The sequence below is a fragment of the Actinosynnema sp. NPDC049800 genome, assembly GCF_040656635.1.
Taxonomy (GTDB): domain Bacteria; phylum Actinomycetota; class Actinomycetes; order Mycobacteriales; family Pseudonocardiaceae; genus Actinosynnema.
Window position 1 is genome coordinate 1 of the sequence record NZ_JBFAMT010000005.1, and the last position, 112,479, is coordinate 112,479.

At 72.2% G+C, this 112,479-nt stretch carries 109 protein-coding genes, 1 tRNA gene and 1 pseudogene (1 of these 111 only partly in view); 57 read left to right on the top strand and 54 right to left on the bottom strand.

Annotated features, from left to right (window positions below):
- Positions 1–596: 596 nt before the first annotated feature.
- The 6 genes from AB0I91_RS08610 (at position 597) to AB0I91_RS08635 (ending at position 7,243) form a co-directional block, all read left to right on the top strand.
- On the top strand, positions 597–1,547 hold the full coding sequence (locus AB0I91_RS08610) for a Ppx/GppA phosphatase family protein (protein WP_499610000.1): 951 nt from the start codon (positions 597–599) through the stop codon (positions 1,545–1,547).
- Between the two features lie 197 nt (positions 1,548–1,744).
- Positions 1,745–3,409 (top strand): peptide ABC transporter substrate-binding protein, encoded by a 1,665-nt coding sequence (locus AB0I91_RS08615; protein WP_499610003.1) that lies wholly within the window; start codon positions 1,745–1,747, stop codon positions 3,407–3,409.
- A 40-nt stretch (positions 3,410–3,449) separates the two neighbouring features.
- Positions 3,450–4,373 carry an ABC transporter permease gene (locus AB0I91_RS08620; RefSeq protein WP_498786874.1) on the top strand — a complete coding sequence of 308 codons (924 nt, stop codon included), beginning with the start codon at positions 3,450–3,452 and terminating at the stop codon, positions 4,371–4,373.
- A complete protein-coding gene (locus AB0I91_RS08625; protein ID WP_498786875.1) occupies positions 4,366–5,271 on the top strand; it encodes an ABC transporter permease in 906 nt (301 codons plus the stop codon). The genes AB0I91_RS08620 and AB0I91_RS08625 overlap by 8 nt, the downstream gene beginning before the upstream one ends.
- 9 nt (positions 5,272–5,280) lie before the next feature.
- A complete protein-coding gene (locus tag AB0I91_RS08630; RefSeq protein ID WP_498786876.1) occupies positions 5,281–6,255 on the top strand; it encodes an ABC transporter ATP-binding protein in 975 nt (324 codons plus the stop codon).
- Positions 6,248–7,243 carry an ABC transporter ATP-binding protein gene (locus tag AB0I91_RS08635; RefSeq protein ID WP_499610011.1) on the top strand — a complete coding sequence of 332 codons (996 nt, stop codon included), beginning with the start codon at positions 6,248–6,250 and terminating at the stop codon, positions 7,241–7,243. The genes AB0I91_RS08630 and AB0I91_RS08635 overlap by 8 nt, the downstream gene beginning before the upstream one ends.
- A gap of 14 nt (positions 7,244–7,257) precedes the next feature.
- Here the strand turns inward: AB0I91_RS08635 and AB0I91_RS08640 are convergent, their stop codons facing one another.
- Positions 7,258–7,743, bottom strand: coding sequence for an HIT family protein (locus tag AB0I91_RS08640; protein WP_499636160.1), 486 nt, complete (start codon positions 7,741–7,743; stop codon positions 7,258–7,260).
- A gap of 65 nt (positions 7,744–7,808) precedes the next feature.
- The gene (locus AB0I91_RS08645; RefSeq protein WP_499636163.1) at positions 7,809–9,293 is read right to left on the bottom strand and encodes a S10 family peptidase; all 1,485 of its coding nucleotides are present in this window, start codon (positions 9,291–9,293) and stop codon (positions 7,809–7,811) included.
- Positions 9,294–9,323: 30 nt separating this feature from the next.
- Between AB0I91_RS08645 and AB0I91_RS08650 the strand changes: the two genes are divergently transcribed.
- The 13 genes from AB0I91_RS08650 to AB0I91_RS08710 all read left to right on the top strand — a co-directional run bounded on the left by AB0I91_RS08650 (position 9,324) and on the right by AB0I91_RS08710 (position 20,491).
- On the top strand, positions 9,324–10,034 hold the full coding sequence (locus AB0I91_RS08650; protein ID WP_499636166.1) for a uracil-DNA glycosylase: 711 nt from the start codon (positions 9,324–9,326) through the stop codon (positions 10,032–10,034).
- 47 nt (positions 10,035–10,081) lie between these two features.
- On the top strand, positions 10,082–11,212 hold the full coding sequence (locus tag AB0I91_RS08655; RefSeq protein WP_499636168.1) for a type IV toxin-antitoxin system AbiEi family antitoxin: 1,131 nt from the start codon (positions 10,082–10,084) through the stop codon (positions 11,210–11,212).
- Entirely contained in the window at positions 11,209–12,030 is an 822-nt protein-coding gene (locus AB0I91_RS08660) for a GSU2403 family nucleotidyltransferase fold protein (RefSeq protein WP_499636171.1), read from the top strand. The genes AB0I91_RS08655 and AB0I91_RS08660 overlap by 4 nt, the downstream gene beginning before the upstream one ends.
- 191 nt (positions 12,031–12,221) lie before the next feature.
- Complete coding sequence (locus AB0I91_RS08665) at positions 12,222–12,884, top strand: DUF4129 domain-containing protein (protein WP_499636174.1); 663 nt, start codon at positions 12,222–12,224, stop codon at positions 12,882–12,884.
- The gene (locus tag AB0I91_RS08670; protein WP_499636177.1) at positions 12,881–13,348 is read left to right on the top strand and encodes a hypothetical protein; all 468 of its coding nucleotides are present in this window, start codon (positions 12,881–12,883) and stop codon (positions 13,346–13,348) included. The genes AB0I91_RS08665 and AB0I91_RS08670 overlap by 4 nt, the downstream gene beginning before the upstream one ends.
- A complete protein-coding gene (locus tag AB0I91_RS08675; RefSeq protein ID WP_499636179.1) occupies positions 13,345–14,316 on the top strand; it encodes an AAA family ATPase in 972 nt (323 codons plus the stop codon). The genes AB0I91_RS08670 and AB0I91_RS08675 overlap by 4 nt, the downstream gene beginning before the upstream one ends.
- Positions 14,313–15,713 (top strand): DUF58 domain-containing protein, encoded by a 1,401-nt coding sequence (locus AB0I91_RS08680; RefSeq protein ID WP_499610034.1) that lies wholly within the window; start codon positions 14,313–14,315, stop codon positions 15,711–15,713. The genes AB0I91_RS08675 and AB0I91_RS08680 overlap by 4 nt, the downstream gene beginning before the upstream one ends.
- A gap of 96 nt (positions 15,714–15,809) precedes the next feature.
- A complete protein-coding gene (locus AB0I91_RS08685) occupies positions 15,810–16,316 on the top strand; it encodes a hypothetical protein (protein ID WP_498774117.1) in 507 nt (168 codons plus the stop codon).
- A gap of 170 nt (positions 16,317–16,486) precedes the next feature.
- Complete coding sequence (locus AB0I91_RS08690) at positions 16,487–17,812, top strand: NAD(P)/FAD-dependent oxidoreductase (RefSeq protein ID WP_499610037.1); 1,326 nt, start codon at positions 16,487–16,489, stop codon at positions 17,810–17,812.
- Between the two features lie 195 nt (positions 17,813–18,007).
- A complete protein-coding gene (locus AB0I91_RS08695) occupies positions 18,008–18,130 on the top strand; it encodes a hypothetical protein (RefSeq protein ID WP_267935188.1) in 123 nt (40 codons plus the stop codon).
- Positions 18,131–18,133: 3 nt separating this feature from the next.
- Positions 18,134–19,252: an ATP-grasp domain-containing protein gene (locus tag AB0I91_RS08700; RefSeq protein ID WP_498774121.1), complete on the top strand. Its 1,119-nt coding sequence runs from the start codon at positions 18,134–18,136 to the stop codon at positions 19,250–19,252.
- The gene (locus AB0I91_RS08705; protein ID WP_499636182.1) at positions 19,233–20,330 is read left to right on the top strand and encodes a SagB family peptide dehydrogenase; all 1,098 of its coding nucleotides are present in this window, start codon (positions 19,233–19,235) and stop codon (positions 20,328–20,330) included. Before AB0I91_RS08700 ends, AB0I91_RS08705 begins: the two co-directional genes overlap by 20 nt.
- 87 nt (positions 20,331–20,417) lie before the next feature.
- Positions 20,418–20,491, top strand: a tRNA-Leu gene (locus AB0I91_RS08710).
- A gap of 179 nt (positions 20,492–20,670) precedes the next feature.
- Here AB0I91_RS08710 and AB0I91_RS08715 read toward each other — a convergent pair.
- The 11 genes from AB0I91_RS08715 to AB0I91_RS08765 form a co-directional block, all read right to left on the bottom strand.
- A complete protein-coding gene (locus tag AB0I91_RS08715; RefSeq protein WP_499636185.1) occupies positions 20,671–22,299 on the bottom strand; it encodes a DUF885 domain-containing protein in 1,629 nt (542 codons plus the stop codon).
- Positions 22,300–22,352: 53 nt separating this feature from the next.
- On the bottom strand, positions 22,353–23,000 hold the full coding sequence (locus AB0I91_RS08720; protein WP_230567391.1) for a LuxR C-terminal-related transcriptional regulator: 648 nt from the start codon (positions 22,998–23,000) through the stop codon (positions 22,353–22,355).
- On the bottom strand, positions 22,952–24,229 hold the full coding sequence (locus AB0I91_RS08725) for a sensor histidine kinase (protein WP_499636188.1): 1,278 nt from the start codon (positions 24,227–24,229) through the stop codon (positions 22,952–22,954). The genes AB0I91_RS08720 and AB0I91_RS08725 overlap by 49 nt, the downstream gene beginning before the upstream one ends.
- A 59-nt stretch (positions 24,230–24,288) precedes the next feature.
- Positions 24,289–25,164 (bottom strand): pyrroloquinoline quinone biosynthesis protein PqqB, encoded by an 876-nt coding sequence (gene pqqB, locus AB0I91_RS08730; RefSeq protein WP_499610046.1) that lies wholly within the window; start codon positions 25,162–25,164, stop codon positions 24,289–24,291.
- A complete protein-coding gene (pqqE, locus tag AB0I91_RS08735; protein WP_499636190.1) occupies positions 25,161–26,231 on the bottom strand; it encodes a pyrroloquinoline quinone biosynthesis protein PqqE in 1,071 nt (356 codons plus the stop codon). Before pqqE ends, pqqB begins: the two co-directional genes overlap by 4 nt.
- Positions 26,224–26,493: a pyrroloquinoline quinone biosynthesis peptide chaperone PqqD gene (pqqD, locus tag AB0I91_RS08740; RefSeq protein ID WP_499636193.1), complete on the bottom strand. Its 270-nt coding sequence runs from the start codon at positions 26,491–26,493 to the stop codon at positions 26,224–26,226. Before pqqD ends, pqqE begins: the two co-directional genes overlap by 8 nt.
- Positions 26,494–26,504: 11 nt before the next feature.
- Positions 26,505–27,179 carry a pyrroloquinoline-quinone synthase PqqC gene (gene pqqC / locus AB0I91_RS08745; RefSeq protein ID WP_498774640.1) on the bottom strand — a complete coding sequence of 225 codons (675 nt, stop codon included), beginning with the start codon at positions 27,177–27,179 and terminating at the stop codon, positions 26,505–26,507.
- 102 nt (positions 27,180–27,281) lie between these two features.
- Positions 27,282–27,377, bottom strand: coding sequence for a pyrroloquinoline quinone precursor peptide PqqA (pqqA, locus tag AB0I91_RS08750; protein ID WP_077008179.1), 96 nt, complete (start codon positions 27,375–27,377; stop codon positions 27,282–27,284).
- Between the two features lie 78 nt (positions 27,378–27,455).
- A complete protein-coding gene (locus AB0I91_RS08755) occupies positions 27,456–28,625 on the bottom strand; it encodes a polysaccharide deacetylase family protein (RefSeq protein ID WP_499636196.1) in 1,170 nt (389 codons plus the stop codon).
- Positions 28,626–28,686: 61 nt separating this feature from the next.
- A complete protein-coding gene (locus AB0I91_RS08760) occupies positions 28,687–29,388 on the bottom strand; it encodes a class F sortase (protein WP_499618425.1) in 702 nt (233 codons plus the stop codon).
- Positions 29,389–29,399: 11 nt separating this feature from the next.
- Positions 29,400–30,830 carry an MSCRAMM family protein gene (locus AB0I91_RS08765; RefSeq protein WP_499636199.1) on the bottom strand — a complete coding sequence of 477 codons (1,431 nt, stop codon included), beginning with the start codon at positions 30,828–30,830 and terminating at the stop codon, positions 29,400–29,402.
- A gap of 249 nt (positions 30,831–31,079) precedes the next feature.
- Here AB0I91_RS08765 and AB0I91_RS08770 point away from each other — a divergent pair, with 249 nt between their 5' ends.
- Positions 31,080–31,880 carry a Bax inhibitor-1/YccA family protein gene (locus AB0I91_RS08770; RefSeq protein ID WP_498774142.1) on the top strand — a complete coding sequence of 267 codons (801 nt, stop codon included), beginning with the start codon at positions 31,080–31,082 and terminating at the stop codon, positions 31,878–31,880.
- Positions 31,881–31,964: 84 nt separating this feature from the next.
- On the opposite strand, the gene AB0I91_RS08775 is transcribed toward AB0I91_RS08770, so the two are convergent.
- From AB0I91_RS08775 to AB0I91_RS08785, 3 genes are read right to left on the bottom strand one after another with little or no spacing between them, the layout of a single operon-like run.
- Positions 31,965–32,177, bottom strand: a complete 213-nt coding sequence (locus tag AB0I91_RS08775; RefSeq protein WP_499618421.1) for a hypothetical protein — start codon at positions 32,175–32,177, stop codon at positions 31,965–31,967.
- Positions 32,178–32,232: 55 nt separating this feature from the next.
- Positions 32,233–33,453, bottom strand: a complete 1,221-nt coding sequence (locus AB0I91_RS08780; RefSeq protein ID WP_499636202.1) for an acetyl-CoA C-acetyltransferase — start codon at positions 33,451–33,453, stop codon at positions 32,233–32,235.
- Positions 33,454–33,509: 56 nt separating this feature from the next.
- Positions 33,510–34,289, bottom strand: coding sequence for an SGNH/GDSL hydrolase family protein (locus AB0I91_RS08785; RefSeq protein WP_498774147.1), 780 nt, complete (start codon positions 34,287–34,289; stop codon positions 33,510–33,512).
- Positions 34,290–34,387: 98 nt separating this feature from the next.
- Here AB0I91_RS08785 and AB0I91_RS08790 point away from each other — a divergent pair, with 98 nt between their 5' ends.
- From AB0I91_RS08790 to AB0I91_RS08800, 3 genes are all read left to right on the top strand, one after another.
- Positions 34,388–35,758 carry a cystathionine beta-synthase gene (locus AB0I91_RS08790; RefSeq protein ID WP_498774148.1) on the top strand — a complete coding sequence of 457 codons (1,371 nt, stop codon included), beginning with the start codon at positions 34,388–34,390 and terminating at the stop codon, positions 35,756–35,758.
- 160 nt (positions 35,759–35,918) lie between these two features.
- A complete protein-coding gene (locus AB0I91_RS08795; RefSeq protein ID WP_498774149.1) occupies positions 35,919–37,001 on the top strand; it encodes an RDD family protein in 1,083 nt (360 codons plus the stop codon).
- A gap of 86 nt (positions 37,002–37,087) precedes the next feature.
- A complete protein-coding gene (locus AB0I91_RS08800; RefSeq protein ID WP_499618417.1) occupies positions 37,088–38,239 on the top strand; it encodes a cystathionine gamma-synthase in 1,152 nt (383 codons plus the stop codon).
- A gap of 67 nt (positions 38,240–38,306) precedes the next feature.
- Here the strand turns inward: AB0I91_RS08800 and AB0I91_RS08805 are convergent, their stop codons facing one another.
- The 3 genes from AB0I91_RS08805 to hppD all read right to left on the bottom strand — a co-directional run bounded on the left by AB0I91_RS08805 (position 38,307) and on the right by hppD (position 40,217).
- A complete protein-coding gene (locus AB0I91_RS08805) occupies positions 38,307–38,579 on the bottom strand; it encodes a DUF2277 domain-containing protein (protein WP_498774153.1) in 273 nt (90 codons plus the stop codon).
- 31 nt (positions 38,580–38,610) lie between these two features.
- Positions 38,611–38,841: a hypothetical protein gene (locus AB0I91_RS08810; RefSeq protein ID WP_498774155.1), complete on the bottom strand. Its 231-nt coding sequence runs from the start codon at positions 38,839–38,841 to the stop codon at positions 38,611–38,613.
- A 194-nt stretch (positions 38,842–39,035) separates the two neighbouring features.
- Positions 39,036–40,217, bottom strand: a complete 1,182-nt coding sequence (gene hppD, locus AB0I91_RS08815; RefSeq protein ID WP_499636206.1) for a 4-hydroxyphenylpyruvate dioxygenase — start codon at positions 40,215–40,217, stop codon at positions 39,036–39,038.
- Between the two features lie 75 nt (positions 40,218–40,292).
- On the opposite strand from hppD, the gene AB0I91_RS08820 reads away from it, so the two are divergent.
- On the top strand, positions 40,293–40,787 hold the full coding sequence (locus AB0I91_RS08820; RefSeq protein ID WP_053719386.1) for an Lrp/AsnC family transcriptional regulator: 495 nt from the start codon (positions 40,293–40,295) through the stop codon (positions 40,785–40,787).
- Between the two features lie 70 nt (positions 40,788–40,857).
- Here the strand turns inward: AB0I91_RS08820 and greA are convergent, their stop codons facing one another.
- Both greA and AB0I91_RS08830 read right to left on the bottom strand, forming a co-directional pair.
- Positions 40,858–41,352 carry a transcription elongation factor GreA gene (gene greA / locus AB0I91_RS08825; RefSeq protein ID WP_053719387.1) on the bottom strand — a complete coding sequence of 165 codons (495 nt, stop codon included), beginning with the start codon at positions 41,350–41,352 and terminating at the stop codon, positions 40,858–40,860.
- Between the two features lie 185 nt (positions 41,353–41,537).
- Entirely contained in the window at positions 41,538–41,948 is a 411-nt protein-coding gene (locus tag AB0I91_RS08830) for a DUF4307 domain-containing protein (RefSeq protein WP_498774159.1), read from the bottom strand.
- 110 nt (positions 41,949–42,058) lie between these two features.
- Here AB0I91_RS08830 and mca point away from each other — a divergent pair, with 110 nt between their 5' ends.
- Both mca and AB0I91_RS08840 read left to right on the top strand, forming a co-directional pair.
- Positions 42,059–42,940, top strand: coding sequence for a mycothiol conjugate amidase Mca (mca, locus tag AB0I91_RS08835; protein ID WP_498774161.1), 882 nt, complete (start codon positions 42,059–42,061; stop codon positions 42,938–42,940).
- On the top strand, positions 42,937–43,239 hold the full coding sequence (locus AB0I91_RS08840) for a hypothetical protein (RefSeq protein ID WP_499636210.1): 303 nt from the start codon (positions 42,937–42,939) through the stop codon (positions 43,237–43,239). The genes mca and AB0I91_RS08840 overlap by 4 nt, the downstream gene beginning before the upstream one ends.
- Here AB0I91_RS08840 and AB0I91_RS08845 read toward each other — a convergent pair.
- Both AB0I91_RS08845 and AB0I91_RS08850 read right to left on the bottom strand, forming a co-directional pair.
- The gene (locus tag AB0I91_RS08845) at positions 43,236–46,775 is read right to left on the bottom strand and encodes a S1 family peptidase (RefSeq protein ID WP_499636213.1); all 3,540 of its coding nucleotides are present in this window, start codon (positions 46,773–46,775) and stop codon (positions 43,236–43,238) included. The genes AB0I91_RS08840 and AB0I91_RS08845 overlap by 4 nt on opposite strands.
- 16 nt (positions 46,776–46,791) lie before the next feature.
- Positions 46,792–47,517: pseudogene (locus AB0I91_RS08850) on the bottom strand (metallophosphoesterase); the annotation flags it as partial.
- 68 nt (positions 47,518–47,585) lie between these two features.
- Between AB0I91_RS08850 and AB0I91_RS08855 the strand changes: the two are divergent.
- Both AB0I91_RS08855 and abmR read left to right on the top strand, forming a co-directional pair.
- Positions 47,586–49,553, top strand: coding sequence for a thioredoxin domain-containing protein (locus tag AB0I91_RS08855; RefSeq protein ID WP_499636216.1), 1,968 nt, complete (start codon positions 47,586–47,588; stop codon positions 49,551–49,553).
- A 75-nt stretch (positions 49,554–49,628) separates the two neighbouring features.
- Positions 49,629–50,186, top strand: coding sequence for an ATP-binding transcription factor AbmR (abmR, locus tag AB0I91_RS08860; protein WP_499636218.1), 558 nt, complete (start codon positions 49,629–49,631; stop codon positions 50,184–50,186).
- 284 nt (positions 50,187–50,470) lie between these two features.
- Here abmR and AB0I91_RS08865 read toward each other — a convergent pair whose 3' ends face one another.
- Both AB0I91_RS08865 and trhA read right to left on the bottom strand, forming a co-directional pair.
- Entirely contained in the window at positions 50,471–50,725 is a 255-nt protein-coding gene (locus AB0I91_RS08865) for a hypothetical protein (RefSeq protein WP_498774170.1), read from the bottom strand.
- A 147-nt stretch (positions 50,726–50,872) separates the two neighbouring features.
- Positions 50,873–51,544, bottom strand: coding sequence for a PAQR family membrane homeostasis protein TrhA (gene trhA, locus AB0I91_RS08870; RefSeq protein WP_498774189.1), 672 nt, complete (start codon positions 51,542–51,544; stop codon positions 50,873–50,875).
- A gap of 81 nt (positions 51,545–51,625) precedes the next feature.
- On the opposite strand from trhA, the gene AB0I91_RS08875 reads away from it, so the two are divergent.
- On the top strand, positions 51,626–52,405 hold the full coding sequence (locus AB0I91_RS08875) for an isoprenyl transferase (protein ID WP_498774191.1): 780 nt from the start codon (positions 51,626–51,628) through the stop codon (positions 52,403–52,405).
- Positions 52,406–52,504: 99 nt separating this feature from the next.
- Here the strand turns inward: AB0I91_RS08875 and AB0I91_RS08880 are convergent, their stop codons facing one another.
- Positions 52,505–52,861 (bottom strand): hypothetical protein, encoded by a 357-nt coding sequence (locus AB0I91_RS08880; protein ID WP_499636220.1) that lies wholly within the window; start codon positions 52,859–52,861, stop codon positions 52,505–52,507.
- A 331-nt stretch (positions 52,862–53,192) separates the two neighbouring features.
- Positions 53,193–53,510: a hypothetical protein gene (locus AB0I91_RS08885; RefSeq protein WP_498774195.1), complete on the bottom strand. Its 318-nt coding sequence runs from the start codon at positions 53,508–53,510 to the stop codon at positions 53,193–53,195.
- Positions 53,511–53,741: 231 nt separating this feature from the next.
- Between AB0I91_RS08885 and AB0I91_RS08890 the strand changes: the two genes are divergently transcribed.
- Together AB0I91_RS08890 and phoH2 are read left to right on the top strand one after the other, a co-directional pair.
- A complete protein-coding gene (locus tag AB0I91_RS08890) occupies positions 53,742–54,980 on the top strand; it encodes a DUF885 domain-containing protein (protein ID WP_499636224.1) in 1,239 nt (412 codons plus the stop codon).
- 494 nt (positions 54,981–55,474) lie between these two features.
- The gene (phoH2, locus tag AB0I91_RS08895) at positions 55,475–56,764 is read left to right on the top strand and encodes an RNA 5'-3' helicase PhoH2 (RefSeq protein WP_499616966.1); all 1,290 of its coding nucleotides are present in this window, start codon (positions 55,475–55,477) and stop codon (positions 56,762–56,764) included.
- On the opposite strand, the gene AB0I91_RS08900 is transcribed toward phoH2, so the two are convergent.
- From AB0I91_RS08900 to pdxR, 4 genes are all read right to left on the bottom strand, one after another.
- Entirely contained in the window at positions 56,752–57,477 is a 726-nt protein-coding gene (locus AB0I91_RS08900) for a Pr6Pr family membrane protein (protein ID WP_498774201.1), read from the bottom strand. The genes phoH2 and AB0I91_RS08900 overlap by 13 nt on opposite strands.
- A gap of 139 nt (positions 57,478–57,616) precedes the next feature.
- Positions 57,617–59,056 (bottom strand): GuaB1 family IMP dehydrogenase-related protein, encoded by a 1,440-nt coding sequence (locus AB0I91_RS08905; RefSeq protein ID WP_498774203.1) that lies wholly within the window; start codon positions 59,054–59,056, stop codon positions 57,617–57,619.
- 627 nt (positions 59,057–59,683) lie between these two features.
- A complete protein-coding gene (locus AB0I91_RS08910; RefSeq protein WP_498774205.1) occupies positions 59,684–61,258 on the bottom strand; it encodes an ATP-dependent DNA ligase in 1,575 nt (524 codons plus the stop codon).
- Positions 61,259–61,295: 37 nt separating this feature from the next.
- Positions 61,296–62,663, bottom strand: a complete 1,368-nt coding sequence (gene pdxR, locus AB0I91_RS08915) for a MocR-like pyridoxine biosynthesis transcription factor PdxR (protein ID WP_498774207.1) — start codon at positions 62,661–62,663, stop codon at positions 61,296–61,298.
- 47 nt (positions 62,664–62,710) lie between these two features.
- On the opposite strand from pdxR, the gene AB0I91_RS08920 reads away from it, so the two are divergent.
- Positions 62,711–63,628 carry a DMT family transporter gene (locus AB0I91_RS08920; protein WP_499636226.1) on the top strand — a complete coding sequence of 306 codons (918 nt, stop codon included), beginning with the start codon at positions 62,711–62,713 and terminating at the stop codon, positions 63,626–63,628.
- Positions 63,629–63,645: 17 nt separating this feature from the next.
- Here the strand turns inward: AB0I91_RS08920 and AB0I91_RS08925 are convergent, their stop codons facing one another.
- Positions 63,646–65,037: a class II fumarate hydratase gene (locus AB0I91_RS08925; RefSeq protein WP_498774211.1), complete on the bottom strand. Its 1,392-nt coding sequence runs from the start codon at positions 65,035–65,037 to the stop codon at positions 63,646–63,648.
- 64 nt (positions 65,038–65,101) lie between these two features.
- Between AB0I91_RS08925 and AB0I91_RS08930 the strand changes: the two genes are divergently transcribed.
- The gene (locus AB0I91_RS08930) at positions 65,102–66,073 is read left to right on the top strand and encodes an NAD(P)/FAD-dependent oxidoreductase (RefSeq protein WP_498774213.1); all 972 of its coding nucleotides are present in this window, start codon (positions 65,102–65,104) and stop codon (positions 66,071–66,073) included.
- Here the strand turns inward: AB0I91_RS08930 and AB0I91_RS08935 are convergent.
- Positions 66,070–66,507 (bottom strand): L,D-transpeptidase, encoded by a 438-nt coding sequence (locus tag AB0I91_RS08935; protein ID WP_499636228.1) that lies wholly within the window; start codon positions 66,505–66,507, stop codon positions 66,070–66,072. The two genes, AB0I91_RS08930 and AB0I91_RS08935, sit on opposite strands and share 4 nt — an antisense overlap.
- Positions 66,508–66,563: 56 nt before the next feature.
- Complete coding sequence (locus tag AB0I91_RS08940; protein ID WP_498774217.1) at positions 66,564–66,923, bottom strand: L,D-transpeptidase; 360 nt, start codon at positions 66,921–66,923, stop codon at positions 66,564–66,566.
- On the opposite strand from AB0I91_RS08940, the gene AB0I91_RS08945 reads away from it, so the two are divergent.
- Positions 66,913–67,245: a hypothetical protein gene (locus AB0I91_RS08945; protein ID WP_499636230.1), complete on the top strand. Its 333-nt coding sequence runs from the start codon at positions 66,913–66,915 to the stop codon at positions 67,243–67,245. The two genes, AB0I91_RS08940 and AB0I91_RS08945, sit on opposite strands and share 11 nt — an antisense overlap.
- A 63-nt stretch (positions 67,246–67,308) precedes the next feature.
- Here AB0I91_RS08945 and AB0I91_RS08950 read toward each other — a convergent pair whose 3' ends face one another.
- The 6 genes from AB0I91_RS08950 to AB0I91_RS08975 form a co-directional block, all read right to left on the bottom strand.
- On the bottom strand, positions 67,309–68,076 hold the full coding sequence (locus AB0I91_RS08950) for a S1 family peptidase (RefSeq protein ID WP_498774221.1): 768 nt from the start codon (positions 68,074–68,076) through the stop codon (positions 67,309–67,311).
- Between the two features lie 165 nt (positions 68,077–68,241).
- Positions 68,242–69,297: a class II fructose-bisphosphatase gene (glpX, locus tag AB0I91_RS08955; protein ID WP_498774223.1), complete on the bottom strand. Its 1,056-nt coding sequence runs from the start codon at positions 69,295–69,297 to the stop codon at positions 68,242–68,244.
- 54 nt (positions 69,298–69,351) lie between these two features.
- Positions 69,352–69,561 (bottom strand): exodeoxyribonuclease VII small subunit, encoded by a 210-nt coding sequence (locus tag AB0I91_RS08960; protein WP_053719410.1) that lies wholly within the window; start codon positions 69,559–69,561, stop codon positions 69,352–69,354.
- On the bottom strand, positions 69,558–69,989 hold the full coding sequence (locus AB0I91_RS08965) for a sugar ABC transporter substrate-binding protein (RefSeq protein WP_498774226.1): 432 nt from the start codon (positions 69,987–69,989) through the stop codon (positions 69,558–69,560). The genes AB0I91_RS08960 and AB0I91_RS08965 overlap by 4 nt, the downstream gene beginning before the upstream one ends.
- Positions 69,946–71,274, bottom strand: coding sequence for an exodeoxyribonuclease VII large subunit (gene xseA, locus AB0I91_RS08970; RefSeq protein ID WP_498774228.1), 1,329 nt, complete (start codon positions 71,272–71,274; stop codon positions 69,946–69,948). Before xseA ends, AB0I91_RS08965 begins: the two co-directional genes overlap by 44 nt.
- Positions 71,271–71,777, bottom strand: coding sequence for a lipid droplet-associated protein (locus tag AB0I91_RS08975; protein ID WP_498774230.1), 507 nt, complete (start codon positions 71,775–71,777; stop codon positions 71,271–71,273). The genes xseA and AB0I91_RS08975 overlap by 4 nt, the downstream gene beginning before the upstream one ends.
- Before the next feature lie 64 nt (positions 71,778–71,841).
- Here AB0I91_RS08975 and AB0I91_RS08980 point away from each other — a divergent pair, with 64 nt between their 5' ends.
- The 3 genes from AB0I91_RS08980 to AB0I91_RS08990 all read left to right on the top strand — a co-directional run bounded on the left by AB0I91_RS08980 (position 71,842) and on the right by AB0I91_RS08990 (position 78,118).
- Positions 71,842–72,786: a 4-hydroxy-3-methylbut-2-enyl diphosphate reductase gene (locus AB0I91_RS08980; RefSeq protein ID WP_498774232.1), complete on the top strand. Its 945-nt coding sequence runs from the start codon at positions 71,842–71,844 to the stop codon at positions 72,784–72,786.
- Positions 72,787–73,114: 328 nt separating this feature from the next.
- Entirely contained in the window at positions 73,115–74,998 is a 1,884-nt protein-coding gene (locus AB0I91_RS08985; RefSeq protein WP_499636232.1) for an ABC transporter ATP-binding protein, read from the top strand.
- Between the two features lie 243 nt (positions 74,999–75,241).
- On the top strand, positions 75,242–78,118 hold the full coding sequence (locus tag AB0I91_RS08990; protein WP_499636234.1) for an AfsR/SARP family transcriptional regulator: 2,877 nt from the start codon (positions 75,242–75,244) through the stop codon (positions 78,116–78,118).
- A 71-nt stretch (positions 78,119–78,189) separates the two neighbouring features.
- Here AB0I91_RS08990 and AB0I91_RS08995 read toward each other — a convergent pair whose 3' ends face one another.
- From AB0I91_RS08995 to AB0I91_RS09005, 3 genes are all read right to left on the bottom strand, one after another.
- Positions 78,190–79,098 (bottom strand): PLL family lectin, encoded by a 909-nt coding sequence (locus AB0I91_RS08995; RefSeq protein ID WP_499636236.1) that lies wholly within the window; start codon positions 79,096–79,098, stop codon positions 78,190–78,192.
- 203 nt (positions 79,099–79,301) lie between these two features.
- Positions 79,302–82,181 carry an AAA family ATPase gene (locus tag AB0I91_RS09000; RefSeq protein ID WP_498774240.1) on the bottom strand — a complete coding sequence of 960 codons (2,880 nt, stop codon included), beginning with the start codon at positions 82,179–82,181 and terminating at the stop codon, positions 79,302–79,304.
- On the bottom strand, positions 82,178–83,320 hold the full coding sequence (locus AB0I91_RS09005; protein WP_498774242.1) for a metallophosphoesterase family protein: 1,143 nt from the start codon (positions 83,318–83,320) through the stop codon (positions 82,178–82,180). Before AB0I91_RS09005 ends, AB0I91_RS09000 begins: the two co-directional genes overlap by 4 nt.
- Positions 83,321–83,417: 97 nt before the next feature.
- On the opposite strand from AB0I91_RS09005, the gene AB0I91_RS09010 reads away from it, so the two are divergent.
- Both AB0I91_RS09010 and AB0I91_RS09015 read left to right on the top strand, forming a co-directional pair.
- Positions 83,418–84,356, top strand: a complete 939-nt coding sequence (locus tag AB0I91_RS09010; protein ID WP_498774244.1) for a DNA recombination protein RmuC — start codon at positions 83,418–83,420, stop codon at positions 84,354–84,356.
- Between the two features lie 37 nt (positions 84,357–84,393).
- Entirely contained in the window at positions 84,394–85,173 is a 780-nt protein-coding gene (locus tag AB0I91_RS09015; protein WP_498774246.1) for a DUF6542 domain-containing protein, read from the top strand.
- Between the two features lie 6 nt (positions 85,174–85,179).
- Here the strand turns inward: AB0I91_RS09015 and AB0I91_RS09020 are convergent, their stop codons facing one another.
- From AB0I91_RS09020 to AB0I91_RS09030, 3 genes are all read right to left on the bottom strand, one after another.
- A complete protein-coding gene (locus AB0I91_RS09020; protein ID WP_499636238.1) occupies positions 85,180–85,620 on the bottom strand; it encodes a DUF6326 family protein in 441 nt (146 codons plus the stop codon).
- Positions 85,621–85,738: 118 nt separating this feature from the next.
- Positions 85,739–86,236, bottom strand: coding sequence for a methylated-DNA--[protein]-cysteine S-methyltransferase (locus tag AB0I91_RS09025; RefSeq protein WP_498774250.1), 498 nt, complete (start codon positions 86,234–86,236; stop codon positions 85,739–85,741).
- Positions 86,233–87,501 (bottom strand): bifunctional transcriptional activator/DNA repair enzyme AdaA, encoded by a 1,269-nt coding sequence (locus AB0I91_RS09030; RefSeq protein WP_499616955.1) that lies wholly within the window; start codon positions 87,499–87,501, stop codon positions 86,233–86,235. The genes AB0I91_RS09025 and AB0I91_RS09030 overlap by 4 nt, the downstream gene beginning before the upstream one ends.
- A gap of 80 nt (positions 87,502–87,581) precedes the next feature.
- On the opposite strand from AB0I91_RS09030, the gene ychF reads away from it, so the two are divergent.
- The 5 genes from ychF (at position 87,582) to AB0I91_RS09055 (ending at position 90,001) form a co-directional block, all read left to right on the top strand.
- Positions 87,582–88,661, top strand: coding sequence for a redox-regulated ATPase YchF (ychF, locus tag AB0I91_RS09035; RefSeq protein WP_499636240.1), 1,080 nt, complete (start codon positions 87,582–87,584; stop codon positions 88,659–88,661).
- A gap of 107 nt (positions 88,662–88,768) precedes the next feature.
- Positions 88,769–89,050, top strand: coding sequence for a type II toxin-antitoxin system Phd/YefM family antitoxin (locus tag AB0I91_RS09040; protein ID WP_308257208.1), 282 nt, complete (start codon positions 88,769–88,771; stop codon positions 89,048–89,050).
- The gene (locus AB0I91_RS09045) at positions 89,047–89,301 is read left to right on the top strand and encodes a Txe/YoeB family addiction module toxin (protein WP_230567335.1); all 255 of its coding nucleotides are present in this window, start codon (positions 89,047–89,049) and stop codon (positions 89,299–89,301) included. Before AB0I91_RS09040 ends, AB0I91_RS09045 begins: the two co-directional genes overlap by 4 nt.
- Positions 89,302–89,378: 77 nt before the next feature.
- Positions 89,379–89,582: a CopG family transcriptional regulator gene (locus AB0I91_RS09050; protein WP_230567334.1), complete on the top strand. Its 204-nt coding sequence runs from the start codon at positions 89,379–89,381 to the stop codon at positions 89,580–89,582.
- The gene (locus tag AB0I91_RS09055) at positions 89,579–90,001 is read left to right on the top strand and encodes a type II toxin-antitoxin system death-on-curing family toxin (protein ID WP_499636242.1); all 423 of its coding nucleotides are present in this window, start codon (positions 89,579–89,581) and stop codon (positions 89,999–90,001) included. The genes AB0I91_RS09050 and AB0I91_RS09055 overlap by 4 nt, the downstream gene beginning before the upstream one ends.
- Here AB0I91_RS09055 and AB0I91_RS09060 read toward each other — a convergent pair.
- Positions 89,985–90,560: a Uma2 family endonuclease gene (locus tag AB0I91_RS09060; protein ID WP_499636244.1), complete on the bottom strand. Its 576-nt coding sequence runs from the start codon at positions 90,558–90,560 to the stop codon at positions 89,985–89,987. The two genes, AB0I91_RS09055 and AB0I91_RS09060, sit on opposite strands and share 17 nt — an antisense overlap.
- 369 nt (positions 90,561–90,929) lie before the next feature.
- Here AB0I91_RS09060 and AB0I91_RS09065 point away from each other — a divergent pair, with 369 nt between their 5' ends.
- On the top strand, positions 90,930–92,144 hold the full coding sequence (locus AB0I91_RS09065) for a mannosyltransferase (RefSeq protein ID WP_499636246.1): 1,215 nt from the start codon (positions 90,930–90,932) through the stop codon (positions 92,142–92,144).
- Here AB0I91_RS09065 and AB0I91_RS09070 read toward each other — a convergent pair.
- Positions 92,100–92,393, bottom strand: coding sequence for a 4a-hydroxytetrahydrobiopterin dehydratase (locus AB0I91_RS09070; RefSeq protein ID WP_498774268.1), 294 nt, complete (start codon positions 92,391–92,393; stop codon positions 92,100–92,102). The genes AB0I91_RS09065 and AB0I91_RS09070 overlap by 45 nt on opposite strands.
- Before the next feature lie 137 nt (positions 92,394–92,530).
- Here AB0I91_RS09070 and AB0I91_RS09075 point away from each other — a divergent pair, with 137 nt between their 5' ends.
- From AB0I91_RS09075 to AB0I91_RS09090, 4 genes are all read left to right on the top strand, one after another.
- Positions 92,531–93,565: a thiamine ABC transporter substrate-binding protein gene (locus tag AB0I91_RS09075; RefSeq protein ID WP_498774270.1), complete on the top strand. Its 1,035-nt coding sequence runs from the start codon at positions 92,531–92,533 to the stop codon at positions 93,563–93,565.
- On the top strand, positions 93,541–95,178 hold the full coding sequence (locus AB0I91_RS09080) for an ABC transporter permease (RefSeq protein WP_498774272.1): 1,638 nt from the start codon (positions 93,541–93,543) through the stop codon (positions 95,176–95,178). The genes AB0I91_RS09075 and AB0I91_RS09080 overlap by 25 nt, the downstream gene beginning before the upstream one ends.
- On the top strand, positions 95,178–96,149 hold the full coding sequence (locus tag AB0I91_RS09085) for an ABC transporter ATP-binding protein (protein ID WP_498774274.1): 972 nt from the start codon (positions 95,178–95,180) through the stop codon (positions 96,147–96,149). Before AB0I91_RS09080 ends, AB0I91_RS09085 begins: the two co-directional genes overlap by 1 nt.
- A 61-nt stretch (positions 96,150–96,210) precedes the next feature.
- A complete protein-coding gene (locus AB0I91_RS09090; protein WP_499636248.1) occupies positions 96,211–96,579 on the top strand; it encodes a YrdB family protein in 369 nt (122 codons plus the stop codon).
- Between the two features lie 9 nt (positions 96,580–96,588).
- On the opposite strand, the gene AB0I91_RS09095 is transcribed toward AB0I91_RS09090, so the two are convergent.
- Genes AB0I91_RS09095 through AB0I91_RS09110 form a run of 4 tightly spaced genes read right to left on the bottom strand, consistent with a single transcriptional unit; the run spans position 96,589 to position 100,108 of the window.
- Positions 96,589–97,104 (bottom strand): GNAT family N-acetyltransferase, encoded by a 516-nt coding sequence (locus AB0I91_RS09095; RefSeq protein WP_498774278.1) that lies wholly within the window; start codon positions 97,102–97,104, stop codon positions 96,589–96,591.
- 15 nt (positions 97,105–97,119) lie between these two features.
- Positions 97,120–97,953, bottom strand: a complete 834-nt coding sequence (locus tag AB0I91_RS09100; RefSeq protein WP_499636250.1) for an ABC transporter permease — start codon at positions 97,951–97,953, stop codon at positions 97,120–97,122.
- Entirely contained in the window at positions 97,950–98,963 is a 1,014-nt protein-coding gene (locus AB0I91_RS09105) for an ABC transporter ATP-binding protein (RefSeq protein WP_498774282.1), read from the bottom strand. Before AB0I91_RS09105 ends, AB0I91_RS09100 begins: the two co-directional genes overlap by 4 nt.
- Complete coding sequence (locus AB0I91_RS09110; protein ID WP_499636252.1) at positions 98,960–100,108, bottom strand: LolA family protein; 1,149 nt, start codon at positions 100,106–100,108, stop codon at positions 98,960–98,962. The genes AB0I91_RS09105 and AB0I91_RS09110 overlap by 4 nt, the downstream gene beginning before the upstream one ends.
- A gap of 140 nt (positions 100,109–100,248) precedes the next feature.
- Here AB0I91_RS09110 and AB0I91_RS09115 point away from each other — a divergent pair, with 140 nt between their 5' ends.
- The 3 genes from AB0I91_RS09115 to AB0I91_RS09125 are packed head-to-tail and all read left to right on the top strand — an operon-like array spanning position 100,249 to position 103,109.
- On the top strand, positions 100,249–100,983 hold the full coding sequence (locus AB0I91_RS09115) for a response regulator transcription factor (protein WP_053723208.1): 735 nt from the start codon (positions 100,249–100,251) through the stop codon (positions 100,981–100,983).
- Positions 100,980–102,266: a sensor histidine kinase gene (locus AB0I91_RS09120; RefSeq protein ID WP_498774286.1), complete on the top strand. Its 1,287-nt coding sequence runs from the start codon at positions 100,980–100,982 to the stop codon at positions 102,264–102,266. The genes AB0I91_RS09115 and AB0I91_RS09120 overlap by 4 nt, the downstream gene beginning before the upstream one ends.
- Before the next feature lie 27 nt (positions 102,267–102,293).
- On the top strand, positions 102,294–103,109 hold the full coding sequence (locus tag AB0I91_RS09125) for a (deoxy)nucleoside triphosphate pyrophosphohydrolase (RefSeq protein ID WP_498774288.1): 816 nt from the start codon (positions 102,294–102,296) through the stop codon (positions 103,107–103,109).
- A gap of 70 nt (positions 103,110–103,179) precedes the next feature.
- Here the strand turns inward: AB0I91_RS09125 and trpS are convergent, their stop codons facing one another.
- Positions 103,180–104,145: a tryptophan--tRNA ligase gene (gene trpS, locus AB0I91_RS09130; protein WP_498774290.1), complete on the bottom strand. Its 966-nt coding sequence runs from the start codon at positions 104,143–104,145 to the stop codon at positions 103,180–103,182.
- 193 nt (positions 104,146–104,338) lie between these two features.
- Here trpS and AB0I91_RS09135 point away from each other — a divergent pair, with 193 nt between their 5' ends.
- On the top strand, positions 104,339–104,638 hold the full coding sequence (locus tag AB0I91_RS09135; protein WP_498774292.1) for a YciI family protein: 300 nt from the start codon (positions 104,339–104,341) through the stop codon (positions 104,636–104,638).
- 46 nt (positions 104,639–104,684) lie between these two features.
- On the opposite strand, the gene AB0I91_RS09140 is transcribed toward AB0I91_RS09135, so the two are convergent.
- The gene (locus AB0I91_RS09140) at positions 104,685–104,903 is read right to left on the bottom strand and encodes a hypothetical protein (RefSeq protein WP_498774294.1); all 219 of its coding nucleotides are present in this window, start codon (positions 104,901–104,903) and stop codon (positions 104,685–104,687) included.
- A 147-nt stretch (positions 104,904–105,050) separates the two neighbouring features.
- Between AB0I91_RS09140 and typA the strand changes: the two genes are divergently transcribed.
- The 4 genes from typA to AB0I91_RS09160 all read left to right on the top strand — a co-directional run.
- Positions 105,051–106,952: a translational GTPase TypA gene (gene typA / locus AB0I91_RS09145; protein ID WP_498774296.1), complete on the top strand. Its 1,902-nt coding sequence runs from the start codon at positions 105,051–105,053 to the stop codon at positions 106,950–106,952.
- A gap of 694 nt (positions 106,953–107,646) precedes the next feature.
- On the top strand, positions 107,647–109,323 hold the full coding sequence (locus AB0I91_RS09150) for an ABC transporter family substrate-binding protein (protein WP_499636255.1): 1,677 nt from the start codon (positions 107,647–107,649) through the stop codon (positions 109,321–109,323).
- Between the two features lie 291 nt (positions 109,324–109,614).
- Positions 109,615–111,435, top strand: coding sequence for an ABC transporter family substrate-binding protein (locus AB0I91_RS09155; protein ID WP_499610250.1), 1,821 nt, complete (start codon positions 109,615–109,617; stop codon positions 111,433–111,435).
- A 154-nt stretch (positions 111,436–111,589) separates the two neighbouring features.
- A protein-coding gene (locus tag AB0I91_RS09160; protein ID WP_498774644.1) for an ABC transporter permease crosses the window boundary here: on the top strand, positions 111,590–112,479 show its 5' portion. It continues 109 nt past the right edge of the window; 890 of the gene's 999 nt are visible here — the first part of the coding sequence; its start codon is at positions 111,590–111,592; its stop codon lies off the right edge, out of view.

Below are 112,479 nucleotides of genomic sequence, written 5' to 3' on the forward strand. Positions count from 1 at the left end.
TTCCGGCCCATTGTTCCTGTTGGGTGGGGATGTGCCCCCTTGACCCGTGCGGTAGGGCTCTGCCAGGTCGGCGGGATGACACGAAGCCCTCCTTTAGGAGGAAGGGCGTGTCAGTGGCCCGGGAGGGGCGGGCCCGGAGCGGGTTGTGTGGGTCGCGCGTCGTTATGGGCTCGGTGCCGGCTCTTCCCTCTAAACGAGGGGTTCGTGTCATCCCGCCGACCTGGCTTTGCCCTACCGCGCGTGTCAAGGGGGCTGTGCGTCCTTTGCCCGGTGGTGTGCTGATGGCTGCCCCCTTGATACGTGTGGTAGCCCGGAGGGAGGTCGGTGGGATGACACGGAGCCCGGACCCACGACGGACCCGGAACAGGACCGCTGAACGAGGGGTCATCCTGCTGATCTGCCCGTCCGGCGAGGACGCTTTTGATCTTTGATCTTTAGACCTTCCGCCTACCTACCTACCTACCAACCAACCAGCCAGCCAACCAACCAACCAACCAACCAACCAACCGACCAACCAGCCCGCCGGCCCTGGCCGGACGACCGCCCACCACTAGTCTCCTGGGGGCAGCACTCATCACCGGGGAAGGACATCGGGCATGGCACGCGTGGCCGCGATCGACTGCGGGACCAACTCGATCCGACTCCTGGTCGCGGACGTGACCACATCGGACGGTGGGGAGCGGTGGTTGCGGGACGTGCACCGGGAGATGCGGGTGGTCCGGCTCGGCCAGGGCGTCGACGCGACCGGTGAGTTGCACCCGGACGCCATCGCGCGCACCCGTGCCGCGCTCGTGGACTACACGAACATCCTGCGCCGCAAGGGAACCGAGCGAGTGCGGATGGTCGCGACGTCCGCGACCCGGGACGCCGCGAACAAAGCGGCCTTCTTCGACATGACCCGCGAAGTGCTCGGCGTGGAGGCCGAGGTCATCACGGGTGACGAGGAGGCCCGCCTCTCGTTCACGGGCGCGGTGTCCGACCTGGACGCAGACGAAGGCCCGTTCCTCGTCTCCGACATCGGCGGCGGGTCGACCGAGTTGGTCCTGGGCACGTGGAACGGAGTGCGCGGCGAGGTCGAGGCCGCCCGGTCGGTCGACATCGGCTGCGTCCGGCTCACCGAGCGCTGCCTGCACTCGGACCCGCCGACCGAGGCCCAGGTGGAGGAAGCGGTGCGGGTGACGCGGGACGTGCTCGCCGAGGCGTTCGCCGCCGTGCCGACCGCCAAGGCCAAGACCTGGATCGGCGTGGCGGGCACCGTCACGACCCTCGTCGCGCTGGCCAAGGAACTGCCGCGCTACGAGCCGGAGGAGATCCACCTGGCCCGACTCGGCCTCGACCGGATCCGCGAGGTCACGGCGAAGCTGCTCACCATGGGGCACGACGAGCGCGCCGCCCTCGGCCCGATGCACCCCGGCCGGGTCGACGTGATCTGCGGCGGCGCGCTGGTCGTCCGCACGCTCGCCGACCACCTGGAAGCGCAGGGCGTCACCGAGCTCGTCGCCAGCGAGCACGACATCCTCGACGGCATCGCCTTCGCCCTGGCCTGAGGCGCCACAGGTCCGCCCCTGCGCCGGCTGACCCGGCTCAGCCGCAGGTCAAGCCACCCGTCCGTCAACTGGGATCGATCGTGACCAGGTCGTGACTCGCGCACCCGTGTGGCCCCGGTCACGCTGCCCCTAGGTTCTCCCTCACGCTGTGAAAGCGGTCGACTCTGCTCGGTGACCCCGATCAGGTGGGAGGACCCATGTCACGTGCACGATTAACACGCCCGACCCGGACCCCGGCCCCAACCACGACCGCCGCTGCCGCCGCAGCCGTGGCGCTCGCCCTGGTGGCCACGGCCTGCGGTTCGGCAGAGACCCCGGCCGGCACGGACACCGAAGCCGGCATCACGATCTTCAACACCGAGCCGGAGAACCCGCTCGTCCCGGGCAACACCACCGAGGTCGGCGGCAGCCGCGTCCTCGACCCGCTGTTCACCGGCCTGGTCGAGTACCGCGCGCAGGACGCGCAGCCGGTCAACGCGATGGCCGAGTCGATCGACACCGCCGACTCCCAGCTCTTCACCGTGAAGCTCAAGCAGGGTTGGCTGTTCCACGACGGCACCCCGGTCACCGCCGACAGCTTCGTGGACGCCTGGAACTGGACGGCCTACGGCCCCAACGCCACCCAGGGCGCGAGCTTCTTCTCCCAGGTCGAGGGCTTCGACGCGGTCCACCCGGCCGACCCCGACGGCGCCGACGGGCCGCAGGAGCCGCCGGCGCCGACCGCCGAGACGATGTCCGGCCTCGAAGTCGTGGACGACCACACGTTCACCATCACGCTGTCCGAGCCGTTCGCGGTGTTCCCGGTGACCATCGGCTACGAGGTGTTCTCCCCGCTCCCGAAAGCCTTCTTCGCCGACCGCGCCGCCTTCGAGGCGAACCCGATCGGCAACGGCCCGTTCAAGTACGTCTCCCGCGCGGTCGGCGCCGACATCAAGCTGACCCGCTACGACGACTACAAGGGCGCCGACAAGCCGAAGTTCAAGGACCTGACCCTGAAGGTCTACCAGAGCCGGGAGTCGGCCTACGCCGACCTCGTGTCGAACAACCTGGACTTCATGGAGGAACTGCCGCCCAACGCGCTGGCGGGCAAGCAGTACGAGACCGACCTCGGCGACCGGGTGGTGCAGCGGGAGACGCTGAACAACCAGACCATCGCGTTCCCGTTCTACCTGGAGCCCTACGACAACGCGGACCTGCGCCGCGCGATCTCCATGGCGATCGACCGCGAGGAGATCACCGAGCGGATCTTCGAGGGGACGCGCAAGCCCGCGGACGGCTGGGCGCACCCGTTGATGAAGGGCTACCGGCCCGGTCAGTGCGGCGAGAACTGCACGTACGACCCGGACAAGGCCAAGGAGGCCCTCGCCAGGTCGGGCTACACCGGGGAGATCGTGCTGCTGACCAACACCGACGGCGGGCACCAGGAGTGGGCCGAAGCGGTGGTCAACAGCATCAAGAACACCCTCGGCGTCGAAGCGCGGCTCGTGCCGTCGACCAGCCTCGGCGAGTTCCGGCAGAACGTGAACGCGCACAAGATGACCGGCATGTACCGGGCAGGCTGGATCGCCGACTACCCGTCGATCGAGAACTGGCTCACGCCGCTGTTCCGCACGGGCGCGTCGTCCAACGACGGGCTGTACTCCAACCCGGCGTTCGACGCGAAGCTCGCCGAGGCCGACCGGGCCCCGAGCGAGGAGGCGGCGATCGAGCTGTACCTGGAGGCCGAGCGGATGCTGGCCGCCGACCTGCCGTCCATCCCGCTGTGGACGCAGAACACCATCGCGGGCCGGTCCGACCGGCTCAAGGTGGCCGACCTCGACCCGTTCCGCACGCTCGACCTCTACTCGGTGGAAGTGGCCTGACACCGGCCAGTCCAGCCATCCGGCCGAGGGGAGTGCGGAGTTGGGTCGGTACGTGCTGCGCAGGGTGCTCCAGGTGGTGCCGGTGTTCCTCGGCACCACCTTCCTGATCTACGCGCTGGTGTGGGCGGTCCCGGGCGACCCGTTCGAGGGCAAGTGCGGCGAGCGCGACTGCCCGGCCTCCTACGTGTCGATGATGCGCGAGCGGTTCAACCTGGACGACCCGCTGCCGCTCCAGTACTGGAAGTACCTGGTCAACCTGGTCCAGGGCGACTTCGGCGTCACGTCCTCCGGCGTGCAGGTGATCGACCGGCTCGCGGCGGCGTTCCCGGTGACGTTGCGGCTCGCCCTGGTCGCGGTGCTGGTCGAGGCGGTCATCGGCATCACCGCGGGCGTGGTGTCGGGGCTGCGCGAGCGCGGGTTCCTGGACAGCCTCGTGCTGGTCTCGACGCTGTTCCTGATCTCGGTCCCGGTGTTCGTCACCGGGTACGTCGTGCAGTTGGTGTTCGGGCTGCAGCTCGGCTGGATCGCGCCCACGGTCACCACGCCCACGTTCGGGAACCTGGTCGTCCCCGGCTTCGTGCTGGCCAGCCTGTCCATGGCCTACGTCGCCCGGCTGGCGCGCGCGAGCATCGCCGAGAACCGGCGCGCGGACTACGTGCGCACGGCGTTGGCCAAAGGGCTGCCGACGCGCCGGGTCGTCGGCGTGCACCTGCTGCGGAACTCGCTGATCCCGGTGGTCACGTTCCTGGGCACGGACCTCGGCGCGTTCCTGGGCGGCGCGATCGTCACCGAGGGGATCTTCAACGTGCCCGGCGTCGGCGGCCTGGTGTTCCGGTCGATCCTGACCAAGGACGGCGCGATGGTGACCGGCGTGGTGACCGTGCTGGTCCTGGTGTACCTGCTGATGACGTTGCTGGTGGACCTGCTGTACGCGGTCTTGGACCCGAGGATCCGCTATGACTGACCGACTGGCCCCACCCCTCACCGGACCAGAACGGCCGCGCGGCCTGTTCGGCGACGCCTGGCACGCGTTGCGGCGGCGACCGCTGTTCTGGGTGTCCGTGTCGTTGATCGCGCTCGTGCTGCTGATGGCGGCGTTCCCCGGCCTGTTCGCGTCCGGCGACCCGAACGCGGCGGACCTGTCCCGGTCGCGCGGCGCGCCCTCGGCGGCGGCCTGGTTCGGGTACGACAACCAGGGCTACGACATCTACACGCGGGTCGTCCACGGCGCGCGGGCGTCGGTCGTCGTCGGGGTGCTGGCCACGGCGGGCGTCGTCCTGGTCGGGGCAGGCGCCGGCATGCTGGCCGGGTTCTACGGCGGGTGGCTGGACGCCGTCGTGTCGCGGATCGCGGACGTGTTCGTCGGCGTGCCGTTCGTGCTGGGCGCGATCGTCATCCTGACCACGTTGAACGCGGGCGGTGACGCGGGGCCGGCGCGGATCGTGGCGCAGGTGGTGCTGTCGATCTCCGTGCTGTCGTGGCCGGTGGCGATGCGGATCATGCGGTCCACCGCGATCGCGGCCAAGCAGCAGGACTACGTGAAGGCCGCACGGGCGCTCGGCGCGTCGTCGGCGCGGATCATCGGCAAGCACCTGCTGCCCAACACCGTCGCGCCCGTGCTGGTCTACTCGACGATCGCGCTGGGCGCGTTCATCGGGGCCGAGGCGACCCTCTCCTACCTGGGGATCGGGCTGCGGCAGCCGGTCGTGTCGTGGGGCGTGATGATCAACAGCGCCAAGGACTACCTGCGCGTCGCGCCGCACGCGCTGCTGTTCCCGGCCGGTTTCCTGACCGCGACCGTGCTGGCGTTCGTGATGCTGGGCGACGCGGTCCGCGAAGCCCTCGACCCGAAGCTGCGGTAGGAGGCGGTCGTGCTGCTGGAGGTCGAGGACCTGCACGTGGAGTTCCGCACCCGGGACGGGGTGGCGCGCGTGCTCAACGGCGTGAGCTACCACGTGTCGGCGGGCGAGACGCTGGCCGTGCTCGGCGAGTCCGGCTCGGGCAAGAGCGTGACCGCGCAGGCCGTCATGGGGATCCTGGACACGCCGCCCGCGTTCGTGACGGGCGGCTCGGTGCGGTTCCGCGGCGAGGAGCTGCTGTCGGCGTCGGCGCAACGACGGCGCGCGGTCCGCGCCGAGGGCGTGGCGATGATCTTCCAGGACGCGTTGTCGGCGCTGAACCCCGTGTTCACGGTGGGGTTCCAGATCGAGGAGCAGCTCCGGCTGCGGCGCGGGATGAGCCGGGCGCGGGCCCGGGCGCGGGCCGTCGAGCTGCTCGACCTGGTGCGGATACCGGCGGCGCGGCAGCGGGTCCGCGACTACCCGCACCAGTTCTCCGGCGGCATGCGGCAGCGGGCCATGATCGCGATGGCGCTGGCGCTCGACCCCGAGGTGCTGATCGCGGACGAGCCGACGACGGCGCTGGACGTGACCGTGCAGGCGCAGATCATGGACCTGCTGGCGGAGATCCAGCGGGAGCGGCGGATGGGGCTGGTCCTGATCACGCACGACCTGGGCGTGGTCGCCGAGGTGGCCGACCGGATCGTGGTGATGTACGCGGGGCGGATCGTGGAGCAGGCGGACGCGGTGTCGCTGTTCCGCTCGCCCGGCCACCCGTACACGGCGGCGTTGATGCGGTCGCTGCCGAGGCTGGACTCGAAGGGCGCCGCGCTGGAGACGATCCGCGGGCTGCCGCCGAGCCTGCTGCGGATCCCGTCCGGCTGCCCGTTCCACCCCCGGTGCCCGCGGGCGGAGGACGTGTGCGCGACGCACGTGCCCGGTGACGTGCGGCTCGGTGCGGGGCGGACCAGCGCGTGCCACTTCGCGGAGGAGGTCGTCGGTGGCTGAGCTGCTGGAGGTGCGCGAGCTGGTGAAGCACTTCCCGGTGACGCGCGGGGTGCTGTTCCGGCGGACCGTGGGACGGGTGCGCGCGGTGGACGGCGTGTCGTTCTCGTTGCGCGCGGGCGAGACGCTGGGCGTGGTCGGCGAGTCGGGGTGCGGCAAGTCGACGTTGGCGCAGGTGCTGATGCGGCTGGAGCCGCCGACGTCGGGGACGGTGCTGTTCGAGGGCGAGCCGATGTTCTCGTTGCGGGGCGCGGCGTTGCGGCGGTGGCGGCGGGACATGCAGATCGTGCTGCAGGACCCGTACACGTCGCTGAACCCGCGGATGACCGTGGGCGACATCGTCGGCGAGCCGTTCGAGATCCACCCGGAGGTCGCGCCCGAGGGGTCGCGGGCGGCGCGGGTGCGCGAGCTGCTCGACGTGGTCGGGCTGAACCCGGAGCACCTCAACCGGTACCCGCACCAGTTCTCCGGCGGGCAGCGGCAGCGGATCGGGATCGCGCGGGCGCTGGCGCTGCGGCCCAAGGTGATCGTGTGCGACGAGCCGGTGTCCGCGTTGGACGTGTCGATCCAGGCGCAGGTGATGAACCTGCTGGCGGAGTTGCAGCGCGAGTTCGGGCTGGCCTACGTGTTCATCGCGCACGACCTGTCGGTGGTGCGGCACCTGTCCGACCGGGTGGCCGTGATGTACCTCGGGAAGATCGTCGAGATCGGCACCGAGGAGCAGATCTACCAACACCCCACGCACCCTTACACGCAGGCGTTGCTGTCGGCCGTGCCGGTGGCCGACCCGGCGCTGCGGGGCCGCCGTGACGTGATCCGCCTGACCGGCGACGTGCCGTCACCGGTGAACCCGCCGTCGGGCTGCCGGTTCCGCACGAGGTGCTGGAAGGCGCGGGACGTGTGCGCCGTGGAGGAACCGGCGCTCGTCACGCGCGTCGGCGCCCACCCCAGCGCCTGCCACTTCGCCGAGGAACGCCACGTGGTCCCGTGACCGGGCTTCCCGGGTCACCCACCCCGGCCCCGGTCGCGGCGGATCGCGGCGAACACCCGCCGCGCCTCGGCGCAGAACTCCTCGACCTCGGCCGGGTCCGGCTCCTGCCCACCGTCCATCATCCGGGCCTGCAACTGCTCCGACCGCAGCCCGCCGTACCGCGCCACCAGCTCGGCGGTCACCGGCTGCACCGCGATGTGCAGGTGTCGCCGCGCGGCCGGCCCGTGCGACCAGAGGCACACGTAGGTCTGCTCGGGCCGGCAGACGGCCTCGACCACGCGGGCCGTGTCGCGCAGCAACGGGCCCATCTCGGCCACCGCCTCGTCGTCGAGGTCCGCGACCGCCACCACGTGCTCGCGCGGACCGACGATGAGGGTGCCGAGGTTCATCGGGCCGAGGACGTGGTTCACCACCCACGACCGCGTCTCGTGGACGACCCCGCCCGGCAACGCTTGGCGACCGGTCAACAGGTCGCAGCCGAGGCACCCCACGACGTCCATGCCCACTCCCGGGTGGTCGTGCGCCCGTCGCGGGCCGTTCCGGCAGGCCCGCGACGGGGACGGGGTCAGCGGTTCGAGGCCGATTCCACGAACGCCGCGAGGTCCTTCGACTGCTGCACCCGTGACGGCTCGTGGACGTACATCATGTGGCCCGCCGGGTAGTACGCGGCCTCGATGTTCGCGTGCAGCTCCCGGGGGATCTGCAGGTGCGCCACCACGTGCTCGGCCGCGTAGTACGGCGTCGCGCCGTCCAGGTAGCCGTACGCGACGTGCACCTTCAGGTGCGGGTTGGCGCGCATCGCCGACGCCAGCTTGTTCGCCACCGTCACGTGCGTGCCCTCGAACTCCTTGTACGACCACGGCCGCACGTTCATCGTCAGGATCTCGTACGGCAGGTCGTTCTCGTACTCCAGCTCCGCCCGCACGTAGTGGTTGAGCGCCGCCGTGTACGGGCCGAGGATCGCCGAGTACGACGGGTCCTCGCTGAAGTGCTCGCGGCCGTAGTCCGCGTCCGCGCCGGTGAACCGGGAGTCCAGCCGGCCGACGACCTTGCGCTGCGACCGCAGCAGCTCGGTGAAGAACCGCACGTGCTCGACCCGCAGGTCCACCCGGTCCACGTAGTCCTCGCTGAGCCCGGTCAACCCGGCCAGCCGCGCCACCGCCGCCGCGCGCTCCTCAGTGGACAGCCGGTTGCCGCGCGCCAGCGCCCACGGGTAGTCGCGGGAGGCGAAGTCCTCCGCGTCGGCCAGCACGTCCTCCAGCGAACGGTCGCCGTGCAGCCCGTGGTAGTGCGCGATCGCCGCGTAGGTCGGCAGGAACAGCGTGTGCGGCAGGTCGTTGCCCTCGCTGAAGTCCAGCGTGGTGAAGTCCAGCACGGACGAGATCAGCATCAGCCCGTTGAGGTACATGCCGTAGCGCGACTGGAGGTAGTCGGCCAGGCCGGCCGCGCGCGTGGTCCCGTACGACTCGCCGGCCAGGAACTTCGGCGACATCCACCGCCCGTTGCGCGAGGTCCACAGCCGGATCACCTCGCCGACCGACTCCAGGTCGCCCTGGAAGCCGTGGTACTGGCCGGGCTTCTCGCCCTTCACCGCCCGCGAGTAGCCGGTGGACACCGGGTCGATGAACACCAGGTCGCTGTGCGCGAGCAGCGTCTCGGTGTTGTCGACCAGGTCGTACGGCGGCGGCGTGAGGGCGCCGACGTCGCCGGAGACGACCCGGCGCGGTCCGAGCAGGCCCAGGTGCAGCCACACGCTCGACGAGCCTGGGCCGCCGTTGAACGCGAACGTCACCGGCCGCTTCGCCGGGTCGGCGCCGTCCAGCGTGTACGCGGTGACGAAGACCTCGGCCTTCGGCAGGTGCCCGTCGAACTTGCCCTCGGTCAGCACCTCCTGGCGCAGCACCACCCGACCGGTGGTCGTGGTGTAGTTCAGCTTGCGCCGCTTGACGGTGATGCTGTGCTGGGTGGTGACGAGGTCGTCGGCAGGGAGGTCCTTCTCGTCGCCGTTGTCCGCGGCGGCCTGCTCGTCGCCGTTGTCCTTGTCGGTCATGGTCGAACTCTACGATCGGAGTCGCCGCCGGTGCTCCCGCTTTCCGCTCTTGACGAACGGGTTACCAGTTGCCGGGCGTGCCCGCGGCTGGTGGCGTGGCGCGAGGAGGTGGCGCGGGTCAAGCGGGCGGCGTTCCGCGACCAGGAGTACTGGGGGCGTCCGGTGCCGGGGTTCGGGCCGCCGGACGCGTCGCTGGCGATCATCGGCCTGGCCCCGGCCGCGCACGGCGCCAACCGCACGGGCCGCATGTTCACCGGCGACCGCTCGGGCGACTTCCTGTACGCGGCGATGCACGCGGTGGGCCTGGCGACCCAGCCGACGGCCACGCACCCGGGCGACGGGCTGGAGCTGATCGGCACCCGGATCACGGCGCCGGTGAAGTGCGCGCCGCCGGAGAACAAGCCGACCCCGGAGGAACGCGACAACTGCCGCCCGTGGCTGATCCGGGAGCTGGAGCTGCTGCGGCCGACGTTGCGCGCGGTGCTCGTGCTGGGCGCGTTCGGCTGGCAGGCGGCGCTGCCCGCGCTGGCCGCGTGCTGGCAGGTGCCGCGCCCGCGCCCGGTCTTCGGCCACGGCGTGCACCTGACCCTGCCCGCGCAGGACGGCGGTGAACCGCTGCACCTGCTCGGCTGCTACCACGTGAGCCCGCACAACACGTTCACGGGCAGGCTCACCGCACCCATGCTGCAAGACGTCCTGCGCGCCGCCGGGACCGCTGCAGGACTGGCCACGATCGGGTGACATCAGGGAGATGGCGCTGACCTGTTCCGCAAACTAACATGTTCCATGTGTCACGGAACAGCGTCCAACGCGGAATCGGCGTGACGCAGCTGCTACCTGCCCTGGAGCAAGCCCTGCGCTCCGCCCTGCCCACGACGTGGTCGGTCACCACCGATCGGCAGCCGTCGTCGGACAGCTCGCGCCACGGCTACCGGCCGGACGCCACGCTCACCATCACCGCGCCCGACGGGGCGACGACACGAGTGCTGATCGAGTGCAAGGCGGCGGTCGTGCCACGCGACGTCGCCGCGGTGGCCGAGCAGTTGGACGCGTACGCCACGGCGGCCGCACGCGACGGCCGGGTGGTCGGCGGTGCGGTGCTGGCCGCGCCGTTCATCTCGCCGATGACCCGCGCTCGACTGGACGAGCGAGGCCTGGGCTGGTTCGACGCCAAGGGCAACCTCCGCCTCAGGCTGGACCGGCCCGCGGTGCTCCTCGATCGCGTCGGCGCGGACCGGAGCGATCTGCGCGACCCGTCGGATCGACTGCTCAAGTCGCTTCGCGGGTCGGCGGCCGCGAGGGTCGTGCTGGAGCTGTGCGAGACGTCACCCCCCACAGGTGTGCGGGACCTCGCCCAACGAGCACACGTCAGTGCCGCGACGAGCGCGAGGGTCCTCGAGCTGCTCCACCGGGAAGCGGCCATCGACCGTGAATCCAACGGTTCCGTCACCGCTGTCCGGAAACGAGCGCTGATCGAGCGTTGGGTGCAGGACTACCACGTCACCATCTCGAACGAGGTCGTGACCACACTGGACCCGCGCGGGCTGAACCACGCGTTGAACGCATTGGTGGCGGTGGGGACCCGCATCGCCGTGACTGGCTCCGCGGCGGCGCGGGCGTATCTGCCGGATGGTGTGACGTCGGTTTCACCGCTCGTCTCGTTGAGCCTGTACGCGGAGGACCCGATCGGCCTCATGGACCAGTTGGGCCTGAGACCGGTTGATCGGGGCGCGAACGTCGTGGTCATGCGGCCTTACGACGACGTGGTGCACGCGAAGTCGCGGATCGTCGACGGAGTCGCCTTCGCCCCGCCCGCGCAGGTGGTGGCGGATCTCCTGACCGGGCCGGGCCGGTCGACCGAGGAAGCCGAGCAGCTGATGGCCGTGCTCGGCGCAAGTGATCGAGGCTGGGTGTCGTGATCCCGCAGGAATACGTCAAGGCTCGTTCGGTGCTGCTGGACGCCCTCGACGGACTCGGAGCCCACCGTGACGCCGTCGTGCTCGTCGGTGCGCAAGCTGTCTACTTGCACGCGGGCGACGCCGATTTCGTCACCGCGCCGACCACCACCGACGCGGACCTGGCATTGATCCCCGATCGGCTCGCCGACGAGCCTTCCATCGTGGACGCGATGCGTGCCGCGGGGTTCGTGCCGGGTGGGCAGCCTGGAATTTGGCTCGGCCGCGGTGACATCGCCGTCGACCTGATGGCGCCCGAAGCGCTCAGCGGCTCGGCCGGCAGGCGGTCCGCGGACCTTCGCCCACCCCACGACGACAAGGCGACTGCCCGCAGGACGTTCGGGCTCGAGCCCGCGATCGTGGACAACGAGGTCCACGTCATCAGCTCGCTGGACGGCGACGACCACCGATCGTTCGACATCAAGGTGGCAGGCCCCGCCGCTCTCATCGTGTCGAAGGTCGTCAAGATCGCGGAACGGCGCGAGAAGCCGCACCGGCTCAAGCCGAAGGACGGGCTCGACGTGCTGCGGCTGCTCCGTGCCGTGGACACGACGCGGTTGGCCCGTGATCTGACGGCCTCGGCCTCGGCCCGGCTGTCGAGCGCGGTGGTGCGGCTGGCGGTGGACGAGCTCCGCGTGCTCGCGGCGCGACCTGAGGACCTGCTCCCGGTGCTCGCCGCCGACGCCGAGGCGGGCTTCGGCGATCCCGATGAGATCAAGTTGTCGATGGTGGCACTGGTCGACGACCTGCTCCGCGAGTTCGACGGCGCGAAACCGGCATGAGCCGGTAGAACACGCTCATCCGGTTGGCGGTTCGAGTTCCGGGCGGACCGCCACGGCGCCGCCGGGTTCGGGACGCTCCCGTTCCAGTGGTGCCGGGTCAGGAGGACGGTGCGGACCAGGCCGTTGACCCGGTTGGCCGTGTCGGGGTCAAACCACCCGCACCGGACGTGGCCGACAGGCATCCTTGGTCCATGAAGCCCCGGCTCGCGCTCGTCCTCGCGGTCGGGTCCGCGCTCGTCCTCATCGCGCTCGCGGCAGGCGGCACGTCGCCGGTGCGCTACCAGGACCGCCCGGCCGGTGGCGACGAGGCCCCGCCGCCGACCGCCGACTCGAGCCCGCCGCTCGACACCGAGGTGGGACCCTCCGCGACGGCCGGGTCGCTGCTGGTCCTCGTGATCGTCTTCATCGCGGTGGCGGTGGTCGGCGTGGTCTCGCTGCTCATCTCGCTCGGCGTGTTCCGGCGCCGACGGCGGCGGCGTGGCGTGGGCGCCGCGGTCGACGCGCCCGACCTGCCCGAGGCGCACGCGACGCCGCCGCCGATCCTCGTCCGCCGTGCCGCCGAGGCCCTCGAAGAGCTGCGCGAGGGCACGAGCGGACCGCCCGGCGACGCCGTGATCGCCGCCTGGCTCACCCTCGAACGGGCCGCGCAGGACAGCGGCGCGCCCCGCGAGGGCCACCAGACGGCCACCGAGTTCACCGGCGACCTGCTGCGCCGCTACCAGGTCGACGAGCACGCGACCGGCACGCTGCGCCGCGTCTACCAGCGGGCCCGGTTCGGCACGGCCGAGGTCACCGCGGCCGACGCCCGCACCGCCACCGAGGCGTTGGAGCACATCGTGCGGGACCTGCGGTGAACGCCCTCGTCGGCGGGATGGGACGCGCGGTCGTGCTGGCGGTGGCGGTCGCGGCCGTCACGGCGTTCGTGCTGGTCCGCGTGGGCGCGCCGTGGCTGTGGGCGGTGGTGCTCGCGCTGCCCGTCGGCGGGTTGGCGCTGCTCGTCGCACGCCTGCCGCGCGCGACGGACGTCGTGTGGGCGCAGCAGCCCGCCACCCTCTCCACCGCCACGTCCGTGCAGGCCAGTACTCTCGCGAGCCGCCTCGCCGAGGCCGCCGTCGACCAGGACCGGTTCACCGTCCGCGTCCAGCCCCGGCTGCGCAGGCTCGCCGAGGCACGGCTGCGGCAGGTGCACGGCATCCACGACCTCCACCACCCGCGAGCCCGCGAGGTGCTGGGCCCCGACCTGCACCGCCTGCTCACCGACCCGAAAGCGCCGCTGCCCGAGCCGTCGAAGCTCGCCGAACTGTTGGAGAACCTGTGACCGGAACCGACGTGGGCGTCGAGGCGATCGCGGCCGAGGCGAAGGCGGTGCTGGCCGCCGTCGGCACGGTGGTCGTGGGCCGGGAGCGGTCGCTGCGGCTCGCCCTGGCGGCGATCCTCGCGGGCGGGCACGTGCTGCTGGAGGACGTGCCGGGCCTGGGCAAGACGTTGATGGCGCGGTCGCTGGCGCAGGCGTTGAAGCTGGACTTCAAGCGCCTGCAGTGCACGCCCGACCTGCTGCCCGCCGACGTCACCGGCTCGTTCCTCTACAACCCGGGCGACCGCGAGTTCACCTTCCGCGAGGGTCCGCTGTTCACCGGCCTGCTGCTGGCCGACGAGATCAACCGCACCCCGCCGAAGACGCAGTCCGCGCTGCTGGAGGCCATGCAGGAGCGGCAGGTCACGGTCGAGGGCCGCACGTTCGCCCTGCCCCGCCCGTTCCACGTGCTGGCGACCGCGAACCCGGTGGAGTACGAGGGCACCTACCCGCTGCCGGAGGCGCAGCTGGACCGGTTCCTGCTGCGGCTGGACATCGGCTACCCGCCGCCCGCCGAGGAGGTCGAGGTGCTGCGCCGCAGGCTCACCCGGCAACGCGAGGAGACCGAGGTCGAGCCCGTGCTGGACGCGGCCCGGCTGCGCCGGCTCCAGCACGGCGTCGAGCAGGTGTCGGTGGACGACGACGTGCTGCGGTACTGCGTGGACCTGGCCGCCGCGACCCGCGCGCACGGCGCCGTCGAGGTCGGCGCGTCACCACGCGGCGCGCAGGCGTTGGTGCTGGTCGGACGGGCGTTGGCGGTGCTGGACGGGCGGGACTTCGTGCTGCCCGAGGACGTCAAGGAGTGCGCCGTGCCCGCCCTCGCGCACCGGCTCACGCTGCGCCCGGAGACGTGGACGTCCGGCGTCACCGGCGTGGAGGTCGTGACCGAGCTGCTGGGCCGGGTGGCCGGGCCCGCGAGCGCCCGGTCGTGAGCCGGGCGCAACGGCTGCGCGCGGCGTTCACCAGCGGGCGCGGCGCGCACTGGCACCCGACCGACGCGTTGGTGCGCGGCCTCGCGCTGGGCGTCGGGATGGTGGTGCTCGGCGGCCTGCTGCACGAGGTCGAGCTGGTCCTGTTCGGCGCGCCGTTGCTGATCTCGACGCTGGTGGCCCTGGTCACGCCCGTCGTCGGCACGCCGCAGGTCCGGGTGCGCGGGTTGCCGCGCACCGGCGAGGTCGGCGCGGCCAAGTCGGTGGTGGAGGTCGACCCGGGCCAGGGCGCCGAGGTGATGGCGATCCGGCTGCCCGGTGTCGGCGAGGGCATCGGCCCGGTGCACCTGGTGGCCGCGTCGGCGCGGGAGATCGAGGTCGTGCTGCGCCGTGACGCGTGGGGCGAGGGCGTCGACCTGCGGCCGGACCACCTGGTGGCGGGGCCGGACGCGTTGTTCGTGCACGGTCCGGTGACGGCCCCCGAACGCGGTCGGGTGATCCTGCCGCCCGTCGAGGCGCTGCCCGCCGGCCTGCTGCCCGCACGGGCGGTCGGCCTGGTCGGCGCGCACCGGGCGCGGCGGCCGGGCGACTCGGTGGAGCTGCGCGACATCCGGGCGTTCCAGCCCGGCGACCGGCTGCGGCGCATCGACTGGCGGGTGTCGTTGCGCGCCGCCGGCATGGCCGGGTCGGCCGAGGGCACGAACCTGCACGTCCGCGAGCACCACGCGGAGGCGGACGCGGACGTCGTGCTGGCACTGGACACGCGGCAGGACGTCGGCGCGGAGCTGGGCGACTGGTCGTCGCCGGTGCGGGCGAGGGCGGGCCTCGTCTCCGGCCGGTCGCTCGGCGAGTGGTCGTTGACCTCGCGCGGCACGACGGCCCGGCCCGGCGGCAGCCTCGACCTGGCCGTGCGGGCGGCGGCGTCCCTGGCGGCGGGGTACCTGCGGCAGGGCGACCGGGTCGGCCTGGTCGACCTCGGCCGGCCGCAGCTCGGTGCGCGGCCGGGCGCGGGGCGGCGGCAGCTGCTGCGGCTGCGCAACCAGCTCGTGGTGTGCGCGCGGTCGGCCGGGTGGGCGCAGCGGCCCGTGCTGCGGCCCGAGCAGGTGCCGCACGGCGCGCTGGTGGTGGTGCTGTCGCCGTTCCTGGACGGCGAGGTGGTGGAGCTGGCCGTGCACGCGGCGCGGCGGGGCAACCTCGTGCTGGCGGTGGACGTGCTGCCGTCGCCGTTGCGCGCCGACGGTGAGACGCCGTGGGGCGAGGCGGTGCTGAAGGTGATCCGGCTGGAGCACGATGTGCGGCTGGAGGCGATGCGGCAGCACGGCGTGGCGGTGCTGCCGTGGGGCGCGCCGATCGCGGGCGTGCTGCGTGCCGCCCGGACCACGAGGAGGGTGTCCCGGTGACGCGAACGTCGAACCCAGGCCCCGCGTCTCGAACGCCCAGGACGGCCGTGTCCTCCGTTCGGGTACCCCGAGTCGGACGCCCGGGACGGGGGAGCGGTGCGGGCTGAGCTGGGCGCCGGGCTGCCGGCGTGGGTGTTGCGGGCGTCGATCGTGCTCGTCGCGGGCGGTGTGGCGGCGGTACTCGCGGTGCACGGGGTCGAGTGGCCCGCGCTGGCGCTGTACGGCGCGCTGGTGGTCGTGGCGGCGGCCATACCGGCGTCCGCCGCGGTCGCGCTGGTCATCGGGTACCCGGCGGCGGCGATGGTGGTCACCACCGACGAGCCGTCGTGGCCCGGCGTGTTCGCGCTGGTCGTGCTGCTGCACCTGCTGCACGTCCTGTCCGCCTACGCGGCGGTCGTCCCGGCCGGCTCGCGCGTTCACCCGGACGCGCTCAAGGCCCCCGCGAAGAGGTTCGCCGCCGTGCAACTCTCCGTGCTCGCCCTCGGTGTCGTGGTACTCCTCCTGCCGGGCGGCCGAACGGACGCGGCGGTCGAGGTGGTCGGCCTCGTGTGCGCGGTCGGACTGGTCGTCGGAACGGTCCTGCTGATGCGTCGGAAAGGCTGAGAAACACCCCCTCCGGGCTCAGCGCGAGCTGACCGTCTGGATCGTTCCTCTCAGCACGTTCACCCAGCCGCGCAGGTCAGCGGCTGCGTGTCGGCAATCACGCGGCGACTGTGGTCACAACGGGCCTGCTCGATGCGCCGGAAAGCCCTGCCCGGTGCGACCATGTGTGTATGGCTGCTGTGAAGTCGCAACCCACACGGATCGTGATTGTCGGCGGTGGGTACGTCGGCATGTACACCGCGCTGGGATTGCAGAAGAAGCTGCGTTCCGGCGAGGCGTCCGTCACGGTGATCGACCCCCAGCCGCACATGACCTACCAGCCGTTCCTCCCCGAGGCGGCGGCCGGCTCCATCGAACCGCGCCACGTCGTCGTGCCGCTGCGCAAGGTCCTCAAGCGCTGCCACGTCGTCACCGGCCGCGCGACCCGCATCGAGCACGAGCGCAAGGCCGTCACGGTCGAGCTCGCCGACGGCCACGTCGAGGAGTTCGAGTACGACGTGCTGGTCTCGGCGCTGGGCGCCATCTCGCGCACGCTGCCCATCCCGGGCCTGCCCGAGGTCGGCATCGGCATGAAGACCATCGGCGAGGCCATCTACCTGCGCAACCACGTGCTGTCGCGGCTCGACCAGGCCGCCAGCACGAACGACCCGGAGCTGCGCAAGCGGCTGCTGAGCTTCGTCGTCATCGGCGGCGGCTTCGCGGGCATCGAGACGCTGGCGGAGCTGGAGGACATGGCCCGCTACGCGCTGCGCTACTACGAGGGCCTCAAGCAGTCCGACATGCACTGGGTGCTGGTCGAGGCCACCGGCCGGATCATGCCCGAGGTGAGCGCGCGGCTCGGCGTCTACACCGTCGAGCAGCTCGAGAAGCGCGGCATCAAGTGCTACCTCGACACGCGCGTGAAGAGCATGGAGGGCGGCCACGTCGTCCTGGACGACGGCACCGAGTTCGACTCGGACACCATCATCTGGACCGCGGGCATGAAGGCGAACCCGATGCTGCGCAACACCGACCTGCCGCTCGACGAGCGCGGCCGGGTCCGGTGCACGGCGGCGATGCAGGTCGTCGGCCTGCCGGGCGTCTGGGCCGCGGGCGACTGCTCGGCCGTGCCGGACCTCTCGCGCACCGAGGAGGACCCGACGGCGACCTGCGTGCCCAACGCGCAGCACGCCATCCGGCAGTCCAAGCTGCTGGCCAAGAACATCATCGCCACCCTGCGCGGCAAGCAGCCCAAGGACTACTTCCACAAGTACCTGGGCTCGGTCGCGGGCCTCGGCCTCTACAAGGGCGTGGCCGACGTGTTCGGCCTGCGGTTCAAGGGCGTCGTCGCCTGGTTCATGCACCGCAGCTACCACGTGATGTTCATGCCCACGGTCAACCGCAAGTTCCGGGTGTTCGTCGACTGGACCCAGGCGCTGTTCTCGGGCCGCGAGGTCGTCGCCCTCGGCCAGATCCACGAGCCGAAGGCCGAGTTCGACCGGGCCACCAAGAGCTGAGCGCGAACGGCCCCGCGCACGCTGCGCCGTTCGGGCGCGGCAGGCGTGGGGCCGTCTGGACCAGCCTTCTCACTTGAGCCCCCAGACGGGCTAACGCGCTGCGCGTCGCCTTGACATTGCGTAACGTGAACCCGAGAATACAGCTGGTGTATCGCCTGAATGTGTGATGCATCAGTGGGGAGAGAGGTGACCGCGATGTCTCTCGAGGAGCTGGCCGCACAGCTTCGCCGCGGTGAGATCGAGGATCGTGCGCTGGCGGAGTACTCCGCGGAGTACGCCACCGCCGAAAAGCGTTTTTGCAGCAAGAAAGACGACTGAGTCATGACCGTCTCCGGGTGGGGGAACGAGACCGTCCCCCCACCCGAGGCCGCCAGACCGGTGAAACCCACCCCGCTGTTGCTCCAAGGCCAGGACTACCTCTTCCGGTCGCAACCCAAGTGCCTGGACTTCCAGGAGCAGGTCCACCGCCTCGGCATGGTGGACGAGGGCGACGGCAGCCCCGTGCCCTGCGTGCTGGTCCTCGCCCGGGCCGCCGACATGGAGATGAACGAGCTCTCCATCGCGCTCGCCGAACGCGGCATCCGGATGGCCCGCATCGACGCCGACCGCTCGGTCGACCTCCCGCTCACCGTCTACACCGACCAGCCGCTGCTGGAGCTCGACCGCTGGCTGCTGCGCCCGCTGCTGGTGTGGCGCAGGCACTTCGAGCTGACCGCGCTGCCGCTGGAACCCGGCACGCTGGCCGGCGCGTACGCGGTGGACCAGTGGGGCGCGGTCGCCGACTGGCTCTCCAGCCGCGGCGACTGGGCGCACGTCAACCCCAGCCGCAACACCTCCCACCTCAACCGGCTCACCCAGCTCGCCGACGCCGCCTCGTTCGGCCTGAAGGTGCCGCGCACCACGGTCACCACCCGACCCGGCCGCACCCGGCCCGGCGGCGGGCGGTGCATCGTCAAGACCTCCGGCCGCCACCTGCTGGAACCGCGCCCGGGGATGCAGCACGGCCTGTTCCCGCGCCCGCTGGAGACCAGCCGCTCCGGTGACGTGCCGGAGTCCGCGCCGGTGATCGTGCAGGAGTACGTGCCCTCCGACACCGAGCTGCGCGTGTTCGTGGTCGGCGAGCGGTGCCTGGCGTTCCAGGTCGACAAGCTCGACCCGGCGCAGCTGTGGGTCGACCCCGAGGCGGTCCGCGTCACGCCCGTCGACGTGCCCGGCGGGCTGGCCGACCGGCTGCTCGCGCTGGCCAGGCACTGGCGGCTCCAGGTGGCCGCGTTCGACCTGCTCGTCTCCGGCGGGGACCACGTGTTCCTGGAGGTCAACGTCAACTGCGACTGGCGGTGGTTCGAGCACCGGGCGCAGGACTCGCGGGTGTCCGACGCCGTGCACGAGTGGGTCGCGGCGCGCTTCAAGGAGCTGCTGGGTGCGGGCAAAGGTCGCTGAGCACGCGACGCTCTTCTACTCCGACGGCGCCGTGGTGTGGGACGACTACCTCAACCACCGCCAGTTCGCCATCAGCGAGACCGCCGAGCTGCTGTGCCGCAAGTTCACCGGGTTCACCGACGTCGACGAGCTGCTCGCGCCGCTGGCCGAGGGCGATCAAGTCGCGCTGCGCAAGGTGATCGAGGAGCTCCTCGATGCCGGGGTGCTGATCGTGGAGGGCTCGCCCGAGCACGAGCGGGAACGGCGGCTGCTCGCCGGGTGGCGCGACTGGGGCACGTCGGCCCGGCACTTCCACTTCGCCAGCCGCACCCTCGCCGACGCGCCGTACCAGGGCACGGAGGAGCACGACGCCGTGCTGGACGCCAAGCTGGCCGCCGAACCGCCGCCCGCGCCGTTCCGCCGCCTCGGCCGCACCGCCGTGCTGCTGCCGCGCCTGGACGGCACGTCGAGGTGGGCGTCGGAAGGGCTGCTCGACGTGCTGCTGGCCCGCCGCACGACCCGCGGGTTCGGGCCGGGGCCGATGTCGTTGACGCGGGTCGCCGAGCTGCTGGCGGTGCTGGCGGGTCCGTCGCCCGCGCGACCGCGGATCGGGCGCTCCGGCACGGTGTTCAAGACCAGCCCGTCCGGCGGCGGGCGGCACCCGGTCGAGCTGTACGCGCACGTGGGGGTGGCCTCCACCGGAGGTGGCGATCAGGCGGTAGAGGCGCTGGAGCCGGGCTGGTACCACTACGACGGGCTCGCGCACGCGCTGGAGCCGATCGGGGTGACGTGGGGGCCCGCCGAGATGACCGCCGCGGCGGGTGACCAGGACTGGGTCGGGCAGGCGCCGTTGGTCCTCGCGTACACCGGAGTACTCGAACGGACTAGATGGCGTTACGACACGTCACGTGCTTACCGTGTTGTGCAAATGGACGTAGGACACCTGTCCCAAACGGCTTATCTGGTTGCTACGGCAATGGGTTTTGGTATCGGCTTCACCGCAGCATTGCGGGATGAGCTCGTCGAACAAGCACTCGGCTGTGATGCTTATCACGAAGTCGTACTCGGTCTGAGCGCCTTGGGGCCATTACCCGAATGAGCGCAATAGCGGATCGCATTGAGCCGTGCGGGCGACTTCTTCTGAAGTAGCCCCACGAACGCTCGGTAACCGCTTAGGCTCCCCGCTGCCCCCGTAGCCCAACCGGTAGAGGCAGGCTCCTTAAAAGAGTCACAGTACGGGTTCGAATCCCGTCGGGGGCACGTTCGGCGCCACAGCGACTTCACCCATCTGCCGGGTGAACCCAAAACGGTGCGTCGTGCCGGTCGACATCGAGTCGGCATCGCGTCACCCGATCGGACCCGCGAACGCGGTGCGGCGGCCGTGAACAGGCACACCACATCGGATGAGTCGCGGATGTCCGATCGGATGACGCGCGGGTTCAGCGGTCCCGCACCCATTCCGCGACGACGTCGGCCAGCACCGCCAGTGGCAGCGGCCCGCCGCCGAGCAGCACGTCGTGGAACGCGCGGATGTCGAAGCGCTCGCCCAACGCCTCCTCGGCCGCCGCCCGGATCCGCAGGATCTCCAGCCGGTCGACCATGTACGCCAGCGCCTGGCCCGGCGCGGCGAGGTAGCGGTCGACCTCGTTCTCGATCTCGACCAGCGCCAGCGGCGTGTTCTCCCGCAGGTACTCGACGGCACGCGCGCGGCTCCACCCGTGCGCGTGCAGACCGGTGTCCACCACGAGCCGGCCGGCGCGCATCGAGTCCATCGCCAGCATCCCGAGCCGCGCCACGTCGTCGGAGTACAGGCCCATCTCGTCGGCCAGCCGCTCGGTGTAGAGCCCCCAGCCCTCCAGGTACGCGGTGACGTGCGCGACCCGCCGCAGCACCGGCAGGTCGGTGAGCTGCTGCGCCAGCGTGATCTGGAAGTGGTGCCCCGGCACGGCCTCGTGGAACGCGATCGCCTCGGCCTGGTAGCGGAACCGCTCCTCGACCCGGTGGGTGTTCGCGTAGTAGACGCCGGGCCGCAGCCCGTCCGGCGTCGGCGGCGAGTAGTAGGCGATCGGCGCGCCGGGCGCGTCGGCCGCGGGCACCGGCTCGACCTGGCACCGCTGCTCGGGCACCCGGCCGAACCAGCGCGGCGCGGCCTGCTCCGCCCTGGTCACGGCCTCGCGGGCGGCGGTGATCAGCTCGTCCTCGGTGCTCCAGCGCAGGGCCGGGTCGGTGCGCATCCGCTCCAGCACCTCGGCCACGTCGGAGGTCCCGAACACCCGCTTGCCCAGCTCGGCGTACTCGTGGGCCAGGCCCGCCATCACGTCCAGGCCGGTCTGGTGCAGTTCCGCGGGCGTGCGGTCGGTCGTGGTCCGGGTCCGCGCGAGCGCCGCGTACATCGCCTCGCCGTTCGGCAGCCGGCTCAGGCCCGCCTGGTCGTCCGGGCGGCCCTGGATGCCCGCCACCACGTCCCGGTAGGCCGCGAACGCGGGCCGCACCACGTCGGCCAGCAGGCGCTCCCGCTCGGCGGCGAACGCCTCACCGCCGACCGGACGGGCCAGCGGGTCCTCGTCGGCGGCGAGGTAGCGGTCCAGGTGCGCCACGGAGGCGTCGACGAGGTGCTGGACGGGCGTGCGGCCCGCCGCCGCGCCCGCGAGGTGCCGTTCGGCGATCCGGCGCAGGAAGTCGGGCACCGCGGCGAGCCGCTCCAGGTAGGCCCGCTCGGACTCCGGCCCCGACAGCACGGTCGTCGGCATGACCGACAGCAGCTCGCCCGCGGGGGCGAAGAACGAGTCGGTGATCGTGTACTCGACGCCGAGCGCGTCGATCTCGTCCACGATCGCCTCGGCCTGCTGCACGATCACCGCACGCGTCACCGGGTCGTCGTCCGCGGGCAGAGCGCGCGCCCGGTCGGCGATGTCGACCGCCCGTGCCCGCGCGGATTCGTCGGTCTCCACCCGGCGGTCCGCGAGCAGGTGGTCGTATCCCGGCACGCCGTAGACGGTCGCGCTCAACGGCTCCCGCGAGAACATCAGGTCGAGCAGTTCGTCGGCCAACTCCGTCGTCGTGCCCATGCGCACCCCCTGGTCGTCGTGAAACCAAGATGGTACTTAGCCTAAGAAACGATTTACACCCGGTCCAAATAGGCCAGCACGGCGAGCACGCGCCGGTTGTCGTCCTCGGACATCGGCAGGTCCAACTTGCCGAAGATGTTCGCGATGTGTTTGCCGACCGCTTTCTCGGTGACGAACAGCCGGCCCGCGATCGCGCCGTTCGAACGGCCCTCCGCCATCAACGACAGCACTTCCCGCTCACGCGGCGTCAACGTGGTCAGCGGCTGGTCGCGCGCGCCGCGCGCGAGCAGTTGGTCGATGACCTCGGGGTCCATCGCGGTGCCGCCGGCGGCGACCCGGCGAATGGCGTCGACGAACTGCTTGACGTCCGACACCCGGTCCTTGAGCAGGTATCCCACCGCGCCGCCCCGGTCGGACAGCAGTTCGCGCGCGTAGAGCTGCTCCACGTACTGCGAGAGCACCAGGACCGGCAGCCCCGGCACCCGCTTGCGGGCCTCGATCGCGGCGCGCAGCCCTTCGTCGGTGAACGTCGGCGGCAGGCGCACGTCGACCACCGCCACGTCCGGGCGGTGGTCGACCAGGGCCTTGAGCAGGGCGGGACCGGAGTCGACCGCCTCCACCACGTCGAAGTCGTAGGCCTCCAGGAGCCGGATCAGCCCGTCCCGGAGGAGGACGAGGTCTTCACCGAGGACAACTCGCACGGCAGCTCCATGGTCACGATGGTCGGCCCGCCCACCGGGCTCGCGATGCCGAGTGTGCCGTCGAACGCCGCGAGCCGGCGCTCGATCCCGCGCAACCCACCGTTCTCCGACGGCTCCGCGCCGCCGCGCCCGTTGTCCCCGATCATCAACGACAACCGGCCGTCGTCGTGCCGCACCCGCACCCACGCGCTCGTCGCGCCGCTGTGCTTGGCCACGTTCGTCAACGTCTCGGCCACCGCGAAGTACGCGGCCGACTCGACCGGCGCCTCCGGCCGGCCGGTCAGCTCCAGGTCGACCTCCACCGGCAGCGGGTGCGCCAGCGCCAACGCGCGCAGCGCGCCGTCCAGCCCGCGGTCGGCCAGCACCGGCGGGTGGATGCCGCGCACCAGGTCCCGCAGCTCGGCCAACGCCTGGGAGGACGACTGGCGCGCCTCGGCCAGCAGCTCCTGCGCCGCCCGCGGGTCGCGGGCCAGCAGCTCCTCGGCCATGCCGAGGCTCAGCCCGAGCGCGACCAGCCTGGCCTGCGCGCCGTCGTGCAGGTCCCGTTCGATCCGGCGCAGCTCGGCGGCCTGCGCGTCGACCGTGTCGGCCCGCGAGTCGGCCAGCACGCGCACCCGGTCGGTGAGGGCGGCGGTCGCGCTGGGCGCGAGCAGCCGCTTGGCGACGGTCGCGTGCAGCCGGGCGGCGCGGGGCGTGGCCCACCACGCCAGCACCAGGAAGGCGATGCCCAGCAGCGGCGCGAGCACGAAGTTGCCCGGGGTGTCGCGGCCGATCGCGACGTACTCGACGTCCCCGCGGTCCAGCCAGATCAGCGGCACCGCGAAGCCCAGCACGCCGTTGATCCAGAACCCGACCGGCAGCACGCCGCAGAGCACCCCGGTGATCGCGTTGACGGGCAGGAACGCGAGGTCGCGCCACGTCGCCGGGTCGGTGGCGATGGTGCGGACCCTGGTCATCGGGCCGCGGTTCGCCGGCACCCGGTACGGCGCCGGGATCTCCACCTCCAGCACCCGCGAGGCCCACCAGCGGAAGAAGCCGGTGTAGCGGCGGGCCAGCGCGGTGAACACCAGCAGCAGCGGCACGCCGACGGTCACCAGGATCAGCGGGTAGGCGTAGAGCTGGAGCGGGATCAGCAGCAGCCCCGCCACGCACAGCGGCGTCCGGGCCAGCCCCAGTCCGGCCTGCGTCAGCCGGGTGCGGGCGGCTCGTACCAGGTCGCGGTCCGTCATGGCGCCGATTCTTCCGGCCGGCCCCCGGTAAATCGGTGGGTTTAACCCCCCAAAGCGATCTACAGATCGATCACGGTCCCGTCCGCGACGACCTCCACGCCCGCCTCGGCGATCTTCGCGTGCTCCGGCGACGCCGGGTCCAGCACCGGGTTGGTGTTGTTGAGGTGGGTGTAGATCCGCCGGGTCGCCGGGTGCCCGCGCAGCTCCGGCAGGCTGTGCGCGATCGGCAGGTGGCCCATCGCCGCCTGCCCGCTCGGCCTGCCGGTGGCCGCGCCCATCTCCGAGGGCGCGTAGAACGTGCCGTCCAGCAGCACCACGTCGGCCTCGGCCACCAGCGCGTCGAACCCGGGCGGCCAGGACGCCAGGCACGGCGCGTACAGCAGCACCCCGCCGGTGGCCGGGTCGCGGAACCGGTAGGCCACCACCCAGTGGCCCGCCACCGGCGAGTCGACGGCGTAGCGCGGGCGCTTGCCGCTCACCGGGAACGCGGTGACCTCCAGCCCGCCCGCGAGCACCACCGCCTGCTCGGGCTCCACCTGCCGCCACGACCACTCGCCGTACGTGGCCAGGACGGCGCGCGTCGGCGCGAGCGCGTGCAGCACGGTCGCGGGCGCGTGCACGCGGAGCCCCGGCGCGCCGCGCAGCACCGCCAGGCCCAGCGTGTGGTCCAGCTCGGCGTCGGTGAAGAGCACCCCGCGCACCGGCGTGTCCCTCGGCCCGGGACCGGGCGCGAGGGCGGGCGTGGCGGCGAGCTGCGCGCCGACGTCCGGCGAGGCGTTGACCAACCACCACTCCGCCCCGTTCCCGCTGACCGCCAACGCGTCCTGCGTGCGCGCCGGCAACCGACCGGCCCGCACCGCCTCGCACGGCCCGCACGCGCAGTTCCACTGCGGCGCACCGCCGCCGGCGGCCGTCCCGAGCACGACCGCCCTCACCGCACCACCGCCCGGTGCTCCACCTCGGCCGGCGGTCCCGCGAGGATCAGGTCGACCAGGCCCCGGTGCGGCGAGAGCGTGCACACCGGGTCCGTCGCCGACGCGTCGCCGGTCAGCTGGAACGCCTGGCAGCGGCACCCGCCGAAGTCCACCTCGCGCCGGGCGCACGAACGGCACGGGTCGCGCATCCAGTCGAAGCCCCGGAACGCGGTGAACGCGGGCGAGGTGTGCCAGATGTCGGCCAACGACCGGTCCTTCACGTTCTCCACGCCGAGCCCGTCGATCACGCCCGCCGCCGGGCACGGCAGCACGTCGCCGTTCGGCGCCACGGTCAGCTGCCGCGCGCCCCACCCGTGCATGCACGGCTTGGGGTGCGCCTCGTGGTAGTCGGCGATCACGTACACGATCTCCATCGCCGACCGCGCCTGAGCGGCGGCCACCACCTCGCCCGCACGCGCCAACTGCTCCCTCGTCGGCAGCAGCGCGGCCCGGTTGCGCAGCGCCCAGCCGTAGTACTGGGTGTTGGCCAGCTCCAACCGGTCCGCGCCCATCCGCTCGGCGAGCGCGACGATCCCGCCGACGTGGTCGAGGTTGAGCCGGTGCAGCACCACGTTCACGGTCAGCGGCAGCCCCGCGTCCCGGACCGCCTCGGCCGCGCGGAGCTTGGGCTCGAACGCCTTCACCCCGGCGATCCGGTTCGCGCCCGCCTCGTCCGCGTCCTGCACGGACAGCTGCACGTGGTCGACACCGCGCAGCCCCGCGAGCCGCTCGGGGGTCAGCCCGAGCCCGCTGGTCACCAGGTTCACGTAGCAGCCGAGCCCGGCCGCGTGCTCGACCAGCTCCGGCAGGTCCTTGCGCGCCAACGGCTCGCCGCCGGACAGGTGGACCTGCAGCACGCCCAGCGCGCGGGCCTGGTCGAACACGTCGCGCCACCGCGCGGTGTCCAGCTCGTCGCCCCGCCCGACCAGGTCGACCGGGTTGGAGCAGTACCCGCAGCGCAGCGGGCACCGGTGGGTCAGCTCGGCGAGCAGCCCGAACGGCGCGTCCGCCCGAGGCGCCTCACCCATCGACGTCCACCACCCGGCGCGCCACCAGCCGTGTGACGAGCTCGGCCACGTCGTCCGCCTCCACCCCGTCGAACTCCTCGGTCAGCCGGCGCGCGATGCCCTCGACGGACGTGCGCCCGTCGCACAGCGCGACCACCGCCGCCGCGGTCTCGTTGAGCACCAGCACGCCTTCCGGGAACAGCACCACGTGGCTGTCCCGGGTCTCGTCGTACGCCGTCTTCACGCCCCGCCGCAGGCGCGGCACCGCGTCCAAGCCCGTCATGGTCGGCTCCGTCACGAGTAGTAGTCCACGGCGTCCAGCACCGCCCGCAGCACGTCGCACTTGAACGCCAGCGCGGCGACCGCCGCCTCCTGCTGCTCGCGCGTGCGGCAGTTGCGCACCACGATGTCCACAGTGGACTTCCCTTCGTCGGCGATCACCTTGAGCCGGGTGGTGAAGTAGGTGAAGCCCTCCTCCGCGATCCACGGGTAGTGCTCGCGCATGTCCACCAGCCGCCGCGCCATCAGCCCGCGGGAGAACATCTCGGTCAGCCCGGACGCCACCGCCTCCACCCACGGCCGCGTGCGGGCGAACGTCACGTAGGCGTCCACGGCGAACCGCACGCCCGGCAGCACGTGCCGCTCGTCCAGCACCTCCTCGCGGGTCAGCCCGACGGCCTCGGCCAGGCGCAGCCAGTTCTCCGCGCCACCGTCGCCGGGCCCGCGGCCGTCGTGCCAGACGATCCGCTCCCGCCACACCCGCCGGACCTCGACGTCCGGGCAGTTGGCCAGGATCGCGGCGTCCTTGCGCGGGATCGCCTGCTGGTAGTACCAGCGGTTGGCGGCCCAGAGCTGCAGCTCGTGCTTGCTCAACCGGCCCTCGTGCAGCCGCAGGTGGAAGGGGTGGCGGTCCCAGTAGAGGGGTGACAGGGCGCGCAGGCGCGCGGTGAACTCGTCCGGCGTCAACATCGGGGAGCCGGACGACTCGGGAGTGGGCACGGCGGCGGGCACCTCTCGGTACGCGGGCGCCGCGCCCCGCCGACGCGCGGCCGGCGGGGCGCGGCGGCGGGCTCAACTGCGAGCGGCGTAAGCGGTGACTTCCATGGGGGTGTCGACGTCCCGGAAATCGGGCTTGACCCAGGTGCGCTTCTCGGGCTCGGTGGTCATGCGCTCTACTCCTCGGATGCGTGGTGCTTCTCCGTGGGGCGGCGGTAACCCACCGTAGAGCTTGCGGCGGCTACCGCGCTAGTTCCAGTTCCGTGCGGCGGGTATGCGCCTCAACTGTTCCAGCACGACCGGATCTTGCAACTGCATCCACTGGATCACCTCTGTATAGGTGGCGCACACCGTTTCGGGCTTGACGCACACCTCGCCGAGGAACCCCTCCACCGCGTTGCTGAACGCGCCGCCCGCCCACTCGTTGAAGTGGTTGCCGATCACGATCGGCGCGCGGTTGCCGTTGACCGCGGACTGGTACACCGAGCGGTAGGTGTCCAGCACGATCCGGGTGTAGTCACCGGCCTTCTCGGGCTCCTCCTTGGCGCCGTTGAGCGCGTACCAGAGGTTGAAGTCCATCATCACGACCTGCTTGCCCAGCGCGGGCACGCGCACCTCCGGCATGGGGAACTCCCACAGGCCCTCGTGCACGAACGGCCACACCACCCCGAGGCTCACGTGGCTGGTGTCGTAGGCCAGGCCGTGACCGCGCATCGCCGGGAACGCCTGGCCCCACTGGCCCTCCAGGCAGGGCGTGCGCCCGCCGCGCACGGCCGTCGGGTCCAGCTTGAACCCGCGCTGCCGCGCCTTCTCCACGATCGCGAAGAACTGGTCGAGCTCCCGGTTCCACTGGTCGGTGTTCCAGGTGCCGACGTTCGGCTCGTCGCCGAGGCAGTAGTGGCCGTTGTAGTGCGTGCCGATCTCGTGGCCCGCGTCGATGGCCGCGTTGAGGTAGCCGATCCGCAGGTCCACGTCCGCGCGGCTGCCGCCGAACCCGATGGAGGAGTAGCCCGGCTGGTGCCCGGGGCCGGTGTAGGTGCCGCGGTCATCGGTCGGCACCAGGTACACGCCCGACAACAGGCCGGTGACGTGCGCGTTCGCCTGCGCGGCGATCGGCATGATCCGGTCCCAGTGCGGTTTGGACGCGGCGCCGTCGAACGAGAACAGCACGAACTGCGGCGGCTTCTCGCCGGGCTGCATGCGCCGCATCCACGCCGGGGGAGAGGCCGCGGCGGGCACGGCCGGCGCGGCGGCGGCGCTGGTGCCGCTGGTCGCGCGCGGCGCCATCGGCAGCGGCGCGGCCAGGTCGCCCACGTCGTTGCCCGGTCTGGATTCACGGGCTCCCAGGACGGCCAGCACCACCAGGGTGAGTGCCAGCGCGACGCCCGTGCTCAGCCAGCCCCATCGCTTCACAACCACAAGACGACGAGAAGTAGCGGGAGGTTGCCTCGCTGTGACAAGACCGCCGACCGCGCCCGGGTCAGGGCACGGGCGTCGCCGTCACGACCTGGTTCTCCTCGTAGCCGGTGTCGCCGCCGACCCACCGCCCGCCGCACGTCACCAGCACCAGCCGGTGCCCGCCGCGCGGACCGAACAGCTCGACCGCCCGTGCCGGCAGGGCGTCCTTGCGGACCGCCTCGACCCGGCTGACCCGGAACCGGAACGCCCGGCCCGCCGTGTCGACCACGGTCACCTCCTGCCCGACCGCCATGCGCCACAGCTCGTCGAACGGCCCGGTCACGCCCTTCCAGTCCACGTGCCCGGCCAGCACCGTCGCGCCCTCGTCCGCGCCGAGGTCGACGCCCCACCACGTGGCCTCGCCGACGCCTTCCGGGATCGGCAGCGTGCCGTCCGCGGTGACCTCCTCGCGCACCAGGGTCGCCAACCCGCCCTCGGGCAGCCGCACCGTCCCCGGTTGCTGCTTGGGCGGTTCGGCGGGCGGCGGAGGAGTCGTGGTGGTCGTCGCCGGCGGCGGTGACGCGGGCGGGTTCGCGCCGGCCGGCATGCCCGCCAGGTCGACGCCGCGCCCGGAGCGCGCGCTGTCGCCCAACGGGTGCGGCACGACGGCGTCACCGGGGACCGGCCGGCCCGCGAGCACGACGTCCGGCGGCCGGGTGGAGACGAGCGCGGCGGAGGCGAGCAGAGCCGCCACCGCCGCGCCCGTCAGCACGATCTTCAGCACGGACGCGGACCTCACCGGCGGGCGGTCGCCCGTCGCCGCACGACCAGGCCGACCAGCGTCGCGCCGATCAGGACCACGCCGCCGAACCCGACCAGCGCGCCGGTCGACACCTCGGTGGTGTACGCGGCCCTCGCGACCACGCCCGCGCCCTGGGAACCGGCCTGGATCGTGATCGGGACGACCGGCTTGTCCGGCTTGTTGGTCAACGCGAGCGCCAGCGTCTGACCCGGTTCCACGGTCCCGCACACCTTGGGCGGGGCGTTGGGGTCGAAGAACTCCTCGTAGCCCTTGGCCGGCGCGACCTCGATCAGGCAGACCTCCTGCGGCGTGCGCAGGTCGGGCACGGTCGCGGTGCCGTCGGCGGCGGTCTGGAGCACGACCGGCGTGCCCTCGGGCCCGGTCAGCGCGGTGTCGTCCTGCCGCTTCGCGGGCTGCGAGCCGTCGGCCGCGGTCACCTTCAGCGCCACGCCCGCGATCGCCTTGCCGGTCTCCGCGTCGGTCTTGGCGACCTTCACCACGCCCGGCGGCGTCTTCGCGGTCGTCGACGCGTTCGCGGTCAGCTTCTTCTCGCCGCCGGTGGTGACGATCCGCTGCATGTCGTCGTCGGCGGGCACGTGGACCTTGGGCCGGTCGGCCGGGCTGTCCAGCTTCACCGTGACCGACGGGTTCGGCCCGGTCGGCACGACCCGCACCGCCAGCGCCTTGCCGTCGGTGGAGGTGGTGAGCTCGCCGGTGGCGGCGCCGGACTCCAGCGTCGCGTCGGCCAGCTCCACGGTCACGGGCGCGCCGGCCACCTGCGCGCCGTCGGTCTTGGTGATGTCCACCACCCACGTGTCGGGCGTGCCGATGACCTGCTCCTTCTCGGGAGCGCTCACCTTGGCCGCCCACGGGCCGCGGTTGGCCGCCGCCTCGGCCTCCAGCCTGCCCACCGCCTGCTGGGCCTGGCCGAAGCGCCCGAGCTGCTGGAAGTGGAAGTCGGCGTGGTAGGCGATGTGCCGGAAGTCGCTGTTCGGGTCGAGGGAGATGCCGCGGGCCGGGTCCTCGTACGCCGTCCACGTGTGGAGCAGGTGCGCCAGCGCCGCGGCCTCGTCATCCGACCGGGTGTTCGCGTACCTCAACAGGAGGTACGAGATGCTGCCCGCGACGTCGTCGGCGAGCCGCGCGCCGCCCTTGGAGAGCAGCTCGTCGCCCTCCTTGTACTCCACCCTGCTGTCCGGCGCGAGCAGCGAGTACTGCACGCACCACACGAGCTGACCGCGCCACTTGTAGGCGCCGAGCCAGTCGCCGCCCGCCGGCTTGTCGCGGTACCCCTGCGCCTCGGTCTCGTGCCCCGGACCCTTCTCCACCACGGGCTGAGCCCCGGCCGAGGTCGCGGTCACGGGCGCCGCCAGCAGGGCCAGACCGGCCGCGAGCGCCGCGCCGGCGAGTCGTCTCCACACCATGTCGTCCTGAACCCCTCGGGCGCGCCGCTGGGCGTCGCCGGTCGGTGAGAGCTGCCGGGACTGAGCCTTACGGGTCCGAGATCACGTCGACAAGCCACCAGCGGGGTGGAACGGCGACTACGCTCCGCAGCGCGGGGTGTGGATTCGAGATCGACAGCCCGAGTAAAGTCGCTTTTACCCGACGGGAACCGATCGACTCGTGTGGTCGTTGAACCCCGTGACGGCGTCAGCACGCCACAGGAGGACGAGGTGCGTACCACCAGCAACCCCGCGTTCCGCAACCTGCCGACCAGCGGCGGTGGCGGTAACTACGCAGGCTTCGGCCAGCCCTACGAGGCGCAGCAGCACGGCGGCTACCAGGGCGCGCCGCCCACCACCGGCGAGCGCCCCATCACGATCGACGACGTGGTCACCAAGACCGCGACGACGCTCGGTGTGGCCATCCTCACCGGGTTCGTCTCGGCGTGGCTGGTGCTCTCCGGCCAGGTCGCGCCGTTCGCGCTCGCCGTGCCCGGCATGCTCATCGGGCTGGTCCTGGCCCTGATCATCATCTTCAAGCGCACGCCCAGCGGTCCGATGGTGCTCGCCTACTCGGCGGCGGAGGGCGTGTTCCTCGGCGCCATCACCGGTGTGTTCGAGGCGATCTTCCCCGGCATCGCCTGGCAGGCGATCCTGGGCACCTTCGGCGTCTTCGGCGCGATGCTCGTGGTCTACAAGACGGGCGCGATCCGCGTCACCCCGCGCCTGACCAAGTGGATCATCGGCGCCACCGTCGGCGCGGTCGTGCTCATGCTCGGCAACCTGGTCATGGGCATGTTCGGCGTGAACATGGGCCTGCGTGACGGCGGCACCCTGGCGATCATCTTCAGCCTGGTGGTCATCGGCATCGCGGCGTTCAGCTTCCTGCTGGACTTCGAGGCGGCCAACGAGATGATCCGCGGCGCGATGCCCGCCAAGTACGCCTGGCTCGCGGCGTTCGGCCTGATGACCACGCTCGTCTGGCTGTACCTGGAGATCCTGCGCCTGCTGTCGTACTTCCAGAACGACTAGCACCACCCGCGCACCCGAAGGGCGCCCCGGCCACCGCCGGCGGCGCCCTTCGCGCGTGTCGGGCGTTCAGTCGCCCCAGGCCGTTCAGCCGCGCCAGGTGTGGTCGTCCTCCATCGCCGAACCGACCTCGACCAGGCACGGCACGCACAACGTCCCGCTCCGCGACCGCAGCACGTGCTCCGGCGGCACGGAGTGGGCGCAGGCCGCCTCGAAGTACGCCTCCGAGGCCTGTTCCACGGCGAACGCGTGGCACAGCCGGTCGTACCCGCTGTGCCACCACACGTACGGCATCGTCACCCGACACCTCCCTACTCAAGGGTAGGACGACGGGTAACGGTAATCGTGACGCGGTTCAGCTCAACCGCTCGACGACCATCGCCATGCCCTGGCCACCGCCGACGCACATGGTCTCCAGGCCGAACTGCTTGTCGTGGAACTGCAGCGAGTTGATCAACGTCGTGGTGATCCGCGCGCCGGTCATCCCGAACGGGTGGCCCACGGCGATCGCGCCGCCGTTGACGTTGAGCCGGTCCAGGTCGATGCCCAGGTCCCGGTAGGACGGGATGACCTGCGCCGCGAACGCCTCGTTGATCTCCACCAGGTCGATGTCCGAGATCGACATCCCGGCCAGCGCCAGCGCCCGCTTCGACGCCTCGACCGGCCCGAGCCCCATGATCTCCGGCGACAGCCCGGACACGCCGGTCGACACGATCCGCGCCAGCGGCGTGATGCCCAGCTCCTTCGCCTTCACGTCGCTCATGATCACCAGCGCCGCCGCGCCGTCGTTCAACGGGCAGCAGTTGCCCGCCGTCACGCGGCCGTCCGGCCGGAACACCGGCTTGAGCCCCGACACGCCCTCGATCGTCACGCCCGGCCGCGGGCCGTCGTCGGCCGACACGACCGTGCCGTCCGGCAGCGTCACGGGCGTGATCTCGCGCGCCCAGAAGCCGTTGGCGATGGCCTTCTCGGCGAGGTTCTGCGACCGCACGCCGAACTCGTCCATCTCCTGCCGCGTCACGCCCTTGGCCAGCGCCAGGTTCTCCGCCGTCTGGCCCATGGCGATGTAGATGTCGGGCACCTGCCCGTTGCGCCGCGGGTCGACCCACTCCGACGCGCCGGACTCCGCCACGGCCGCCGTGCGGGCCTCCGCGTCGGCGAACGCCGGGTTGTGCGTGCCCGGCCACGAGTCGGACGAGCCGCGCGCGAAGCTCGACACCGTCTCCACGCCGGCGCTGATGAACACGTCGCCCTCGCCGGCCTTGATCGCGTGCAGCGCCATCCGGGTCGTCTGCACGCTCGACGCGCAGTAACGGGTCACCGTCGTGCCGGGCACGGTGTCGTAGCCCGCCAGCACGGACACCACGCGGCCCATGTTGAAGCCCTGCTCGCCGCCGGGCAGGCCGCAGCCGAGCATGAGGTCGTCGATGTCGTTCGGGTCGAGCTGCGGCACCTTGGCCAGCGCGGCCTTGAGGACCTGCACGGTCAGGTCGTCGCCCCGCACGTCCTTGAGCGAGCCCTTGCCCGCGCGCCCGATGGGCGACCGGGCGGTGGAGACGATCACGGCCTCAGGCATTACGGAACTCCTTTGTTTCGCCGCAACGTGTGACGTGCAGCCTAGTTAACGCCCGTTCAGCGCGGCCACCACTCGTGACGAAGGACGCCGCACAGCGGCGCCAGCAGGATCGAGGTCGCCGCCTCGTACCCGGCCGCGCTCGGGTGGAACCGGTCCCGGCTGAAGTAGTCGGCGTGCCGCGCCCGGAACTCCGCCGCGAGCAGGTCGCCCATCGCGACCGCGACGCCGCCCGCCCGTTCCACCTCGACCCGCTGCGCCCGCGCCAACCGCCGCGACCACTCCCGCGCCACCGACCGCGCCGGTTCCGCGATCGGCCGCACCGTGCCCAGGTCAGGGCACGTGCCGACGACCACGCCGACCCCCGCCGCACGCAGCCGCCGCACCTGCGCGCCCAGCAACGCCGCCGACCCCGCGATCGACAGCCGCGTCGTCACGTCGTTCGCGCCGATGATCACCAGCGCCACGTCCGGCGGGTCGGCCACCACCCGGTCCACCTGCGCCGCCAGGTCGCGGGTCGTGGACCCGGAGATCGCGTACGTCTCCAGCCGCACGGGCACGCCCACCTCGTCGGCCATCCCGGTCGCCAGCACCACGCCCGGCAGCTCGGCCGGGTCGTCCACCCCGAGGCCGGCCGCCATCGAGTCGCCGAGCACGGCGAACCGCACCGGCGTCCCGTCGCCGTCCCCGTACACGGCGTCGGCGCGCAACGGCGGCTCGGCGGGCGCCCCGATCACCACCCGCGCCCGCCGCGACTGCTCGCTGACCAGCCCGTACGCCACTCCGGTCAACCCGCCCAACGCCCCCGCGACCACCGCGAGGAGCCGAAACCCCCGCATCGGACCCTCCGCTCTCCCGATGCCCATCGTCCACCGGGCCGGGCGCCGCGCCACCGATATACGCTCAGCGAGTCATCTCAAGAAGTGGAAGGTCCGTCGTGGAGTACGTCGAGAGCGTCGTAGACCTGGTCGGCAACACGCCGTTGGTGAAGCTGAACGCGGTGGCCGAGGGACGCCGGCCGCTCATCCTCGCCAAGGTCGAGTACCTCAACCCCGGCGGCAGCGTGAAGGACCGCATCGCGCTGCGCATGGTCGAGGCGGCCGAGCGCAGCGGCGAGCTCAAGCCCGGCGGCACGATCGTCGAGCCCACGTCGGGCAACACCGGCGTCGGCCTCGCGCTCGTGGCCCAGCAGAAGGGCTACAAGTGCGTCTTCGTCTGCCCGGACAAGGTCAGCGTGGACAAGCGCAACGTGCTCAAGGCCTACGGCGCCGAGGTCGTGGTGTGCCCGACCGCGGTCGCGCCGGAGCACCCCGACTCCTACTACAACGTCTCCGACCGCCTGGTCGCCGAGATTCCCGGCGCGTGGAAGCCCAACCAGTACGCCAACCCGGAGAACCCGGCCAGCCACTACCACGGCACGGGTCCGGAGGTGTGGCGGCAGACCGAGGGCCGGATCACGCACTTCGTCGCGGGCGTCGGCACCGGCGGCACGATCTCCGGCACGGGCCGCTACCTCAAGGAGGTCTCCGAGGGCCGGGTGAAGATCATCGGCGCGGACCCCGAGGGCTCGGTCTACTCCGGCGGCACGGGCCGGCCGTACCTGGTGGAGGGCGTCGGCGAGGACTTCTGGCCGGACGCCTACGACCGGGACGTGTGCGACGAGATCGTCGCGGTGAGCGACGGCGACTCGTTCGAGATCACCCGGCGCCTGGCCCGCGAGGAGGGGCTGCTCGTCGGCGGCTCGTGCGGCATGGCCGTCGCGGCGGCGTTGCGGGTGGCCGAGACCGCGGGCCCGGACGACGTGATCGTCGTGCTGCTGCCCGACGGCGGGCGCGGCTACCTGTCGAGCGTGTTCAACGACAAGTGGATGGCGCAGTACGGCTTCCTGTCGCCCGACACGTCCGGCGCGACGGTCGGCGACGTGTTGCGGCGCAAGGACGGCACGGTGCCCGACCTCGTGCACGGCCATCCGAATGAGACGGTCGCCGAGGCCGTCGCGATCATGCGCGAGTACGGCGTCTCCCAGATGCCGGTGGTCAACGCCGAGCCGCCCGTGATGGCGGCCGAGGTGGCGGGCGCGGTCAACGAGCGCGACCTGCTCGACGCGCTGTTCACCGGCAAGGCGCAGCTGACCGACCGGCTCGACCGGCACATGTCGTTGAAGCTGCCGACGATCGGCGCCGGCGAGTCGATCAGCTCCGCGATGTCGGCACTGTCCTCAGCGGACGGTGCGCTGGTGCTGGAGGACGGCAAGCCGGCCGGAGTCGTCACCCGGCAGGACATCCTGGGTTTCCTCGCCGGTCGCTGACCGGTTGCCGGCCGGCCCCCGGACGCGGTCGACGTGTCCCGTTCCTCATCGCGGATCGGGACAGGTTGACCGGTTGTGCGTGGCCGGGGGACCGGCATCCGCTAGCGTTGGCCACCGACTCATACACCTACGGCCCGTGCCAAGGGGGTTGGAAACTCCGATGAACGCTCCGCAGCCGCCAGGGAACCAGCAGTTCGGCGGTCAAAACCAGCAGGAGCAGGGGCAGGGTGCCCAGCCCCCGAACGCCGACGCGACGCAGGTCGTGCCAGGCGGCGGCCAGCCCCCTGCTTTCCCGCCGCCGGAGGCGACCCAGGTCGTGCCCTCCGGACCGCAGCAGCCCCAGTCGAACCCGGACGCGACCCAGGTCGTGCCGCCGGGCGCGACGCAGCAGCCCGGGTCCAACCCGTACGGTCAGCCGGCGCAGCAGCCCGGCTCCGGCGCGTTCCCGGCCCAGCAGCCGCCGCAGTACGGGCAGCAGCAGCCCGCCCAGTACGGCCAGCAGCAGGCGTACGGGCAGCAGCCGCCGTCGAACCCGTACGGCCAGCCGCAGCAGCCTCAGCAGTACGGCCAGCAGCAGCCCAACCCTTACGGCCAGGCGCCCGCGTCGAACCCGTACGGCCAGCCGCAGCAACAGCAGCAGGCGTGGGGCGCCCAGCAGGCGTACGCCGCGCAGCCCGCTTACGGTGCGCCGTCAGGGGGTTACGCGGAGTGGGGCAGCCGGGCGATCGGCGCGTTGATCGACTACGTCGCGCCGGGCGTGATCGTCGGCATCCTCGCCGGCATCGGCGCGGCGACCGGTGACCCGACGCTCGCGCTGATCCTCAGCGGCATCGGGTACGTCGGCCTCATCGGCTTCATGATCTACAACTCCTGGTACCTGGCCGGCACCACCGGCCAGTCGATGGGCAAGAAGGTCGCGAAGATCAAGCTCATCAAGGAGGAGACGGGGCAGCCGATCGGCTTCGGCAACGCCTTCGTGCGCCACCTGTGCCACTTCGTCGACTCGCTGCCCTGCTACGCGGGCTGGTTCGCGCCGTTGTGGGAAGCCAAGAAGCAGACGTGGGCCGACAAGATCCTGGGCACCATCGTGGTCAACGCCCCCGCGGGCGCGGCTCCCGGCGGCTACCCCGGCGGCTACGGCCAGCAGCAGGCCAACCCGTACGGCCAGGCGCCCGCGTCGAACCCGTACGGCCAGCCGCAGCAGCAGAACCCGTACGGCCAGCAGCCGCCGCAGCAGTGGTGACCTAGGTCGGACACCGATTCACCCGACCGCCCGTCGGCCTTCCGGCCGACGGGCGGTTGCGTTTTCCGCCGCCGTACCCTAGACGCATGACGGACACCGGCCACTACGGTTTCGCGACCAGGGCTATCCACGCCGGGCAGGACCCCGACCCGACCACGGGCTCGGTCATCGTGCCGATCCACGCCACGTCCACCTACGCCCAGGACGGCGTCGGCGGGCTGCGCGGCGGTTTCGAGTACTCCCGCACCGGCAACCCGACCCGTGCCGCGCTGGAGGAGTGCCTGGCGGCGCTCGAAGGCGGGCGGCACGCGCGCGCGTTCGCCTCCGGCATGGGCGCGACCGACGCGGCCCTGCGCGCGATGTGCCGCCCCGGCGACCACGTCGTCATCCCGAACGACGCGTACGGCGGCACGTTCCGGCTGATCGACAAGGTGCTGTCGCACTGGGGCGTCGAGCACACGCCGGCCGCGCTGTCCGACGTGGACGCGGTGCGCGCGGCGATCCGGCCGAACACCAAGGTCGTGTGGATCGAGACGCCGACCAACCCGCTGCTCAACATCGCCGACATCGCGCTGCTCGCGCAGGTGGCGCACTCGGCGGGCGCGCTGCTCGTGGTCGACAACACGTTCGCCTCGCCGTACCTGCAGAGCCCGCTGGAGCTGGGCGCGGACGTCGTGCTGCACTCGACGACCAAGTACGTCGGCGGGCACTCGGACGTCGTCGGCGGGGCGTTGATCACGTCGGACGACGAGCTCGACGCGCAGTTCGGCTTCCTGCAGAACGGCGCGGGCGCCGTGCCGGGGCCGTTCGACGCGTGGTTGACGCTGCGGGGCATCAAGACGCTCGAAGTGCGCATGGAGAAGCACTCGGACAACGCCGAGAAGGTCGTCGAGGCCCTGGTCCGGCACCCGAAGGTGACCCGCGTGTACTACCCGGGCCTGCCCGAGCACCCCGGCCACGAGGTCGCGGCGAAGCAGATGCGCCGGTTCGGCGGGATGATCTCGTTCCGCGTGGCGGGCGGCGAGCAGGCGGCCCTCGACGTCTGCGCCCGCACCCGCCTGTTCACCCTGGCCGAGTCGCTGGGCGGCGTCGAGTCCCTGATCGAGCACCCGGGCCGGATGACCCACGCCAGCACCGCCGGCTCCCTGCTGGAGGTCCCCGCCGACCTGGTCCGCCTCTCGGTGGGCATCGAATCGGCCGACGACCTGGTCGCCGACCTCCTGGCCGCCCTCGACTGACCCGCGAGCCGAACCCCGCGTCCCGCGTGTCGAACCCTCAGCCCTCGCGAGGGTTCGACACGCGGGGTCAGCGGGGGCCGTAGCGGGCGGCGGAGCGTTCCTTCGCCTTGGCGGCCTCGACCTCGCGGTCGCGGGGCGGGGCCTGCGTGACCAGCGATTCGAGCAGCACGCGGGTGGCCTCGGCCACCGCCTCGACGGCCGCGTCGAACGCCGCCTGGTTCGCCGCCGACGGACGCGTGGACCCGCTCACCTTGCGCACGTACTGGACGGCCGCCGCGCGGACCTCGTCCTCGGTGGCGGGCGGTTCGAAGTTGTGGAGCACCCTGATGTTGCGACACATGGGTCCACTATCGCCCACGCGCCCGCGAACGTCAGGGCTTGACGTCGTACCGCGCGTTCTCCACCCGCGGCACGGCGGGCAGGTCGTGCCCGTCCACGCACCCGCCGACGAACTCCACCACGCCGTCGCGCTCCACGAACCGGCCCGTGTCCGCGCACCCCGCGTGGGCCACGGTGAAGAACGCCGCGCCGGTCAACGCCGCGGCGGTGGCCACCGCTCCGACGAGCGGGAGCACCGCGGTGACCCGTGCCGCGAGCGCCATGCCACCCTCCAGGTGAATGCTGTGTGAGACGACCCCGCACCGAGGGTACCGGTCCCGGCGCGTGCGGTACGGGCTTCGTCAGCGTTACGACAGGATCCGACGCGAACGGGCCGGCCGGGGGTGCCCGGACCGGCCCGTCGCCGTCACAACGCGAGGCGTCGCCCGGCGGTTCCCGCCGCGGCGGAGCCGAGGAGCTAGAGGTTGCCCCGGCGCTCCTGCTCGCGCTCGATCGCCTCGAACAGCGCCTTGAAGTTGCCCTTGCCGAAGCCGAGCGACCCGTGCCGCTCGATCAGCTCGTAGAACACGGTCGGCCGGTCGCCGATCGGCTTGGTGAAGATCTGGAGCAGGTAGCCGTCCTCGTCCCGGTCGACCAGGATCCGGTGCTCCTTGAGCACCTCGATCGGCACGCGCACCTCGCCGATGCGCGCCCGCAGCTCCGGGTCGTCGTAGTACGAGTCGGGCGTCTCCAGGAACTCCACGCCCGCCGCCCGCATCGCGGTCAACGTGGCCACGATGTCGTTGGTCGCCAGCGCGATGTGCTGCACACCGGCGCCCTCGTAGAACTCCAGGTACTCGTCGATCTGCGACTTGCGCTTGGCCACGGCGGGCTCGTTGAGCGGGAACTTCACCCGGTGGTTGCCGTTGGAGACGACCTTGCTCATCAACGCCGAGTAGTCGGTGGCGATGTCGTCGCCGATGAACTCCGCCATGTTCACGAAGCCCATCACCCGGTTGTAGAACTCCACCCAGTGGTCCATCCGGCCGAGCTCGACGTTGCCCACGCAGTGGTCGACCGCCTGGAACAACCGCTTCGGCGCGCCCGCCGGCCGCACGACCGTGCTCTCCCGCGCCTCGTACCCGGGCAGGTACGGCCCGCGGTAGCCCGACCGGTCGACCAGCGTGTGGCGGGTCTCGCCGTAGGTCGCGATGGCCGCGGCCCGGACGGTGCCGTGCTCGTCGGTGAGGTCGTGCGGCTCTTCGAGGACGGTCGCGCCGTGGGCGCGCGCGTGCTCGATGCACCGGTCCACGTCGGCGACCTCCAGCGCGAGGTCCACCACGCCGTCACCGTGCTTGCGGTGGTGGTCGAGCAGCGGGCTGTCCGGCCGCACGCCGCCGTTGATCACGAACCGCGCCGAGCCGGACTTGAGCACGAAGGACTTGTGGTCCCGCTGCCCGGTCTCCGGCCCGGAGTACGCGACGAGCTGCATCCCGAAGGCGACCTGGTAGAACCACGCGGTCTGGGTCGCGTTGCCGACCACGAAGACCACGGCGTCCATAGAGCGGACGGGGAACGGGTCGCGCGTCCCGTCGTAGTCGACCAGGCCCACGAGTTGGCGGAGCTGGTCGTAGCTCACGTCGTCAAGCTGCTGCGTCATACCTCACAGCATGTGGAATGCTGGTCAGGGTGCGCAACAGTCCAGTGTTCTGCTGGTCATCTTGTACAGTGGTTCATGCCTTCGGACCCGCAAGCTGAACACTCTGACCAGGCCGTCGACGCTCTGGACGCACGGCTGTTGCTGCTGCTCACCGACGAGCCCAGGCTGGGCGTGCTGGAGTGCTCACGGCGCCTCGGCGTGGCCCGCGGCACGGTGCAGGCCCGGCTGGACCGGCTGGTGGCGCGCGGCGTGCTGACGGGCTTCCCGCCCGCGCTCGACCTGGCCGCGATGGGCTACGGGCTGACCGCGTTCGCCGTGCTGGAGATCGCCCAGGGCCGGCGGCACGAGGTGTCGCAGGGGCTGGCCGCGATCAACGAGGTGTGCGAGGTGCACGCGACGACCGGGCCGGGCGACCTGTTCGCGCGGGTCGTGGCCCGGTCCAACGCCGACCTGCAACGGGTGATCGACTCGATCGTGGACGTGCCGGGCGTGCAGCGGCTGTCCACGTCGATCGCGCTCTCCACCCCGGTCCCGCCCCGCGTGCGGCCCCTGCTGGAACGCGTGACGTGACCGGATCAGGTGACGGACAGCAGAAGGGCGGCCACCCCGCGTGGTGGCCGCCCTCCCGGTGTCCTGGGGGTCAGCCGGCGTACGGCACGGCCTTGATCAGCGTGACTTTCATCGTGCTGCCGTTGGGCAGCTCGTACTGACGAGCCTCGCCCTCCTTCGCGCCGAGCAGCGCCTTGCCCAGCGGCGACGACGGGGAGTAGACCTCGAGGGCGCCGTGCGCGCCCTCTTCACGGGTGGCGAGCAGGAACTCCTCCGTCTCGTCATCACCGTCGTAACGCACAGTGAGCACCATGCCGGGCGCCGCGACGCCCGTCACCGTGGGCGCCTCGCCGACCTTGGCGACCCTCAGCAGCTCCTGCAGCTGGCGGATGCGGGCCTCCTGCTTGCCCTGCTCCTCGCGGGCCGCGTGGTACCCGCCGTTCTCGCGGAGGTCACCCTCCTCGCGACGCGCGTTGATCTCCGCAGCAATGACCGGGCGATTCTCGATCATCTCGTCCAGCTCCCCCTTGAGCCGGTCGTAGGCCTCCTGGGTCAGCCAGGTCACCTCAGTGTCGCTCACGGTCACCAACTCCTCGTCTTGCTCCGGCCCACGGCGTGGGCTGGCAGTTCCCGGGCGCACCAGCCCGGAACGGAAAAACACGGCCCGCGTCGGGGCCGTGCTGAAAGGCCAGAGTAACAGACCCAGAACGTTCGGCGACGGCGTTTTGTTCCCGGATCCGCCCCTAAAGCCGCAGATCACCCGCTTGGCCGCTACCTCGTGGACAGGTACGCCGGAACCTGGTAGGAGCAGCCGAAGACCTCGCCGGTGACCGGTGGTTTGGACGTCCGCAGCACGGTCGTCGCCCGCACGGTGTCGGCTCCCGGCGCGACCAGGACCTCCCGCCGGCCGGCCTCGTCGCCGTCCTGGGAACGCGCGCGCACGATGCACACCACGGGCTGCTCCGGGGTCTGCCTGACCACCTCGAACGTGATCTCGACCGTGCTGTCGTCGACCACGGTGAACGCGGTCTGCTTGGCCTCGACGGGCATCGTGCCGAGGTTGCGGTAGCCGACCCACGCGACGACCCCGCCGACCAGCACCGCGATCACGGGGAGTGACCACCGCGCCCACCTGGGCAGGGACCTGCGCGGTGTGCCGTACCGACCCTCCGGCAGTGCCACTGTCCGAAACCTTCCCGCCCGTGGGGAACAATGTCCCTCGACCACCGCGTTGAGTGTCGCAGGGGCCGGACCAGACAGGTTCGGCAGGGGCGAGGAGGAGCACCACCGTCATGGTTGAGAAGCTGCGCCTGATGGCGGTGCACGCGCACCCCGACGACGAGTCCAGCAAGGGCGCCGCCACGATGGCCCGCTACGTGGCCGAGGGCCACGAGGTCATGGTCGTGACCTGCACGGGCGGTGAGGCGGGCAGCATCCTCAACCCCGCCATGGACCGCCCGGACGTGCTGGAGAACATCGCCGAGATCCGCCGCGGGGAGATGGCCCGCGCCGCCGAGATCCTGGGCGTGCAGCACCGCTGGCTGGGCTTCGTCGACTCGGGCCTGCCCGAGGGCGACCCGCTGCCGCCGCTGCCCGAGGGCTGCTTCGCGCTCGTGCCGCTGGAGGAGTCCACGCCGCCGCTGGTCGAGGTGATCCGCGAGTTCCGCCCGCACGTGATCGTCACCTACGACGAGAACGGCGGCTACCCGCACCCCGACCACATCCGCTGCCACGAGGTGTCGGTCGCCGCGTTCGACGCGGCCGGCGACCCCGAGCGCTACCCCGAGCTGGGCGAGCCGTGGCAGCCGCTGAAGCTGTACTACTCGCACGGGTTCTCCCGCGCGAAGCTGATGGCGTTCCACGAGGCCCTGATCGCGGTGGGCGAGGAGTCCCCGTACGCCGAGTGGCTGGCGGGCTGGGACGCCGACAAGCCGGACGTGATCGAGCGGGTCACCACCCGCGTCGAGTGCGCCGACTACTTCCCGGTGCGCGACGAGGCCCTCAAGGCCCACGCCACCCAGATCGACCCTGAGAGCCGCTGGTTCGCCGTGCCGCTGGAGATGCAGCGCTCGGTGTGGCCGACGGAGGAGTACGAGTTGGCGCGGTCGCTGGTCGACAGCACCGTGCCCGAGGACGACCTGTTCGCGGGCGTCCGGGAGAGGGTGACCGCGTGACCTCGTTCGACCCGATCCCGTGGGAGCAGACCACGGCGGTCGTCCTGGCCCAGCAGCCGTCCACGGACAAGGACCCGGGCGGCCAGCAGGAGGACTTCGGCAAGTCCTCCCCGCTGGGCCTGCTGGTGCTGGTGCTGTTCTTCATCGCCGTGGTCTTCCTGGTGAAGTCGATGAGCAAGCACCTGAAGAAGCTGCCCGCGTCGTTCGACGAGCCCGAGTCCGGGGCCGAGTCCGAGCCGGAGGCCAAGCCCGAGGCGAAGGCGGGCAACGGCAACGGCGGCGCGAAGAAGGACGACTAGCCGAAGTCGAACCGGAGCACCCCGGAGGGGCACCACACCACGAGCGTGCCGTCCGGGTGCCAGATCAGGTCGGTCACCGGCGAGTCCAGGTCGACCGCCGCGAGGGTGCGGGCCGGGCCACCGGACGGGCAGGACCACACGACCACCGTCCCGCCGTCGTCGCCGATCGCGACGAACGCCCGACCGCCGCGCAACGCCGTCGCCGCCTTGGTGCTCGGCCCGGCGACCCCCGCCCACGGTGGCGCCCACGGCGTCAGGTCGTCGCCGGTCCACGTGTACAACGCAAGCCGGGCGGTGACCGGGATCCAGGCGGGGTCGGCGGCGGCGAAGTCGACGCGCTCCGCCAGGGGGACGAGCTCGCGCGGCCGGCCGTGGTCGGACAGGGCGAACAGCCGCAGTTCCGGCCCGCCGCGGTGCGAGCGCGGCCGTACGACGTCTCGTCGTCGCGTGAACCGCCGCCACGACGCCGTGCGCAGCGGCGGCAGCCCCGGCTCGGCCAGGACGGCGTGCGAACCGTCCCACCAGGGGGTCGGCGCCGCCGCGACCCGTCCGTCGTCGGTCGTGAAGAGCACCACCGATGGGAGCATCGCCGTCGGCGGCAGGGGAGAGCGGCGCTCGTCCGGCTCCGGTGGGTCGTCGTCCACTTCCCACAGGTGGACCCGGTGGTCCGCGTCCACCGACAGCACCACGGGACGTCCGCCCGGTCCGAGGCCGGCCGCGATCTTGCCGACGCTGATCGCGTCGTTGCGCCAGACCGGGCCGACCTGGCTCAGGTTGTCGCCCAGCGCCCAGACCGAGATGGCGCCGAACTCGTCCCGGATCGCCACGACCACCCGCCCGTCGGCCAACCGCGCGTCGGCGAACTCGCCCGCGAACAGCCGTCGGACCACCGATTCGCGGATCAGGCCTCGGTCGCCGACCCCGTAGCAGGTCACGCGCGCCTCTCCCGCCCACAGGAGCAGCAGGCGACCGTCGGGACGGGTGACGAACCGCAGCGGGTACGGCTGCCACGTGCTGTCGAGCGGCTCCCCGACCGGCGTCAGCCGGTCGTCCACCACCCGGTACAACCGCAGCGCGGTGTCGCCCTGGTGCGCCACGAACACCGCGCCGTCCTGTACACCCATCGCGACGAGCCCGGACACCGCGTCGCGGACGACGACCCGGTCCACGACGACCGGCGCGTCGGCGGTCCAGTCGACCAGGAGCACCTCCTCCCGCTCGGCGACGACCGCGAGCAGCCTGTCGCCCGAGCAGACCGCGGCCAGGCTCCGCACGCGCACGGCGTCCAGCGAGCCGTTCACCCGCAGGCCGCCGGTGAACGACCACTTGCGCAGCTCTCCGCTGAAGGAGGCCGTCAGGGCGAACTCCGCCCCGTCCTCGCGCACTACGTGAGCGGTCGCGTGGGGCAGGACGCCGACGTGCGCGGGCGCTTCCGACACCGGGACCAGCCGGTGATCGCGGAACCGGTGGAGCACCGCGCGGTCGCGGTGGAGGGTGAACGCGGCCGGCTCACCGGAAGCGTCGAGCCACAGCACGACGTCGTCGGCGGCCGGCAACCGGGCGAGCACCTGCTGGGAGCCCTCGTCCTCCCACCCGAGCACGTCCGGCCGCCATGGCGGCTCGAACCGCGCCACGAGCCGGTCGGCGAACCGCCCGTACCCCAGCTGCCGGGCCGTCAACGCGAGGCGTGCCGCGCGCTCGCGCGGGTCGAGGTCGGCGAGGTGGTGACTGGCCTTGCGGTAGACGCGCCCGTGCACGCGCGCACGCTCGGAGGTCACGCGCGCCAGGTGCGGCACGAGTCGTTCCGGCGGCGCGACGACCAGGAACCCGGGGTCCTCCACCAGTTCGTCCAGCCGACCGGCGGCGGCGGCGTGCTGGACCAGGTGCGTCCGCACGTACTCGGGCGCGTCCTCCCACTCGGTGACCTGCGCGCGCAGCGTCCGGTAGACCACCGGCTCCACGCCCGGCCGCTCGGCGCGGAACGCGTCGTCCAACGCCTGGTGGAACAGCCGGTACGAGCCACCCGCCTGCTCCACCAGGTAGCTCGCCGCCGAGGTCAGCACGGCACGCAGGTCGCGGGGCGTGTAGTCGGCCCCACTCAGCGCAGTGGCCAGCGCCAACCACAGCGGACCTTCGGGCAGGCCGCCGCCCTCGGCGTGGGCGAGGGGCAGCAGCAGGTCGCGCGCCACCCGAGGCTCCTCGAACCGCACGGTCAGGTAGTCGTCCACGGCCGCGCCGACGCTGGTCGGCAGCCGGTCCGAGTCGGTCAGGCACGCCAGTTGCGCGATCAGGAAGTTGCCGCCCGCGTGCGCCGCGATCGCCGCCGCGCGCACCGGGTCGCCGACCCGCCGTTGCGCGTAGGCGACCACGTCCCGGTGGTCGAGGTAGGTCTCGGAGTCGAGGTCGAGCACCACCGGGTTGCCGAGCCTGGCCTGCAACGCGTGCGACGCCGACCCCCGCGCGCCCACCCGCGTACCGACGACGACGTGCCGCCCGGGGTGCGCGGCCAGCCGGTTCAGCAGGGTGGCGATGGCCATCGGCGCGTCGCCCGCCGCCTCGTCCAGCGCGTCGACCACGACCGAGACCGGTCCGCAGCGCTGGAGCAGCTGGGCCGCGTCGACGGCCTCCACCTCGGCCGCGTCGGCGATCGCCCGCACCACGTCGGCCACCGTCCTGCCGCGCGCGTGCACGGCCACCGTCACGCTGCCCACCGGCGGCAGCGCGACGTCGGGCGGCAGGCTGTCCGGCGGCACGAGGGGCCGGCCCGCGCGGTCGGCCAGGACGAGGGTCCGGGCCAGCACGGCGCTCTTGCCGCTGCCCGGGCTCCCGACCACCGCCCGCACCCGGCCGTCGGCCGGTCCGCCCAGGTAGGACGCCAGCTCGGTCAACGCCCGGCGCCGGCCGACGAAGTGCCACGCGTCCGTCGCCTCGTGCGGCTCGACGCCCCGCGCCCGCGGCAGCCAGTGCGTGTCGAAGGCGTCGTCCAGGTCGACCCGCCAGCCGGTGAACCCCGCGCCGGGCGGCCACCTCCGGGTGATCTCCTCGACCGGGATCATGGCGCCGCCGCCCACGGCCTGGTGCGCGGTCACCACGATGCCGACCACGGCCCGCAGCACGTCGTCCCACACCGGCGCGCCCGAGAAGCCCCGGTCGATGCGGTGGCCGGAGGTGTGTTCCAGCTGCGCCCAACCGGGACCGACCCGGCCGCCCAGCCGCCCGCGCGACTCGGTGTGGTGACCGCCCGCGAACCCCTGCACCACGTACGGGTGGTCGCTCAACGCGGGCGGCGCGCGCAGGGGCGCGCACACGGCGTCCACCGGCCGGTCCAGGCGCAGCACGGCCAAGTCGCCGTCGTCGTCCCGGAACTCGACCGACGCGGCGACCGTCACCCCGGCGTGGACCAGCGTCACGTCCACCCGGTGGTGCGGCACGACGTGCGAGCACGTGAGCACCAGCTCCGGCGCGACGAGCACGCCGGCACCGGTGTCACCCACCCGGCCCAACCAGGGCGGGCGTTCCCGGTAGCTCGCGCGCACCCCGTCGACCCTACTGCTCGTACCAGGTCCGACGGGCGGGCACGGAGACCAGTTCGCGTTCGGGGTAGCGCAGCGCGGTGAGCCGGCCGCCGAACACGCAACCGGTGTCCAGGCACAGGGTTCCGTTCACCCACTCCGGTTCCTCGACCGGCGTGTGTCCATAGAGGACCATGGCGGCGCCGCGGTAGTCCTGCGCCCACGGGTAGCGGACGGGGAAGCCGCGCGCGTCGCGCTCGCCCGTGCTGACGCCCCACAGCGCCAGCGACCGCATCCGCTCCGACTGGCGGCCGTGGTAGCGCTCGGGCAGCCCGGCGTGGGCGATGACGAGCTTGCCGCCGTCCAGGACGTAGTGCGGCACCAGGGCGTCGCAGAACGCCAGCACCTCGGCCCGGAACCGCGCGGTCTCGCGGGCGAGTTGGTCCAACGAGTGCTCCAGGCCGTGGCTGACCTGGACCTGGCGCCCCTGCAACGCCCGCACCAGCTTCTCCTCGTGGTTGCCGCGCACGCAGACGGCGTTGCCCGCCGCCACCATGGCCATCACGAGCCGCAGCACGCCCGGCGTGTCCGGGCCCCGGTCCACGAGGTCGCCGAGGAACGCCACCTTGCGCCCCTCCGGGTGCGCCCCTTCGGCGGAGTAGCCCAGTTCGCCCAGCAGGTCGACGAGCTCCTCGCGGCACCCGTGCACGTCGCCGACCACGTCGAACGGCCCGGTCTCGTGGCGCAGGTCGTGCGGCAGTGGCTCGGCGGAAGGCTCCATGACCCCAGTCTGATCGACGAGTCCGGCGGTTGTCCGGGAATTACTGTGGAGCCATGACGAACCGGCTCGCGTCCTCGACCAGCCCGTACCTCCTGCAGCACGCCGACAACCCGGTGCACTGGCGCCCGTGGTCGCCGGAGGCGTTCGAGGAGGCGCGCGAGCGGGACGTGCCGGTGCTGCTCTCGATCGGGTACGCGGCGTGCCACTGGTGCCACGTGATGGCGCACGAGTCGTTCGAGGACGAGGCCACCGCGGCGTACATGAACGAGCACTTCGTGAACGTGAAGGTGGACCGCGAGGAGCGGCCGGACGTGGACGCGGTCTACATGGCCGTCACGCAGGCGCTCAGCGGGCACGGCGGCTGGCCCATGACGTGCTTCCTCACGCCCGACGGCGAGCCGTTCTACGCGGGCACGTACTACCCGCCGACGCCGCGCCAGGGCATGCCGTCGTTCCGCCAGGTGCTGGAGGCCATCGAGCACGCGTGGCGCGAGCAGGGCGACGAGGTGCGCGAGTCGGCGGCGGGGATCGTGGCGCAGTTGGCGTTCAAGCCGCTCCCGCAGTCCACAGTGGACGAAGAGGTGCTGGCCGGTGCGGTGGTGTCGCTGCTCGGGCACTTCGACCGGACCAACGCCGGTTTCGGCGGCGCGCCGAAGTTCCCGCCGTCGATGGTGCTGGAGTTCCTGCTGCGCCACCACGAGCGGACCGGGTCGGTCGAGGCGCTGTCGATGGCGCGGACGACGTGCGACGCGATGGCGGACGGCGGGTTGTACGACCAGCTCGCGGGCGGGTTCGCGCGGTACAGCGTGGACGCGGCGTGGGTCGTGCCGCACTTCGAGAAGATGTTGTACGACAACGCTTTGCTGCTGCGCGCGTACACGCACCTGAGCCGCCGTGACGACAACCCCCGGTACCGCCAGGTCGTCCGCGGGACGGCCGAGTTCCTGATCCGCGACCTCGGCACGGCCGAGGGCGGGTTCGCGGCGTCGTTGGACGCGGACACCGAGGGCGTCGAGGGTTCGACGTACGTGTGGACGCCCGCGCAGCTGGTCCAGGTGCTGGGGTTGGCGACCGGAGCGCGCGCCGCCGAGCTGTACGGCGTGACGGACGAGGGCACGTTCGAGCACGGCACGTCCACGTTGCGGATGCTCGGCACGCCGGACGACGAGATCGCGGCGAAGCTGCTGGAGGCGCGCGACCGCAGGCCGCAGCCGGGACGTGACGACAAGGTCGTGACGGCGTGGAACGGCATGGCGATCGTGGCGCTGGCGGAGGCGGGGGCGGTGTTCGGCGAGCCGCGGTGGGTGGAGGCGGCCGTGCGGGCGGCGTCGCTGGTCCTGGACCTGCACCTGGTCGACGGTCGGCTGCTGCGCACGTCGCGCAACGGCGTGGCGGGCACGGCGGCGGGCGTGCTGGAGGACTACGGCTGCTTCGCCGACGGCCTGCTCGCCCTGCACCAGGCGACCGGCGACGTCAAGTGGTTCACCGCCGCCTGTGGACTGCTGGACACCGCGCTGGCCCGGTTCGCGGCGGAGGAGGCCGGGGTCTACTACGACACGGCGGACGACGCCGAGGCGTTGGTGCAGCGTCCGTCGGACCCGTCGGACAACGCGAGCCCGTCCGGCGCGTCGGCGCTGGCCTCGGCGCTCGTGACGGCGTCCGTGCTGGGCGGGCCGTCGACCTACCGCGACGCGGCCGAGGCGGCACTGGGCCGGGCCGGCCTGCTGGCCGCCCGGGAGCCCCGCTTCGCCGGGCACTGGCTCAGCGTCGCCGAGGCGTTGGCGCTCGGGCCCGTGCAGGTCGCCGTGGTGGGTGACGCGTCGGAGCTGGTCAGCGCCGCGTGGAGGGGTGTGCACGGCGGCGGCGTGGTGGTGGCGGGGTCGCCGGACTCCGCGCCGCTGCTGGCCGACCGGCCGCTGGTGGACGGCCGTGCGGCGGCCTACGTCTGCCAGGGGTACGTGTGCGACCGGCCCGTGACGTCGGTGGCCGAGCTGACGGAGGCCCTGGCTGTCCACCGCTAGCGAACCGCCCACCGGTGCGGTTGTGGTCGGCGTAACGTCGGCATCGTCGTAATCATGTAATCGAGGTGGTGCGAGATGCGACGTGGATGGGGAGGAAGGGGCGGCTGGCAGCAGGCCGAGCAGCCGCCCGCGGACGACGCGGCGGGCTGGTTCGGCGGCAGGCTGCCCGACGGCTGGTTCACCGGGGCGCCGGTCGTGACGGTGGACCGGGAGGAGATCCTGGTCGTCGGCACGCTGCCGCCGTTGGAGGGCACGTTCGCGGACGACGCCGAGCGCGCGGCGGCCGAGTCGGGCCGCATCAGCCGCTTCCGCGAGCAGACGAGGGACGAGCGGATCGAAATCGCCCGCCAAGCCGAACACCGCTACCGGCGCAAGGTCGCGTGGGGTGCCAGGATCGGAAATACGGAAGAACTGTTCACCACCCTCTCGGTGCCGGTGATGACGCGGCTGCGGCAGCCCGAGCGGATGGTGCTGGACACTCTCGTCGCCGCGGGCGTGGCGCGTTCACGTTCCGAGGCCCTGGCGTGGGCCGTGCGCCTGGTGGGCGAGCACGCGGACTCGTGGCTGACCGAACTGCGCGCCGCGATGACCCGCGTGGACGACCTACGAGCCCAAGGCCCCGACCTGGCGTGAGAACCACCCGTTTCCCGGCGAACCCGGGAAACGGGTGTCCACGAATCCGCCTCCACCGGGCGTCTCGACGCCCCAGGGCTGCCGGGTCGAGATCGTCAGCACCTCTTGTCAGGTGGTGCCCGTTCACATGCCTGCGCCTGGTGTTCCCAGCCGTGCAGTCTCGCGTTGGCGAAGGCCGCGCCTCGGTGTCCGGAGCAGTCCGAGCCAAGCCATTTCAGCAGGTCGCCGGCCCGCGACCGTTCACGGTGGTTCGACGCGGCACGCGCCCGTTGCTACACCGGTCGCTACACCTGCGTAGCGCGGCTCTGCCCGTCCTCGATGGCTCGCTCCTCGGCGGTCAAGGCTCGCTCCACCCAGTCGAGGAACGCGGGAAGCTGCCGGTCATCGCTGAAGCAGTCCCGCTCGGTGCCCGCGATCTCGTGCTGAAGGTGCGGCCACTCCAGCCGTAGGGCGTTGTAGTGGGCCTGTCCCGTCCGCTCCTCGGGGTGGCTGCGCATGTAGTCGTTCACCAGGTCGAGGTACCGGCTGATCAAGTCCATGACACCCCCTCGCCCGGAACGCTAGCCGCTCCACCTAGCCGTGCCCAGCTCGGTCAAGCCGCGGAACCGCGCGACCGTCGCCGCCAAGGGGACGGCCATCGCGGAGGTCAACACGGGGCCCGGTCGGATTCACCACAAAACCGCCGGTCAGGAGTAGATCGCGAACCAGATGGCGATGTAGTGGCACAGCGCCGCCAGCACGGTGGCCGCGTGGAAGAACTCGTGGTAGCCGAAGACTTCCGGCCAGGGATTCGGCCAGCGGGAGGCGTAGAAGACGGCGCCCACGGTGTAGAGCAGGCCGCCCACCAGCAGCAGGACCAAGGCCGCCACGCCGACGTGGTGCAGCAGGTCGGGCAGGACGAAGACCGCCACCCAGCCCAGGGCGATGTAGATCGGCACCCCGAGCCACCTCGGGGCGTGCGGCCAGGCCAGTTTCAGCGTCACGCCGCCCAGCGCGCCGAGCCACACCACGAGCAGCACGACGTTGCCCGTGTCCGGCGGCATGGCCAGCAGCGCGAACGGGGTGTAGGTGCCGGCGATGAAGACGAAGATCATCGAGTGGTCGAGGCGCTTCATCCACGTCCGCGCCCGCACGCTGACCCAGTTCACCCGGTGGTACAGGGCGCTCACGCCGAACAGGCCGAGCACGGTCGCCCCGTACACCGACGTCGCCAGCGCCGCCTTCGCCGACACGGTGGCCGCGGCCAGGGCGATCAGCGTCGCGCCCGTCGCCACGGACACCACGAACGACCAGAGGTGCAGCCACCCCCGCAGGCGGGGCCGCAGCGCGGCCTGCGGGCTATGAGTCGACGTGGTCACGCCCTGAGGTTACGGGAGCGTAGGTGACCCGGTCAGCACACGACGGCGTGACCGCGCCCACCCGGCGTACGCTCTTCCAGCGTGGGTCTTCGCGAACAGGTCAAGAGCGTCCTGCTCAAGGGTTACGAGTTCCGCCTCAACCGATGGCTCGACGGCAAGCAACGACCACGCCACGTCGGCGTGGTGCTCGACGGCAACCGCCGGTGGGCCCGGGAGGCGGGCTTCGACGACGTCGCGCACGGCCACCGGGCCGGCGCGCGCAAGATCCTCGAACTGCTGAGCTGGTGCCGCGAGGCCGAGGTCGAGGTCGTCACGCTGTGGATGCTGTCCACCGACAACCTCAACCGGCCGGCCGAGGAACTGGACCCGCTGCTCGGCATCATCGCCGACATCGTCGACGAGCTCGCCGAGCCCGGTAACCCGTGGCGCATCCGGCACGTCGGCGCGCTGGACCTGCTGCCGACCGAGACCGCCGCCCGGCTGTCCGCGGCGGCACTGCGCACCAAGGGCCGCACGGGCCTGGAGGTCAACGTCGCGGTCGGCTACGGCGGCCGGCAGGAGATCGCCGACGCGGTCCGCAAGCTGCTGCAGAAGCACGCCGAGTCCGGCGGCACGATCGAGGAGCTCGCCGAGGTCCTGGACGTCGACCACATCGCCGAACACCTCTACACGTCCGGTCAGCCCGACCCCGACCTGCTCATCCGCACCTCGGGCGAGCAGCGGCTGTCGGGCTTCATGCTGTGGCAGTCCGCGCACTCGGAGTTCTGGTTCACCGAGGCCTACTGGCCCGAGTTCCGCCGCACCGACTTCCTGCGCGCCCTGCGCGACTACGCCGTCCGGCACCGCCGCTTCGGCTCCTGACGCCGGGCCGGGTGACGGCCGGTCGCCCATCGCCGGGGAACGCCCGAGGGCGGCACCCCCCGACCGGGAAGTGCCGCCCTCGAGAACATCAGGCCGGGCTCAGTCCTCCGAGTGGTTGTCCCCGGCGTCTTCCGAGTCGTTGTCGTCGTTGTCCGTCGCGATGCAGTAGCTCTCGTCGTTGTTCGAGAGGATCGGGATCGCGAGGATGTTGACCTCGACCTCGCAGATGTTGACCTGGCTCAGCAGGTCGGAGTCGTTGCCGAAGTTGATGAGGCCGAACTGGTCGGCGACCGTGTCCTCGTCCGAGTCGTCCTCGAAGTACTGCTGGTTGTGGTACTCGCCGACAGCGGTGTAGTGGCCGTCGTCGTAGTCACCGTGCGGCGTCGCGAACGCGGGGGAGCCCAACAGCATGAGACCGGCCGCGGCGATGGCGACGGCACCTGCCTTCTTGAACATGTAAACACACTCCTCTAGTGGGGAATTGATGTGACGCCCATAACCTTGCTCGCGCGTTCCGAGCATTCGGGGAGTCTGCGGCTCAGGCGGTTTGCCCTCGCTCCGGTAATTTACTTGCTGGCGTTGTGGATTGCACCCGGATGAACACCATCGTGTGAACGATGTATATTCGGCATGGCTCTCGGGGTAGAAATCCGGACATCGCGCCCACGTACTCGCGTCGTCATATCCAACGGTATTGCGCGCTATCCGGTTATTCGGCGGTGCGCACGTCCTCGGTCGTCGTTCGGCGACCTCGGCGCGCCCGTCGGCCTGGCGGAGGGGAGGGACCTCAGTTGCCGTCGTCGTCCGCGACGGCGCACAGGCTCTCGTCGTTGTTCGACAGGATCGGGATGCCCAGGACGGCGTTGACCTCGATCTCGCAGACGTTCAGGCCGCTCGCGACATCGGAGTCGTTGCCGAAGTTGAGCAGGCCGAACTGGTCGACGACGTTCCCGCTGCCGTCGTCGTCGTTCACGAGGGTGAAGCCCTGTTCGGATCCGTGGCCGTTCTCCTCCTCGTGGGGTTCGCCGCTCACGGCGAACGCCGGGGCGCCGATCAGCGTCAGTCCGGCCACGATCGCGGCGAGCGTACCTGCCTTCTTCAGCACTTCACACTCCTCTTTGCGGGTTTCCCCGGACGATCCGGCGCGGCCCGGAAGCCGGACCTGCCGTCTGATCGGCAAACTACCGAACATCCGCCCCCGTGTGGATCTCGATAACACGATTGTGTGATCCGCCGAACGTGGGCGTCCCCCATTGTGGTGTCTTTTCGGGTCTGAATTCGTCCGCGCGGTTCGGCTGTGGTAAACCGGGCGGTCATCTCGTATGGTCTTCAGTCCGTGGACGGCGACCGGATCGTGCGTGAGTACCTGCTGCTCGGGCTGAGGCTGGACCGGCTGTCGCCGGGGCTGGTCGACTCCTTCACCGGCGACCGCGCGCTGCGCCGGGCCGTCGACGTGGAGCCGAGGCCGCACCCCGTGGCGTTGACCGAGCGGGCCGCGCTGCTGCGCCGCGAGCTGCCCGGCGCCGACCTGGAGCCCGAGCGCAAGCGCTTCCTGGACGCCCACCTGGTGGCCGCCGAGACCATCGCGCGCAAGCTCGCCGGGGTGCGCGTCGGCTTCGTGGAGGAGGTGCGCGCGTACTTCCAGGTCGACATCCGCCCAGGTCACACGGACACTTACAGCCGCGCGCACGCCGCGCTGGACGACCTGCTGCCCGGCTCCGGCTCGCTGGCCGAACGGCTCGCCGACCACCGCGCGCTCGACGAGGTGCCGCCGCGTCGGCTCAAGGACACGGTGCACGCGCTGTCCAGCGCGCTGCGCGACCGCGTGCGGCAGCGGTTCGAGCTGCCCGCGAACGAGGTGGTGGAGTACGAGGTCGTCACCGACAAGCCGTGGAGCGGCTTCAACTACTACCTGGGCGGCTTCCGCTCGCGCGTGGCGATCAACGCCGACCTCGGCCACCGGATGTCGAACCTGCCGCACCTGGTCGCCCACGAGTCCTACCCCGGCCACCACACCGAGCACTGCCGCAAGGAGGTGGGCCTGGTCGGCAAGCGCGGGCACGCCGAGCAGGCGTTGTTCCTGATCAACACGCCGCAGTGCCTGATGGCCGAGGGCATGGCCGAGCTCGGCCTGCACGCCGTGGTCGGCGCCGGCTGGGGCCGCTGGGCCGAGGAGATCATGGCCGACCTCGGCCTCCGGATGGACGGCGAGCTGGCCGAACGGGTGGAGAACGCCCTCTCCGGGCTGCTCACCGTGCGTCAGGACGCCGCCCTGATGCTGCACGACCGGCGTGCCCATCCGGATGACGTGGTGGACTTCCTGTGCCGGTGGCTGCTGGTTCCCGAACGCCGTGCCCGCCACATGCTGCGGTTCCTCGGTGACCCTCTGTGGCGGGCGTACACGACGACGTACGTCGAGGGTGTGCGCCTGGTCCGCGCGTGGCTCGACCTCCGCGCCCGGACGGACACCTTGAGCGACCGGTACCTGAGACTTCTTGACGAACCACTGGTGCCGGCGACGTTGGCGGCAGAGGTCTCGGCCGGGGTGCCCTGGTTGTCCCGCGACCCTGGGTGACGGACCGCGCCACGTCCGGCCGCACGTGCCCTGAGCTGCGTGGACGACGTCGGATTGCGCCGATGTGACGGCCCCGGGTCCTCCGCGCGCACCCTCCGCGGCCGTCTTTCGCCAGTTTGCGGCGGGGTGACGAATTGACGAATCACCTGTGTGGCTGCCTGCATAAGAGGGACCTGCGGAGGTAACTTCCGGTTGGCGGGACGCGTCCACTGCGGACCGCGCAGGGAGGCCCTGATCGTGGCTGTCGTCGTATCGCCGGTTCCGCCGGCGGTGATGAGCGCGAGGGGGCCGGCACCCGGCCCTCGTGACCGGCGCGCCTCCAGCTAGCGGAGGCGGTCCGGTCGATCGGGGTGGTGCCTGGCCCAGCGAGGAGCGGACGCGGGTGCCGCGTTCGTGAGGGAGTTGCCGTGAACGCACGACGACCCGCGAGCCGTTCCTCAGGCTCATCGCGCAGCACTTCCCGGCGCCGTGGCGCGCCGACGACCAACACGTACGTGGTGGACACGTCCGTGCTGCTCTCCGACCCCCTGGCCACCACGCGGTTCGCCGAGCACGAGGTCGTGCTGCCGCTCGTGGTGATCAGCGAGCTGGAGGGCAAGCGGCACCACCCGGAGCTGGGTTGGTTCGCCAGGGAGGCGTTGCGCCTGCTCGACGACCTGCGACTGCGCCACGGCCGGCTGGACCACCCGGTCCCGATCGGCGAGGACGGCGGCACGTTGCGCGTCGAGCTCAACCACTCCGACCCGGAGGTGCTGCCCGCGGGTTTCCGCACGGACTCCAACGACGCCCGCATACTGGCCTGCGCGCTCAACCTCGCGGCCGAGGGCAACGCCGTCACGCTGGTCACCAAGGACATGCCGCTGCGGGTCAAGGCGGGCGCGGTCGGCCTGGCCGCCGAGGAGTACCGGGCGCACGACGTCACGTTGTCCGGCTACTCCGGGATGTCCGACGTGGACGTCGACCAGGCCGTGGTGGACGCGCTCTACCGCGACACCGTGATCGACCCGGCGCTGTTCGACCTCGCGCACGTGGCCGAGCTGCCGTGCCACAGCGGGTTGCGGCTGCTGGCGGGCACGTCGAGCGCGTTGGGCCGGGTCACGCCGGACAAGCAGCTGCGGCTGGTGCGCGGCGACCGCGAGGCGTTCGGGCTGCACGGTCGGTCGGCCGAGCAGCGCGTGGCGCTGGACCTGCTGCTCGACACCGAGGTCGGCATCGTCTCGCTGGGCGGACGGGCCGGCACCGGCAAGTCGGCGCTCGCGCTGTGCGCGGGCCTGGAGGCGGTCATGGAACGCCGCCAGCACCGCAAGGTCGTGGTCTTCCGCCCGCTGTACGCGGTGGGCGGCCAGGAACTGGGCTACCTGCCCGGTTCCGAGAGCGAGAAGATGCAGCCGTGGGCGCAGGCGGTGTTCGACACCCTCGGCGCGCTGGTCAGCCAGGACGTCGTCGAGGAGATCATGGACCGCGGCATGCTGGAGGTCATGCCGCTGACCCACATCCGCGGCCGGTCCCTGCACGACTCGTTCGTGATCGTGGACGAGGCGCAGTCGCTGGAGCGCAACGTGCTGCTGACCGTGCTGTCGCGGTTGGGTGCCAACTCGCGGGTGGTGCTCACGCACGACGTGGCGCAGCGTGACAACCTGCGCGTCGGGCGGCACGACGGCGTGGCGGCGGTCATCGAGAAGCTGAAGGGCCACCCGCTGTTCGCGCACGTCACGTTGACGAGGTCGGAGCGCTCGCCGATCGCCGCGCTGGTCACCGAGATGCTGGAGGACTACGCCTCCTGACGGTCCGACGCCGAGGCCGCCCCGGTCGCCGTGACCGGGGCGGCCTTCAGCTTGTGGTCGACGAGCGCCGCGAGCCAGGCCAGGACCGCGGCGGCGACCAGCACGAGCAGGGCGTTGCGCAGGGCGGCGGCGAAGCCGAGCTCGGTGGCGTCGAGGAACGGGTACGGGTACCAGTCGGTGATCGCGCCGTGGGCGAACGTGTAGGCGATCCACAGGACGGGCCAGACGAGCAGCGCCTGGGCGACGGTGGCGCGGTCGACCCGCGGTCGGGGGCCGAACAGCAGCCAGCCGAGCACCGCCAGCACCGGCGACAGCTGGTGGAAGCCGAGGTTCACCCACCAGGCGATGCCGACGGGGTCGTCCACCAGCGGCGCGATCACGAGGGCGAACACGACGCCGGTGATCGTGATGCCGAGGAGCGCGTCGAGGCGGGCCACCCGCCAGCCGCGGCCGTCCCGGGCCGGGTCCAAGACCAGGGTGATCGCGACGACGAGCACGAACAGGTTGCTCTGGATGGTGAAGTAGCTGAACAGGCGGACGAGACGGACACCCAGCGTCACGTGGGCCGTGGTGTCGCCGGTGTTGACGTCCGCCCCACCGGTGAACAGCAACACCAGTTGGGTGATCAGGGACGCGGCGATCACGGCCGCCAGCACGCCGTGCCACACCCGTGAGCCGGTGTGCCGGGTGGTGGGGCGCGGTGCGGTGCTCATCGCCCGATCATCGGGTCGGGGCACCGGTCCTGCTAGTCGAGCCGCTTCCCACCAGGGCCGCGCCGGGCGTCGGCGGGGCCCTGGTGGGAAGCCGTGCGCCGCGGTGGTCGTCCACGGCGGTCGATCGGGTGTGGCGGGATCACCAGCCCGAGGGGAGCGGGCGGCCTTCGGCGAAACCGGCCGCGCTCTGCACGCCGACGGTCGCCTTGGCGTGGAACTCCTCCAGGGTCTGCGCGCCGGCGTAGGTGCAGGAGCTGCGGACGCCCGCCGTGATGGCGTCGAGCAGGTCCTCCACGCCGGGGCTGTTCGGGTCCAGGCGCATGCGCGAGGTGGAGATGCCCTCCTCGAACAGGCCCTTCTTGGCGCGGTCGAACGCGTTGTCGGTGCGGGTGCGGGCGGACACGGCGCGCTTGGACGCCATGCCGAACGACTCCTTGAAGAGGCGGCCCTGCTCGTCGCGCTGGAGGTCGCCGGGCGACTCGTAGGTGCCGGCGAACCAGGAGCCGATCATGGCGCTGGACGCGCCGGCGGCGAGGGCGAGGGCGACGTCGCGCGGGTGGCGGATGCCGCCGTCGGCCCAGACGTGCTTGCCGAGCCTGCGTGCTTCGGCGGCGCACTCGGCGACGGAGGAGAACTGCGGGCGGCCGACGCCGGTCATCATGCGGGTGGTGCACATCGCGCCCGGGCCGACGCCGACCTTGACGATGTCCGCGCCCGCTTCGACCAGGTCGCGGACGCCTTCGGCGGTGACGACGTTGCCGGCGACGACCGGGACGGTGGGACGTGCCTCGCGGACGGCCTTGAGGGCGGCGAGCATCTTCTCCTGGTGGCCGTGGGCGGTGTCGACGACGAGCGTGTCGACGCCGGCTTGGAGGAGGTGCTCGGCCTTGGCGGTGACGTCGCCGTTCACGCCGATGGCGGCGGCGACGCGGAGCTTGTTCGCGTGGTCGAGGGCGGGTTGGTAGACGTCGGCGCGCAGGGCGCCCAGGCTGGTCATCACGCCGCGGAGGCGTCCGTCGGCGTCGACGCCGAGCGCGACCCGCTGGGTGCCGCCGTGGAGCCGGTCGAAGACTTCACGCGGAGGGGTGTCCAACGGAAGGGTGACGATGCGGTCGTCGGCCACGTCGTGCAACCGGGTGAACCGGTCGACGCCCGCGCACGCCGCCTCGTCCACGACGCCCGTGGGGCGGCCGTCGTCGTCGATCACGACCACCGCGCCGTGCGCCCGTTTGTGGAGGAGGTTGACCGCGTCGGCGACCGAGTCGCCGGGGTGCAACGTCAGCGGGGTGTCCCACACGGTGTGCCGTGCCTTGACCCACTGGACGATCTCCGCGACCGCTTCCGGCGCCACGTCCTGCGGGAGGACCACCAGCCCGCCGCGTCGCGCCACGGTTTCCGCCATCCGGCGTCCCGCCACCGCGGTCATGTTCGCGACCACGATCGGGATCGTCGCCCCCGTTCCGTCGGAGGTCGACAAGTCGACGCCGAACCTCGAGTCGACGGCCGATCGGCCGGGCACGAGGAAGACGTCGTCATAGGTCAGGTCGTAGCTGGGCCGATGCCCTTCGATGAACCGCACGAGAACTTAACGGTACTCGCGTCGGGGGGAGTTCGCCCTGGTTGTACGCACCATCGGGGGGATCGTTACGGGTCTGCGGTTGTAGCTTCCTCCAACCCGCAATCCTGCGGCCGTCCCGCCGCCTGCCGGTGGGCACACGAACGGCGTACGCCCACGGCGGCTGTCCCGGCTGTGCGCAGTGTGCGGCCCAAGTCATCGGCGGCAGGCCCGGCCACGTCGGGCTCGCGGCAGGCGCGGCCACGTCGGGCTCGATGTGCTGGGTGGGCTGCGTGACGTGGCGGGTTGGGCCTGGCGGCGCGGTGGGCTAGGCCGGGTCTGTGCGGCTGGGCGGGGCGGCTGGGTGGGGTGGCGGAGTGGTCGGTGGCTGGGTTGGCGGGGTGTCGCTGGTCGCTGGTCGCTGGTCGCTGGTCGCTGGTCGCTGGTCGCTGGTCGCTGGTCGGGTTGGCGGGTGGCCGGTGGGTGGGTGGTCGAGGGGTCGGGGGTGGATGGCCGGGGGTCGGGTTAGTGGGTGGTCGGGGGTCGGGGGTTGGGTTGGTGGGGGTTGCGGCGCGTGCCGGGGTTGGTTGGTTTCCTCCTCGTTTCAACCGAGGGCCGGTAACAGTGTTTCCGTACATTTTCCGGCCATGATCACTCGATCGTGTTTGGTCGGGTGGGTCTGGTCTGTCGCGTGGGTCGGGTCTGCGGGGTGGGTCTGGTCTGGGGAAGCAGGGCGCGGACGGCGTCGATCGTGTCCGCTTCGCCGGCGTCCTTGTCCGGCCGGTAGCGGAGGACGCGGGCGAAGCGCAGGGCCACGCCGCCCGGGTACCTGGGGCTGACCTGGACGCCGTCCAGCTCGATCTCGATCACCAGCTCCGGCCTCACCATCACCACCCAGTCGGTCTTCTCCGTCGCGATCGCCATCAACTCACGCGTCTGCCACGCCAGCAACTCGTCCGTCAGCCCCTTGAACGTCTTGCCGACCATGATCGGCGCACCCCCGTCGGGATCACGCGCGCCCAGGTGCAGGTTCGACAGCAGCCCCCGCCGCCGACCGCTGCCCCACTCGACCCCGAGCACCACCAGGTCGAGCGTGTGCACCGGCTTCACCTTCTGCCACGCCCGCCCGCGCCGACCAGCCGCGTAGACCGACTCGAGCGACTTCACCATCACGCCCTCGTGCCCGCCGGCCAGCGCCTCGTCCAGCACCCGCGCCGCGACCTCCTCCGAAGCCGGCGACACCACCCCCGGGATGACGTGCGGCCCCGCCACCCGGCGCAACGCGTCCAGCCGCACGGCCAGCGGCTCGTCCAGCAGATCCACGCCGTCCACGTGCAGGCAGTCGAAGAAGAACGGGCTGAGCAGCAGCTCCCGGACGTCCTGCGCCCCGAACCGGCTCATCGTCTCCTGGAACGGCCGGGGTTTGCCGTCGTCGTTCAGCGCCAGCGTCTCGCCGTCGAGCACCACCGACGTGCACGGCAGCGCCCGCACCAGCTCCACCAGCTCCGGCACGGTGCCGGTGATCTCGCGCAACGTCCGCGTGAAGACCCGCACCTCGTCACCCGACCGGTGCACCTGGATCCGCGCGCCGTCCAGCTTGTGCTCCACCACGCACGACCCCAGCTCCGCCAACGCCGAGGACAGCGACTCCGCCGGCGACGCGAGCATCGGCCGCACCGGCCGCCCCACCTCCAGCCGGAACGCGGCCAGCGCCGCCGACGCGCCCTCACCGCTCATCGCCGCCACCGCCGTCCCCGGCAGCGATCCCGACAGCATGAACGCCCGCCGCACCACCTCGCCGGGCACGTCACCGGCCCGCGCGATCGCGTCCAGCATCACCCCTTCGAGGGCGCCTTGACGCAGCTCACCCGTCAGCAGCCGGCGCAGGAAATCCTGCTCGGCCGCCGTGGCCCGGCCGAACAGCGAGGTCAGCGCCTCCGCCCGCCGAGCGGCGGACCCCTTCCCGCCGATCGACGCGAACGCGCCCAGCGCCGCGTCCACCTCGGACACCGTCAGCGAAGGCTCCGGCGCGGGCGGGACGTCCAGGTCGAACACGGTGCGCCACCCCGCGCCGATCCGACCCTGGCTGGGCACGCCGACGAGGAACGACACCACCGCGGGCGTGCTCATCCGGCGCACCAGCTCGGCCAGGGCGGCGACCTTGGCCAAACGGGAGCGCGTCGCCGCCACGGCGGCGGACGTCTCGACGACTTCGGCGAACAGCACGGTGACCATGGTGCACCCGAGCACCGACAAAAACCGGTCAGCCGGCCGCGCGCAGCTCCGCGACGGCCTCCCGCAGCCGGTCCGGCGTCAACGCCGCGTACCCGAGCACCAGCCCCGGGAACGTCGGCGTGCGCGCGTAGTCGGCCAACGCCGGCGCGTTCACCCCGCGCCGCGCCAGCCGCTCCCGCAACGCCACGTCGTCCGTCCCGTCGGGCAGCCGCACGACCACGTGCAGCCCGGCCGCCACCCCGATCGGCTCCCACCCCGGCAGCACGGCCCGCAGCGCCGCCAGCAGCGCGTCCCGCCGCGCCCGGTACAGCTGGCGGGTGCGCCGCAGGTGCCGGTCGTACCCGCCGGCGCCGAGCAGCCGGGCGAACGCCGCCTGGTGCAACGTCCCCGTGCCCAGGTCGTCCAACCGCTTGCGGTCCACCACGACGTCGCGCAACGCGGGCGGCAGCACCAGCCACCCCAGCCGCAACGCGGGCGCGAGCACCTTGCTCGCGCTGCCCTGGTACACCACCCGCGTCGGGTCGAGCGCCTGCATCGCGCCCAGGGCCGGCCGGTCGTAGCGGTGCTCGGCGTCGTAGTCGTCCTCCACCACCAACCCGTCGCACGCGCGCGCCCACGCCAACAGCGCGCGCCGCCGTTCCGGATGCAGCACGACGCCCAACGGGAACTGGTGCGCCGCCGTGACGAACACCGCGCGGCAGTCCGTTGTGGACAGCACGTCGACGCGCAACCCGTCCGAGTCGACGGGGATCGGCCGGATCGCCAGCCCGTGCGACGCGAGCATCTCCGAGGCCCCGAAGTGGCTGGGGTCCTCGACGGCGACGCTGCGGTGCCCGGCCGCGTGCAGGACCCGGCCCAGCAACGAGATCCCCTCCGCCGCGCCGTTGGTCACGACCACTTCGGACGGTCGCGCCGCCACCGCGCGCACCCGGCCGAGGTAGTCCGCCAGCTCGCGGCGCAGGGGGCCGAAACCGGCCGGGTCGGGGTAGCCGAGGTCGTCGGTGGACAGGTCCGCCAACGCCGTCTTCTGCGCCTGCGACCACTCGTCGCGGGGGAACGCGCTCAGCGCGGGCACGCCGGGCTTCAGGTCGTAGCGGAACCTCGGCGCGGGCTCGGTGTCGGCGGCGGCGTCCGGCCACGTGACGGTGGCCGTCACGGTGGTGCCGGAGCCGCGCCGCGCGGTCAGGTAGCCCTCGCCGATGAGCTGGGCGTAGGCGGAGGTGACCGTGCCGCGGGCGACGCCGAGCTGGGCGGCCAGGTCGCGGCTGGACGGCAGGCGGGTGCCCGGCGCGAGCCGCCCGTCGCGCACGGCGCGGCGCAGCTCGGACTCCACCGCGCGTCTGCCGTTCGGGGCGGGGAGGAGGAGCTCGCGGTAAGTGGTCCAGTTGGCAGCCATTGAAGTGGAGCTTAAGCCTGGACCACTGGTCGGCGAGAGTCCTGGTCATGGGAAAAGGTGGAACCGCGATCGCGGCGGGTGCGCTGTCGTCGGTGATCGTGGGCGCGTCCGTGCCGGTGACGGGCATGCTCCAGGCGTATCCGCTGCTCACGGGGCAGGCGATGCGGTACGCGCTGGGCGGGGTGGCGCTGCTCGGGTGGATCTGGCTGCGGGGCGGGCGGCTGCCGGTGCCGGGGCGGCGGGACTGGCCGGCGCTGATCGGGCTGGTCACGACCGGGATGCTCGGGTTCAACGCGTGCGTGCTGTACGCGCAGCGGTACGCCGAGCCGGGGTTCGTCGCGGCGGTGCTGGGGGCGAGCCCGCTGGTGCTGGCTCTGGTGGCGCCGCTGCTGGCGGGGCGGAAGCCGGCCGTGGCGGCGGTGGTGGGCGCGGTGGTCGTGGTCGGCGGGGTGGTGGTGCTGTCGGGCGGTGGGTCGTGGCACGGGCCGGGGTTGCTGCTGGCGTTGTTGACGATGGCGGGTGAGGCGTCGTTCACGCTGTTCGCGGTGGGTGTCGTGCGGCGGATGGGCGGGTTGGCGGTGGCGACGTGGTGCTGCCTGGTCGCGGCCGGGGCCGGCGCGGTGCTGGGGACGGTGTTCGGCGGGTGGCAGGTCCCGACGGTGCGCGAGGGCGTGGCGCTGGTGGTGCTGGGGGTCGTGCTGACGGCGGTGGCGTTCGGGCTCTGGTACTTCGCGGTGGCGCGGTTGGGCGCGGACCGGGCCGGTGTGCTGATCGGGCTGATGCCGGTGGCCGGGCTGGTGGCGTCGGTGGCGCTGGGGGCGCAGGCGTTGACCGCGGTGGGGTTGGCGGGTGCGGTCGCCGTGGCGGCGGGGTGCGTGGTCGGGCTGCGGGGGCGGGCGGCCGACGTCGACCACCCGCCCCTGGTCGAGCCGAACGCCCGGGTCGTGCGAGCCCAGGGGTCCTGAACGCGGGACGCGGCCGGTCAGTGGGGGTTGGCCATGCGGAGGACGTCGAGGGCGCGGTCCAGGTCGGCTTCGGAGAGCTTCGAGGGGACGTGGCCGCGCTCCAGGACGACCTCGCGGATCGTCTTGCGCTCGCGGAGGGACTGCTTGGCGATCGAGGCCGCTTCCTCGTAGCCCAGGTAGCGGTTGAGGGGGGTCACGATGGACGGCGACGACTCCGCGTACTCGCGCATCCGGTCGATCTGCGGTTCCGCGCCGGTCAGGACCTTGTCTGCCAGCAGGCGGGCGACGGCGGCCAGGAGGCGGGACGATTCCAGGACGTTGCGGGCGATCACGGGCAGCATCACGTTCAGCTGGAAGTTGCCCTGCGAGCCGGCGAACGCCACCGCCGCGTCGTTGCCGACGACCTGCGCGACCACCATCATCGTGGCCTCGGAGATCACCGGGTTCACCTTGCCCGGCATGATCGACGAGCCGGGCTGGAGGTCGGGCAGCGCCAGTTCGCCGAGCCCGGCGCGCGGGCCGGAGCCCAGCCAGCGCAGGTCGTTCGCGATCTTGTAGAGCCCCACGGCGGTGGCCCGCAGCTGCCCGGAGATCTCCACCACGCCGTCCTGCGTGGCCTGCGCCTCGAAGTGGTCGCGGGCCTCGGTCAGCGGCAGGCCGGTGACGGCGGCCAGCTCCGCGGAGACGGCCGCGCCGAAGCCGGCGGGCGCGTTCAGGCCGCTGCCCACCGCCGTGCCGCCGATCGGCAGTTCCGCCAGGCGGGGCAGTGACGAGGTGAGGCGCTCGACGCCGTAGCGGACCTGGGTGGCCCACGCGCCCGCCTCCTGGCCCAGGGTGATCGGCACGGCGTCCATCAGGTGCGTGCGGCCCGACTTGACCAGGGACGTCCAGTCGGCGGCACGGGCCTCCAGCACCGAGAGCAGGTGCTCCAGGGCCGGGATGACGTCGCGCGCCACCGCCTCGGTCGCCGCGACCCGCAGCGTGGTCGGGAACGTGTCGTTGGACGACTGCGAGGCGTTGACGTGGTCGTTCGGGTGCACCTCGCGGCCCAGCGCGCGGGTGGCGAGGGTGGCGATGACCTCGTTGGCGTTCATGTTCGACGACGTGCCGGAGCCGGTCTGGAACACGTCGACCGGGAAGTGCTCGTCGTGCTCGCCCGCCGCGACGGCGTCGGCGGCCGAGGCGATGGCCGCGGCGACTTCGGGTTCCAGTACCCCCAGCCGCTCGTTCACCCGCGCCGCGGCGGCCTTGAGCAGGCCGAGCGCCCGGATCTGGGCGCGCTCCAGGCCGCGCCCGGAGATCGGGAAGTTCTCCACCGCGCGCTGGGTCTGCGCACGCCACAGCGCGTCGACCGGCACCCTGACCTCGCCCATCGTGTCGTGCTCGACGCGGTACTCCTGTTCAGCCATACCACCGAGTTTGGACCGCCTTTCCTTACTGGGCACAGTGGCCTGGAACACCTATGGTCGAAGGATGGAGCTTGAGGTCGACCTGCTGATCGTCGGTGCGGGCCCCACGGGCCTGTTCGCGGCCTACTACGCGGGGTTCCGGGACCTGTCCGTCGCGCTGGTCGACGCGCTGCCGGAGGCGGGCGGCCAGATCACCGCGATGTACCCGGAAAAGATGATCTTCGACGTGGCCGGGTTCCCGGCGGTGCGCGGGCGCGAGCTGGTGACCGCGCTCGTGCAGCAGGCGGACCAGTGGCAGCCGACGTACCTGCTCGGCCGCCAGGCCCGCACCTTGTCCGATGTGGACGGTCGGCTGGAGGTCGGGCTGGCCGACGGCGGCGTGGTGCGCGCCGGCGCGGTGCTGATCACGGCGGGCATCGGCGAGTTCAAGCCGCGTCCGCTGCCCGCGGGCGACGGCTGGCTGGACCGGGGCATGGTGCACTTCGTGCCCAAGCTCAACGTGCACACCGGCCAGGACGTGGTGGTCGTGGGCGGCGGCGACTCGGCGTTCGACTGGGCGCTCGCGCTGCACCCGATCGCGGCCAGCGTCACGCTGGTGCACCGCCGAGCGACGTTCCGGGCGCACCCGCCGACCGTGCGGCAGGTCCGCGAGCTGGGCGTGGAGATCATCACCGACGCCGAGGTGCTCGAGCTGCGCGGCGACCCTGACCTGGCCGAGGTGGAGCTGGGGCTCAAGGGCGGCGACCGCAAGGTGCTGCCGGCGCAGGCCGTGGTGGCGGCGCTCGGCTTCACCGCGGACCTGGGCCCGATCGAGTCGTGGGGCCTGGAGCTGGACCACCGGGCGGTGCTGGTGGACACCACCATGCGCACCGCCCGGGATCGCGTCTACGCGGCGGGCGACGTCGCCCAGTACCCCGGCAAGGTGAAGCTGATCGCCACCGGGTTCGGCGAGGCCGCCACCGCGGTCAACAACATCGCCGTGCTGCTCAACCCCGAGGCCCACTTGTTCCCCGGGCACTCCAGCAACGCGAGTTAAGCGACTACTTGGATCTGTTCCCCCGGGAACAGGTTGTCGTAGAACACCAACGACTCCTGCGGGCCCAGGCGCACGCAGCCGTGCGACTGCGTGTTCGTGTCGCCCTGGTGGAACGCGATGCCGTTCGTGGTGAAGTACACCGCGTTCGGCATCGGCCCGTTGTAGGGCACGCTCCAGTCGTCCTTCACCTTGCGCAGCACGGGATAGGTGCCGACGGGCGTCGCGTAGCCGGGCATCCCGTGGGACACCCGGACCGGCCCGTAGCTGGCGTTCCCGTTGTAGATCAGCCACGCCTCGTTGGTGGACAACCGCACGCACGCGCCGTTCTGCACGGAGCACGGCGTGCCGGTCGCAGCGGAGGCGGGAGCGGGAGTCGCGAGGCCGAGGGTCAAGGCCGCCGCGGCTAACGCCGTCGTGCCGAGCGTCTTCCTCATCGCTATCACTCCTCGGTGTCAGGATTACCCACCGAGGAGTGATCCGACACACCGCGTTACGCGGTCACCTGGACCTGGTCACCCACCCGGAGGGTGTGGAAGTACTTCGCCGCCGCTTCGCGTGACAGGTGGATGCAGCCGTGCGACGGGTCCGTGAGGCTGCCCTCGTGGAACGCGATGCCGTTGCTCACGAAGTAGGTGGAGTACGGCATCTCGGCCATGCCGAAGTCGCGGCTGTAGTCCAGCTCGACCTTCCACAGCACCGAGTGGTAGCCGACGGGCGTCTCGTAGCCGGCCATCCCGGACGTCGTCGGCACCGGCCCGTAGCTGATCTTGCCGCCGCTGATCAGCCACGACTCGTTGGTCGACAGCCGCACGCACGCGCCCTCGGTGATGTCGCAGGGCGTGCCGGGCACGGTCACCGGCGGGGGCGGCGGCGCGGGCTGCGGGTCCGGCGTCGTCTCCGTGGTCTCGGTCGCAGGCGCGGGCGTGGAGGCCGGGGCGGGGGAGGACGGCTCCGACGTCGGTGCGGCGGAGGAAACCGACGAGGAAACCGACGAGGCCGCCGAAGACGGGGCCGCGGCCGGGCCCGAGGCCTCGGACGTCCCGCAAGCCGTTGCCAGGAATGCGATTGCCACCAGTGCTGCCTTGCGCATCGCGCAAACCCCCCAGAGATCGTGCTGTGTGCTGACCCTGGAGACGCCGTCCCGGAGGTTGTGGTTGCAGGCCGCCCGGTAACGAATTGGGAAGGGCCGCCCCACCCGGAGGAGGGACGGCCCTTCGAACGCGAGGACGAGCGGCCTAGACCGCGCCCGCGTACTGGCTGATCCACGAGCGGAACGCCGGCACGTCCATGTAGATCGACGGGCCGGTGGCGCAGGTGGAGCTGTTGTTGCCCGCGCGGCTGGTGGCGCCGACGAGCTGCCACACGCCGTTCACGGACTTGACCTGCGGGCCGCCCGAGTCGCCGTAGCAGGCGCCCGAGTTGCCGTTCGGGTTGTTCGTGCAGATCTCCACCGAGCCGTAGATGCCCAGGCAGCGGCTGTCCTCCACGATCGAGGTGTTCAGCTCCTGCAGGGTGATCGGCGCGCCGCAGCCGCCGCGCGGGGCGCACGTCTGGCCCCAGCCGATGATGCGGGTGGCCGTGCCGACCGGACCCGACGTCGACGCCACCGCGATCGGCGTCTGGCCCACCGAGGTGGACAGGCGCACCAGCGCGATGTCGTAGGACGAGTGGGTCACGACCTGGGCGCCGGACGCGACCGTGCCGCCGCTGGTGCGGTTGGTCGTGCCGATGCGCGCCCGGATGGAGGACGCCGACCGGCCTTGCACGCAGTGCTTGGCGGTGACGACCCAGTTGGCCTTGATCAGCGAGCCGCCGCAGAAGTGGCTGCCCGTGGTGCTCTGCAGGGAGACCATCCACGAGTAGGTCTGCGTGGCGTTGCCGCCGCCCACGATGAACGGGGTGACGCCGCCGTCGGTCGCCGGGGCCGCCGCCGCCCCGGCCGCCGAGGCGAGTGCCGCGCCGACCGCCACCGCGAAGGCGGTGAACAGGGTACGAACCTTCATCGCTTCCTCTCCGTCCCCGGCGCAGGGTGCTCGGGGACGGATCGGAAACTAGGGATGAACGCGGCGTGATCACTACAGCCGATCGGCCGGTAACGCTGGGTTCACAGTTGACAGCGCTGGGTCGCGAACGGCAGCGGTGGGTCGCGAACGGCAGCGGCGAACGCGCTAGGGGAGCGGCGGGAGGGCGTCCTCGCCGGTCGACGGGATGTCGAAGTCGACCGACGAGTACTCGCGCAGCTTGGTCAGCCGGTGGAAGCCGTCGATCATCCGCACCGTGCCGGACTTCGAGCGCATCACGATCGACTGGGTCGTGCAGCCGCCCGCCCGGTAGTGCACGCCGCGCACCAGGTCGCCGTCCGTCACGCCGGTGGCGCAGAAGAACACGTTGTCGCCGCGCACCAGGTCGTCGGTCAGCAGCACGCGGTCCAGGTCGTGGCCCGCGTCCAGCGCCTTCTGCCGCTCCTCGTCGTCCTTGGGCCACAGCTTGGCCTGGATCGCGCCGCCCATGCACTTCAGCGCCGCCGCCGCGATGATCCCCTCCGGCGTGCCGCCGATGCCGACCAGCAGGTCGATGCCGGTGTTCGGCCGGGCCGCCGAGATCGCGCCCGCCACGTCGCCGTCGGAGATGAAGTGGATCCGGGCGCCCGCCGCGCGCACGTCGGCGACCAGCGACTCGTGCCGCGGCCGGTCCAGGACGCACACCGTCACGTCGGAGGCGTCGCTGTGCTTGGCCCGCGCCACCCGGCGGATGTTCTCCGCGATCGGCGCGGTGATGTCGATGACGTCCGCCGCCTCCGGCCCGGTGGCGAGCTTCTCCATGTAGAACACGGCCGACGGGTCGAACATCGCGCCCCGCTCGGCCACCGCGAGCACCGCGAGGGCGTTCGGCATGCCCTTGGCCATCAACGTGGTGCCGTCGATCGGGTCGACCGCCACGTCGCACTCGGGGCCGTTGCCGTCGCCCACCTCCTCGCCGTTGAACAGCATGGGCGCCTCGTCCTTCTCGCCCTCGCCGATCACCACGACGCCGCGCATGGACACGGTGCCGATCAGCTTGCGCATGGCGTCCACCGCCGCGCCGTCGCCGCCGTTCTTGTCGCCGCGGCCAACCCAGCGCCCGGCGGCCATCGCGGCCGCCTCGGTCACCCGGACGAGCTCCAGCGCGAGGTTCCGATCGGGTGCTTCGCGACGACGCTCGGACGGGCTGCTGGCTGTGACCATGAGGTTCCTCCTGCGACTGCGATTACCGGCCGGTAGACCAATCCTCGCACGTCATCACGCCTCGGCCACGTCCTCCTCGGTCACACTGAGTGCTTGATCGATCCGTTCCCGGGCGCCCGCGAGCTGCCGCTCGCAGGTCTTCGCCAAGGCCTCGCCGCGTTCCCACAGCGCCAGCGACTCCTCCAGCGACAGGCCGCCCGCCTCCAGCCTGCGGACCACCTCCACCAACTCGTCCCTGGCCTGCTCGTAGCCCGGCTCGCTCACGTGGACAACTTCCCCAATCGGTTCTGGACGTGCACCACGACGGTCGCGACCGCCTGGTCGTACCCGATGAACGCCTCGGCGAACTCCGCGCCGTCGCCTTCGCGCACGGCGTCGTCGATGCGGTGCTCGGCGGCGGCGACGCGCTTGCGGTGCACCGAGCCGTGGCCCAGCCACCACCGCATCCCGGCGTAGCCGGAGGTCGCCTCGGACAGGTCGTGTAAGCGGTTGATCAACGTCTGCCTGCCCGACGTGCAGCCGGCCACCAGGGACAGCCAGCAGTCGGCGGCGGCCTGGTCGGCCGACACGGCGCGGCTGCGCACGGCGCTCGCGCCCTCGTCGTCGGCTTCGCCCGCGGCGGCCACCGTCAAGGGCAGGAACGTGGGCTCACGTGCGGGGTTCGGCACCACCGCCTCCTTCTTGGGCCGCATTGCCGTCTCCGCCGGCGTGCGCCTCGGCGCCGTCCCCGTCGGAGGTGACGACCGCGTGCACCGCGCCGTCGGCCACGCGCACCCTCAGCCGGGTGCCCGCGGGAGCTTGGGAGGTCGAGCGGAGCACACCGTCGACCCCGTCCGGGGTGACGAGCTGGACCACCGCGTACCCCCGCGCCAGCGTGGCGGCAGGCCCGAGGGTCGTCAAGCGCGCCGTGGTGGCGACCAGCCCGGCCGTCTCCGAGTCGAGCCGGTTCCGCACCGCGCGCCGGGCGCGTTCCCGCAGCCGGTCGACGTCCTCCGCGCGCCGGTCCAGCGGACCGTGCGGGTCCGAGAGCGCGGGACGGGTGCGCAGCGCCGCGAGCAGCTTCCGCTCCCGGTCCACCCAGCCGTGCAGGGCGCGCCTGCTGCGGTCGCGCAGCTGGCGGATCCGCTCGCCCTCCTCCGCGACGTCCGGCACCACCCGCTTGCCCGCGTCGGTCGGCGTGGAGCACCGCAGGTCCGCCACGTGGTCCACCAGCGGTGTGTCCGGCTCGTGCCCGATCGCGGACAGCACCGGCGTGCGGCACTGCGCCACCGCCCGGCACAGCGCCTCGTCCGAGAACGGCAGCAGGTCCTCCACGCTGCCGCCGCCGCGGGCCAGCACGATGACGTCCACTTCGGCGTCGCGGTCCAGAGTCGACAGTGCGGTGAGGATCTGCGGCACCGCCAAGGCCCCTTGCACCGCAACGTTGACCACCCGGAACCGGGCGCCCGGCCAGCGGGCCTGCGCGTTGGTCAGCACGTCCCGCTCGGCGGCCGACGCGCGCCCCGTGACGAGGCCGATCTTGTTCGGCAGGAACGGCGGCTTGCGCTTGCGACGCGGGTCGAAGAGGCCCTCGGCGTTGAGCAGCTTGCGCAGGCGTTCGATCCGGGCCAGCAGCTCGCCGATGCCGACCTGCCGGATCTCGTCCACGCGCAGGCTCAGCGTGCCGCGGTTGGGGAAGAAGTTGGGCTTGCCGTGCACCACCACCCGGCTGCCCTCGGACAGCTGCAGCTCGCGCACCATGCCGACGGGCGCGGTCAGCTGCATCGACATGTCCACGGACGGGTCGCGGAGGGTGAGGAACGCCGTCGCCGTGCCCGGACGCGCGCTCAGCTGCGTGACCTGGCCCTCCACCCACACGTCGCCGAGCCGGTTGATCCAGTCGAAGATCTTGCGCGCGACCGTGCGCACCGGCCACGGGTTCTCCGGGCTCGACCTGTCGACCTGGGGTTTCTCGGTGCTCGTCCGCTCGGGGTTCACTGGTTCTTGAGGTTCGCGATGCGGCGGGTGAGCATGCCGGTGAACTCGGGGCGGGCGGCGTGCGTGCGCTCGTGCGCCAGCAGCTCCTCGAGGTCCTCCGCGGTCAGGGTGCGCAGACGTGCCCTGAGCTGCGCCAACGACAGCTCGTCGTAGTTCGGCAGCACGGCGGGCGGCTCGGCGGCCAGGGCCTGCTCCTCCACCGCCCACGGGTCGTCGGCGTCGAGGTCGGTCTCGTCGCCGGTGGTCGGCGCGGCGATGCCCTCGTCCTCGTCGAACGTCGCCCACTCGGGCTCCTGCTCCACCGGCCGCAGCACGGACAGCACGTCGTCGCCCTTGATTGCGAGTTCCGTCACCCGCTGCTGGAGCCGCATGGACAGCTGCAGGGCCTCACTGACCACGGTGACCGGGAGGCCCGCGAGTTGCCCCGGGAGCTTCCGGGCCTGCTCGACGGCGGTGACCGCCAGTCCCGCGGCGAGGCGGACGGTCAGGGGCAGTGGCTTCATGCCCTACAGCCTGCCGCAGTCGGCCGTCGGATGCCTACATCCGGCACGCCGTACCCTGGTCGTCATGGACAAGCGAGTGCTCCTGGCCAAGCCGCGTGGCTACTGCGCCGGGGTGGACCGTGCCGTCGTGACCGTGGAGAAGGCGCTCGAGCAGTACGGCGCGCCGGTCTACGTGCGCAAGGAGATCGTCCACAACAAGCACGTCGTGGAGACGCTGTCCCGGCGTGGCGCGATCTTCGTCGACGAGACCGACGAGGTGCCCGAGGGCGCCCTCGTGGTGTTCTCGGCGCACGGCGTGTCGCCCGCCGTGCACGAGGAGGCCGCCTCGCGGCAGCTGCGCACGATCGACGCCACCTGCCCGCTGGTGACGAAGGTCCACAACGAGGCGAAGCGGTTCGCCCGCGAGGACTACGACATCCTGCTCATCGGCCACGAGGGGCACGAGGAGGTCGAGGGCACGTACGGCGAGGCGCCCTCGCACATCCAGCTCGTCGACACCGCCGAGGACGTTGACAAGGTCGTCGTGCGCGATCCGTCCAAGGTGGTGTGGCTCTCGCAGACCACGCTCTCGGTGGACGAGACGATGGTGCGGGTGCGGCAGTTGCAGGAGCGGTTCCCGGACCTGCAGGAGCCGCCGTCGGACGACATCTGCTACGCGACGTCCAACCGGCAGACCGCGGTGAAGACGATGGCGCCGGAGTGCGACCTGGTGCTGGTGGTCGGGTCGAAGAACTCGTCCAACTCGGTGCGGCTGGTCGAGGTGGCGCTGCAGGCGGGCGCGCGGGCGTCGTACCTGATCGACTACGCGCGCGAGGTCGACCCGGCGTGGCTGGAGGGCGTGACGACGGTCGGCGTGACGTCCGGCGCGTCGGTGCCGGACATCCTGGTGATGGAGCTGCTGGAGTACCTGGCGACCCAGGGCTACGGCGACGTCGAGGAGATCACCACGGCGAACGAGAAGATCGCCTTCGCCCTGCCGCGCGAACTGCGCAAGGACATGGTCCGCTAGGACGTGCCGGTGGCACCGGGACGTCCGGCTCCAGGGACGTCCCGGTGATCCGTGGGTCCAGGCGTTGCCGACGTCGCGGCCGGTGCGGTTCGGTGAGGCCGTGGGAGCACGAAGTCCGCGTTGCGGTGCCGCTGCGGTGCGGCCGGTCGGGTTCGGCCAGGTCGGCGATCGGGGGGTGCGCTCGGGTCGGTGGCGGTGAAGCCCCGGCCGAGGGGAGCCCTTTCTCATCCTGCCGGCGGGGTCTGACAATTCTGGCTCCCCGAAGCACTGAGCTGCGCTGACGGCGTAAGCGGTTGGCGCGGGGGTGAAGTTCGCGTTTCCTGGAACGATGAGCAGCGTGCTGATCGGGGTGGAGAACGTCGCCACCCCCAAGTGGGCCCGTCGTCGTGGTGGGACGTCGGTGAGCTTGGGCAAGGCCCTCAAGAGCCTGCCGTCGGCGGTGGCGATGGTGGTTCGGCTCGCCTGGCGCACGTCGCCCCGGCTCACGGTGGCGGCGGGCGTGGTGCACGTGCTGTCCGGTTGCGTGACCGCGTTCGGGCTGCTCGCCACGGCCGACGTGTTCTCCGCGCTGCTGCGTGACGGCCCGACGCCGGAGCGCGTGACGCAGGCGCTGCCCGCGTTGGCGGTGGTGGTGGGGTCGTTCGTGCTCCGCGCGTTGCTCGACACGGCGGTCGCGGCGGTGCAGAGTTCGCTCCGGCCGAGGGTCACGCGTGAGGCGAACGACGAGGTCACCGCCGTCCTGGTCCGCGCCCAGCTCCTCGCCTTCGAGGACGCCGACTTCCGCGAGCTGGCCCGCCAGGGCGGCCGGCGTGGCGTCCGCTCGCTGGAGAGCAGCCTGCGGTACCTGGCGGACTTGCTCTCCGGCGGCATCTCGCTGACCGCGGCCGTGGTCACGGTCGGGTTCCTCAACCCGTGGCTGGCGCCGGCGCTGCTGCTGGCCGCGTTCGCGAACGCCTGGGCGTCGGCGCGGGCGTCCAAGCTGCGCTACGAGCACTTCCTCGACTCGGTGACCCGCAACACGCGCAAGGGCGTGGTGGAGGAGGTCGCCACCGACCGCGACTTCGCGCTGGAACGGCACGCGCTGACGTTGCAGGAACGCCTGCTCGGCGAGCACCGGCGCATCGCGGAGAGCCTCATGGCCGACGAGATCCGGATGGCGCACCGCACGAACATGGTGCGGTTGACCGGACGCGCGCTGGCCGGCGTCGGCACCGCGATCGCCTACGTCGTGCTGGGCTTCCTGCTGCACACCGGCGGCATGGAGCTGGCGCTGGCGGGCACGGCGGTGCTGGCCATGCGCACCGGCTTCTCGTCGCTGGCGTCGACGACCCGGGCGGTCAACTCGCTCTACGAGGACTCGTTCTACATCGACTTCTACCGCAAGCTGCTGGTCGAAGGCGCGGAACGGGCCCAGGGCAGCTCGCCGGTGAAGGCGCCGGAGGACCCGGAGGAGATCACGCTGACGGACGTCTCGTTCACCTACCCGGGCGCGCCGAAGCCCGCGCTGCGGGAGGTGAACCTGACCGTGGCGCGCGGCGAGGTCATCGCGCTGGTGGGGGAGAACGGGTCGGGCAAGACGACCCTCGGCAAGGTGCTGACCGGCCTGTACCCGGCGTCGTCGGGCACGGTCGCGTGGGACGGCGTCGACCTGGCCGAGGCGGACCCGCACTCGGTGCACTCGTCCATCGCGGTGATCGCGCAGGACCCGGCGCAGTGGCCGATGACCGCCCGGCACAACGTGACGGTCGGGCGGCTGGAGCGCGAGGACGACGAGGCGTGGCAGGAGGCGGTGGCGAAGTCGGGCGCGGACGAGGTGCTGGCGAGCCTGCCCGCGGGGCCGGACACCGTGCTGTCGCGGCAGTTCAACGACGGGCAGGACCTGTCCGGCGGGCAGTGGCAGCGGATGGGCATCGCGCGCGGCATGTACCGGGACGCGGCGGTGCTCGTGGCCGACGAGCCGACGGCCGCGCTGGACGCCAAGGCGGAGGCGAGGGTGTTCGAGGGCCTGCGCGAGGCGACCGCGCGGCGCACCACGATCCTGGTGACGCACCGGCTGGCGAACATCCGCAACGCCGACCGGATCGTCGTGCTCGACCAGGGCCGGGTCGTCGAGCAGGGCACGCACGAGCAGCTGATGGCGTTGCGGGGGCACTACTTCGAGCTGTTCGAGCTGCAGGCCTCCGCGTACCGGGGCGGGCTGCTCGCGTCCTAGCCGGGGGTGCGCGGCGGTCGTGACCGGGCGGCGGGTGGAGGGTGCCGCCCGGCGCCCGCCGCCCGGTCAGCTCGTGGCCGTGGCCCTCCCCCCAGCGAAGGTCACGGCCGGCGAACCGCGCGGTCGAGCCTGGCGCACGCCGGTACAGCGGCGGTACAGCGACGGTCTACGACCGGGGTCCGGTGTGCGCTACCTTCGGTGCCGCCTCGGCCGTGGGGAGCCGGGGCGCAGGGAGTGTGCCGAGTGCTGTTCCGGGTCCTGGGCGCGGTCGACGTCGTGCGGTCCGACGGTGTGCGGGTGCCCGTCGACGCCCGGAAACCGCGGGTGCTGCTGGCCACGCTCCTGCTGCACGCGGACGAGTGGGTGAGCGTCGAGCGGCTGGTCGAGGCCCTCTGGCCGGAGGGCGCGCCCGCGTCGGCGGAGAAGAACACCAAGACCTACGTCTGGCAGCTGCGCCGCCTGCTCGCCGGCGAGTGGATCGACGGCGGTCGGGCCGGCTACCGGGTCCGGGTGGCGGAGGGCGGACTCGACGCGCACCGGTTCGAGGACCTGGTCCGCGCGGGACGGCGGCACGGTGACGCGGGCTCGCACCGGCAGGCCGTGGCGGCGTTCGCCGAGGCGCTGGAGCTGTGGCGCGGCGACCCGTTCCGCGACCTGGCCGGCCCCGACGCGGACGCCGTCAAGGCCCGGCTGGTCGAGCGCAGGCTGACGGCGCTGGAAGGGCACGCGGCGGCGTTGTCGGCGCTGGGGTCGCACGAGGAGGCGGCGGTCGCGCTGACCGGGTTGGTCGCGCGGCACCCCTTCCGGGAGCGGTTGCGCGGCGCGCTGATGACCGCGCTGTACCGGGCGGGCCGCCAGGCGGAGGCGCTGGACGTCTACGACGAGGGCCGCGCGCTGCTCGACCGGGAGCTGGGCCTGAGGCCGGGCGAGGAGCTGCGCCGGCTGCACCTCGACATCCTCAACCAGGACCCGAACCTGGCGGTCGGGCGGGAGGCGGCCCCGGCCGGGGTGTGCCCCGCGCAGGTGCCGGCCGCCGTCGCCGGGTTCACCGGACGTGCCGAGCACGTGGAGCGGCTCGACGGCCTGCTGGTGCGCGCCGACGACCGGCAGCCGCCGCCGATCGCGGTCGTCACCGGCACCGGCGGGGTCGGCAAGACCTCGTTGGCGCTGCACTGGGCGCAGCGCGTGCGCGACCGGTTCCCCGACGGGCAGCTCTACGTCAACCTCCGCGGCTACGACCCGGACCTGCCGGTCGGCCCGGGTGACGCCCTGTCCGGCTTCCTGCGCGCGCTGGGCGTCGACTCCCGGGACATCCCGCAGGACCTGGCCGAGCGGTCCGCGGCCTTCCGGTCCCGGCTGGCGGGCAGGCGGGTGCTCGTGGTGCTCGACAACGCCCGCACGGCCGCCCAGGTCCGGCCGCTGCTGCCCGGGTCGCCGGGCTGCGCGGTGCTGGTGACCAGCCGCGACTCGATGCGCGGGCTGATCGCCAAGGACGGCGCGACCCGCCTGCGGCTCGACCTCCTGCCCGCCGACGAGGCCGGCGACCTGCTGCGCGCGTTGATCGGCGACCGCGCGTCGGCGGACCCGCGCGCGGTGGACGTCCTGGTGGAGCTGTGCGCGAGGTTGCCGCTGGCGCTGCGCCTGGCCGCCGAACTGGCCACCGGCCGCCCCGCGGCCTCGCTGGCCGACCTCGCCGGCGAGCTGACCCGGGAACAGGACCGGCTGGACCGGTTGGACGACGACGCCGACCCCCACGCGGCGCTGCGGTCGGCGTTCTCGTGGTCCTACCGGCACCTCCCGCCCGCGGTCGCGCGGGTGTTCCGGCTGCTGGGCGCGCACCCGTGCCGGGAACTCGGCGTCGCCGCGATCGCCGCGCTGACCGGCTCGGACGACGCGGCGGCCCGGCGGCACGTCGACGCCCTGGTCCAGTCGCACCTCGTGGAGCGCACGGCCGACGGCCGGTTCCAGATGCACGACCTGCTGCGCACCTACGCCCGCGGCCTCGCCGCCGAGGTGGACGGCGACGACGGGCGGGACGCGGCCGTGCGGGCCCTGGCGGAGCACTACGTGCGCGTGGCGGCGGTCGCGATGGGGCTGTTCGACCCCGCCGACCACGCCGGGCGGCCGTCCGCGCCGGCGCCGCCCTGCCTGCGCACCCGGGCCGACGCGGTGGGGTGGCTGGAGGCCGAGCGGGCGAACCTCCTCGCGGTCGCCGAGCACGCGGCCCGGCACGGCGACGCCGAGCACGCCGAGGCGCTGACCGCCACCCTGTGGCCCTACTTCCACGTTCGCGGCCACCACGACGAGTCCCTCGCCCTGCACACGCACGCCCTCGTGGCCGGCCGCAGGCGCGCGGACCGGGCCGCCGAGGGCGCCGCGCTCACCGGCTTCGGCGTGGCGTGCGAGCGGCTGGGTCGTTACGAGGAGGCGTTGCGCCACCACGAGCAGGCGGTCGCGGTCGGGCGGGAGACCGGTGACGTGAGCTTCACCGGTCGGGTGCTGAAGAACCTGGGTGTCGTGCTGCGCCGCCTCGGTCGGCACGAGGAGGCGGAGCGGACCTTCCAGGAGGCGCTGTCCATCGCCAGGGCCATCGGCAACCGGCGCGGCGAGGCGGCCGTGCTGTGCAGCCTGGCGCTGGTGCACGAGGCGTCGGGGCGGCACGAGGAGGCGTTGCGGCACATGGACCGGGCGGTGGCGGCCGTGCCGGACGTCGACAACGACCACGCGCTGGTGGGCCACCTGCAGGCGAACCTGGGGCTGGTCCACCTCCGGCTCGGCCGGTGGGAGATCGCCGCGAAGCACCTGGCCGAGGCGCTCGCGGGCGCACGCGCGACCGGCAACCGCGACCTGGAGGCCGAGGTGCTCGACACCCTGGGCGAGCTGGCGACCGCCGGCGGCGACCCCGGGCGCGCCGTCGAGCACCACCACGAGGCGTTGGCGCTGACCCGCCGCACGGGCGACCGGCACGAGGAGGCACGCGCCCACGACGGCCTCGCGCGCGCCTACGCGGCCTGGGACCGGCCGGACGACGCCCGCCGGCACCGGCTGCTCGCGACGCGCCGTGCGCCCGGCGCACGTCCGGTCGACGGCTCCCAGGTGAAAGTCGATCGTCGGGGTTAAGGGCGAACGCCGGCTCCCTTCCCCGGCGCGCGGGAAAGGGAGCGGTTCTCACGGGCGATGTTCAGCCGTGCTCAGTACCACGCTTTGTGGTAGACGTGGTTGTTCGTGCCCTCGACGAAGACGTCGATGCGGTTCGGCCCCCACGAGACGGCCGCCGGGTTGTGCAGGAAAACACCGCCGAGGTTTTCCCAACCCGACCACGACGACCCGTTCCACCACTTGTGCCAGAGCTGGTTGTCGGTGCCCTTGGCGAACACGTCGAGCCGGTTGGCCGACCACGACGACACCGCCGGGCCCGCGGTGATCACGCCGCCGAGGTCTTCCCAGCCGGACCAGGACGAGCCGTTCCACCACTTGTGCCACAGGTGGTTGTTCAGGCCCTCGACGAAGACGTCGATGCGGTTCGCGCCCCACGACACCGCTGCCGGGTTGTCGATGAACACGCCGCCGAGGCTCTCCCAACCGGACCACGACGACCCGTTCCACCACTTGTGCCACAACGCGCCGTCCGAGCCCCTGACGAACACGTCCAGCCGGTTGGCCGACCACGACGACACGGCCGGACCTGCGGTGATGATGCCGCCGAGGTCCTCCCAGCCGGACCAGGACGAGCCGTTCCACCACTTGTGCCACAGGTGGTTGTCCGTGCCGCGGCCGAACAGGTCGATGCGGTTGGGGCCCCACGAGACGGCCGCCGGGTTGTCGATGATGTTGCCGCCGAGGCTTTCCCAGCCCGACCACGAGGACCCGTTCCACCACCGGTGCCAGACGGCCGAGTCGGTGCCGCGGGCGAACACGTCGAGCCGGTTCTCCGACCACGACGACACGGCCGGGCCCGCGGTGACCACGCCGCCGAGGTCGGTCCAGCCCGACCACTGTCTGTCCCCCGCCGCTTCGGGTTCCGCGGCGGCCGCGGTGGCACTCGTCGAGAACAGCGCCAAGAGCACGACGAACAACATCCTGGTGAATGAGATATTCATCGGAAGATCTCCTCAGAGTTCGATGTTTAAAACTCCGAACAGGAGGGAATCTAGCACGGGGCAGTGGTTTCCCAATGGTTGAAAAACCGTTGGTCCACCACGGTTCGAGATCTCCGCATAAATTGTGCTTCACTCAGCCGAGTGGTCACTCGACGTCAATTTCCCGAAGCACGTAATACTGCCGGGCGACCCTCGATCGTGAATCAGGCCGTGAGTTCCAGCGAGGAGCCCTCGCGGGCCTTGCGGACTCGCAACCGGGTCGGGATGCGCTGCCGCAGCTCCTCCACGTGGGAGACGAGGCCGACGACCCGGCCGCCGGCGCGCAGCTCGTCCAGCGTGGTCATCACCAGCTCCAGGGTCTCGGCGTCGAGCGTGCCGAAGCCCTCGTCGATGAACAGCGTGTCCAGCACGGCGCCCGCCGCGACCACGTCGGCCAGGCCCAGGGCCAGCGACAGGGACGCCAGGAACGACTCGCCGCCGGACAGCGTCTTCGCCGGTCGCTGCTGCCCCGAGTAGTCGTCCATGACGTCGAGGCCCAGCCCACCCCGGGTGCCGCGCGGACCGGCCTCGATCGAGTGCACGAACCGGTAGCGGCCCTGGCTCATCCGCTCCAGCCGGGCGCTGGCCGCCACCGCGACCTCCTCCAGCCGGGCGGCCAGCACGTACGTGCGCAGGGTCATGCTCTTGGTGTTCTGCCCGGACCCGTTGATCACGTCGGTCAACGCGTCCAGCTCGGCGAACTCGGCCTCCACGGGCTCCAGCCGCAGCCACGCGTCCCGGAGCCGCTCGGCCAGGTCGGCGGCGCGCGCGGCCCTCGTGCGGGCGTTCGTCAACGCCGTCGCGGCCTCGGTCGCGGCGTCGCTCGCCACCCGGAACCGCTCCTCCGCGCCCGCCACGTCGACCTCGTCGTCCGGGTCGGTGTCGGGCAGCTCGGCCAACGTGCTCTCGGCCGCGGTCCGGGTCTTCTCGACGTCGCGGATCCGGGTCTCCAGCTCGGCGACGGCGGTGGCCGGGCGTGCCGCGGCCAGGGCGTCGGCCACGTCGGCGAACCCGGCGAGCGAGGCCAGCCGCGCCACCTCCAGCCGCTGGTCGGCCAGGCGCTCCTCGTGCTCGGCCACGGCGGCGCGACGCGCGGCCAGCTCGGTCAGCGCGTCGGCCAGGTCGCCGAGGTGCGCCCGGCGCGTGCCGACGTCCGGGAAGTCGCCGCGGGCCTCCTCCAGCCGCGCGCCACGCTCCTCGACGGCCTCCACCAGCTGCGCCCGCTGCGCGCCCGCCTCGGCCAGTTCCCGTTCCAGCGCGCCACGCTGGTCGAGCGCGCGCTGCACCTTGGTCTCCAGCTCGGCCAGCTCGGCCTGCCTGCTCTCCCACTGCTCGGCGCACGCCACCACGGACCGGTGCTCGCGCTCCAGCTCGGCCGGCGGCCGGTCGCCCAGCTGCTCGCGCAGCAACGCCAGCCGTTCGCCCAGCCGGTGCGCCTCCTGCTCGGCCCGCTGCCGCCGGTCCAGGGCGCGCTGGTCCTCGTCGGCGGCGCCGTCCTCGTCCAGGGCCGTCACCGCAGCCGGCATCGGCTGCGCGGGCGACGGGTGCTCGGCCGACCCGCACACCGGGCACTCGTGGCCCGCGCGCAGCCGGCCGGCCAGCTCGACCGCCATCCCGTCCAGCCGTTCCCGGCGGATCCGGAGCAGCTTCTCGCGGGCCTTCTGCTGCGCGTCCACCGCGTCCCGCCGCGCCTCGTCCGCCTCCCGGAACGCCCGCTCCACGCGCGGCAGCTCGGCCGCGGCGGCGGCCAGCCCCGACACCTGCGGCAGCCGGGCCGCGGCCTCCGCCGCCTCCTCGACCGCGCCCCGCGCGGCGGCCAGCCGGTGCGGCACCTCGTCCAGCTGGGTGACCAGGGCGGCCAGCCGCTGGGACGTGGTGGCGACGTCGCGGTCCAGCTGTGCGATCCGCCGCTGGTCGACGCGCTGCCGCTCGGCTTCGGCGGCCAGGCTCGTGAGCCCGCCCGCCTCCTCGCGCAGGCGTTCGGCGTCGCCGCGCAGGTCGGAGCCCTCGTAGCCGAGGGCGGACACGGCCGCGGCCGCCGCCCGCTCCTGGGCGACGGCGGCGTCGAGCTCGCGCGCCAGCTTCACCGCGCGGTCCTGCGCGGGCGCCACGACCGCCGCCTGCCGGGCCGCGTCGCGTTCGGCGACCCACGCCCGCAGGCTCGGCTCCACCTCGGCGAACCGGTCGAGGTGGCGGCGCGCGTCGCGCACCCGGCGGACCCGCTCGTGCCGCGCCCGCGCCTCCTGCCACTCCCGCTCGGCCGCGGCGCGCCGCCCGGAGGCCTCGGCCGAGAGCCGCTCGGCGTCGCGCTCGTCCTCGTCCAGCCGCTTGAGCAGGGAGCTGAGCCACTCCTGGTCGCCGCCGCCCTCGGGCAGCTCCTCCAGCGCGACCTCGGCGACCTTCAGCGTCAGGTCGCGGTGCTCCTGGCCGAGCTGCGCGACCTCGCGCCTGCGTTCGGCGCGGCGTTCCCGGAACCACTTCTCCACGTCCAGGAACCGCTCCGTGCCGAACAGCTTCTCCAGCAGCTTCTCCCGCTCGGCGGTCTCCGCGCGCAGGAACCGGGCGAACTCGCCCTGCGGCAGCAGCACCACCTGGAAGAACTGCTCGGCCGTCATCCCGAGCAGGCCCTCGACCTCGCGGGCCACGTCGTCGATGCGGCTGTGCCCCTCGCCGGTCCACCCGCTGACCCACGTCAGCGACACCTGCGCCTGCTGCCGGGTCGCGCCGTCGCCGCGCTTCTTCGGCCGCTCGTACTCGGGGCTGCGCTTGATCCGGAACCGCCTGCCGCGCACGGTCAGCTCCAGCTCCACGTACGTGGGGGTGTCGCGGTCGGCGTAGTCGCAGCGCAGCCGCTTCACGTCGCCGCGCGCGCCGGGGACCTTGCCGAACAGCGCGAACGCCACCGCGTCGAGCAGCGTCGTCTTGCCCGCGCCCGTGTCGCCGTGCAGGAGGAACAGGCCGTCCGCGCCGAGCAGGTCGAAGTCGACCTCCTCGAGCCGCGCGTACGGGCCGAACCCGCTGACCGCCAACCGGTGCAGCTTCACGACTCGTCCTCCCGGGCAGCCGCGGCGAACGCCTCGCGCAGCAGGTCCAGCTCGCGCGGGCCGGGCTGGTCGCCGCGCACGTCCTCGACGAAGCAGCAGGCGATCTCCTCGTCGCCGCGGCCGCGCACCCGTTCGGCGAACCGCAGCTCGCCGGTCCGCCCGCCCTCCGGCCGCCACTCCACGTGCACCGCGTGCGGGAACCGCTTCTGCAAGCGGCGCAACGCGTCCAGCGGGCGCACCCGGTCGGTGAGCGTGACCGAGAGGAAGTGGTCCTCGACCGGCTCGTGGTCCGGGTCGAGCAGCAGGTCGTCGAGCGAGCCGCTCACCGCCGACAGCGCGCGGGGCACCGGCAGCGACCTCCGCTGCACCCCGGCCAGTCCGCCCGCGCCCAGCTCGACCAGCCACACCGACTTGTGGTGCCGCGCCTCGGAGAACGAGTACGCCACCGGGCTGCCCGAGTACCGCAGGTGCTCGGCCAACGTCTGCTGGCCGTGCAGGTGGCCCAGCGCCACGTAGTCGACCCCGGCGAACACCGCGCCCGACACGTCCTGCACGCCGCCCACCGCGATCGTGCGCTCCGACTCGCACGGCTCGCCGCCGGTCACGAACGCGTGCGCCATCACCACCGACCGGGTGCCCGGTCGGGCCGCGAGGTCCAGCTTGATCCGCCGCATCGCCTCGGTGAGCACGCCGCCGTGGCCCTTGGCCTCCACGCCGAGCGTGTGCCGCGCCGTCTCCGGTTCCAGGAACGGGATCCCGTAGACCGCCACCGGACCGTGCTCGTCGGCGAACAGCACCGGGTCGTGCAGCTCGGCCACCCGCGTGCGCAGGTGCAGGCCGCCCGCCTCGGCGAACGCGCCGAGGAAGCCCAGCCGGGCCGCCGAGTCGTGGTTGCCCGGCGTGATCACGATCTTCGCGCCCGCCTCGCGGAGTCGCTTGAGCACCCGGGAGCACACCGCGACGGCTTCCGCGTTCGGCACGGCCCGGTCGAACAGGTCCCCCGCCACGACGACCGCGTCGACCCGTTCGTCCGACACCGTGTCGGCGAGGCCGCTGAGCACCGCTTCCTGCTCTTGCAGCAGGTCACGGCCGTGGAAGGTGCGCCCCACGTGCCAGTCGGACGTGTGCAGGATCAACACGTCGGCCACGCTAGGGCCGGCGGGCCCTCTGATCGTCCAACCCGCTCGGCGTGTCGCTCGAACGTGTGGTCGGACACCTGTGCGCGATGATCGGGGGATGACGGCGGTCCTCAGCACGGCGGCGGTGGTCGTGGCGCTCCTGCTCGCGGGTGCGTTGGTGTTCCTGTGGCGGCTCTACCAGGACAGCGTGCGGCGCACCGACGCCGCGCTGGCCGCGGTGCGGGCCGAACGGGAACGCGGCGACGCGCAGTGGGCGGCGTTGCAGCGCTACGAGGTGGCGTTCTCCTCGGTCAGCGGACGCGGCGAGCTCGGCGAGAAGGTGCTGGTGGAGACGGCGCGGGTGCTCGGCCTGCGCGAGGGGATCCACTTCGACCTGCAGGTGGACGTGGCGGGCGGCGGTTCGGTGCGGCCGGACCTGGTGCTCAACGTCGGCGGCGGTCGGCGGGTGCCGGTGGACGCGAAGATGAGCATGGCCACGTGGGCGGAGGCGGTGGAGACCGACGACGCGACCGAGCGCGTCGACGCGCTGCGCGTGCACGTGCGCAACATCCGGGCGCGGGCCGCGGAGCTGGCGGGCAAGGGCTACCAGCGGTGGGCCGACGCCATCTACGGGACGATCATGTTCGTGCCGAACGACGGCGCGGTGGTCGCGGCCCTGGACACGGACCCCGAGCTGCTGCGGTGGCTGCTCGACCGGCGGGTGTTCCTGTGCGGGCCGACCGGGTTCGCGGTGATCGCGTCGGCGGCGATGTTCGCGGTGACCGACCGCGCGCTGGCCGACGACGTCGAGCAGGTCAGGGCGGCGGCGTCGCGGGCGCACCGGGCGGCCGACGGCGCCATCGACGCGGTGAACCTGTCGAGCACGCACCTGCAGCGGTTCCTGTCGGCGCGGCGGCGCGAGCTGGACGCGTTGGAGGGTTTCCGGGCGGCCGTCGAGCCGCTGAGCAACGCGTCGTCCGACGTCACACCCCTGCCGCTGGTGCGGCGGACGGACGAGGCGGGCCTCGGTGCACCCTTGGACGCCCGAGAGGCGTAATAGAGTGTGTCGGGACTGAGCCGAACGAGGAGTGTGCGTGACCGCTGCAATGCGTGACGACTCGCGCAGCGAGCCGGAGGACGACGAGTACACCGCCGTCCGCTGGAACGACCGCGCCATGTTCGGCAGCTTCCGGGGTCTGCCCTGGTGGGCCGCGGTGCTCATCGCGTTCGTGGTGGCCATCGTCGGCACGTTCGTCGACGTCAACTCGGCCGCGCACACCGTGGGCTGGGTGTTCGCCGTGACGTTCTTCGTGGGCTGCGTCGGCGCGGTGGTGTTCGTCGAGCGGCGCTCGATGTTCGGCCCGGTCGTCCAGCCGCCGCTGGTGCTGGCGATCGTGGTGCCGGTCCTGGTGATGCTGACGCAGGGCATGCCCGGTGGCGGGCTGGCGGCGGTCGGCCTGGCGCTGGGCAAGCCGTTGATCGACGGTTTCCCGGCGATGGCGATCACGACGGCGTGCACGGTGATCATCGGCATCGTCCGCGTGACGACGCAGAAGGACCCGAACCGGCCGACCAAGGACGAGAAGCGGGAGGCGAAGCGGAAGCCGGACAAGCCCCGCCGCGCCGACCGCCAGGACCGCCCCGACCGCCCGGCCCGCGCCGAGAAGCCGGAGCCGGAGGACCGCCCGAAGAAGCGCCCCCGCGCCGACCGCGGCGAAGCGCCCGCGGACCGCCGCCGCCCGGCCACCGACGAGGACCGCCCCCAGCGCCCCCGCCCGCCGGCCGGCTCCCCGGACCGCCCCCGTCGCCCGGCCCCGCCGCGTGACGGCGCCCGGCCGCCTCGCCGTCCCCGCCCCCCGCGTGACGAGGCCTGACAGGCGTCACCGACCGGGCGCGACCGGCCACGTCCAGGCGAGGCGGACGATGACGGCGACCAGCGCCACCTCCACGGCGCTGCCGACGAGGTAGTAGACCCACGTCTCGCCGACGCACGACGCGATGAGGGTGATCGCGTAGAGCACGCCGACGACGATGGTGACGATCCGGTTGACCCGTGCCTCGAGCACGAGCGACAGGACCACCATCAGGATCGGCGGCAGGAGGTAGATCAAGGTCGAGACCAGGAACACCTGGTCGACCGCGAACGGCGTGCCCGCCACCTCGCCGTCGAGCGCGGCGTCGAGGACGTCGGCGCGGTAGAACCCGAAGATGTCGACGTAGGCGAACGTGAACAGCACCGCCGTCCACAGCGCGCCGAGCACGAGCTTCACGTCGACCGGGGTGTCCCGGTACTGCTTCCCAGGTGTCGTCCGCACGGCCATCCGCTCCTCCTGTGGGGGGCTCCGGAGGTCCAGCGTGATCGTGCCGGGCGCGGACCACATCGGGCTCTCGGCCGACGTCCTCCCGGCCGGTCGGCCGGTGCCCGAGCGGTACTTCCGGTCAGGACTCGTGGGCGAGCAGCCAGCGCTTCACGTCCGCGCCCCAGCGGAAGTTGCCGATCGCGCCGCCGGTGCGGATCACCCGGTGGCACGGCACGAACAGGGTGGCCGCGTTGCGGGCGCACGCGGTCGCGGCGGCGCGCACCGCGGACGGCCTGCCCGCGAGCAGGGCGTAGTCGGCGTAGCTGACCGGCTTGCCCGCCGCGACGGTTCGCAGCGCCTCCCACGCCTGCTGCATGAACTCGCCCCCGCGCTGCCGGACCGGGACGTCGGCGATCGCGTCCAGGTCGCCCGCGTGGTAGGCGCGCACGGCCCTGGTCACCGCGCCCAGGTCGCGACGGTGCGCGAGGGTCGTCGGGCGCAGTGACGGCGAGACCTGGGGCAGCAGCTCGTCCACGTCCGCGGTCCACCCGCTGGCCAGGACGGCGCCGTCCATGGCGACGACGGTGGTGAAAGGGCTGATCGGGGTGTCGACGGTCGACACGTGGCCGGTGCTCACGCGGTCCTCCTCAAGTGCATCGCGGCGTACGAGCGCCACGGGCGCCACGCGATGTTGTCGCTGGTCAAAGGGATGTCAGGGGCGCCGAGCACGCGCATCACCACGTACGAGGCGACCTCGGGGCCGACGCCGGGGAACGCCGACAGCTCGGCGTGCAGCTCGTCCGCGTCACGGCCGACGTCGACCCGCAACGTGCCGTCGGCCAGGGCCCGCGCCACCGGCGAGTCGATCGCCGAGGGCGCCGGGTACAGGTGCGTCACCGGACCGTCGGGTTGCTCCAACGGCTCGCCCGGCGCGTCGTGGCCGAGCGCCCTGAGCAGGGTCTCCGCGCCGTCGACGCTCCCCGGCAGCCGCACGCCCGGCCGGGCGACGACCGACGGCCGCAACGCCGGGTCGGCGGCCAGGAAGTCGTCCACCGCCACCGGGTCGGCGTCCAGGTCCAGCAGCCGCCGCACCCGGCTCACCGCGCTGCCCAGGTCGCGCAGGTCGGTCAACCGCAGCGAGCACGACACGTGCCCCGCCGCGGGCTCCAGCAGCACGGTCGCCTGGCCGTGCGGCAGGCGCAACGACCGCGCGTAGCAGCGGTCCGTCACGTGCTCGACGCCCGGGATCGCGTGCGCCCGGAAGTACGCCAGCAGCCCCGCCGCGTCGAACGGCGGCCGGTACGGCAGGCGCAGCGTGATGCGGCCCGGCGTGGTCGACGCGGCACGGGTCGAGCGCATCGCCGACGGCGTGGCCGCGAACACCGCCCGGATCGTGTCGTTGAACTGCCGCACGCTGGCGAAACCGGCCGCGAACGCGATGTCCGCGAACGACAGGTCCGTCGTCTCGATCAGCAGCCTCGCGGAGTGCGCGCGGTGCGCACGTGCCAGCGCCAGCGGTCCGGCGCCCAGCTCGGCGGTCAGCACGCGGGTCAGGTGGCGCTCGGAGTAGCCCAGGCGCGCCGCGAGCCCCGGCACGCCCTCCCGCTCCACCACGCCGTCGGAGATCAGGCGCATGGCGCGGGCGGCCAGGTCGGCCCGCAGGTTCCACTCCGGCGAGCCGGGCACGGCGTCGGGCAGGCACCGCCGGCACGCCCGGTAGCCGGCGGACTGCGCCGCCGCCGCGGTCGGGTAGAACTCGGCGTTGCGGCGCTTCGGCGTCACGGCGGGGCAGGACGGCCGGCAGTAGATCCGGGTCGTGCGCACCGCGAGGATGAAGCACCCGTCGAAGCGGGCGTCGCGGGCGGCGACGGCCCGGTAGGCGCGTTCGTCGTCGAGGAGCATGCGACCCACTCTGCCAGGGGCGGGACGTGGGGTCTCGCGGGAATCGGACACGGCGTTGGGGGCGCGTAGACTCACCCACCGTGAGTTTGACCCTCGGTATCGTCGGCCTGCCCAACGTCGGCAAGTCCACCCTGTTCAACGCCCTCACGCGCAACGACGTGCTGGCGGCGAACTACCCGTTCGCGACCATCGAGCCGAACGTCGGCGTGGTGCCGCTGCCGGACGCCCGCCTGGCGAAGTTGGCGGACATCTTCGGCTCCGAGCGCGAAGTGCCGGCGGTGGTGTCGTTCGTCGACATCGCGGGCATCGTGAAGGGGGCGTCCGAAGGCGCGGGGTTGGGGAACAAGTTCCTCGCCAACATCCGCGAGGCGAACGCGATCTGCCAGGTCATCCGGGTCTTCGACGACTCCGACGTGATCCACGTCGACGGTCGCGTCGACGCGACCGCCGACATCGAGACGATCAACACCGAGTTGATCCTGGCCGACCTCCAGACCCTGGAGCGGGCCATCCCGAGGCTCGAGAAGGAAGCCCGCACGCAGAAGGACCGCCGTCCCGCGCTGGAGGCGGCGCAGAAGGCGCGCGAGGTCCTCGACGGCGGGCGCACGCTGTTCGCCGCGCAGTCCGAAGTGGACGGTGAGCTGCTGCGCGAGCTGAGCCTGCTGACCTCGAAGCCGTTCCTGTACGTGTTCAACGCCGACGAGGCCGTGCTCACCGACGAGGCGAAGCTCAAGGAGCTGCGCGAGCTGGTGGCGCCCGCGGACGCGGTGTTCCTCGACGCCAAGGTCGAGGCGGAGCTGCTGGAGCTGGACGAGGAGTCCGCGCGCGAGCTGCTGGAGTCGATCGGGCAGCACGAGCCGGGCCTGTACTCGTTGGCGCGGGCGGGCTTCCACACCCTGGGCCTGCAGACCTACCTGACCGCGGGCCCGAAGGAGTCGCGGGCCTGGACGATCCCGAAGGGCGCGACCGCGCCGCAGGCGGCCGGGGTGATCCACACGGACTTCGAGCGCGGCTTCATCAAGGCCGAGGTGGTCTCGTTCACCGACTTGGTGGAGGCGGGCTCCATGGCCGCCGCGAAGGCCGCCGGCAAGGTCCGCATCGAGGGCAAGGACTACGTCATGGCCGACGGCGACGTGGTGGAGTTCCGCTTCAACGTCTGACCGGTTGATCGAAGGAGGTCGGACAGCTCCTCCGGCCTCCTCGGCATGCCCCCGCCGTCCTTCAGGGTGGTACGATATCCGGTACCAGAGAAGAGGGGGTGCCCGCCGTGTCCATCACCGCGAGCGAGGCCCGTAGAGACCTGTTTCCCCTGATCAAGAGGGTCAACGAGGACCACGACGCCGTCGAGATCGTGTCCAAGCACGGAAACGCCGTGCTGGTTTCCGCCGAGGACTACGCCGCCCTGCGCGAAGGCTCCTACCTCCTGCGCTCGCCCGCGAACGCTCGTCGGCTGCTCAAGGCCTACGAGAACGCGCTGAGCCGGATCAACCTCTCCGAGCGTGCGCTGATCGACCCGGATGCGGCAGACGCGGACAAGGGTGGCGAGTGAGGCTCGTCTTCGAAGAGCACGGCTGGGAGGACTACACGTCCTGGCTCAAGAACGACCGCAAGACGCTCGCCCGGATCAACAAGCTCATCGAGGACGTCCTCCGCGACCCGTTCACCGGGATCGGCAAGCCCGAGCCTCTCAAGCACCACCTCCCGGGTGCTTGGTCGCGCCGGATCGATGACGAGCACCGGCTGGTCTACCTCGTCGTCAACGACGAGATCGTCATCCTCGCGGCCCGTTATCACTACTGATCGAGGGAGAGTTGCCCGGAGCCGGCGTACCCGGGAACTGCGACCGGATCTTGCTACCACATTGGTAGCATCACGGCATGGCGATGACGTTGCGGCTGTCCGACGAGCAGGAACGCGCGCTCGCCCTGCTCGCCGAGGCGGACGGGGTGAGCAAGCACGAGGCCGTGGTGCGCGCGATCGCCGACGCCGCCGCACGCCGGGTCCGCCAGGACCGTGTACGAGGCCTCTCCGCTGAGGGGCGCGCGCGGTACGCGGGGCTGCTCGACCGGCTCGCGCAGTGACCGTGGAGTACCTGACCCTGGAGGACCTGCTGGCGCTCGCGGACGACTTGGGCGTGCCCCAGGTCCGCGACGTGGGCCTGCTGGACTCCGCCGCCCACCGGCCGCGGTCGTCGCTGATGGGGCAGGACGCGTACGAGGGCGTGCACGAGAAGGCCGCCGTGCTGCTGGAGTCGATCCTGCGCAACCACCCGTTGATCGACGGGAACAAGCGGCTGGGGTGGATGTCGGCGTTCGTCTTCTACGGCCTCAACGGGATCGACCTGGACGCGCCGGAGGACGACGCCTACGACCTGGTGATCGCGCTCGCGACCAGTGGGATCGGCCACCCGGAAGCCGCCGCGCGCCTGGCCGGCTGGACCAAGCCCGACCCGACGCCTCCCCGCGCCGCGCCGGAGTTCCGGTTCACCGACCCGGCATGAGCTTGGCCAGGTCGACGTCGATCTCGAACGGCACGGTGAGGTGCAGCGAGTCGCGGAACACGCCGGTGGGCGCGTAGGACTTGGTCGGCTCGTCCAGTTCGTAGACGTGCACGACCGGGCCGCCGGCCTCGTCCTCGACCAGCCAGTAGTGCCGGATGCCGGCCGCCGCGTACTTGCGCAGCTTCACCGTGCGGTCGCGGAAGGCGGACTCGGCTGAGACGACCTCTGCCACCAGCAGCACGTCGACGGGCTCGAACCACGTCTGGTCCGGGTCGTAGGGCGAGGACGTCACGATGACGTCGGCTTCCGGGCGGTTCCGGGCGTCGAGTCGCACGGTCATCCCCTGCACGGCCTCGATGCCGCCGGGTGCCCCGTCGTCGAGCGCTCGGGTGAGCTCCGAGAGGAGGCGGCTGTGCCACGACCGCTGCGGGTACATCCGGAAGACGAGCGTTCCGTCGATCAGTTCGGTGTGGCGGGGAGCGTCGGTCAGGAGGTCCAGGTCTTCGGCGAACCAGCCTTCCTCCCGTGGCGGGCACATCCAACCGGGCAAGGTGTTCATGGCGGTGGACGCTAGGTCGTGAGCAGGTGCCCTGGTAGTCGCACGATGGCATGGCGCGACCACGGCGACGGACCGGTGGGGCGGAGCACCGAGCCGTGAACAGACCTCGGGGCGGTGGGCTCAGGTGAGCCCACCGCCCCGAGGTACTGTGCTGAAGGCGTCAGCGCACCTGGTTGCGGCTGTGGCGGGCCAGGGCGAAGACGCCCCCCGCGGTGGCGAGCATGGCCAGGGCAGAGACGGCGAACACGACGATGTCGGTGGTCATGCGATTTTTCCCCTTGCGTTGATCTCCCACTCGTCTTGACGTCCGGGTACCCGGTTTCGTGGCCCGACAGTCGTGTAATTCACACGATCGTGGAGGTAGAGGCAGTGGGACTGCGCGCACTTGAGGGGCGGGTGCTCGCCGTCGCGCCGTGGATCCTGGGCGCGTCCCTGCTCGGGCACCTGGCGATGGTGGCGTTCCAGACCAAGATGACCATGGTGGACCTGATGGTCTACCGGAACGCCTCACCCGAGCTGTTCACCGGTTTCCTCTACGACTGGCGGCTCAAGGAGTTCTCCGACCAGTTCGCCCTGCCGTTCACCTACCCGCCGTTCTCCGCGCTGGTCTTCGTGCCGCTGTCGTGGTTGCCGTGGGGCGTGGCCCGCTGGTTCTGGCAGCTCGCCTGCCTCGCCTGCCTGTGGTTCGTCACCCGCAAGTCCCTCCAGCTCGTCGGCAGCAACGACCCGCGCCGCGCGATGCTGTGGACCGGCCTGTTCGTGTGGGTCGAGCCGGTCCGCACGACCCTGAACTACGGGCAGATCAACCTGGTCCTGGCCGCCCTCCTGCTCGCCGCCATGGTCGACGCCCGCAACTGGCGGCAGGGCGCGGGCGTCGGCATCGCGGCCGGGTTGAAGCTCACGCCCGCCATCTCCGGCCTCTACTTCCTGGTCAACCGCCGCTACCAGGCCGCCGTGTGGTCGGTCGTGGCGTTCTTCGGCACGGTCGGGCTCGGCTACCTGATCTCGCCGCGCCTGTCGACCGAGTACTGGTTCCACCTGCTCGGCGACGCCTCCCGCGTCGGCCCGGTCGGTTCGGCGATCAACCAGTCGCTGCGCGGCGCGCTGTCGCGCACGGTCGGGTACGACATCGGGACCGGGCCGATCTTCCTGGGCGCCGTCGTGGTCGCCGCCGTGCTCACGGGGTTCGCGCTGCACGCGTCGGTGAAGGCCAAGGACGTGGTGGCGATGATCGTGTCCGTCCAGTTCCTCGGCCTGCTCGTGTCGCCGATCTCGTGGAGCCACCACTGGGTGTGGGCGGTGCCCGCGCTGATGTGGCTCGTCTACGCGGCCAAGCACCGGCTCGCCACGATCACGGCCGTCGCGTGGATCCTGGCGATCGGCAGCTACCTGATCTCGTTCCTGCTCAAGACGCAGCCGTCGATCTGGATCGTCTCGCGCCCCTGGTACTACTCGGCGCTGGGCTGGGTGTACCCGGCCGTGGGCGTGCTCACGCTCGTCACGGTCGCCGTGGTGCTCCGGCAGCGGACGTCGTCGACGTCACAGGAAGACGTCGAGCACCCCGTCGATCTCCTCCGCGAGTGACACGTCCAGCGCGGTGATCCCGCCGCTGGAGTGCGTGCCGCAGCGGAACGTGAGCGTGCGCCAGCGGATGTCGATGTCGGGGTGGTGGTTGTCGTTCTCCGCGATCTCCGCCACCCGGTTCACCACCTGCAGCGCCTGGGCGAAGCTCTCCAGCTCCACCGTGCGCACCAGCGCGGCGTCCTTCGCCTGCCACGAGGGCAACGAGGTCAGCGCGGCGGTCACCTGGTCGTCGGTCAGCAGCTCGGCCATGGCCCCGATCGTCCCACCGAGCGGGGTAAGCTGCGCGTTCGCCACGGGAGTCCGGTGCTGCGCCGGGCTGAGAGGAAGGCGCGCGAGCCTTCGACCGTCCACACCTGATCCGGGTCATGCCGGTGTAGGGAGAGATGATGTTCCGACGAGTGCTGCCCGCCGTGACCGCGTTCGCGCTGCTCACGGCCTGCTCGGTGACCACGTCCAGCACACCTCCGCCGGGGGAGCGGGTCGTCACGCTGGTGACGCACGACTCGTTCGCCCTCAGCCCCGGGCTGCTGGAGCAGTTCAAGGCCGACACCGGCATCACGATCAAGCCCCTGGCCAGTGGTGACGCCGGCGAGGTGACGAATAAGCTGGTCCTGACCAAGGACGCCCCGATCGGCGACGTCGCCTTCGGCGTGGACTCCACGTTCGCGTCCCGCGCCCTGAAGGAGGGGGTGTTCGCCGAGTACGCGAGCCCCGAGGCGCAGCAGGGCGCGCAGCGCTACCAGCTCGACCCGCCGAACCGGCTGCACGCCGTCGACGTCGGCGACGTGTGCCTGAACATCGACGTCGCGGCGTTCAAGGACGTCGGCGAGCCCAAGCAGTACGCCGACCTGGCCGACCCGAAGTACAAGGACATGCTGGTGGTCGAGGACCCGGCGACGTCCTCCCCGGGCCTGGCGTTCCTGCTCGGCACGATCGCCACGTTCGGCGAGCAGAACTGGCAGAACTACTGGGGCCAGCTCAAGGCCAACGGCGTGAAGGTCGTCAGCGGCTGGGAGGAGGCCTACACGCAGGACTTCTCCGGCTCCAGCGGCAAGGGGCCGCGGCCGATCGTGGTGTCCTACGCGTCGTCGCCGTCCGCGGAGATCGGTGACGACGGCGCGCCGCGCACCAAGGCGCTGCTGGACACGTGCTACCGCCAGGTCGAGTACGCGGGCGTGCTGAACGGCGCGAAGAACGCCGAGGACGCGAAGAAGGTCCTGGACTTCCTGCTCGGCGAGCAGGTGCAGGCCGACGTGCCGGGCCAGATGTACGTCTACCCGTCGCGGGAGGGCGTCGCGCTGCCGGAGGCGTGGACGAAGGCCGCGCCGCTGCCCGCCTCCGCGCGGTCGCTGCCGGCCGCCGAGGTCGACGCGAACCGCGAGCGGTGGGTCCAGCAGTGGCGCGCGTTGGTCCAGGGCTGAGCACACGGCCGGGTCCACCCCAGCGACGACGTCCGAGCCCTCGCCTGGCCTGGTCGCTCGCCGCGCTGCTGCCGCTGGCGTTCCTGGGCGTGTTCTTCGCGTGGCCGGTGCTGGCGATCGTCGCGCTCGGCCTGGACGAGGGCGGCGTGCTGCCGGTCCTCGCCCGGGCCGACACGTGGGACCTGGTCGGGTTCACCCTCGGCCAGGCCGCCGCGGCGACGACGTTGGCGCTGGTCACGGGCCTGCCGGTGGCGTTCCTGCTGGCCCGGTGCCGGGTCCGGGGCACGGGGCTGGTGCGCGCGGCGGTGATGGTGCCGTTCGTGCTGCCGACCGTGGTGGTGGGGCTGGCGTTCCGGGCGTTGTGGCCCGACGGCGGCGTGCTGCCGATCGTGCTGGCCAACGCGTTCTTCAACGTCGCCGTGGTCGCCCGCACGGTCGGCGGCCTGTGGGCTCGGGTCGACCGGCGGGCGGAGGACGCGGCACGGGCCCTGGGCGCGTCCCGCGCCCGCGCGTTCACCTCCGTCGTGCTGCCGTCGTTGGCGCCGGCGATCGGGTCGGCGGCGTCGGTGGTGTTCCTGTTCTGCGCCACCAGCTTCGGCGTGGTGCTGGTGCTCGGCGGCGCGCGGCACCGCACCGTGGAGACCGAGATCTACCTGCGCACGGTGGAGCTGTTCGACCTGTCGGGCGCCGCCGCGCTGTCGCTGGTCCAGTTCGTCGCCGTGATCGCGGTGCTCGTGATCGGCGGCCTGGCCCGCCGCAAGCGCGAGAAGTCCCTGTCGCTGCGGATCGAGCCACCCCGCCGGCCCACCGGCGGCGAGTGGGGCGTGGTCGTCGCGGCGTGGCTGGTCGTGGCGGCGCTGCTGGCCCCGGTCGTGGGGCTGATCGCCCGATCCCTGGCCACCGACGACGGCTGGAGCTTCGCCGGGTACGCGGCGCTGGCGGGCACGGGGGAGCGCGGCACGCTGGCGGTGTCCGGGCTGGACGCGGCGCTGAACTCGGTGCGCACGGCCACCGACGCCACGCTGGTGGCGCTGCTGGTCGGCGTGACGTCCTCGATCGTCCTGGTGGGGTTGCGGCGGCACCGGTCCTGGTTCGCGGAGACCCTGGACACCGCGCTGATGCTGCCGCTGGGCGTGTCCGCCGTGACGCTCGGCTTCGGCTACCTGATCACGATGGACGCGCTGCCCGGCGACTTCCGCACCTCACCGCTGCTGGTGCCGTTGGCGCAGGCGTTGGTGGTGACGCCGTTGATCGTGCGGATCGTGCTGCCGGTGCTGCGCGCGGTGGACGAGCGGCTGCGGCAGGCGGCGGCGACGTTGGGCGCGAGCCCGTGGCGGGTGTGGCGCGAGGTGGACCTCCCGCTGGCGTCGCGGTCGCTGCTGGCGGCGGCCGGGTTCGGGTTCGTGGTGGCGCTGGGCGAGTTCGGCGCGACGAGCTTCCTGGCCCGGCCGGACGCGCCGACGCTGCCGGTGGTGATCGCGCGGCTGATGTCCCGGCCGGGTGAGCTGAACAGCCAGATGGCCTACGCGGCGTGCGCGTTGCTGATGGTGGTGACCACGGTGGCCGTGCTCGTGATCGAGCGGTTGCGCGTGCCGAGCGGCGGGGAGTTCTGATGTCGTTGCGGGTCGGCGGGTTGAGCGTGGCCTACGGGCCGGTGACCGCGGTGTCCGAGGTGGACCTGTCCATCGGGGACGGCGAGGTGGTGGCGCTGCTCGGGCCGTCCGGGTGCGGCAAGTCGACGTTGCTGCGCGCCGTGGCCGGGCTGGAACCGCCTACCGCGGGCACCGTGTCGTGGGACGGCGTCGACCTGGCCGGCACCCCCGTGCACCGGCGGGGTTTCGGGTTGGTGTTCCAGGACGGCCAGCTGTTCCCGCACCGCGACGTGGCGGGCAACGTGGCGTTCGGGCTGCGGATGCGCCGGGTGGAGCGGGAGGCGCGCGAGAAGCGGGTGGCCTCGCTGCTGGACCTGGTCGGCCTGGCGGGCTACGCCGAGCGCCGCGTGACCGAGCTGTCCGGTGGCGAGCAGCAACGGGTGGCCCTGGCCCGCGCCCTCGCGCCACGCCCCAGGCTGCTCCTGCTGGACGAACCGCTGTCCGCCCTCGACCGGGCGTTGCGGGAGCAGCTGGCGGTCGACCTGGCGCGGCTGCTGCGCGACACGGGCGCGACCGCGCTGGTGGTGACCCACGACCACGACGAGGCGTTCACCCTGGCCGACCGGGTGGCGGTGATGCGGGCGGGTCGCATCGTGCAGGTCGGCGAGCCGGCCGCGGTGTGGAAGAACCCGTCCGACGTCGAGACCGCCCGGTTCCTCGGGTGCGGCAAGGTCCTGTCGCCTGAGGACGCCGAGCGCTTCGTGGGCGTGCGGGCGCGGGTCGGCCTGCGTGCGACGGCACTGCGCGCCGACCCGGCCGGCGCCGTCGAGGCGGAGGTCCTGGAACGCGTCCACCGCCGCGACCACGTGCGGCTGCTCGTGCGGCTGGCGGGCGAGGACTTCGAGGCGGTCGCCCCGGTCGCCACCCCACCGTCACCCGGCGACCGGGTCACCCTGTCCGTGGACCACGACGGCGTCGCGGTCATCGGGTGAGCCGACCGCCCGGCGACGCCCTTCGCCCGGCCGCCTCGCCGCCGCACGTAGGCTCCCGGCCGTGACCTCCAAGCCGGTGACCGACCTGCGCGGCCTCGCGGGCTTCGTGCTGATCTCCCGCTTCCTCACCGAGCTGGCCCTGCTGGGTGGACTGGCCGCGGCCGGCGCTCGCCTCGGCGGCGGAGCGGTGCTCGGCGTGGCCCTCGCCGTCCTGCTGCCGGTGACGGCGGCGGTCGTCTGGGGCGCGGCCATCGCGCCCCGCGCGCGGCGGCGGCTGCCCGAGCCCGGCCGGTTCCTGGTGGAGCTCGTCCTGTTCGGGGCCGCCGGCCTGGCGGTGGCGCGGTCGGGGTGGCCGGTGGCCGGCATCCTGCTCGCGGTCACCGGGATCGGGTTCGCCGCCCTCACCAGGGTCTTCGCCAAGGACGACTGAACCACGCCGTCATCGGGCGAGGTCGAGCGCGTACTCCACGTCCCCGTGCTCGGCGCCCTCGATGTAGTCGGGCCACTCCTCGTGGAACGTCCGCACGTGCGCCAACCCGACCTTCTCCAACACCCGCCGCGACCCGGTGTTCACCGCCATCGCGTACGCCACGACCCGCGTCAACCCCGTCGCGCGCCCGTGCTCCACCAACGCCGCCGCGCCCTCCGCGGCGTACCCGCGCCCCCAGTGGTCGGGGTGCAGCCGGTACCCCAGCTCGGCCACACCCCCGCCCGCCGCGCTCAGCTCGAACCACCCGATGAAGTCCCCCGACCCCTTCAGGTGCGCGGCCCACCACCCGCCGCCGAGCAGCTTCGGCAGCACGACCCGCTCCACGTCCGCCCGCGACACCGGCTTGCCGTCCTCGATGTACCGCATCACCCGCGGCTCGGCCAGCAGCCACGCCACCGCGTCCACATCGGACTCGACGAACCCGCGCAGCACCAACCGCCCGGTCTCCAACGACACCACGTCCACGTCGCCGATTGTCGGCTAGTTGTCCTTGGTGGCCAACCGCATTGCCGCCAACGACAGCCCGATCAGCACGTAGCACCCCGCCAACGCCGTGCTGCGCCACAACTCCTCGGTCGGCAACGGGTCGCGCATCACGTCGACCAGGCCCTCCCACGCGGACGTGATGAGGTACGGGTGCAGCCAGTCCAACGCGCTGAAGACGCCCAGCACCGCGAACACGATCACACCGGCCATCGTCGCCGCCATCACCACCAACGGGTGCTCGGTGCACGCCGAGATCGCCATCGCGATCGCCGCCACACCCCACACCTGCACGGTGACCAGCAGGATCGTCAGCACGATCCGCCCGAGCGCCGCGCCGAACGACAGCGTGGACCCCGACAGCGTGAGCATCCCCTCGCCGCCGAACAGCACCACACCGGTGATCGCGCCGACGAACGCGATCAACGTCACCGCGAACAACGTCATCGTGGCCACGCCGAACGCCTTGATCCCCAGCAGCCGCAGCCGACCCACCGGCGAGATCATCAACCCGCGCAACGTGCCGTGCTGCGCCTCGCCGGCCAACCCGTCCGCCGCCCAGATCGCGCCGACCAGCGGCAGCAGCAGCGGCAGCGCCAGGAACAGCGTGAACACCGGCAGCACGAGCCCGTTGCCCGCGATGATGGCGGCCAGACCCGGCCCCGCCGGACCGTCGCCGTCGGTGGCGAACCACAGGCCGATCCCGGCCAGGATCGGCACCAGGCACAGCGACGCCAGCCCGATCACCGTCCGCGGCCGGCGCACGATCCAGCGCAGCTCCGAGCGCAGTTGCCTGCCCAGCGGAGCGCGCGCGGCGACCAGCGCGCTCATCGGGACCCCTCCTCGATCGTGTCCACGGCGGACAGGTTGTGCTCGGACTCCTCGGCCTCGGTGAGCCGGGCGAACAGGTCCTCCAGACCGGTGCGGTGACGACGCGCCTCGTGCACCTCGACCCCCGCGTCCACCAGCGTCCGCACCACCACGGGCGCGGTCGTGCCGATCAGCTCGACCCGCACGCCCTCCTCGATCGGGCGCGCCGAGATCCGACCGGCGCGCAACGCGTTCAGCGCGTCGTCCACGTCCGGCGTGACGATCAGCAGCGCGCTGCTGTCCGCGTGCAGCAGCTCGGCCAGTTCCCCTTGCGCCACCACGGTTCCCCGGTGCAGCACGGCCACGTGCGTGCACGTCGCCTCGATCTCGCTGAGCAGGTGCGACGACACGACGACCGTGCTGCCCGCCTCGTGCAGGTCCGCGATCACCTTGCGCACCTCGCGCGTGCCCGCCGGGTCCAGCCCGTTGGTCGGCTCGTCCAGCACGATCAGCTTCCGCTTCACCAGCAGCGCCGAGGCCAGCCCCAGCCGCTGCTTCATGCCCAGCGAGTACCCCCGGTAGCGCCGGTGCGCGGCGGCGGCGAGGCCGACCCGCTCCAACGCGTCCTCGACGGCCTGCTTGATGTCGCCCGAGGCGAGCAGCGGCTCGAAGGCCGCCGCCCGCCGCAGGTTCTCCCGCCCCGACAGGAACGGGTGGAAACCCGGACCCTCGACCAGCGCGCCCACGTGCGGCAACGCCTCCGCGACGCCGTCGGGCAACGCCTTGCCGAGCAGCTCGACCTCGCCCTCGGTCGGCCGCACGAGCCCGAGCAGCATGCGGATCGTGGTGGTCTTGCCCGACCCGTTGGGGCCGAGCATCCCGAGCACCGCCCCCCGCGGCACGTCGAGGTCCACCCGGTCCACCGCGACCGTGCGCCCGTACACCTTGCGCAGTCCCCGCGTCCGGGCCGCGTGGACCGGGGTGGAGCCGGTGCTCACCGGCTCCACCCGCGCGCTGGTCGAGGTACTCACTTGACCTGGCCGATCGCGTCCACGAGCACCTGCTCCGGCACCGCGCCCGCGGCCACCCGGCCGTCGTCGGCGATCAGCAGGCCGCCGACCCGGGTGGTGATGAGCGTGCCCGATCCCCACTCGCCGCTGACCGGCTTGCCCAGCTGCTTGATCAGGCCCTGCACGTCGACGTCCCCGCCTTCGCCGCGCTCCTGCCAACGGCCCTCGCGCTCGCCCTGCCGACCCTGCTCGCCCTGCACGTCGGCGAGACCGCTCAGGGCCTCGTCCGTCACGCGGGCGGCCAGCACGACGTCCCAGCCCTCGCCGATGACCTGCGGGTTCGCCTCGGTGAACGCCCGCTCGGCGGCGGCCTTGTCCTCGGCCGACGGCTCGTCGACCTCGGGCTCGGTCACCTTAGCGCCGGCCGGCGGCGTGAACGCGAACAGCGACGCGTCCTGCGGGCCGACGTTCAGCTCGGAGAACCCGACCTGCATGGCAGGCGCGTCCGTGCCGTTGGTCAGCACGGCCACCCGCAGCGGCACCCGCAGCTCCGAGTCGACCGCGACGCGCACCTCGCGCAGCACCGTCTTCTCGGTCGGCTTCGGCGTCAGCACCAGCTCGTACACCGGCCGGTTCGCCACCCGGGCGGTGCCGTCGACGGTGACTTCGCTGTACTCCTGGATCGCCGCCACCACCTGCCGCGACAGCGTCACCGGGTCCGTCGGCACGGCCTGCTGCTCGCCGCCGAGCTCCGGCTTGCCGTGCTCGAACGCGCCGTGCGGCATCTTCGTCACGGTCTGCTCGGCCGAGTCCCACAGCCACGCCGTCTGGCCGTCGTCGACGAACGTGCGCTCGGAGTCGCCGCTGGGCAGCTGCACCCGGAGCTTGCCCTGGCCGTCGGTCCAGACGCGCAGGTTGCTGGCGCCGTCCGAGGCCTGCGGCACGCCGGCGATCGCCGGGATGCCCAGGTCGTTGTCCACGTCCACCGTGCCGCCGAACGCGGCCGGCTGGGCGTTCAGCACGGACTCGACCAGCGCCTCGGCGCTCACGTCCGGCAGCACCGGTGCGGGACCGGCGCCGGCGGGCATCGCGAGGAGCCCGAGCCCGGTCGCACCGGCGACCACGCCTACCGCCGCCGCCACGACGGTCACCCTTCTCCGGTTCATGTGTCCCCTCCTCCTACCGGGCAGCCCCTTGCGACCCGACAACCCAGACACTCCTCCGCGAGCCCTGAGATCGAGCTGAGAGCGGCCCGGACGCTGAGAGCGGACTGAGACTCCCGCGCCGATTGTCCTCCTCACGGGGCATGCTGTGGGACGTGAGACCACGGGTGCTGGTTGTGGACGACGAGATCGGCGTGCGGCGTGCGTTGGAACGCGGCCTGTCCGCGGAGGGCATGGAGGTGGTGACCGCCGCCGACGGCCCCAACGCCCTGCGCGTGGCGTTGACCGGCGCGTTCGACGTGGTGCTGCTGGACATCATGCTGCCCGGCCTGTCCGGCTACCGGGTGTTGCAGCGGATGCGCGCCGAGGGGGTGCGCACGCCCGTGCTGATGGTGTCGGCCAAGGACGGCGAGGTCGACCAGGCCGACGGCCTCGACCTCGGCGCCGACGGCTACCTGGTGAAACCGTTCTCGTTCGTGGTGCTCGTGGCGCAGGTCCGGGCGTTGCTGCGGCGCAACTCCGCCGACCTGGCGCGGCGCAGGCTCAAGCTGGGCGAGCTGGTGGTGGACCGCGCCATGCGCGAGGTGAGCTGGGCCGGCGAGCCGGTGTCGCTGTCGCCGCGCGAGTACGCCGTGCTCGACGTGCTGGCCAGCCGGGCCGGATCCGTCGTGACCAAGGACGAGCTGCTGCGCACGGTGTGGGGCGACGAGCAGGCCGCCACCCGCAACGCGGTCGAGGTGTACGTCGGCTACCTGCGGCGCAAGCTCGACGCGATGGGCGCGGGCGAGGTCGTGCGCACCGTGCGCGGCCACGGCTACCTGGCGTCCACGCCCGACCTCGACGCGGCGCTGGGTTCGGCGGGGACCAGGCGCAGGTGAACCCGCGCCGGTGGTGGCCACCGCGCCGGTGGTGGCTGCGGCGGACGCTGCGGTTCCGGATCACCGTCGTGGCGACCGGCGTGGCCCTGCTGTGCCTGCTCGCGTTCACCCTCCTCGCACCCCAGCTGATCGGGTACGTGCAGGTCAACGCGGTGGACCGGGAGCTGGCCAAGGCGGAGAACACGCGGGTGCTCGACACCGCGGGCAACCCGCTGGACGGCGGGCCGAAACCCGACCTGACCGCGGCGGAGATCCGCGCGCTCAAGTCCGGCGAACCCGTGCTGCGGATCGACGGCCCCAGCGCGCACCGGTGGGTCGGCCGGGTGGAGTTCGCCGCCGACGGCACGCCCCGGCTGCACGTCGCCGGCGACACGCTGGTCGGCTACCGCGAGGCGAACCAGCTGGGCACGCGGTGGCTCGCGGTGGCCGCGGTGCTGGTCGCGGGCCTGGTCGGGATCGCGACGTGGCTGGCCGTGCGGTCGTCGTTGAGGCCAGTGGAGCGGATGCGGGTGGCCGCGGCGGAGCTGCCGCGCGGCCGGCGGCTGCCCGTGCCGGCCGCGCGGGACGAGCTGCAAGCGCTCGCCGAGGCGTTGAACGCCCTGCTGGCCCGCCGCGACGAGGCCACCGAACGGCTGCGCCGGTTCACCGGCGACGCCGCGCACGAGCTGCGGTCGCCCGTGACGTCCGTGCGGGCGCAGGCCGAGGTGGCGGTGGCGCACCCCGACCCGGACTTCTCCATCGAGGTGCTCGAATCGGTGGTGGAGGAGTCCGAACGGCTGTCCGCGCTGGTGGACGCGTTGCTGATCCTGGCGCGCGCGGACACCGGCGAGCTGCCGCGCGCCGAGCCCGTCGACCTGGTGCTGCAGGCGCAGGCCGCCGTCGACCGGCTGGGGGAGACGGAGCTGCTCGTGCAGCTGGCCGCGCCGATGAGCGCGTGCCTGGTCTCCGCCGCGGGCGCGGAGGTCGAGCTGGTGCTCGACAACCTGCTGCGCAACGCCGCCCGGTACGCCCGGACGTTCATCCGGATCTCCGTGCTGCCGGCCGTGCGCGAGGTGCGGTTGCTGGTCGACGACGACGGGCACGGCATCCCCGAAGAGCACCGGGAGAAGGTGTTCGACCGCTTCTACCGGGTCGAATCGGACCGGGGACGGGCCACCGGCGGGTTCGGGCTCGGGCTCGCGCTGGTGGCGCACCTGGTGCGGCGGCGGCGCGGGACGATCCGGGCGGGCGAGTCGCCGGAGGGCGGCGCCCGGCTGGAGGTGCGCTGGCCGCTCTACCGGTGACGGGCGCGGCCGGCAGGATCGGCGACCGTGCCCGAGCTGAGAACCACCACCCTGGTCGACGCGCCGCTGCGGACCGTCGCCGCCGCGCTGCTGGACGCGCGACTGCTGGCCCGAGCCGTGCGAGGGCTGGGCGTGCGGATCACGGGTGGCGCGCCGGTGCTGTTCGCGGGCGCGTCGCTGGCCGGGTCCGTGGGGCCGGTGACCGGGACGCTGGTCGTGACGCGGGCCGACACCACGGGGGTGTCGGCGGAGCTGGTCGGTGGGCCGTTGCCGAGGTTCACGCTGGTCACGGACCTGCTGCACACCGGCGGCGGCACGATGGTGGTCGATTCCGTCGAGTGGTCCAGCCCCGGCGGCCCGTTCGGGCGGCTGGCGGACGTCCTGGTGGGGCGCGGCCTGGCCCTGAAAGTCCTGGAAGCCCGTGCCGCCGCCGTGTCCGCGCGCAGCATCGACCTGCTGAGCGCGCGCGTAGTAGTAGGTGCGGCGATCATCCGTGACGGCCTGCTCCTGGCCCAGCAACGCAGTTACCCGCCCGAGGCCGCCGGCAAGTGGGAACTGCCGGGCGGACGCGTCGAGCCGGGCGAAACCGACCACGCCGCCGTGATCCGCGAGTGCTCGGAGGAACTGGGCGTGACCGTCGCCCCGGGCGACCAGATCGGCCCGGACATCCCCCTCCGCTCCGACCTCATCCTCCGCGCCTACACGGCCACCCTGACCTCCGGCACCCCGACCCCGACCGACCACCAGGCCGTCCGCTGGCTGACCTCCGCCGGCCTGGACACCGTCGACTGGCTCCCCGCCGACCGCGTCCTCCTCCCCGCCCTCCACCCCCTCCTCTCCTGACCCCCGCGCGTCGAACGCCCGGGTCCCGCGTGTCCTGCGTTCGCGGGACCTGAGCGTTCGACTTGCGCAGTCAGCCCAGGCCGGACATGCGCAGGGCGGCGTCGAGGCGGTGACCGCAGCGCTCACGGGAGCGCTCCGCGCCGTGCGCCCGCGCCCGCTCCAGCTCGGCCGGGTCGTCGAGCAGCCCCTGCGTCACCTCGCGCACGGGCCGCAGCTCCTCGACCACCGCGTCCGCCGTCGCCTCCTTCAGCTCCGAGTAGTCCTTCAGCGAACCCGCCAGCTCCTCCGGGTCCTTCCGCGTGCACGCCGCCAGGATCTCCAGCAGGTTCGCCACGCCCGGCTGCTCCTCCGGCGCGTAGCGCACCTCGCCCCGGTCGTCGGTCACCGCCCGCCGGATCTTGCGCCGCACCAGGTCAGGCGGGTCGAGCACGAAGACCGTGCCCGCCGCGTCCTTCGCCGTCTTGGCCATCTTCCGCGACGGATCGGCCAGGTCGCGGACCCGTGACGCGGTCGGCGGCACGACCGAGCGCGGCATCACGAACACCTCGCCGTACGTGCCGTTGAACCGGCGCGCCAGCACCCGCGCCAGCTCCACGTGCTGCCGCTGGTCGTCACCGACCGGCACCTCGTGCGCGCCCTGCAGCAGGATGTCGGCCGCCATCAGCACCGGGTACGTGAGCAGGCTCAACCGGACCGACGACCGGCCCGCCGACTTCTCCTTGAACTGGATCATCCGGGCCGCCTCGCCGTACGTGCAGGTGCACTCCAGCACCCACGTCAACGCGCCCAGCTCGCGGACCAGGTCGGACTGCACGGCCACCGACCGCGGATCGACGCCGGCGGCGATGAGCACCGCCAACTGCTCCCGGGTCAGCGATCGCAGTCGTGACGGGTTGTGCGACGTCGTCATCGCGTGCAGGTCGCTGATGAAGTAGACGTCCTCTTCGGTGCCCTCGGCGGCCCACCGCCTGATCGCGCCGAGGTAGTTGCCCAGCTGGACGGGACCGGACGGGGTGATCGCGGACAGCCTGATCATGGTGATCCCTTCGGGGTGTGCCCGCTCGACGTGACCCCCGAAAGCACGAAGGCCGCCCCGGCGGGCGGCCTGCGTTCGTCTGACGCGCAGTTCTCAGGGCCGCCGGAAGGCGGACCACCAGAACGGGTAAAGAGTGCGCATAGCCGCGATCCTAGCGTGTTACCCGGGTGTGTCACGGGTCTACATTTCTTCTATGTACGTCGTGCTGCTGGAGTACACCGCACCGCTGGACGAGGTCGACTACGCGCTCCCGGACCACGTGGAGTGGCTGAAGAAGCAGTACGAGGCCGGGCACTTCCTGGCCTCGGGCCGTCAGGTGCCCCGCGTGGGCGGCGTGATCATCGCGCGGCCGATGTCGCGCGGGAAGCTGGACGCGCTGCTGGCGACCGACCCGTTCGCGACCGCCAAGCTGGCGAAGTACCAGGTGGTGGAGTTCCAGGCCACCCGGACCGCGCCGGAGCTGGCCAGGATCAACGAAGCGGTGATGGGCTAGCCCGCGGGCGGCCCCGTCCCACCCGGCGTCGGCCGGGCGGTGGCCCTCACGCGGCCACCTTCTTCTTGCCGGCCTTCTTCCCCGCCTTCGCCCCATCCGCCTTGCCGGCCTTCTTGCGCTCCTTGCGCTCCTGCTTGGCGGCCTTCTTCGCGGCCTTCTCCCGCGCCTTGAGCAGCACCACGACCGGACAGCTCTTGCACCTCGGCGTCGAGCGGCAGCACTTCTTCTTCACCTTGACCTTGCCCACGCGGCGTGCTCCACTCATCCGGGTGTCCTCAGAGTAGGTGAGGCTGACCTCACCTGCCGTCCGTGTGTGGTAAGGGCACTGCGCCCGGTAAGCTGTACTCAGGCTGCGCGCGATCCAACGTCCGGCGCCTGGCTTCCCTCGCACAGACAGCTCTAGGAGTTCCGCGTGCCCACGGCCACCGCGTCGATCAAGGAAACGCTGGTCCGCAACGACCTGCGCAACGTCGCGATCGTCGCGCACGTTGACCACGGCAAGACGACCCTCGTCGACGCCATGCTCCGCCAGTCCGGGGCCTTCTCCGAACGTGCCGAGCTCGTCGACCGGGTCATGGACTCCGGCGAGCTGGAGCGTGAGAAGGGCATCACGATCCTGGCCAAGAACACCGCCGTGCGCCGCCACACGCCCGACGGTCCCGTCACCATCAACGTGGTCGACACCCCGGGGCACGCCGACTTCGGCGGCGAGGTCGAACGCGGCCTCTCCATGGTCGACGGCGTCGTGCTGCTCGTCGACGCCTCCGAAGGCCCGCTGCCGCAGACCCGGTTCGTGCTGCGCAAGACGCTGGCCGCCGGTCTTCCGGTGATCCTGGTGGTCAACAAGGTCGACCGCCCCGACGCCCGGATCTCCGAGGTCGTCGAGGAAGCCCACGACCTGCTGCTCGACCTGGCCAGCGAGGTCGGCGCCGACGACTCGGTGCTCGACCTGCCGGTCGTCTACGCCTCGGCGCGCGCCGGCCGGGCCTCGCTCAACCAGCCCGAGGACGGCGGCCTGCCCGACGAGGAGAACCTCGACGTGCTGTTCGAGGTCCTGTTCAAGCACATCCCGGCCCCGCTGGGCGACTCCGACGCGCCGCTGCGCGCGCTGGTGACGAACCTCGACGCGTCGTCGTTCCTCGGCCGCATCGCGCTGTGCCGGATCGAGGCGGGCACCATCCGCAAGGGCGAGACGGTGGCCTGGTGCCGCGAGGACGGCACGATCCAGAAGGTCCGCATCACCGAGCTGCTGATCACCGAGGCGCTGGACCGCGTGCCCGCCGAGCAGGCGCGGGCCGGTGACCTGGTCGCCATCGCCGGCATCCCGGACATCACCATCGGCGACACGCTCGCCGACGTGGACAACCCCGAGCCGCTGCCGCGCATCACGGTGGACGAGCCCGCGATCTCGATGACCATCGGCGTCAACACCTCGCCGCTGGCCGGCCGGGGCGGCGGCACCAAGCTGACCGCGCGGGTGCTCAAGGCCCGGTTGGACTCGGAGCTGGTCGGCAACGTGTCGGTGCGCGTGCTGCCCACCGAGCGCCCGGACACGTGGGAGGTGCAGGGCCGCGGTGAGCTGGCGCTGGCCATCCTCGTCGAGCAGATGAAGCGGGAAGGCTTCGAGCTGACCGTCGGCAAGCCGCAGGTGGTCACCAAGACCGTCGACGGCAAGCTGCACGAGCCGTTCGAGCGGTTGACGATCGACGCGCCGGAGGAGCACCTGGGCGCCATCACCCAGCTGCTGGCCAACCGCAAGGGCCGGATGGAGAACATGTCCGGCCACGGTTCCGGGCGGATCAAGCTGGAGTACGTCGTGCCGTCGCGCGGCTTGATCGGCTTCCGCACCGAGTTCCTCACCGAGACGCGCGGCACCGGCATCGCGAACGCGGTGTCCGAGGGCTACGCGCCGTGGGCCGGCGAGATCCGGACCAGGCACAACGGCTCGCTCGTCGCCGACCGGTCGGGCCAGATCACCGCGTACGCGATGATCCAGCTGGCGGACCGGGGCACGTTCTTCGTCGAGCCCGGCGCCGAGGCGTACGAGGGCATGGTCGTCGGCGAGAACCCGCGGGCGGAGGACTTGGACGTCAACGTCTGCCGTGAGAAGAAGCTGACGAACATGCGCACGTCGACCGCCGACGTGATGGAGACCCTGGCCCGGCCGCGGAAGCTGTCGTTGGAGGAGGCGCTCGAGTTCTGCGCCCCCGACGAGTGCGTCGAGGTCGCGCCGGAGGTCGTGCGGGTGCGCAAGGTGATCCTGGACGCGAACCAGCGGGGCCGCGAGCGCAGCCGCAACAAGTTGCGGGGCTGACCGCTACACCTTATATATAGGGTCTGCTCGACGGGCACCTCCGGCTTCGGCCAGGGGTGCCCGTCTGCATTCCCCAACGTCCACCCGTGGCCACCAAACACGATCGGGTGAACATAGGCCAAAAATGTACGGTAACACCGTTACCGCCCCTCGGTTGGAACATGAGGAAACCGACCGACCGCCCCGACCCCGACCACCCCACCCACCCCGCCTCCCAAACCCACCGGCTTCCCCCACCCCCACCTGCCACCCCCACAGCCCGCCCGCCGCCGGCCCCGCCGGCCCATCGGGCCCCGGACTTGCCGGACCGCCGGACCGCCGGACTTGCCGGACCGCCGGACTTGCCGGACCGTCGGACTTGCCGGACCGCCCGGCCCGCAGACCCGCCAGCTGCCAGATCGCCAGCCATCGGCACGCCGAGCCATCGGGGCTGCCGAGCGCGCCGGCCGGACAGCCCGCGGCTGGCCGCCCGGGCCGGCGGCGGAATGGCCCGTGACTGCCGACCCGCCTGGTTGCGGGCCTTGGCCGCCTCGCTGCCGGGGGCCGGCGCGGCGGATCTGGCTCGGGTGCGGCGGGGCGTGGCGAGTGAGCGCGGTGGAGGGGCGAGGGCTGGGAGTGGGAGTGGGGGAGATCGCGGTCGGGGAGTGGTGGGGTTGGGCGTCAACTGTCAGCGTCGTCTGGCACGCTCGTACCCATGGGGACGCGGAGGGTTCTTGCGGTTCTGGCTGCGCTCGCGCTGGTCGCGACGGGTTGCACGGCTACACCGCCGCCGCCCCTGGTGCCGTCGACGCCCGGCATGACGGTGGTCCCGAAGGAGAAGCAGAACGAGGTCGTCGTCGGCATGGACGACGTCAAGGGCGGCTACAACCCGCACACGCTGGCGGGCCAGAGCACGGTCACGACGGCGCTGGCCGCGTTGCTGCTGCCCTCGACCTTCCGGACCGACGCGGACGGCAGCCCGCGGCTCGACCTGGACCTCGTGGTGAGCGCCGAGGTGACCAGCGCGGAGCCGTACACGGTCACCTACACGTTGCGCCGTGATGCCAGCTGGTCGGACTCGGCGCCCATCGCGGCCGAGGACTTCGTGTACCTCTGGCAGCGCATGCGGGAGGAGCCCGGGGTGATCGACCCCGCCGGGTACCGGCTCATCGACGACATCGCCAGCCGTGAGGGCGGCAAGGTCGTCGAGGTCGTGTTCACCAAGCCCTACCCCGGCTGGCGCAGCCTGTTCCGCAACCTGCTGCCCGCCCACCTGCTGAAAGACGCGCCCGGCGGGTGGAGCGCGGCGCTCGCGGACAGCTTCCCGGCCACGGCGGGGCCGTTCGCGGTCCGCACGCTGGACCAGCCGCGCGGCGAGATCATCCTCGAGCGCAGCGACCGCTTCTGGGAGGCGCCGCCCGCCCTCGACCGGGTGATCCTGCGCCGCGCCACCCAGCACGACACGGTCGAGGCGTTGAACACCGGCGACGACCAGGTCGCCCTCATCCGCGCGGACGCCATCGCGGTCAAGGACATCGACGAACTGGCCAAGACCACGTCACTCGCGAGCGTCGTCGTCCCGCGCCCGGAAGTCGTCCAACTCCTCTTCCGACCCGCCTCGCCACGAATGCAGGACCTCCGCGTCCGCACCGCGGTGATGAACCTGCTCGACCGCGACGACCTGATCGCCGCCGGCACCCGCAGCGGGCCCAGCGCGAACCTCCGCGCGGACGCCCAGGTGATCCCGCCGAGCAAGCCCGGCTACACCCCGACCATGCCCGCCAAGGCCGGTGACCCGGCGCTACTGCTCACCGAAGCGGGTTACACCCGACCGGAGGGTGGGCAGTGGGGGCGTGACGGCAAGCCCTTCGAGTTGACCATCGCCGCACCGGCCGGGATCGAGCCGTACGTGACCGTCGCCAACCGGGTTCAACGTCAACTGTCATTGTCCGGAATCGCCGCACGCGTCCTGACAACGCCGCCCAATCAGTTGTTCGGCCAAGATCTGTCGGATACCGCCGCTTCCAATGAGCCCGTCGACATTGCCGTCGTGCCCCAGGTCGACGCCGGCGATTCCGCGGCCGTTCTGGCATCCACATTCGGGTGCCGTCCGTCACCCGAGGACGGCGGTACACCCATTCCGGCGAATCTGTCCGGTTTCTGCGACCAGGCGGTCCAGCCGGTGATCGAACAGGCCCTCAGCGGGCAGGTGCTGCTCGCCGACGCCCTCAAGACCATCGAGCCGGTGCTCTGGCAGCAGGCGGTCTCGCTGCCGTTGTTCCAGGTAGCAGACCTGCTGGTGGTCCTGCCGGAGGCCGAAGGCGTCACCGCCGGTGCTCCGTTCGCCGGTCCGCTGAGCACCGCGCGGACCTGGCGACGGCAAGGCCGTTGACCGTTGACCCGGACGAAACACTGGCTTCAAGATGCGTTCGCGGTGCAGTATTGACAGTATTCCCGTCGTCCGGTTAACGAACGCTCCCGCCCGGTAACGACGGAGTCGCGTGCTGCGACCAACGTGTCACCCTTTGGTCACGATCGGCCGATGGGCAGTGACCGTGCCGCGCACTGGTTCTTATCGTGCTGCAACGGTGTGTCGGTTCGGGGCGCGTTTGGCACATCACGGTTATGGGTGGAAGTCGGCCCAAACGGTCGCTCCAACCCAGTGCTAGGAGGGCACGTGTCGATGAGGAGATCAAAGGCTGTCTCGGCGCTCGCGCTGCTGACCTCGGCCACGCTCGCGCTGAGCGCGTGCGGTGGCGGCGGGACGAGCGGCGATCAGGGCGGCCAGCAGAACGCCGACCCAGGCAAGATCGGCGCGCAGGACGAGGTGTTCCAGCGCCCGAAGGTTGACGACATCGGCGAGATCGCCATCGCCGTCGAAGAGGGCTTCGACGACTACCAGAACTACATCGGTGCGTCGAACAGCTTCGCCAACACGATCGCGTTGTCGAATGTGATCCCCTCGCCCTACTTCACCGACTTCGTCGACGGCAAGCTGGTCATCAAGGTCGACGGCGACCTGATGGAGTCGATCAAGGTCGTCTCGAGCGACCCGCAGGTCATCGAGTGGAAGGTGCGGAAGGAGGCGGTCTGGTCCGACGGCGAGCAGATCGACTGCGACGACTTCTACCTGAAGTGGCTGGCCGCGACGAGCAAGGCCACCATCAAGGGCGACGACGGCACCGAGGTCTCGATCTGGGACGCCACGCCGACCGGGTACGAGAACATCGAGAAGATCGAGTGCTCGGACAACGACAAGACCGTCAAGACCTCCTTCTTCAAGGACAAGCCGTACGCCGACTACCGCGGCATCTTCTCCACCCCCGGTAGCGACGGGCTCCTCCCGGCGCACGTCCTGGAGAAGCAGACCGGCATCGCCGACATCATGAAGGTCACGCCGGAGCAGAACGACGACCAGGTCAAGAAGGCGGCCGAGTTCTTCACCAAGGGCTGGCGCGGCTTCAACAAGGACCTGTCGCTGTCCGGCAGCGCCTACATGATCGAGTCGACGGACCTGAAGGACCAGACGGTCCTCGTCCGCAACCCGAAGTGGTGGGGCAACCCCGGTGGCCCGGCGCGGGTCATCCTGAAGACCAACACCGACTCGCAGTCGGCGACCCAGCAGCTGCAGAACAAGGAAGTCGCCGTGATCGCGCCGCAGGCCGACCCGGCGGTCGCCCAGCAGCTGCGCGGCGACAGCGCGTTCACCGTCTTCGCGGCCGGTGGCCAGACCTTCGAGCACGTCGACTTCAACATGTCGCTGCCCTTGTTCAAGAACAACAAGGAACTGCGGCTGGCGATCGGGCAGTGCTTCGACAACCAGGGCCTGGTCGACAAGCTGATCAAGGACGTCGACCCGAACGCCACCCCGCTGGGCAGCCTCGTGATGATGCCCAACGAGGTCGGCTACGAGGACCACTACAGCGACCTCGGCAAGGGTGACGTGGCCGCGGCCAAGAAGACCCTCGAGGACGCCGGCTGGAAGCAGGGCGCCGACGGCATCTACGCCAAGGGCGAGTTCCGCGCGTCGTTCAAGCTGGGCCACAAGATCGTCCAGCGTCGTGCCGACACGGTCCGCATCCTGCAGGACAAGTGCAAGCAGGCCGGTATCGAGATCATCCAGGACCAGGCTGACGACTTCAACTCCAAGCGGCTCACCGCGAGCGAGTTCGACGCGGCGCTGTTCGCGTGGGTCGGCCAGCCCCTGAAGGCCGGCGCCTACGGCAACTACGCGTCGAAGGACGCGGGCGGCTCGGGCAACTACAACCTCTACTCGAACAAGCAGGTCGACGAGAAGTGGAAGGCCGCCAACGGCGAGCTCGACTACGCCAAGCGCCTCACCATGATGAACGAGGTCGACAAGCTGATGCGGGACGACCTGCACAGCATCCCGCTGTTCCAGCTGCCGGACTTCGCGGCGAGTGACGCGAACATCGGCCCGATCGCCTACGTCGGCGTCGGCGGCGGTGTCACGTGGAACCTGTTCGCGTGGCAGAAGAAGTAGGTTCGGCGCGGTTCGCTTGAGTTGTAGAAGATGAGTCCGGCCCGGGGGGTCGGTGCAGACCGCACCGACCCCCCGGACGGTGTCCGCGTTCCGGTGGGTGGGATCGCCGGCTGTCGCAGGCGGCTGGCCTGCCTGGGAAGACAAGAGACTTGTCATGTTCCGTTACATAATCCGGCGGTTGTTGATCGCGATTCCGCTGCTGATCGCCGCCTCGTTCCTCTGCTTCGGACTCACCGCCGCGATGGGCGATCCCCTGGACGAGTGGAAGCTCCAGAAGCCGCGGACCCCGGCTGAAATCGCCCTCGCCTACGAGCGCACGGGCTACAACAAGCCGTTCGTCGAGCGCTACGTCGACTGGGCCGGCAAGTTCGTCACCGGCGACTGGGGCGAGTCCGTCGTCCCCGGCAACGCCGGCAAGCCGGTCAAGGACGACCTGTTCAAGGCCTTCACCGTCACCCTGCGCCTGATCGTCGCGGCCGAGTTGATCGCGTTGATCCTCGGCATGGCGATCGGCGTGATCGGCGCGGTCAGACAGTACTCGATATTCGACTACACGGCGACCGGAATAGCGTTCGCGATGTTCTCGATGCCGCTCTTCTGCGTCGCCCTCATCCTGAAGGCGGGCGGCATCCAGCTCAACAACTGGCTGGAGTCGATCGGCGGGGACCGGTGGATCATCACCGCGGGACCGCCGGGTGACGGCTTCAAGGGCAGCTTCGGCGAGCAGGTGTTCCAGTACAGCGGCGCCTACATCCTGCCGACGATCTGCCTCGTGGTGATCCAGTTCGCGCTGTACAGCCGGTTCCAGCGCGCGTCCATGCTGGAGACGCTGAACGCCGACTACGTGCGAACCGCGCAGGCGAAGGGCATCTCGCAGGGGCGGTCGATCTTCCGGCACGCGTTCCGCAACGCCCTGATCCCGATCATCACCGTCTCGTCGCTGAACATCGGCGCCGGCTTCGGCGGCGCGGTGATCACCGAGACCGTGTTCGGCTGGTCCGGCATGGGCAAGTTCCTGATCGACGCGATCACGAAGAAAGAGCC

What these genes read in the sequence shown, in the direction of transcription:
- AB0I91_RS08610 (WP_499610000.1), top strand. Translation starts at nt 597, where the DNA reads ATGGCACGCGTGGCCGCGATCGACTGCGGGACCAACTCGATCCGACTC.
- AB0I91_RS08615 (WP_499610003.1), top strand. Translation starts at nt 1,745, where the DNA reads ATGTCACGTGCACGATTAACACGCCCGACCCGGACCCCGGCCCCAACC.
- AB0I91_RS08625 (WP_498786875.1), top strand. Translation starts at nt 4,366, where the DNA reads ATGACTGACCGACTGGCCCCACCCCTCACCGGACCAGAACGGCCGCGC.
- AB0I91_RS08640 (WP_499636160.1), bottom strand. Translation starts at nt 7,743, where the DNA reads ATGGACGTCGTGGGGTGCCTCGGCTGCGACCTGTTGACCGGTCGCCAA.
- AB0I91_RS08645 (WP_499636163.1), bottom strand. Translation starts at nt 9,293, where the DNA reads ATGACCGACAAGGACAACGGCGACGAGCAGGCCGCCGCGGACAACGGC.
- AB0I91_RS08665 (WP_499636174.1), top strand. Translation starts at nt 12,222, where the DNA reads ATGAAGCCCCGGCTCGCGCTCGTCCTCGCGGTCGGGTCCGCGCTCGTC.
- AB0I91_RS08690 (WP_499610037.1), top strand. Translation starts at nt 16,487, where the DNA reads ATGGCTGCTGTGAAGTCGCAACCCACACGGATCGTGATTGTCGGCGGT.
- AB0I91_RS08695 (WP_267935188.1), top strand. Translation starts at nt 18,008, where the DNA reads ATGTCTCTCGAGGAGCTGGCCGCACAGCTTCGCCGCGGTGAGATCGAG.
- AB0I91_RS08700 (WP_498774121.1), top strand. Translation starts at nt 18,134, where the DNA reads ATGACCGTCTCCGGGTGGGGGAACGAGACCGTCCCCCCACCCGAGGCC.
- AB0I91_RS08715 (WP_499636185.1), bottom strand. Translation starts at nt 22,299, where the DNA reads ATGGGCACGACGACGGAGTTGGCCGACGAACTGCTCGACCTGATGTTC.
- AB0I91_RS08725 (WP_499636188.1), bottom strand. Translation starts at nt 24,229, where the DNA reads ATGACGGACCGCGACCTGGTACGAGCCGCCCGCACCCGGCTGACGCAG.
- pqqE (WP_499636190.1), bottom strand. Translation starts at nt 26,231, where the DNA reads ATGGGTGAGGCGCCTCGGGCGGACGCGCCGTTCGGGCTGCTCGCCGAG.
- pqqD (WP_499636193.1), bottom strand. Translation starts at nt 26,493, where the DNA reads ATGACGGGCTTGGACGCGGTGCCGCGCCTGCGGCGGGGCGTGAAGACG.
- pqqC (WP_498774640.1), bottom strand. Translation starts at nt 27,179, where the DNA reads ATGTTGACGCCGGACGAGTTCACCGCGCGCCTGCGCGCCCTGTCACCC.
- pqqA (WP_077008179.1), bottom strand. Translation starts at nt 27,377, where the DNA reads ATGACCACCGAGCCCGAGAAGCGCACCTGGGTCAAGCCCGATTTCCGG.
- AB0I91_RS08765 (WP_499636199.1), bottom strand. Translation starts at nt 30,830, where the DNA reads ATGGTGTGGAGACGACTCGCCGGCGCGGCGCTCGCGGCCGGTCTGGCC.
- AB0I91_RS08780 (WP_499636202.1), bottom strand. Translation starts at nt 33,453, where the DNA reads ATGCCTGAGGCCGTGATCGTCTCCACCGCCCGGTCGCCCATCGGGCGC.
- AB0I91_RS08785 (WP_498774147.1), bottom strand. Translation starts at nt 34,289, where the DNA reads ATGCGGGGGTTTCGGCTCCTCGCGGTGGTCGCGGGGGCGTTGGGCGGG.
- AB0I91_RS08795 (WP_498774149.1), top strand. Translation starts at nt 35,919, where the DNA reads ATGAACGCTCCGCAGCCGCCAGGGAACCAGCAGTTCGGCGGTCAAAAC.
- AB0I91_RS08800 (WP_499618417.1), top strand. Translation starts at nt 37,088, where the DNA reads ATGACGGACACCGGCCACTACGGTTTCGCGACCAGGGCTATCCACGCC.
- AB0I91_RS08805 (WP_498774153.1), bottom strand. Translation starts at nt 38,579, where the DNA reads ATGTGTCGCAACATCAGGGTGCTCCACAACTTCGAACCGCCCGCCACC.
- AB0I91_RS08810 (WP_498774155.1), bottom strand. Translation starts at nt 38,841, where the DNA reads ATGGCGCTCGCGGCACGGGTCACCGCGGTGCTCCCGCTCGTCGGAGCG.
- hppD (WP_499636206.1), bottom strand. Translation starts at nt 40,217, where the DNA reads ATGACGCAGCAGCTTGACGACGTGAGCTACGACCAGCTCCGCCAACTC.
- AB0I91_RS08820 (WP_053719386.1), top strand. Translation starts at nt 40,293, where the DNA reads ATGCCTTCGGACCCGCAAGCTGAACACTCTGACCAGGCCGTCGACGCT.
- mca (WP_498774161.1), top strand. Translation starts at nt 42,059, where the DNA reads ATGGTTGAGAAGCTGCGCCTGATGGCGGTGCACGCGCACCCCGACGAC.
- AB0I91_RS08855 (WP_499636216.1), top strand. Translation starts at nt 47,586, where the DNA reads ATGACGAACCGGCTCGCGTCCTCGACCAGCCCGTACCTCCTGCAGCAC.
- abmR (WP_499636218.1), top strand. Translation starts at nt 49,629, where the DNA reads ATGCGACGTGGATGGGGAGGAAGGGGCGGCTGGCAGCAGGCCGAGCAG.
- AB0I91_RS08865 (WP_498774170.1), bottom strand. Translation starts at nt 50,725, where the DNA reads ATGGACTTGATCAGCCGGTACCTCGACCTGGTGAACGACTACATGCGC.
- AB0I91_RS08880 (WP_499636220.1), bottom strand. Translation starts at nt 52,861, where the DNA reads ATGTTCAAGAAGGCAGGTGCCGTCGCCATCGCCGCGGCCGGTCTCATG.
- AB0I91_RS08900 (WP_498774201.1), bottom strand. Translation starts at nt 57,477, where the DNA reads ATGAGCACCGCACCGCGCCCCACCACCCGGCACACCGGCTCACGGGTG.
- pdxR (WP_498774207.1), bottom strand. Translation starts at nt 62,663, where the DNA reads ATGGCTGCCAACTGGACCACTTACCGCGAGCTCCTCCTCCCCGCCCCG.
- AB0I91_RS08920 (WP_499636226.1), top strand. Translation starts at nt 62,711, where the DNA reads ATGGGAAAAGGTGGAACCGCGATCGCGGCGGGTGCGCTGTCGTCGGTG.
- AB0I91_RS08925 (WP_498774211.1), bottom strand. Translation starts at nt 65,037, where the DNA reads ATGGCTGAACAGGAGTACCGCGTCGAGCACGACACGATGGGCGAGGTC.
- AB0I91_RS08930 (WP_498774213.1), top strand. Translation starts at nt 65,102, where the DNA reads ATGGAGCTTGAGGTCGACCTGCTGATCGTCGGTGCGGGCCCCACGGGC.
- AB0I91_RS08935 (WP_499636228.1), bottom strand. Translation starts at nt 66,507, where the DNA reads ATGAGGAAGACGCTCGGCACGACGGCGTTAGCCGCGGCGGCCTTGACC.
- AB0I91_RS08950 (WP_498774221.1), bottom strand. Translation starts at nt 68,076, where the DNA reads ATGAAGGTTCGTACCCTGTTCACCGCCTTCGCGGTGGCGGTCGGCGCG.
- glpX (WP_498774223.1), bottom strand. Translation starts at nt 69,297, where the DNA reads ATGGTCACAGCCAGCAGCCCGTCCGAGCGTCGTCGCGAAGCACCCGAT.
- AB0I91_RS08965 (WP_498774226.1), bottom strand. Translation starts at nt 69,989, where the DNA reads ATGCGGCCCAAGAAGGAGGCGGTGGTGCCGAACCCCGCACGTGAGCCC.
- AB0I91_RS08975 (WP_498774230.1), bottom strand. Translation starts at nt 71,777, where the DNA reads ATGAAGCCACTGCCCCTGACCGTCCGCCTCGCCGCGGGACTGGCGGTC.
- AB0I91_RS08980 (WP_498774232.1), top strand. Translation starts at nt 71,842, where the DNA reads ATGGACAAGCGAGTGCTCCTGGCCAAGCCGCGTGGCTACTGCGCCGGG.
- AB0I91_RS08985 (WP_499636232.1), top strand. Translation starts at nt 73,115, where the DNA reads ATGAGCAGCGTGCTGATCGGGGTGGAGAACGTCGCCACCCCCAAGTGG.
- AB0I91_RS08995 (WP_499636236.1), bottom strand. Translation starts at nt 79,098, where the DNA reads ATGAATATCTCATTCACCAGGATGTTGTTCGTCGTGCTCTTGGCGCTG.
- AB0I91_RS09010 (WP_498774244.1), top strand. Translation starts at nt 83,418, where the DNA reads ATGACGGCGGTCCTCAGCACGGCGGCGGTGGTCGTGGCGCTCCTGCTC.
- AB0I91_RS09020 (WP_499636238.1), bottom strand. Translation starts at nt 85,620, where the DNA reads ATGGCCGTGCGGACGACACCTGGGAAGCAGTACCGGGACACCCCGGTC.
- AB0I91_RS09030 (WP_499616955.1), bottom strand. Translation starts at nt 87,501, where the DNA reads ATGCTCCTCGACGACGAACGCGCCTACCGGGCCGTCGCCGCCCGCGAC.
- AB0I91_RS09050 (WP_230567334.1), top strand. Translation starts at nt 89,379, where the DNA reads ATGGCGATGACGTTGCGGCTGTCCGACGAGCAGGAACGCGCGCTCGCC.
- AB0I91_RS09060 (WP_499636244.1), bottom strand. Translation starts at nt 90,560, where the DNA reads ATGAACACCTTGCCCGGTTGGATGTGCCCGCCACGGGAGGAAGGCTGG.
- AB0I91_RS09070 (WP_498774268.1), bottom strand. Translation starts at nt 92,393, where the DNA reads ATGGCCGAGCTGCTGACCGACGACCAGGTGACCGCCGCGCTGACCTCG.
- AB0I91_RS09075 (WP_498774270.1), top strand. Translation starts at nt 92,531, where the DNA reads ATGTTCCGACGAGTGCTGCCCGCCGTGACCGCGTTCGCGCTGCTCACG.
- AB0I91_RS09085 (WP_498774274.1), top strand. Translation starts at nt 95,178, where the DNA reads ATGTCGTTGCGGGTCGGCGGGTTGAGCGTGGCCTACGGGCCGGTGACC.
- AB0I91_RS09100 (WP_499636250.1), bottom strand. Translation starts at nt 97,953, where the DNA reads ATGAGCGCGCTGGTCGCCGCGCGCGCTCCGCTGGGCAGGCAACTGCGC.
- AB0I91_RS09110 (WP_499636252.1), bottom strand. Translation starts at nt 100,108, where the DNA reads ATGAACCGGAGAAGGGTGACCGTCGTGGCGGCGGCGGTAGGCGTGGTC.
- AB0I91_RS09115 (WP_053723208.1), top strand. Translation starts at nt 100,249, where the DNA reads ATGCTGTGGGACGTGAGACCACGGGTGCTGGTTGTGGACGACGAGATC.
- trpS (WP_498774290.1), bottom strand. Translation starts at nt 104,145, where the DNA reads ATGATCAGGCTGTCCGCGATCACCCCGTCCGGTCCCGTCCAGCTGGGC.
- AB0I91_RS09135 (WP_498774292.1), top strand. Translation starts at nt 104,339, where the DNA reads ATGTACGTCGTGCTGCTGGAGTACACCGCACCGCTGGACGAGGTCGAC.
- AB0I91_RS09140 (WP_498774294.1), bottom strand. Translation starts at nt 104,903, where the DNA reads ATGAGTGGAGCACGCCGCGTGGGCAAGGTCAAGGTGAAGAAGAAGTGC.
- AB0I91_RS09150 (WP_499636255.1), top strand. Translation starts at nt 107,647, where the DNA reads ATGGGGACGCGGAGGGTTCTTGCGGTTCTGGCTGCGCTCGCGCTGGTC.
- AB0I91_RS09155 (WP_499610250.1), top strand. Translation starts at nt 109,615, where the DNA reads ATGAGGAGATCAAAGGCTGTCTCGGCGCTCGCGCTGCTGACCTCGGCC.